Raw genomic sequence first — 113,351 nt, 5'->3', positions numbered from 1 at the left:
ATTCCTCTCGTCGTGGTTGCAGGCAAGGAATATGGAACGGGCTCGTCCCGCGATTGGGCCGCGAAAGGAACGCGGCTCCTGGGGGTGCGTGTCGTGATCGCCGAGAGCTTCGAGCGGATTCACCGGGCGAACCTCGCGAGCATGGGCGTTCTGCCGCTTCAATTCGTGAATGGGACGACGCGCGCAGCCCTCGGGCTGGACGGCACCGAAACATTCGAGATCGACGATATGGTCGGCCATGCGCAGCGCGGAGCCGTTGTGGCGTGCCGGATCACCCGGGCAGACGGATCGACGGTCACGGTACCGTTGAAGTGCCGCTTGGATAGTGAGAGCGACGTACAGGTCTGGCGCGCGGGAGGCATCCTGCCATTCGTGCTCCGCCGGTTGCAAAGTCCCATGGAACGATCGTCCCAAATCGAAGTCGTCGACAAGGTCATCTGATATGCCACAGACTCCAGTTCGGGCCGTTTACATCCGCGGCGGAACCAGCCGCGCGATCATCTTCCGACCCGAGGATCTTCCCGAGAACAAGGCTGATTGGGATGCAATCTTTCTCGCCGCGATCGGGAGCCCGGACCCGAACGGTCGGCAGCTCAACGGGTTGGGGGGCGGGATTTCATCCCTGTCCAAGATTGCCGTCGTGGGCTCCTCCACGAGGCCCGATGCGGATGTGGATTACACCTTCGGTCAGGTGGCGGTCGGAGAGCCGTTGGTTCAGTACCGGGCGAATTGCGGAAACATCTCCTCCGCCATTGGTCCCTTCGCCGTGGACGAGGGATTGGTTCAGCCCGATGGCGCGACGGCAAAAGTCCGGATCCATAATACGAACACGGGCAAGATCATTGTCGCTCAATTTCCTGTGGTGGACGGGAAGGCCGCCGTCGAAGGCGATTTTCAGCTGGACGGAGTGGCCGGGACAGGCGCTCCGATCCGACTGTCCTTCCTGGAGCCGGGCGGGGCGGCAACCGGCCGGCTGCTGCCGACGGGAAATGCGCAGGACGTCCTTGAGGTGGAGGGTGTCGGACGGATCGATGTTTCTCTGGTCGACGCAGCCAATCCGACCGTGTTCGTGGAAGCTGCGGCCCTGGGCTTCACCGCGACCGAGCATCCGGACGTGCTGGCAAGCGACCCGAAGGCACTCGCGCTCTTCGAGAGCATCCGGGTCGCGGCGGCCGTGCGAATGGGGATTGTCGCCAATGAGGACGAGGCGCGGACACGCACCCGCAACCTTCCCATTGTCTCCCTTCTCGCGGCCCCAGGGGAGGCCACGACTCTGAAGGGGAGCCGCTTGTCTCCTGCTGACATGGACATCATGACCCGCATGATCTCGGCAGGGCAGCCGCATCGTGCAACCCCGCTGACTGCTGCCATGTGCCTCGCGGTGGCCGTGAGGATTCCCGGGACTATCGCGAGCCGGCTGGCTGCCCCGGCTCACGATGCTGGGGCCGACATCCGCGTCGCCCATCCATCAGGGGTGATCCCCGTTGCAGCCTCAGTCGAGGCTGAAGATGGAGCTGCGTTCGCCAAGGAGGCAGTCGTCTACAGGACAGCCCGGCGTCTCATGGAAGGGGCCGTGCTCGTTCCCAGCCGTCTCGTTGCCTCATAGCTCATGGTGGCATCCACGTTTGCCCTGATCCGAGAAGAATGAAGAAGGATTTTACGATGCCGTATCTTATTGCCAAAGACCTTCCCACGGCCAGCGCCGGCGATCGGTTCCGCGAGTTGCTGAGCCGCCCTGAAATCCTGCAGATCCCGGGGGCCTACAATGGTCTAGCTGCGTTGCAGGCCAAGGCGGCGGGATTCGATGCGCTCTATCTGTCGGGCGCGGCGATGAGTGCATCGATGGGATTGCCCGACCTTGGCGTCATTACGGTCGACGAGGTCTGCTTCTTCATCCGGCAGATCGCACGGTCGTCTGGCCTGCCGATCCTTGTGGACGGCGACACGGGATATGGCGAGGCCCTCAATGTCATGCACATGGTCCGCAGCTTCGAGGATGCAGGCGCTGCCGCGGTCCATATCGAGGATCAGATCCTGCCCAAGAAATGTGGGCACCTGAACGACAAGAAGCTGGCATCTCCGCAGGACATGGCCGCAAAGGTGGCCGCCGCCGTGAAAGCGCGCCGCCATCTCTACGTCATTGCGCGGACGGATGCAGCAGCGAGCGAAGGGCTTGATGGCGCCGTTGCCCGCGCGAAGCTCTATCTCGAGGCCGGAGCCGACGCGATCTTCCCTGAGGCGCTTCATGACGCCGACATGTTCCGGGAGTTCGCAAAACGTGTGAACGCCCCGTTGCTGGCGAATATGACCGAGTTCGGAAGAACCCCGTTCTTCAGCGCAAGCGAGTTTCACGCAATGGGATATCGTATGGTAATCTGGCCTGTCAGCGCTCTGCGGGTCGCGGGAAAGGCGCATGAGGAACTCTATGCGGCCATTGCGCGAGACGGCGGGACGCAGAACATGTTGGAGCGCATGCAAACGCGCAAGGAGCTCTACCAGACGATCGGTTATCACGCCTATGAGGCACTGGACGACAGTATTGTCCGTACGCTGACGCCGGAGGGCATGCCGAACCGAGCGGGATAGCCACTAGAGTCATTTTGGGCGCAGTCGATCCGGTTCGCCGCAAAAAATGCGTCACAGCAAAGAAAAGAGCCGATTCCCCGCAAAGGGGAACGGCTCTAGCTGTCCAAAGCTCAGGCTTCATTCAGGAATAGTTCCACCGCTGGCCGCGCTCCACCGAGCCATCGGTAAGGGCATGACCATTGCTTATCTGCTCCAGAAGGGCCAAGATAAGCACTCCCCTGTATGCCGTCTGTGGACATTTCGAATAACCCCCAAAATGCTGACGACTATCCTCTCATACCAGCGTTACGCTGTGTTCGTGGCTGCCGGTCTCATGACGCTCGCTTCGCTTGCCGGTGCAATGGTCTACAGCGAATGGCTGTTCATCGTCGCGGTGGTTTCAGGGGCGTTGTTCTTCCTCGGCATTCACGATCTGTGGCAGCACCGCCATTCGATCTTGCGCAACTACCCGACGGTCGGGCACCTGCGTTTCCTGCTCGAGAGCTTCCGGCCGGAGATCAGGCAATACATCATCGAGAGCGATCATGATGAGGTGCCGTTCAGCCGTCAGGATCGGGGCCTCGTCTACCAGCGGGCGAAGGGCGTTGAAGACAAGCGGCCCTTCGGGACCATCGAGAATGTCTATAGTTCCGGCTATGCGTGGCTCACCCACTCCGCAACGCCTCTCACGATTGTCGATACGGACTTTCGGGTGCGGATCGGCGGCTCTGCCTGCAAACAGCCCTACAACGCCAGCCTCTACAATATTTCGGCAATGAGTTTTGGGTCCTTGTCGGCGAATGCCATTCTCGCGCTCAACGCCGGCGCCAGAAAAGGCGGTTTCGCCCACGATACGGGCGAGGGTGGGATTAGCCGCTATCACCGGCAGGGCGGCGGCGACCTGATTTACCAGGTGGCGTCTGGCTATTTTGGTTGCCGCAACGACGATGGCAGCTTCTCGCCCAAGAAATTCGCCGAACTCGCCGCCGATCCTCAGATCAAGATGATCGAGCTGAAGCTGAGCCAGGGGGCAAAGCCCGGCCATGGCGGCATGCTCCCAGCTTCGAAAATCTCCAGGGAGATTGCCGAAGCGCGCGGCATCCCCATGGGCGTGGACTGCGTCTCTCCGGCCGCGCACAGCACGTTCTCGACCCCGATCGGCCTCATGGAGTTCATCGGCGAGCTGCGGGAGCTTTCCGGCGGCAAACCGGTCGGGTTCAAGCTCTGCATCGGCCATCGTCGCGAATTCATGAGCATGGTCAAGGCCATGCTCAAAACCGGTATCATCCCTGATTTCATCGTGGTCGACGGTGCCGAAGGCGGAACGGGCGCTGCTCCGGTGGAATTCGCCAACCGTGTCGGCATGCCCATGCTTGAGGCGTTGACCTTCGTGCACAATACGCTGCGTGGCGCCGGGATCCGGGATGAAGTCAAGATTGGCGCCGCCGGCAAGATCGTCTCCGCCTTCGACATTGCCCGCACCTTGGCGCTCGGTGCCGATTGGTGCAATGCCGCGCGTGGTTTCATGTTTGCGATAGGCTGTATCCAGGCGCAGTCCTGCCATACCAACAAATGTCCCGTCGGCATCGCGACGCAGGACCCCATCCGCCAGCGCGCGATCCATGTCGGTGACAAGAGCGACCGCGTGGCGCGCTTCCACCGCAATACGATGCAGGCGCTGGGCGAAATCGCCGGAGCTGCTGGCTTAAACAATCCCAGCGACTTCATGCCGTATCACTTCATGTTCCGGCAAAAGGAAAACGAGTTTCTCGATGGCAACGAGGCCTATCCTTACCTACCGGAAGGATTTCTTGTTTCAGGCGAGGAAATCCCCGAACTGGCCGATTGGCATGGGCGCTGGGATCGGGCAAAGGCTGAAAGCTTCGCCCCGCCGGAAATTCCGCATGGGCCCTTCCAACGGCTGAAGGCCGCCTGATCGGGGAGAGCCACCGGGGTCCCTATGGATCGGCTGACGTGGCTGAGGCGTATCAGGCTATGGCGATGAGGATTATGCCTCAGGCGCATAATCCTCATCGAAGACCCGGCGATCCGCGTTGTTCCCATCGGACGCATGCGTTGATGACCGGCCGGCAGGTTTTCTGCTGTGATCGCGGCTGATCTGACGAAACTGGGTGGGTGTCATCCCATAACGCGCCTTGAAGCTCCGGCCGAAATGGGAGCTGTCGGAAAAACCGAGCTCTGCGGCGATCAGGACGGCAGGAAGGGCGCTATGTTCAAGCATCCAGCGCGCGTGCCTGAGGCGCAGGGCCATGTAGCTCTCCTGTGGACTTTCGCCCAGATGGTTCCGGAAATGGCGCTCGAGCTGCCGTACGCTCAATGACAGCGCTCCAGCGAGCTCCTGGATCGAGAGGGGTTCCATGAGGTTCTGCTCCATGAGGAGCAGGGCCCGCGAGACAAGGTGGTCATCCCGTGCCGCGGCAGAGAACGGCGCAGGCTGTGCGGTGTCTCCCGAACGGGGCCGTTCCACGAGGAGGATATGCAGGGCCTTGTAGGCTTGCGCCGGTCCCAGGTGGTCACTGACCAGGCGAGCCGCGAGATCGGCCACGCCGGCCCCGCCGGAGCATGTGATCCGGTCACGATCGATCACGTAGAGGCGGTCGGCGATCGGGACGAGATCAGGAAACTCTTCCAGAAAGTCCCGGTAATGATACCAGCTCACGCAGCACTTGCGATCGGCCATCAGGCCCAGGCGGCAGAGGACGAAGCTGCCGGTGCAGACCCCGATGAGCTTCACGCCGGCATCGGCCGCAGCCCTCAGGTATTGGGCAATTTCGGGAGGAATCCCGTGAGCTCCATGCAAAAGGCCTCCGACGATCACCAGGTAGTCGAACGCCTTGGGGTCGACGAAATCCGAAGATGGCTGGATGTCGATCCCGCAGCTGGACCGGACGGGCCGGCGCTGCGGATTCATGACCTCCCATGCACAGGCGATCGGCCGGCTCAGGTCGCCCTCGTCGGCCGCGAGGCGCAGCACGTCCAGGAAGGTCGAGAAGGCCGTGAGCGTGAACTTCGGCATGAGCACGAAGCCCACCTTCAGCTTGGGGCCGGATTGAACCATTTTCTTCCATTCCTTGTCGCATTCATTCTACCTCGACGTCGCGCCGATGCGAAGTCCGTCCGGCGACGGACGGTATAACAGGTGGGCAGCACGAGGGTGTTCCGATGCGCCGATTTTCGCTTTTCACGCTTCTGAAGGAAGCGACGAATGCTCATCAGGGATGGGAGCGTCAGTGGCGGGCCCCGGAGCCCAAGGTCGGCTACGATGCCGTGATCGTCGGGGGCGGCGGGCATGGCCTCGCCACGGCCTATTACATGGCGAAGGAACACGGCATGAGGAACATCGCCGTGCTCGAAAAGGGATGGATCGGCGGCGGCAATACCGGGCGCAACACCACCATCATCCGCTCCAACTATCTCTATGACGAGAGCGCGGCGATCTACGAGCATGCGCTCAAGCTCTGGGAGGGGCTGTCCCAGGAGCTGAACTACAACGTCATGTACTCGGCCCGCGGCGTCATAATGCTGGCCCACAATGTGCATGACGTGCAGAGCTTCAAGCGTCACGTCTACGCGAACCGCCTCAACGGTATCGACAACGAGTGGCTGACGCCGGAGGAGGCCAAGGAATTCTGCCCGCCGCTGAACATTTCCAAGAGCCTGCGGTACCCGGTCATGGGGGCAGCCCTGCAGCGCCGGGGCGGAACAGCCCGCCATGATGCTGTCGCCTGGGGCTATGCCCGCGGCGCCGATGCGCTCGGCGTCGACATCATTCAGAATTGCGAGGTGACGGGCATTCGCCGTGGCCTCAGCGGCACGGTCGAGGGCGTGGAGACGACAAAAGGCTTCATCCGCACCCCGCGCGTCGGCGTGGTCGCTGCGGGCCACACCAGCGTGATCATGGAAAAGGCTGGGATCCGCATGCCGCTGGAGAGCTTCCCGCTCCAGGCGCTGGTCTCGGAGCCGGTCAAGCCGGTCGTTCCCTGCGTGGTCATGTCCAACGCGGTGCATGCGTATATCTCGCAATCGGACAAGGGCGAGCTCGTCATCGGCGCAGGCACGGACCAGTACGTGTCCTATAGTCAGCAAGGCGGGATTCACATCGCGACGCATACGCTCGACGCGATCTGCGAACTGTTCCCGCAATTCACCCGCATGCGCATGCTGCGCAACTGGGGCGGCATCGTCGACGTGACCCCGGACCGGTCTCCCATCATTGGCAAGACGCCCGTGCCGGGCCTGTTCGTCAATTGCGGCTGGGGCACCGGCGGCTTCAAGGCGACGCCGGGCTCCGGCCATGTCTTCGCGCACACCATCGCGAAGGGCGAGCCGCATCCGATTGCCGCGCCTTTCACCCTGGACCGCTTCCGCACCGGCCGCCTCATCGATGAGGCGGCCGCGGCGGCCGTCGCACATTGAGGCACACGATGCTGCTTGTGACCTGCCCCTATTGCGGACCCCGCCCGGAGATCGAGTTTCGGTGCGGCGGCGAAGCCCACATTGCGCGCCCGGCCGAGCCCTCGAAGCTCGGCGACCAGGAATGGGCGGAATTTCTGTTCGTTCGCACCAATCCGAAGGGCATCTTCGCCGAGCGTTGGAATCACGCCCATGGCTGCCAGCGCTGGTTCAACGCCCTGCGCGACACGGCGAGCGACCGGTTCGTTCAAACCTACAAGGTGGGTGAAAAGCGGCCCGACCGCGCACCCGGGCAGGAGACGCTCTGATGGCTCAGGCTTACCGGCTCCCCACGGGCGGGCGGATCGACCGCGCGAAGCCCGTCTCGTTCAGCTTCAACGGAAAGCCCGTGCAGGGCTATGCGGGCGACACCGTCGCTTCCGCGCTGCTCGCCAGCGGCATTCACCTCGTCGCCCGCTCCTTCAAATATCACCGCCCGCGAGGCATTGTCGGCCATGGATCGGATGAGCCGAATGCGCTCCTCGACCTCGATCGCGGGCGCGGGCGCGCGGATCCGAACAACCGCGCGACAGTGGCGGAGATCTTCGACGGCCTGAGTATCGCTTCGCAGAATCATTGGCCGTCGCTCGACTTCGATGTGGGCGAGGTGAACGATCTCCTCTCGCCGGTCATCGTTTCCGGTTTCTACTACAAGACCTTCATGTGGCCGCGCTCGTTTTGGACCAAGGTCTACGAGCCGCGCATCCGCGCCGCCGCCGGTCTCGGCCGCGCGCCCACCATCCCGGATCCGGATCGCTACCAATACCGCCACGCGCATTGCGACGTGCTCGTCGTCGGATCCGGTCCGGCGGGGCTTGCCGCGGCTCTCGCCGCCTCCGAAAGCGGCAAGCGCGTCATCCTCGTGGACGAGCAGGCGGAACTCGGCGGCTCGCTGCTGCACGACGTGACTTCGCTCATCGACGGCATCACGGCGCAGGAGTGGGTGCGGACGGCGGTCGAGACGCTGGATGCCCGCGCCAACGTGGTGGTTCTGCCGCGCACGACGGCCTTCGGGTATTACAATCACAACCACATTGCCTTGGCGGAGCGCGTGACGGATCACCTCGCCGATCCGTCGTTCCATCTTCCGCGCGAGCGGCTCTGGCAGGTGCGCGTCAAACAGGTCGTGCTCGCCACAGGGTCTCATGAACGTCCGCTCGTGTTCGCTGACAACGACCGGCCGGGCATCATGCTGGCAGAGAGCATGCGCGCCTATATCAACCGCTATGGCGTCGCGCCCGGGCGACAGATCGTATTCGCCACCAGCGGCGCCTCCACTTACACAGCGGCTGCCGACGCCAGGGCGGCGGGACTCGCGGTCTCCATGGTCGATGTCCGCAGCGAGGCCGAGTGCGGGCCGGAGGTCGGAGAGTTGCGGTCCCTGGGCTGCGAGGTGCTGACTGGTCATACTGTGATCGGCTCCCGAGGGCGTAAGCGCGTCAACGGCCTCGTCGTGGCCCCGGTCGGTGCCGATGGAAACGTGGGCACGCCCCGCACGCTGCCCTGCGACTGCGTGGGCATGTCCGGCGGCTGGACCCCCGCCATCCACCTGTTCTCTCAATCACGCGGCAAGGCCCGCTACGAGCCTGCGATCGACGCCTTTGTGCCCGGCACATCGGTGCAGGCAGAGCGCTCGGCAGGCGCGGCCAAAGGAGCGTACCAACTCCGGGAATGCCTGTCGCAGGGCTGGGCGGCTGGCGCCGAAGCGGCGGAGTACGAATCCGAGCGGACCTTCGACGCCACGAACAGCCTCACCGGCTTTAGGCCGGTGCGGGTGCTTCCGACGAGCGCCAATTCGAAGCGCGTTCGCGCCTTCATCGACTTCCAGAACGATGTGACGGCGAAGGACATCAAGCTCGCGGTGCGCGAGGGTTTCGAATCCATCGAGCACGTCAAGCGGTACACCACGACCGGCATGGCGACGGACCAGGGCAAGACGTCGAACATGAATGCGCTTGGACTGGTGGCCGGCATCCTCGATCGGCCCATTCCGGCGATCGGCACCACCACCTTCCGGTTGCCCTATACGCCAACCACCTTCGGCGCCTTCGTCGGCCCGAGCCGTCGCCACCTGTTCGATCCGATCCGCACGACGCCGCTTCACGAATGGGCCGTCGCCCATGGGGCCGAGTTCGAGAATGTCGGTCTCTGGAAGCGAGCCTGGTATTTCCCGCAGCCGGGCGAGGACATGCATGCGGCGGTGGCGCGCGAGTGCAAGGCCGTGCGCACCAGCGTCGGCATCTTCGACGCCTCGACGCTCGGCAAGATCGAGGTCGTGGGTCCGGATGCTGCCGAGTTCATGAACCGCATCTACACCAATGCGTGGCTGAAGCTCGAGCCCGGAAAATGCCGCTACGGCCTCATGCTGAAGGAAGACGGCTACGTCATGGATGATGGCGTCGTGGCGCGCCTCGCCCCTGACCGCTTCCATGTGACCACGACCACGGGAGGCGCACCACGGGTGCTGGCCCATATGGAGGATTACCTCCAGACCGAGTGGCCGGATCTCAAAGTCTTCCTCACCTCCATCACCGAGCAGTACGCGGTCATCGCGCTCCAGGGACCGAAGGCGCGCGAGGTGCTTGAGCCCCTGGTGGCCGACATCGACCTGTCTCCCGAGGCCTTTCCGCACATGTCCGTGCGGACCGGTTCCATCTGCGGCGTTCCTTGCCGCCTGTTCCGGGTGTCGTTCACGGGTGAGCTCGGCTTTGAGATCAACGTGCCGTCCGACTATGGGCGGTCCGTATGGGAGGCGATCTTCGAGCGCGGCAAGGCCTATGGCATGACGCCCTATGGCACCGAGACCATGCATGTGCTGCGGGCCGAAAAGGGGTTCATCATCGTCGGGCAGGAAACGGACGGCACCGTAACGCCGGACGATCTCGGGTTGTCCGGGCTGATTGCAAAAACCAAGCCCGACTTCGTCGGCAAGCGCTCCCTATCGCGGCCGGACATCGTCGGGGCAGGGCGCAAGCAACTCGTCGGGCTCGTGACCGATGACCCGGCCGAGGTGCTCGAAGAGGGCGCTCAGATCGTGACGGATCCGCATCAGGCGATCCCCATGCGCATGGTGGGACACGTGACCTCCAGCTATTGGAGCTCGAATTGCGGTCGCTCGATCGCACTTGCGTTGCTGGCAGGCGGGCGCTCGCGCGTCGGCAGTCGCGTCTATGTCACGACACCGACGGGGTTCGCTGCCGTGAAAGTTTGTGAGCCCGTGTTCTTTGATCCCGCAGGGGAGCGCGTCAATGCTTAAGACCAGTCAAGCCGCCCGCCGTGACAACTCGCTGCCTGTTCGGGAGCCTGTCGCGCATCCTGAGGACACGGCACAGGTCGCGATCCGAACTCTCCCGATTCAAGATCGCTACTCGCTTCGCTTGGACGAGGCCGAACTGGCAGGCACCGGGATTGCCGCAGGATTCAGTCTCGATATTCCGATCAACACCCGTTCGGGTTCGGGCGAGCGGGCCTCGATCCGCCTCGGCCCCAACGAATGGCTTCTCACGGGACCTTACGGCGAAGTGCAGGCCATGATGGAGCAAATCGAGGCGGCGCTCAGCGGCCGCTTCTACGCGCTCGTGGATGTCAGCCACCGCAACGTCGGGATCGTGGTTTCCGGCCAGCGCGCAGTCGAGGTGCTCAACAGCGGCTGCCCGTTGGATCTCGCCGACAATGTTTTCCCGACAGGCGTGGCGACCCGCACGCTGATGGGCAAGGCCGAGATCGTGCTCATGAAGCTCGATGACACGCCAACCTATCACGTGGAGTGCTGGAGGTCGTTCTCGACTTACGTCCGCGACTACCTGATCGAAGCAGCCCGCGAGTTCGAACCTTCCATCGCCTGATCCGAAAGCGAAGCTCTCATCGATGCGCCTGATGCGACGACGGGGCGCGCTGCTATAGGCACGGGTCGCCGGATGTCGGATCCTCAAGGATAGCATCCGTCGGTTTAGCGCATCGTGCGGAAAAGTGGACCCGGTTTTCCGCATGAACGATGCGCTCTTCAAGAGGGTGGAGCATCGGATCAATCCCAAAAGTGCAAGTCCACTTTTGGGTCCGATGCTCTAGCGTTCGGAGCGTGCCGCTCAGAGGGCAGTGATCGGCTGCAACACGCCAGACGACCACAGCTTCGGTGGAGCTGGGACCAGATCGATGATCCTTCTCCTGGCAGGAGGGATCCAATCAGGTGGATCGTGCCTCGGAGGATCCGTAAAGCCGCCAGAGTTCGCCACCGGCCAAGACAGCCACAATCACGCCAACTGCAACATGGGTCCACATGGCATGGGTTACTCCAGAAAACCCCAGGAGCCAGGGAGAAATGATCGCCCATAAGCCGGCAAGCAGGTTCACCCATTCTTCCCAGTCGTAGGTCTGCAAGGCTGCCATGAGGGCGACGATGGCAATGACACCGCCCGTAATCCAGGCATTCCATGCCGCGTATCCTTCAGCCCGGAATCCCAGGAGCCAGGGCGAGAGGAACAGAATGGCACCAAGGATCAGGTTGCCCACATTCAGGGCCGTGTCTTGTGTTTGGTTGATGATGGTTCTCATTTGAACTTTCCTTCACGTTCGTGGCGAAGGACAGGATGAAATCCGTCAATTCACGGATTTGGAGAGATTTTACTCCATATGCGCTGCGCTTTTTTGAGAAAGATCAAGGTGGAGGCGCTGAAAATGGCTTGGCGCCCCCGATCTTCTGCCCCGTGAGATGTTTGGCGAACCAGTCGGATGCTGCTGCGACCACGTGGCCCAGAGCCCCTGGTTCCTCGAAGAGGTGAGTTGCGCCTGGAACGACTACGAGGCTCGTAGGGCAATGCATCTGCCTTTGCGCAGCATGGTTCAGCTCCAGAACCTCATAGTCTCGCCCACCGACGATCAGCAGAGTAGGCGCTTCCACATCCCTCAAAGTCTCGCCCGCCAAGTCTGGACGGCCTCCCCGGGAGACGATGGCCTGGACATCGCTTGGCGCCTTAGCCGCAGCGGCGAGAGCTGCCGCGGCCCCCGTGCTTGCCCCAAAAAGCCCGACTTGAAGCGTGGCCAGATCAGGCTGGTGTTTCGCCCAGTACAAGGTTTCAAGAACCCGGTCGCCCAGCAACGGAATGTCGAAGACGTTCCTGCAATCCTCCGCCTCCCGTTCGTTCAGCAGGTCGAAGAGGAGGGTCGCGAAGCCATCACTGTTCAACTGTCTTGCCACATGGGTGTTGCGGGGGCTGAGACGGCTTGAGCCCCTGCCGTGGGCGAAGATGATCAAGCCATTGCAGGTGGGCGGCAGCGTCAGCATTCCAGGGAGCATCAAGGGCCCGATCTTGACGTCTCGCGTGAGGGGTGACTGAGGCATGGCTTACGATAACCTGCAGGGCTCGGTTGTTCTTGATATTCCGCAAAGCAGGGAGGGGTGGGCAGTCCACACTTTCAGCAGATTCTCCGGTCTCGGCGAAGCAGGAGTGTCATCATGCAGATTCCGGCTCAAATCGATTTCCAAGGCTTCGAACCGACCGAACAGCAGCGGGCCCTGATCGAACACAAGATGGCCGATCTCGATAAGTTCTATGACCGGCTCACCACCGGCCGTTTCGTGATGAAAGGGCCCGGGCAGGGTCACCGGACCGGCGGGCAGTACGAGGTCAACATCCACCTGGTTCTACCCGATGGGCACGAGGTCGCCGTGGAGCACACGCCCCCCGAAGACGAGCGGTTCTCTGATCCGGCATTTGCGATCAATGATGCCTTCAACCGAGCCAGGCGACAGCTTCAGGACATGGTCCGGCACATGCAGGGCGAAATCAAAGTCCACGAACCGCAGCCGACGGGAACCGTCAGGCGAGTGAAGCCTGAAGAAGGTTACGGCTTCCTGGAAACGAAAGACGGGCGCGAGATCTACTTCCACCGGAACAGTGTGCTTGATAATGCCTTCGCGCGTCTGAAGCCGGGGATGCGAGTGGCCTTCGCCGAGGAGATGGGCGACAAGGGCCCGCAGGCCAGCACTGTCAGGCTCCTTGGGAAGCACTGATCCGGCTTGCTGATCCATGGCAGAATGGGCACGCGCTCATAGGCCTGCGCAGAGCAGCGGAAGGCATGTCCTCAATCAGCCGAACCATTTGGCGGCCGGGCCATCCTAATCGACTGTCACTCTGAATCGGACGAGGTCACGGTCCATTGTGTTGCGCCTCACCTGCCAGTTGAAGCGCGTCATATAGAGATAGAATTCGTTACCAACCGTCTGAAAGACCGGAGACGGACTGGCATGATCGATGAGTGACGGATAGTCGTAGAAGGTTCCAGTCGTTTGCGTCCCCCAGAACGGCTCGAAGGGAGCAAGCAAAGTCGAACGTGACCAGGTCTTTAGGTCAGGTGAGGTCGCATAGTAGACTCCGCCGGGCTCATTGTTCCGCGTCGACCAGACGACCATCCATTTCTGCTTGGCTTCGAGCCAGACCAACGATCGTGCCTTGCCCGACATGTCCGCTCCGCCCAAGCGGTCGCATCGGGTCTGAACAGGGCGTCGGCCGTTGCCTGGATACGGGTCGGGAGGCGAGACGAACCGGCCCTTGCTCATCATCTGCCAGCCATTCACTAAATCGCTCCGCGGTGCACGGAACAGGCAGTTCCCACGCCGGCCCGGCTCGGCGGCATCCTCGGTCCAAGCGATGAAATAGGCGTAATCTCCTTCAAAGACGGTGTTCGTGACAGTGAGAAAGCCTGCCGCGTTCACGGACGTATCGAATCTCCGGTTGGATCCGGCGATCAGACGCTGGTCCCGCGGAAGGAGCTTGAAGGAGAAGTCACGGTCGTTCGCTTCCAACCCCACGATCGAGAGATACCAGCAGGCAGGCTTGCCGGAGCCCTTGGAGCAGACGCCATCATGGCGCAGTCCGGAATACTCCTCGCTGGCCAAGGCGAGAATCTGGCCGTTGCCGAGCGGAATAAGACTCTGGATCCAGTAGCGATCATCGAATTCCGACGGATCGGCCGATTCCGCGCCCTGCGAGATGACGCCGCAGTTCGGCCGAAGATGGTCGAAGTCCCGCCCTTCGAAGATCCTGTTCCGAAAGTGTGAGGCGATCAGGACGAGGGAGGCATCCTCCCGCCTATAGGCCCTCGCAGGCGAGTCGGGGATCGTGCGCCAGTCGCACTGCTGCGTCCGGTACCTGTACACGACGTCAGGTACAGGAGAGACGGAAAACGTGGGCGCCTCCTTGGCGTTCGCCGCCCATGCACTCGGAAGGGCGATCGTGATCGCCCATACCAAAAGAAATCGAAGCACATGGTTCCAGCGCGATGACGCAACCGAATTCATAGCCGTTGACCTCCACTTGGTCGCCGACACAGTTGTCCGCAGGCAGTCGAAAGGGGGGATTGATAAGGGATGGATCACCCGGATTCCGCGATCCGCTTCAGGAACGGAGCAGGCTCAAGACGATTGGCCACGAGGAAGTCGAGATACTTCGCGGCCGCTTCACGCCGGTGCCTGTCATAGGCAGCCGGATCGAACTTGATCAGCTTCTTGAGATTGAGGCGGGTAATTGGCGCCGTCAACTCCTCGGCGGCAATGTGCGGAACGCCCGTGTTTTCGCAGAGCTCCCGGGTCCGGGAATCGATCGTGACCGTGAGGCCCATGCGCTCCGCCTGAAGGGCAAGGGCGACGCCATGGTAGCGGCACCCGATCGTCAGGTCGTATCGGCGAAGGGAGTCCATCCAGGCGGGTACGTCGTAGAACGAGCGCACGTAGTTGCGGCACCAAGCCTTGAATTCGTCGAAGGTGTAATGCGGAACCGTATGGTTGTGGATTCCCTTCAAGGCATGTTCCTCGATTCCGTCGAAGATTCCGCGAGAGACCTTGACCATTTCGGCCATGGATTGGACGACATATTGGCCGGGTGCGGCCGGGTCCATCATGAGGCTGACAAGCTGATGTTCGATTTCGCGCGTCTTCATCCAAGCCTGGTGGCCCGCGGCAACCGTAATGGCGCGCGGCAGGCCGATCTCAGTCCAGTTCTTGTGGATTTTGTGGCCGAGGCCTTTCTGCTGGTTGATGAAATGCGAGGGGCAACCGCCCGGGAGCGACCCGGTGATTCCAAGCTTGTCGAGCTGGCCACTCGTATAGGCGCCGCGCGTATAGATATTCGTGACCGTCGGTGAAACCCTGGCACCCCCGATGACTTGGGCCCAGCGCACAGTACCTTCCTTCAGCTCGATGTCATGATCGTAGCTGTCGGCCTGAGCGCCGAGGCCGATCGCGACGATGGGGAGGCCGGATGCCTTCAGACGAGCAGCCATGTCGCCGAAGTCGGTATGCTTGCCAAGCTGGTTTGCACAAGGAATGACGATGATGTCAGCATTCGCCTTCAATTCTTCCGCCGAGGTCGTCCACCCAAAGAACTTGACGGGATTCGTGATCTGGCTGGCGATCGCATGAACGAAGGCCAGATTGCCGTTGTTGTGCCCGATCGCGTTGAAGAGATCATCGAAAGCGGAGTTGGAATAGAGGCCGAGAGAGGGAAACTTCCAGAGGATTGCGACCCGCAAGGGTTGAGAGCCTTGTCCTGCCTTCGGCATCCGCTGATCGGAGGAGGCTTGTCGGATGACTGTGTCGATCATTTGGTTTCTTGCCTTAAACGTCAGCGGTCTGCGGATTAAGCCGCTGCCGCCTTCCGGTTCTTGAGGTTCTCTTCCCAAGCGAGCGCATGGGCGATGATAGTTTCGAGATCTTCGAGAGCAGGCTTCCAGCCGAGGGTTTCTTGGATGCGGTCCGCTCCGGCAATCAGGGTTGCGGGATCGCCGGCCCGCCGGTCGGCCAAGCGGACTTCGAAGTCGACGCCCGAAACGCGCTTCACCGCCTCGACAACTTCCAGGACGGAGTAGCCGCGGCCATAGCCGCAATTCATGGCCATGCTCTTCCCTCCGCCCCGGAGGTAATCGAGAGCCAGCATATGGGCATTCGCCAGGTCCGAGACGTGGATGTAGTCGCGCAGGCAGGTCCCGTCCGGGGTCGGGTAATCCGTCCCAAAGACATTGATATGGCTCCGTTCGCCGAGAGCTGCTTGTGTCGCGACCTTGATCAGGTGGGTGGCCCGCTGGCTCGACTGGCCGCTGCGGCATTGCGGATCGGCACCGGCGACATTGAAGTAACGAAGTGCTACGTATTTGAACGGGTGAGCGATGGCTGTGTCGCGGAGCATCAGTTCTGTCATCAGCTTCGACGTGCCATAGGGAGAGACCGGGTTGAGAGCCGCCGTCTCGGAAATCGGGCTCTCTTTGGCATCTCCGTAGACCGCAGCCGTCGACGAGAAGATGAAATTCTCAACTTTGTTCCGGACGGCCGCGCTGATCAGGCTGCGCGATTTAACCGTGTTGTTGTGATAGTAACCGAGTGGATCGGTCACGGAGTCAGGCACCACGATCGATCCTGCGAAATGGACGATCGCGTCGACACCATGCTCCCGGATGATCTCAGCGACCAAGCTCCCATCTGCGATGTCTCCTTGAACGAAGTGAGCCTGTGGATGCACCTGATGTCGAAAGCCAGTGCTCAGGTCGTCCAGAACGATCACCTGTTGCCCCGCATCCACGAGAGCCAGAACCATATGGCTGCCGATATAGCCGGCACCACCTGTTACCAATACAGTCATATCTTCTTCCTGCTGCGTCGCGCCTGCTAAGTATCCTTCACCGGAATGATCTCAGGCAGCCTTCAGCTGCTCTTTGGCAGGCTTTTTCATGACGTCGACCATTTTCGTGTCGGCGCCGTTCTCGACCAGAAACTGGCGCATTTCGCGATACATGAAGCGGTACGCGCGATTGAACTTATCGAAGAGTGACTGGTCCCAGTACTCCTCGAGCGAAAACGTCTTGCCCGAGAACACGTCGATACTCGGAATCTGATAGGTTTCCGCGAACTCGACGGTCCTGCTGTCATAGGTGAAATAAATCGATGGTGTCCCATTGGCGAGCGCCATCAGGTTGCCGTGCAGGCGATAGCCGAGGACCAGGTCTTTTTGTTGAACGAGGTCCTCGTAGTCCGCCACCACATCAGAGTAGAACAGACGCTCGCGATGGAGCTTCTCCATCGTTTCATCGAGATACCACTGGCCAACCCAGGCATTGGCCTTCAAAGCCGCGAACGCCTCCTCCCTCTGCGCGGAGGTTCCGAAGACCATCTTCTTTTCCTCGACCTCGCCTTGGGCCATCAGAACCACATCGAAGCGGGAGGCCATTGCCTTCACCATGTCGCGATGGAAGGTCAGGTATCGCTCAACGTTCTGGGCATAGGTCCTGGATACCTCCCGGCGGACCGTAATGCCGGCCGTTTTGATCGTGGACAGAGGCGGAAGCTTGATTTCGAGATCGGGATTGTTGCGGCGGAACGCGGTCGGGCAGCCGACGATCCGCACGTTCTTGATCCCGAGATCCCAGAGGACCTGCGCCGAGTAGGCGCCGCGCACACCGATGGATGTCGTGGAATCGGCCATCAGACGAAGGACAGTTTTCGTCTGCTCGGACAGCTCGAGCTTGCCCTTGACCGGAGCCTGGGCGCCGATCCCCCACGCGATCACCGGGATTCGCAGTTTCTTCAGAACATCGACTGCCTTCTCCCAGTTCATCTCGTTATGGATGTAGTTGGAGCCGCGCAGAAAGACGTAATCGTATTCCGCATTGATCCGGTCGATATCGGCCATGTTTGGTTTGGCGATCTCAAGCGCATCGAGTCGGTCGTAGTTCAGGAGCTTCAGCGACGAGTCGAACACGAAGGCGTCGCCGATGTTGTGATAGTGATCGATACTTCCCTGGACGTCCTTGTAATTATACCAACGAACGTTGTCGTGGTCGTAGACTTCGCCCGAGGGGCTGATGACGAGAATGCGTTTCATTGAATCTCTCCGGACATGCCAGTGTTGTTGCCTTGCGGACCGTCTCACGCGGTCAGCGCTGCGGCCGGGACTTTCGCCTTCTCGGCAGCGAGCTGGTGATAGAGGTCGAGGTGCTGCCGCGCGCATTCCTCGTAGCTGATCGGCCGCTTGATCCCGGTCCGCAGATGTTCCCAGAGCCTTGGGTTCGTTAGGGCTTCGATCATACGGTCGACGAGGTCCTCGGACGAACCGACCCTGAAGTGAAGGCCATCGACACCATCCGTGATCTTCTCCGCCATGCCCCCGATGTTCGAACAGATCATCGGGCGGCCATGATAGAACGATTCCTGAATGACGATCGGAGAATTTTCCCACCAGATGGAGGGAATAATCGTCCAGTCGATCGAGCGCATCAGGCGCGGCATCTCGCTGTTCTGGTAGGCGCCATAGAAACGGACACGGTTACCGGCACGCTCTACGAGCTTGTCGATTTTTTCCTGGAACGGTTTCGGCTGTCGCTCAAGGTTGCCGCCGAAGATCATCAGCTGGGCATCGTCGCCCCAGATTGCGTCCGGAATTCGCGTCACGGCATCGAGCAGGACGTCAACACCTTTAAACTGTGTGATCTGCCCAAAATAGGCGAAACGGGACCGGCGGCCCCTCTTATTGCGTCCGCCAGGCAGCAGCTCGCGTGGGGGCGCGGGCTCCGCGATGTCGAGGCCGTTCTCGATCACGATGAAGCGCGAGGGATCCAAGCCCCATTCCACATAACGATCGACGAGGAATTGACTGGGTGAGACGAAGTAATCGGCGACCTGGAGGAGACCGCGCACGAAATGCTCACGGCGCAGGAACCGGGCTGGAGAGATCTCAGGAAAGCAGGCGTTGCAATCCGCTGGGGAGGCTTGGTGGCAGAGCTTCGTTCCGCCGGTCTTTACCATCTGACCGTGGTGATGACAGATGGAGAGGAACTCGTGAAACGTGACCACGATCACGCAGTCCGGCAAAGCGCGGCGGACGGCGTAGAGGGTCTCCAGGCCCAAGCCGATGAAGTGATGGAAATGGACCACATCGGGCTTCAGGTCCCTTAGGACGCGAAGGAAGTCGCGATCGAGCTCCTCGGTGTTGCGGTTCGAGATCAGGAAATGATCGTAATCATCCGCATGATAGAGGATGTCGCCACCCTTCTGGCGCAGGCTCATGAGCGCAGTGCCGCTGTGGCGAACGACCGGGTGGCCGACGCGCGCGAGGAATCGGGACTCCGCACCTCCGATCTTGTTGAGACCTTTGTGAAGATTGTATGCGGCGATTTCGGCGCCTCCCAGCGAGAAGCTCGGGTGACCGTGTGAGACGATCAGGACGCGTGGAGAGTGCTTTAGCATGGTCATCACCGCATGTTGTTGACGAGAAGGGACCATTTGCGATCGAAGCTCCAGCGGTCGATCCGCTGGGCGAGGCGGCGCATGGCCGGACTGGTTCCGCCCGCGTCGTCTTCGGCCGAGATCATTTCGACATCGGGTGTCCACACGGACATCGTCCCGGACAGCCTCATCTTGAGGCAGAGGTCGCGCCCCTTATCGCTTGCTCCCAGGTAGGAGCGAGTGAACCCGCCCGCCGCCGCCAGGGCTGAGCGTGCGACCATGCAGCATGCGGTTGATCCTGCCATGACCTCGGCCGGTTCGGAGCCGTGAACAACGTCACGGGGGTATCCGATATACCTGTCGACGAGCTTCTGCTCGTCGACGTCGAACCAGGTGCCGGCGAACCGGATGGAATCGTCTTCGTATACGATGGTCGGGCTCACCAGTGCCTTGCCGCCGCGTTTGCGATACGCTCGTTCGAGCGAGGACAACCAACCTGGCTGGCGCGGAAGAACACCCGCCGCAAGGAGCACGAGAGCCTCGGCATCTGTAGCCTGCGCGGCCGCCTCGAAGGCATCGCAAGTATCCTGCACCTCTTCGGATCCGATGACACGCAACTTGAGACCATAGAAGCGGGCGAGGCGTTCGGCTTCGGGCGCGAGGCTTCCGAAGGCCTCGATTGGGGAGGAGACGATTACAGGAACATCGCGTGCTCCAGCATCAAGCGCCAGCAGCACGAGAGCGGCGCTCATCTCCTCGACGTCATGGCCAGCGCCGACCACCAGCACCTTCGATGCGCCGGAATCATCGAAGCCGAAGTCGCATGTCTCGACCACCCGGGGAGCCGGTGCGGCAAGCGCCTGCATCATTGGGCCGATATGGCGGTCAATGGCTGCACCTGCGGCCGCCGTGCGCGGATCAAGAGGCGAGACCAGTCGCTCCAGGACTTGGCGAGAGAGGTTCCGCATGGGCTTCAACGGATAGAACGCAACGCTGTCGCCGACTGTGAGTTCGAAGTAAACCGGCGTGTCCCCCGCGCCGGAAAGGTCAGGAACAAAGGCAAGAAAGCCGTGGTCGACCCTGCGGGGGTCAAGGCGCCCTGAAAACAGTTCGCTCTGTTGGAAGGCAGCCGAAACGTCCGGGCGTGGCAGACGCGTCCATGAATCATCAATTCGTGCGGAGTCGGATCCTGCCCGGAGCATGATCGATTCCGTATGCCCGTCCGGATCCAGCATCCATCCGGCGACGAGCAGGCCGCCGCCAGGAACCTCGGCCACCATGTCCATTCCGATCCTGACGGGTTGCCGCAGGTTCGAGACCGTGTCGCGTCCATCGAAGCGCTCGCCAGCACGGCGGAGAAGCCGCATCGTATCAGGATCTGCCGAAGCCCGCGTCAGACCCTCGCGGATATGGGCCGGAACATCCGTCAGGGGCAGTAGAACGCGCTTCTCGTAGACGTCGAGCGTCCGCCAGCCGTCCTTCGTACGGAAGAACAGCTGCTGAAGGCTCTCAGGCTCAACGGCGAGAGAACCGGTATCGAGCAGGCCGATGAAGCCGATGCCTTTCCCACCAAGATCGTCGCGCTGGACCGAAGCTGCCCTGAACTCACCGACAAGCAAACCGCCTTGCGCCACGAGCATGCGTTGCTGATCGCACGGCAGCGTATGGGCCCATCCCTGCAGGAGGAGTTCGCCCGTATCGAGAGGCCCCATGACCTCGATCCAGCCATCGTTCTTGGCGGCAGCCGTCAGTACAGACAAAGCAGCGGTTAAACGTTTTGCAGTCCCGTTACCTATCAGGCTCTGGGCAATCTTATCGACGATATCAGCAAACCGTTCCGAAGCGTCGACGGAAAGGACCTCCATCAAATCCTGAACCGAGGTGGCAGGACGAACGAGGGTATAGCGAATAGGAGGCCCATTCCGGCGTACGACAACCGACCGCAGGCGCACTTTGGCGGCGAGACGGATCGGAACGATGGCGACAAATCCGGTCGCCGCATCGGCCGGAGCATTCTTCCGCTTCCAGCTGATGACACCGGCTTTCATCGTCATCGAAGGATCGCCGTTGAGCAAGACTTCGACACTGTCCGGCATTGCATCGGCAACGCCGCTGATCAATGCAAGATCTTCTCCAATCGGTGTCGCAAGTGCCGTCTCGCCGTCCACCGGAAGGTTCGGTTTGTCTTTCACGTGATCTGCCCTGTCATTCTTGCTTTCGGATCGTTTCAAACGATCTCGTCAGTTCATTCTTGAACGCTCTGCTCACCGGAAACCATGACGCATAACAGCCACCAATGTGATCAGTGCACTTACGGCGGAAAGCCCGCCGAACGCTATGAGGAGTGCCACGGCCCGGCGCATGGGGCGATCCGCCGCCGTCGCCAAATCTTGAATACGCTTGTCGAAATCTGCCAGAACCTTGTCGAAGCGAAGATGAAAAACCTCGACGGCGGAGATCTTTTCGGCCAACTCCGCCTGGTTGGTTCGCACGACATCGAGCGCAGCTGCAATGCCATTTTCTTGTCCAACGATATCATCCACCTGCTTCGAGGTGCTCCGCAAAGCATCGACAACTTCACGCTGCAGCATTTGAGATCGGCGCTGCGCCTCGATTAGAAGCTCGACACGATCAAGCACCCGGTTGAGTGGTCCGCTGACTGCGGCCTCCGCAGCCCTTTCATCGTGGCTCGGCGCTCGCAGGACGACTTCCTCACCAGTGGTGGGTGAGACCGCCACGACGGCGAGATTGTCGGAGATGCTCGCGATAGTCTCCGGAAGTTCAACTTCGAACGCATGCACCCCGTCACCAATCCCATTGCGCCGCAGATCGATGCGCGGCACATCTGCGACTGCAGAGATCACTGTCCGACCCTCAAGGAGGATGCGGATCTGGATGCGCTCGTTGGGGCGGTTCCGATCCCAAACCCACCCAAAGACACGGCGGCCTTCGATGGCATCCAATCGCCCCTGGATCTGCGCGGCAACCGGGGTTTCGGGAACCACAACCGCCTTGTTGACTTGGCCCGTGCTCATGCCGCATCCGCCCTCAGTTCAATGATTTCAGTCCGTTGTCCGATTGCGCGGTAAACCGCGAGATGTCTCTCTGCGACGTCGCTGATGTCGGCCGGGGGCTGTATCCCGGCGACAAGCCTGTCCCAGAGGTCCGGATTATCCATAGCCTTACGCATGATATTCGCTAATGAAACCGGATCGTCGGCGCGAATGTGCAATCCGTTAACGCCATCGCACACTGCCTCGGCCATGCCACCGATGTTGCTGGTGATGACTGGCCGGCGGTGCAGGAAGGCCTCCTGGATAACGAGGGGAGCGTTCTCCCACCAGATCGAAGGCATGACGACCCAGTCCACGGTGGAAATCAGGGCAGGCAGATCCTCGCGGCGATAGGGGCCAAGGCGGATCACATGAGGATCCGTCTCTTCGAACAGAGCATCAAGCTCTTCGACGAAACCCTGCGACTGAAACGGAGCCCCGCCATGGACGCGAAGCTCAAAGTCGTCCACGCCATTGGAAATCAGGCGCTGGGATGCCTTGAGAAGAGGCAAGACCCCCTTCCAAGGATTGAGGTTGCCGAAATACCCGAATACCGGACGACGGCCATCATGCGAGGGGCGGTGAGGAGCCGGGTCGACAGCGGGCCTGCCGTTCGCGACCACTTCGATCTTTTCGCCGGGTAGCCCCCAGGCGACAAAGCGATCCTTGATGAAGCAACTTGGGGCAATGAAGCGGTCGACCTGCCCGAACAGGGTTTTCACGAATTGCTCTCTCAGGAGGAATCGGTCGGCAGCGATATCTGGAAAACAGCTGTGGCACCGGCCCGGAGATGCACGATCACAGCGCTCCCGGTTCTTCGTGCGCATCATCAGGCCATCATGAGCGCAGATGGCATAGTAATCGTGAAGCGTCATCACGATTCTTGCGTCCGGAAGGATACGTCGCACAAGCGCGATGAACTCGACACCGATCAGCAGAACATGGTGAATGTGCACCACGTCCGGCCGGAACTCCTCCAGCAGATTCACGAGGTGGGGCACGACGCCGTAGCTGTCGATCTGGCTCAAGTAGAAACGGTCGAAGTGGCCGCTCCACATGATCACTTCATCGGGTGCATCGCCGACAGACTGGAAGCTGGTGCCCGGACGCTGCTCGCGGTGAAGATGGTTCGTGGCCGCCAGAAACAGAGCCTCGACATCCGGGCGCGAGCGATAGTCGCGAAACAGATCGTGCGCGAAGATCTCCGTTCCACCTGGATGAAAATCAGGATGATTATGGGCGACGACAAGGACCCGCATCGTCATGCGTTCTACTCCGGCTTCACAGCGACGATAATGTCCTGGTAATGGGCGCTCTCAATGCCGCGCCAATGGCCGAAGCTGACGCGCTGGATTTCAAGTCCTGATTTCTTGAGAATGCCCTGGACGATGCCGTTGTCGAAGCCGATGGCCCCCAGAGGAGCAGCCGGATCGGCGATCCACGTGCCGGAGTCTCCGCCCTTGAGAAATTTGGGGCGGGCATTCGGGCGTGAGAGATCGGCTGGCTCAACGAGAAACGCGGTCAGGAAAATGCGGCCACCGGGGACCAGGAGCCGCATGATCTCGCTCGCATAGGCTGCGATCTCGGCCGCCGGCAGATGGGTCGCGACCGACACCATGGTCACGAAGTCGAAATGTGCATTCGGGAACGGCAGGACGACCTTGTCACCGCTGATGGCGCCGCCGGGGTTGTAGAGTTCATGCGCCACGTCCACACGACAGAAGCGGAAGTTAGGATAGGCGGAAGCGATATTCTGAACGCACCATTGGATTCCGTCGTTGACGGGGTCTACGCCCTCGTAAAAGGCTGACTTCGCGTCCAGAAATTGCGTCAGCGGAACGGCCATACGGCCGATACCGCACCCGATATCAAGAACACGATCTGTTGGCTTCAGCCCGCCGATGCGGACATAGTGTCCAAGATACTCAAGTCCGATTGCCCGATAGTTGCCGTCGCCAACAAAGACGTTCTCCGGAGACGGTTCCGGCAAGGTTTCGTTGCGGGCGATCTCGTCCATCAGCTGTGTCAGGTGTGCCTCCGAGTCTCCGACTAGGGTGATTTCGTTGGCGCTGATGTCGAACTGGGCATTCATATTGCTGCGTTCCTTGTTCTGCGTGGTCGTCCAGCCTGCATGATCGACGTCATGAGATCGCCCCAGCGCTCCGTATGAAGCGCGCAGTTGTACTGCCAGGCGATCCCACGCATGTATTCGCTGTTGAGAGACATCGACTTGCGCTCCAGATGATAGAGCTCGATGTCGGGCGAGTAGGCGATCTTACGATCAGTCATGGTGATTTTGAGGCACAGGTCGCTATCCTCGTAGTCTCCGATGACATAATCCTCGGTGAAGCCACCCACTGCCTCGAAGACCGACCTGGGCGTAACGATGCAAGCGCCCGTTACCGCAGGAACAAGACGATCCTCGCACGCCGGTGCATAGTCGCGAGGCATGCCCTTATGAAAATGCTGGTTAAGCCAGCGGCCGCGATGGTCCTTCGAAAAGTACATTCCGGCGTGCTGGATCGAACCATCCTCGAACAAGAGCTTTGGGCCAACGGCACCGATCCCGCGGCGTCGCCCGCTGACACGCGCAGCCAGAGCCTGGAGCCAGCCGGGCGCAGCGGGAATGATGTCGGAGTTCACCAGCGCTAGGACATCACCGCGTGCAAGTGAGACGCCGACATTGTTCGCGCGCGCATAGCCGCCGTTACGTTCCATGATGGCGAGGATCATGGGAATGTCATAGACTAGGTGAAGGCCCCCAAGCAGGTGTTCAACCTCCTGGGCCTGCTCCGGAGAATCGAGGACGTAGATCAGTTCTGCATTTGACCGGAACCAGGGATCTGTCGCGAAAGACGCGATCTGGAAGCGGAGAAAATCCAACGCTTTGTAGAGTGGGACGATCACAGACACCTTCGGGCGTGCAATTGGGTTGCCGATTGTCTGAACGGTCGGAGCCCCCACGCGCTGCCGCGCCTGATCGTGCAGGCTTGCGATGACAGGAGCGAGGACGCGGGACAACACCGTCTCGTCGACGTGCTGGGGCGGCACGGACCGCAGGGCGGCGGCTCTCGCGTCAACTGGATCAGCGGGTTGGAGACGTGGAACCAACGGATGATAGGCTCCGGACTTGAGACGCAACCGAAAGCGAGGCTGGAGAATCGGGGTCGACAAGGTTCTGGATGGAGCCAGTGCCGCAAATCCTGTCGCGGGCAGCCGCGATTCCTTTGCAGATCCTGCGACCTCTACTGGAAAGCGGTGCAGATGCTGCGTCAGATCCCAGCCTCCCTCCGATGGTCCGAGGGCGTCGATGCCGGCGAAAAGATCGACCGGATCCCGATACCATCCCGTCACAAGCGTCCCGGCTGGCGTTGAAAGAGCACAGACAATCTCGGCCGATGGCGTCGTCAGACGGCTTAGGGCTCGCTTCGGCTGGAGAGGAACACGAAGTTGTGTCTCGAGAGCAAGAGCGCGTCCAGACTCAGAGCGCTCGGCGATGTCGATCAGTAGATGCTCACGCAGACCAGGAGTCGTATGCGCCTGTTCGCGGAACCAGCGCTCGATCGACGGGAGATCGGTGTTCGGTCGGACCAGTTTTCGAACGGACAATCCCTTTGGGCCAATCAGAACAAGAAGAGATTCGCCGGACGGAATGGACGTGGAGTCGACCAGGAGATGGATCATTTCTCTATCTGATCCACGGGTCGCGACCTTGTAAGGACGTTCTATGATTCGGATTGGTCCGTTGACCCCGAGTGCATAGATTGCGTCGATCTTGTCGAAGGCGACGGAAACAGAGGTCCTGAGCAGGACCAGATTTCCGGAAACCTGGGCGACGGTTGTTGCTGGACCAGGATCGGGAGAAATCTGGACAAGGACCTGCCGCAGAATTCCGATGAATGATTTGCTCCGCTGCAGGCGGAACATCACGCTCCAAACGTTGAAGAGTGCGGAAATGAGTGCAATCTGACCCGATACTCCGAGACCGTCGAGCAGATCCTCCGCGTCGACAGTAGGGAGGTCGGATTCGGAGCCGATGACCACCTCTGTCGTGACGCCGAGCGGTCCGGTGACCAACTCCAGAGGAAGCTCTCCTTCGGCAGGGCGCCGCAGAGCCCATAAAAGTCGGATGCCGCCGCGTGAGTGTGGCAGGCGCAAAGACGCTAAGGGAGAGATCGCCTCACCGTTCGTACTCAGCCGGGGAGAAGACGAGTGGACAGCGTTCGGGACATCCCATGCAAGCAGGACCACATCTCGCCCGAGGCTGGTGACTTTTGGACGTGCGACCCGATCTGTCGTCGGCATCGATTCGGTGACCTCATACATGTATGGCTCTGCCAAGCTGGTACGTAAAAGGTTGATGCCGCGGCTGTAAGACCGCGGCATCTGTCATGACCTGGTCGAGCCGCAGGCCTTACTGAACGTTGAAGAAGTCCGACGGGTTATGAGTGATGTCGTCGGCATCCACGTTGCGGAGCGTGATCGAATCACCATTGCCGAGATCGATGACTGCGTCGTGGCCAACTTGGTGAACGCGGCTGGCGAGATCATCCGCAGTTGCGATATCCGTGCCATTAATCCCCTTCGAGATCTGCAGGATGTCCTGACCGGCCTTGAAGTCGAGTACGACATCGTTGCCGCCGCCGCCGGTGAACACGAACGTGTCGCTGCCGTTGCCGCCGTGAAGGATGTCATTGCCCTCGCCGCCGTTGAGGATGTCATTGCCGTTGCCGCCACGGAGCACATCATCACCTGCGCCACCCATAAGGATGTCGTCGCCGTTGTGGCCCTCGAGGATGTCGTTGCCCTCGCCGCCGAGCAGGATGTCATTGCCGTTGCCGCCACGGAGGTAGTCATCGCCGCCATTCCCCTGGAGGATGTCGTCGCCGTTGCCGCCGAGCAGAGCGTCGTTGCCTGCGCCACCCTGCTGAACGTCGTCGCCATTGCCGCCTTGCAAGATGTCGTCGCCTTCGCCGCCCGACAGCCAGTCATCGCCGTTGCCGCCGAAGAGGGTGTCATGGCCTTCGCCGCCGTACAGCGCGTCGCTGTCATTGCCTCCGAAGATCAGGTCGTCGCCACCATGTCCGAAAATTACGTCGGGACCGTTGGTTCCCTGCAGGTGATCGTTGAAGGCTCCGCCTCCGATGGTCGCCATATCAGTCATCCTTATTGTCTGAACCGAACGAAAGGACTCCGCCCAGTTGTGTCGTTCAACCGAAATGAAGCGCTAGCCGCGCAACGAGAGGAGTCGGACGCGACGCGATCTGCCCAGCGCCGCGATCGACGGCAGAATTCGTAAATTGAAATTGCGTACTTGTAAATATTGAACGTGATGTTTTTAGTTTAACTAGCTAAACAACGGCAATAGAAAGGCAAGAACTACGAAAAACCCCGAGAATTAATAGTATTAAAATACAGTAATATTTCTAAATTCGAACTACTTTGGACGGAATGGCGTAGCCTGGTTTCTGTCGGGGTGCGAGTAGATAGTTTCAGGTGGCCGAGCAGGGGACGCTGCCGACCATCGCGAAGAGGCGGGAAATGCTACGAGACTACGACCAGGTTCTCTACTCTTCCCGGAAGGCTCGATTGAAACTGTCGGTGATGGGCTCGATCAGGTAATCAATGGCCCTTCGTGGCCGATTGATGATGAGGATCTCGGCCGGCATCCCCGGATAGAGCGAGACCGTCGGATTGGCCTTGATGCTCTCAGGGAGAATTTCGGCGCGGGCGACGTAGTAGGGATAGTTCGTACGATCGTCCATTTGCTGATCGGCTGACAGATAGGTGAGCTTGCCGGCAAGTGGTGCCGTGCTGCGATTGTTGTAGGCGGTCAGTCTGATTTGAACCGGGGCTCCCACATGAGTGGAGTCAATATCACGCAAGCCTATCTTTGCCTCGACGATAAGGGGCTCGTTCTCGGGCACGATATCGAGAATCGGCTGGCCCGCTGTAATCACGCTTCCAGGTGTGTGGAAACGGATATTGGTTACGATACCTTTCTCAGGTGAGACCACCTCTATCCGGCGCAGGACGTCGCTTGCTGCGGTCATCCGCTCCGTTGTGTCAGCGAGTTCCAGCTGAGCGGTCTGAATGTCGGCGGCAACCTGTTGCTGGAAATCGTTGCCGAGGGACAAAATCTCAAGCTCCGCCTGAGCTTTGGCCTGCTCTGCCTTTGCTTTGCGTGAGGCGAGTTCTCCAGCCTGTCCGACCAGTTGGCTCTCGCGGGTTTGCATCTCTGTCAGACGTGGTCGTGGGGCGTAGCCTTTCTCAACCAGGCTCGCGATGGCCTTGAGTTCGCGATCGAGCAATTCGGACTGCCGGGTATTGGCATCGGTTTGCGCCTTCACGGCCTCAAGTTCCGCAACCTGCTGTGCGATCGTCTTGCGCTGGATATCTACCTTGCGCTCGAACATCTCGCGCCTGGCGATGAAGAAACGACGCTCAGCGGTGAGGATGTCCGCAGCCGTCGGCCCGCCGGTTGCCTGCAGATCTTCCGGGAAGGTCAGATCCTCGGCGCCTGATTGCTCTGCTCGGAGGCGAACGAGACGCGCCTCCAAGCCGATCCGCTTTGAACGCAGCTGCTCAAGCTCAGCCTTGGCACGGGTATCGTCCAATCGGAGCAGAGCCTCGCCCGCCTTTACGGCCTGTCCTTCGTGTGCGATCAGCGCCTTCAGGATTCCGCCTTCCAAGTGGCTGATCGTCTTCCGTTTGGAATCCACAACAACGGTCGCATTGGCAACTGCGGCGCTGTCGAGTTGGGCCGCGAAACTCCACGTCAGGAGACCGCCGATGCCGAGGAAGATTGTGGCCAAACCGGCGATGACCGGTACCCGGTAGGATGGCTCGCGAGGCTCTTCCTCCCGGAACGCCTCCGTCCACGACTTCAGTTCGCCGACCAGTTGCGGCGAGGTAGGGGTTCCCTGTCTTCTGATGAGATCAACGGCTTTCGTCATGAGTTCCCCCTCAGGGCGGTCACTGCCTTCGCGGGTTTATCGCCGGGAGCGATGATGCCGGCGATCGCGTTGCGGGGCCCGAACTGGGTGATCTTGCCATCCTGCAGGACCATGAGCTTGTCGGCCACCTGCATAACGGAAGGACGATGGGCGATCAGGATGATGATCGCCCCGTCTGCCCGCATAGCCTCGATGGCACGAATCAAAGCGCGCTCACCGTCCGTGTCCAGGTTGGAGTTTGGTTCGTCGAGAACGATGAGGCGGGGCCTTCCGTAAAGTGCACGAGCCAGTCCGATCCGCTGCCGTTGGCCACCTGAAAGAACATAACCTCCATCACCGATGTGAGTGTCATAGCCGAGAGGTAGCCGCCCAATGATATCGTGCACGTCGGCAAGACGGGCTGCCTCCAAGACGAGACGCGGATCGGCATCCCGCATGCGGGCGACGTTGCTTCGAATCGTTCCATCGAGCAGCGAGACACTCTGCGGCAGATAGCCGACCATGTCGCCGAACGAGCTGCGCTCCCACAGAAATACATTGTTGCCGTCGAGATAGACGCCACCTGTCGTCGGCTTCGTGACGCCGATCAGGAGACGGGCGAGAGTGGACTTGCCTGCGCCTGATGGGCCAGCGATGCCGAGCACCTCGCCAGGAGACAGCGAGAAGGACAGGCCCTTGAGCACAGGCACGTCTGAACCAGGCGGAGCATAGACAAGGCGATCGACGGTCAGCTCCCCTTGCGTGCGAGGGGTCGGCGTGGTTTCCCGCTTCGGCGCCTGATTTTCGAGAAGATCCTGCACATTCTTCCATGCTGCCATCGCAAGGACCCACTGACGCCAGCCGTCAACCATGGAGTCAAACGGCAAAAGCATGCGCCCCATGATGATGCTCGATGCCACCATCGATCCGGCGCTGACTTCCTGATTGATCACCAGGATCGCGCCGGTGGATAGAACCGCAATCTGCATCAGATAGCGACAGGTGCGGGTGACGGACGAGAGAGCCCGGCTGCGGCGGGTGGTGATGTCGAGCAGATCCTGCGTTTGAAGCTGATGCCTGCGCCACCTACGGGCCAGAGCGGGCAGCATGCCCATTGCTTCGATTGCTTCCGCATGACGAAGGCTGCCACTGATCTCGGCAATGTTGCGGACGGATGCCTCGTTGGCCCGCTTCATGGCGCGCCGCGTCAGGAAGTCGGAAAGCAGACTCAGAGCCAGAATGATGGTCGCGGAGACGAGGGCGACAAGGCCGTACAGCCAGTGGAGTGAAAAGAGAACGGCGAGGAAGATCGGGGCCCAGAGGGCCTCGAGCGGAACGCTGATGGCATTTCCGACCACGAACGCACGGATGTCGTTGAGCTCGCGAATGGCTTGGCCCGATTGCGAGACTCCATGCATGACCGAGGCTGAAACTGCAGCCTGAAGGACGGGAAGGTTCAGCTTCCGGACCAACTTGCTGGCCATCACCTGGTATGTGAGCGCCCGCACATAGTCGAGAATGCAGAAGATCGCGAGCCCGATGGCGGCAACGATAATCAGCATGATCAGCGTGTCGGTGCTCTGGCTGTTCACAACACGGTCATGCACTTGCAGCATGAAGAGAGGGACGGTCAGCTGAAGGACATTAATGATCGCGCTGAGAATGGCAGCATAAACCAAACCTGTGACAAACGCCTTACGTCCTTGGTGGATGAGTTCCGCGGCTTCGAGATTCGCCGTCTTCTTCATGCGGTCAGCCTCCAAAGGTGGCTTTTCGTGGACATACCTAAATTTCGCCCCAAAGTTATCGGAAGGGAGTTATCGCTCATATTTCGAATAGCGTCTACCCAAAAAGTATGAACGATAAAATAAAACTTACGATGATTCAGGAATTTTATCAGTAAACAGGTAGAGAAGTATTGAACTAATGCTTTGAAATGCAGAGTCTATTGAAAATAGATCAATTTTAGTTCGAATTTTGAACTAATTTATTTACTAACATAGCGGGTATATTATGCATTAGAACGCATCTTGCCTGTTATGCAAGGCAGAACGAGAAGAAGCAGTGATTGAGATGAACGCGTCGCAAAAAGAGTACTCGGATGAGGAGAGCGCATTCCCGGCGCTTTCGGACGATGCCGGTTCCCTTGGTCCGGAACCTGTCGGCATTACGCATATCGAGATTGTGCGGGTCATCGAGCGGCTGCATCGCCGCTCGCTTGACCTCATCCGAGCGGATCTGCTCCAGGCCGGAATCGACGAGCTGAGCCCATCCCAGGTCATGATGCTCTTCACGATTGGTCCAAGCGAGCTGTCGGTGCGCGATCTGATTGAGCGCGGCTACTATCTTGGCTCGAATGCCTCCTACAGCCTCAAGCGCCTTGTCGAAACCGAGTATGTCATTCGGACTGCCTCGGAGAGAGACCGGCGCTCCGCTCGCATCCGGCTCTCCGAAAAGGGACGCCAGCTTTGTGACATGATCAGGCAAATGGATCGGACCTATCATAAGCTCGTCACACGAGACGACGCTGAGGTCCGTGATCTCGACGTGACATTCCGAACCCTCAAGCGCTTTGAGCAGGTATGGAGCAACGCAGTGCGCTACCGTGGCATTCAAACGGACGAATAATGCCACTAAAATAAAACTGTGTTGCAGCAGCTTGGACAGGGTGGAGCGAGCAATATCCTTCCGGCGACAAGACGGACACCTTTATCCTGTCTGACGTCCTGTAGAACGGCCCGAACCGACGACTATTGCCTTGATGGCCCCATCAAGGGAGGGGGCTGCGATACAACCGCTTGAACTGAGCGATACGGGATGGAAGCTGAATGCCGATCTCGCGCCCGGGGCTGGCCGACCGGCGTCGAACGCTGGCGGGATCGTCGGCAGGTGGTGAATAGGTTGCCGAGCAGGATCGTGCGGGCGCAGTGAACGTTCTTGTTATGATGAACGGGTCCCTCCTTGCTGGAGGGGGGATCTGCGGGGCCGGATCGGTCACCTCGATGACCGGACACGACCGCCCGAGAGTTAGTGTGCGGTGCTCGTCGTCAGGCAGGCACGCACAGACACTTTGTTCCCTATGCTCTCGTCAGGTTGGCTGGTCCCGGATTTCCGGAATCTTCGATGAGGGTGATGGGACCTGAGAAGAGGATGCGCCCCAACCAGAACGTGCTCGTTCCTCGAGCTTTCGGACGAACAGAGCTGCAGGATAGCTCACCGCAAAATAAAGGACCCCGGTGACTGTATAGACGGTGAAATATTGATAGCTCCTTGCCGATATGATTTGCCCTGTAAACATAAGCTCTTGGACTGTGACAACCGAGGCAAGCGCGGTATCTTTGAAGAGCGCGATCAGGTAGTTTCCCAAGGCTGGCAATACGATTCTGAAGGCTTGAGGGAACACGATCAGTCTGAACGCGAGGAGAGGAGACAGGGCGAGGGAGCTCGCAGCTTCGATTTGACCACGCGGGACGGCTTGGATTCCGCTGCGATAAACCTCGCTCATATATGCAGCGTAATTTGCTGTCAGGCCGATGACGGCCGCCGTAAATGGCTCAAGGCGCACACCAACGCTCGGGAGAACGTAATAAATATAAACGAGCTGAAGGATCAGAGGCGTTCCCCGGATAAACTCTACATAGAGACTGACCGGCAGACGGATCCAGCGCGTTCGTGACAACCTCGCAAGGGCAATCGGTATGCCAAGGATCCCGGCCAGAATGATGACGATGAGGGTGAGAAGGACAGTGGTCAGCAGTCCTTTGAGAAGGACATCGCCATAGTCCCGAATAACTGAAGTGTTTAAAAGATCCATTCTCGGCTCTCGATTCTGCCTGCTCCTCTGGAGGAGCAGGCAGACCATGACTGGGTCAGAGCGGGAAGAAGAACAGATTGCGGTTGGACAACCCGTATTTCTTGAGAATTGCTGAAACGGTGCCGTTGCCTCGAATTTCGGCAAGAGCCTGCGTGAAGGCAGCGCGCAAGGTGCAGTCCTCCTTGCGGAGGGCGTAGCGTGCATAGCCGTAACCGTACTTGAAGATCAGTTCGTCCGGAACTTTGACATTGCTGACGATTTCGATGGGCGCCGACTTGTTCGCGCTGAGGAATTCGAGCACCTTGACGTCGTCTTCAACGATGGCGGGAATGCGCCCGGTCGTGATCCCGGCGAACTCTTCGGCATCCGTCTGGAAGGCAACGACATCCGCGCCGATTTTCCGCAGATACTCGTCGGCGGCTGAGCCGGCGATTGCGCCGATCTTCTTGCCCTTGAGCATGTCGAAAGAGGTCAGGTTCTCGGGGTTCCCTTTCTGAGTGACGATAGCGGGTCCATACCACCAAGCGGGTCCAGAGAAGGACACGACCTTCAATCGATCCGGCGTTATGTGGATATTGGAGGATACCGTGTCGATTCGTTTCGACAGGAGAGCAGGAATGAGTTGCCCGAAAGGCGCAACCTCGTACCGGATCTTCGAGACTCCCATCCATTTCAGTGCGGCCTCGTTGATCTCAACATCGAGGCCACTTGCCTTGCCAGAGGCTGGATCGAGGGAGGTGTAAGGAGGGGAAGGCGAAATTCCCAGGGTTATGCCGTCCTTGATCGCTTTCTGATAGGAGCCGTCGCCGCAGGCGTCGAATAGCGGCGATGCTTCATGCTGAAACTCCTCTGCACCGGCAGTCGTAATGAAAAGGCTCAGGGCGAGCCCGATGGCTGTTCTCCACATGGTTTGGCTCCTCCGACGTTTTCTGAATGGCCGGTTCCCGGCTTCTTGGTGTGATGCACGGCTGTCGTATCCTTCGGCGCAACATTCAATTCCAATTGGCGCCTCATGGCGAGGCGCCGGGGACTTCTGCCTTCAGGCCATCCGGCCTAACTCTTTCGAGCATGATCAAATGGATTCCGGGTTACCCTCGGCATCTTCAGAGAAACAGCGGTGACGAATCCGGAACGAACTTCCTGATTTTTTCGCGGTCGATCTCAATGCCCAAGCCGGGCTGGTCCGGGATCGCCAGATAGCCTTCATGATCGAGCTCAAACGGTTTCACGAGGATGCCGTCGACATAGGGACTGCCGCCGATGAACTCCACGAGATCGACATCGGGAAAGGCTGACGCCATCTGCAGATCGGCGGCGACTCCAAGCGCGGTATTCCAACCGTGGCCAATATACTTGACACCGAATTCCGCCGCCATCCAGGCGATCCGTCGCTGCTCACTGATGCCGCCGACTTTGGTGACGTCCGGCTGCACGATGTCGAACGCGCCGCGAGTGAACCATGGAAGGAAAGCCTGGCGGCGGGTCAGTACCTCGCCTCCGGCGATCGGGACTGGGCTCACTCGCCTGAGATGGCAGAAGTCATCGAGCGCATCAGGCTTGAGCGCCTCTTCGAACCAGCCGACATCGTAGTCTTTCAGCATCTCGGCGGTCCGCATGGCCCATTTGAGCCCATGTGGCCAGTACGCGTCACTCGCACCCGCATCCACGAGCAGCTTGTTGTCCTGTCCGGCGGCTTCTCGCGCAGTCCGGACGATGGCTTCATCGAGTTTCGTATCGAGCGCCCGTCCGAAGGGACCCCAGCCGATCTTGAACGCGCGGAAGCCCTTCTCACGGTATTCGGCGATGACATCGCCCATTCGCTCCGGCTCTTCCATGAGAAGAGAGCAATAGGGCTGGGCCCGGCGTCGATAGGTGCCCCCAAGCAAGCGTCCGACCGGCATTCCGGTGGCCTTACCCAGGATATCCCAGAGAGCGATATCGATGCCGCTGATGGTATGGGTGAGCGTTCCGCCCCGGCCCATCCAGAACGTATTCTGGTGCAGTTTCTCGGTGACGCGCTCGGGTTCGAGCGCATTCTCGCCGACATAGAGCGGCTCGAGGACTTTCAGCCCGGCCTGGACGAGACGACCATCGGTGAAGGCGCTGCCGAAGCCTGTGACGCCTGCGTCCGTATGCACGGCGATGATGGCATGAATCGAGTCTTCCGGTTTGATCTCCGCCGACCATCCGCCTTTCGGGCTTTCGCCAAAGAGGGGGGCTGCCTCAATGGATCGTATCCTGATCGGCGGAATTGCCGTCGCATGCTGTGTCTGGCCGGTCGCTGTCTCTGCCATAGGGATGCCTTGTTCTGGAGAGTAAGAGAACGAGATCAGCTGTTGTCGTCGGATTCCCGCTCTGCCCGGCGCCGGGCAATGAGGCCGATGAAATCGACAGCATGGGTCTGAATGTTGATGTGATCGTCGAGAGCCTTGGTCATCGCCTTCAGGTCGCCGGTCTCGAAGACGCGTACAAGGGTTCGGTGCTCTTGAACGATATCGGCCATGTTCTTTCCGAGCGTTGACAGACCCACGATGATAGTGAGCTGACGGGACAGCATTTCCCAGAGATCGCAGATCACCTCGTTCCCACTGAACTGGCACAAGGCCCGATGAAAGGCGGTATCGGCATTCGCGAGCCCATAGGCATCCCCCCGCGCTCCCATCAGCTCGAGTTCGTCGATATGCCGATGCAGGAGCTGCACCTCCTGCGCGCCGTTGCGCCCTGCCACGATGGCTCGCGTTGCTGCGGCCGTTTCCAGGGCGACCCGCGCTTCGATCAGATGGTCGATCCGCCCCTGTGTGACGGTGCGCAGGCGAATTCCCTTATAAGGCTCGTTTACGACGAGGCCCTGGCTCTCGAGGATCCGCAGCGCCTCCCGCACAGGCACCCGACTGATGCCGAGACCCTGCGCGAGTTCGGCTTCGACGATCCGATCCCCGGGGAGAATGCGGCTTGATGCAGCCGCCGCAACGATCTCGTCGATGACCATGTCGACCAGCGTCCGAGGCTTCAACGGCCGCCAGCCATTGTGCATGGCGGCTTCGGGGCGCTGCTGACTCGGCGCTTCTCTTAAACTGGGCTTCGTCCTGGTCATTAATCGGTTGCTCATGATTTCCAGCAGGGCCGAGATCCGCAATTGAACATCACGGATCCGTTAGCTGCCTCTCCGTGTGCGTCTGCCCCAAAGAGCTGGCCGGATCAGGATGGCCATTGACATGTCGTAGGATTGTATACCAACATACGATTAGCAAGACAAGATCACTCGAGGATGAGGCAATGGCCAATGACGAGCCCAAAAGCCGAATTCAACATGGGATCGATTTCGAAAGGGCTGGGCGCCAGGCCGGCTATCTGCGGGCACCCTTGTCTCGCAACACATCGGGGTGGGGCACGGTTGAGATCCCCATCGTCTGCGTGAAGAACGGCTCGGGGCCGACGGTGCTGTTCACCGGCGGTGTTCATGGAGACGAATACGAAGGTCTGATCGCGGTCTCGGACCTTGCCCGAACGCTGGACCCCGGGGCCATTCAGGGGCGCATCATCATGCTCCCCGCGGTCAACGTGCCGGCCGTCTTGAATGACACGCGCTTATCGCCCGTTGACCACCGCGATCTGAACCGCTGCTTTCCGGGAAATCCCCGCGGAACATTCTCGGAGATGTTGGCCCACTTCATCGACACGGTCTTGCTTCCGCTCGTGGATGTCTCCGTCGACGTTCACACCGCCGGGCATTCCATGGAATCGGCTCTCTCGACCAATATGCATTATCTGCCTGATCCATCGATGCGCAGGCGCACGATGGATGCCGCAGCAGCCTTTGGAGCGCCGTTCAACGTGGTGTTCTGGGGCGTTGACGAAGGAGCAACCTTGACCTCTTCCGTCGAGCGTCGTGGCATCCTGTCTCTTGGGACGGAGCTCGGGGGATGGGGGCGTGTCAACGTCGACGGCGTGCGCATTGGCAAGCGGGGCCTGACCAACGTCCTCAAGCACCTTGGCGTCATGGAGGTCAGGCCGGACACGTCTCAGCGCGACGGATCGCCCGGGACGCGCCACATGATGGTGCGCGATCAAGACTGCTATCTCTTTGCCCCGGCGGGCGGCGTCTTTGAGCCGCGGCATCTCGCGGGAGCAGCCATCGAAGAGAACGATATCGCGGGGTACCTCCATTTCGTCGAAGACATCGACCGCGCGCCGGTCGAGATTCGCTACCGCCGATCAGGCGTGCTCTGGATGGCATCGGGACCGGGCCGCGTGCAGCGCGGCGACGTCGTCGCCGTGGTGATGAACGAGTACGACGACGCGCTCACAGCCGTATGAGGCTCGGCCGCGCGGAAGCGGGATATGAACTGTATCGGCCCGAGAGATGCGGAGGCCGGAAAAACACAGAATAGAACGAGGCCAAGGTACGACACGTGGAGCCTTGCAAAAGGGCATACGGACTTGGATCAGGACAAGGGAGGATAGGATGAAGCGGTGGAAAGGCTTTGGCATGGCCGCGTTGGGTGCGGCCATGCTGCTGACGGCCCCTGGAGTGGTTCTCGCTCAGAACAAGGGGGGCAATGTCGTCATCGGCATCGTTCAAGCTCCTCCGTCTCTCGACGCCCACGTGACCACGGCACAAGCAGCGCGGAACATCACGCTTCATATCTACGAAACGCTGTTCGCGCGGGACCAGAATGCGAAACCCGTCCCGGAACTCGCGGAAGGCGTAAAGATCTCCGAAGACGGAAAGACCTATGTCTTCCCGATCCGCCAAGGGGTCAAGTTCCACAACGGTAAGGAGCTTGATGCGAATGATGTCGTCACATCGATCGAGCGATATCGGAAGATCGGTGCATCCGCCGCGTTGCTGAGCGCTATCGATACCGTCCGGGCGACAGGCCCACGAGAGGTGACGATCACCCTCAAGAACGTGCAATCCACCTTCCTCGACAATCTGTCCTCACCGCGCGCGCCGATCGCGATCTATCCGGCCGAGGAGGCCGCAAAGCCCGCGAACCAGGTCAACTTCATTGGAACCGGGCCGTTCCGGTTCGTCGAGTACAAACCCGACAGCCACGTGAAGATCGAACGCTTTGACGGCTACGTGCCCAATCCCAATGCCAAGGGGCGCGATGGCCTTGCAGGCAAGAAGGAGGTCTATCTCGACTCCGTGACCTTCCGCTTCATGCCCGAAGCCGGCGCTCGCAATGCCGCGCTGGAAGCAGGCGAGGTGCAGCTCCTGGAAACCGTTGATGGACCGACGGCGAAGCGTCTTCAGAACGACAAGAAGTATGTCGTCTACAAGGTCCTGCCCTTCGCCTTTCAGGTGATCAAGTTCAATCACGCCCAGCCGCCCACGAGCGACTTGAATTTCCGTCTGGCCGTCCAGGCGGCGCTCGACATGGAAGAGGTGATGGCGATCTCTTATCCGGACATCTACCAGATGGACGGCGCGTGGCTCTATCCTGGAGCTGCGTTCTACAGCAGATCCAACACGGAAAAGTACAATCAGGCCGATCTCGCGGCCGCCAAGGCCCTGCTCGCAAAGTCGGGCTACAAGGGCGAGACGCTCACCTTCATCGTCGACAATCTGCGCGCCAACACCGACACCGCGACCGTGGTGCAGCAGCGGCTGAAGGACCTCGGCATCAATGTGGAGCTTTCGGTCGCTGATTGGCCGACCGTGTCGAAGATCGGCTTCACGCCGACCGGCTGGAGCTTTTGGGCACACGGCTACGGGATCGAACCCTACGAGGGGCCTGCCTCGGTGATGGCGCCTTGGGTTAACGGCACCTCGCAGCAGAAGAAGGACGAGGCGATCGACCAGTTCTACGCCGCCCTGACGACAACCATGGACGAGGACAAGCGCAAGCAGATCTTCGCCGACTTCCAGAAGCATATGTACGACAATGCCGTCGCCATGAAGGCCGGCAATTACGGTCTGTTCCAGGTCGCGAGCGCGAAACTTAAAAACTTCGAGCCGTCTCGCATCCCGCGGATGTGGGGCGTCTGGCTGGAACAGAACTGAGGCAGCAGGGTGGGTAGGGGCGCAGCCTCTGCCCGCCTTCGAAGGGAGGGATCATGGCGAGGTTCTTGACCAAGCGGCTTGCCGGCGCGTTTGTCGTCCTCGTGCTCGTGTCTCTGATGTCGTTCGCGATCATCTGGCTCGTGCCGGGCGACCCGACCGCGGCCTTCCTGGACACCAGCGCGACGCCCGAACAGGCGGCGCGGCTGCGTCACGAGCTCGGTCTCGACCAGCCTCTGATCATCCAGATGCTCGACTGGTACGGACGCATTCTGCATGGCGATCTCGGCCATTCGATTCTTCTGAACCGGAGCGTGACGGCCGCCATTCTCGAGCGCCTGCCTGTGACGCTTTCTCTTGCAGGCATCGCACTTGCCCTCGCCCTCTTGGCCGGAGTCTCGGCCGGTATCGTGGCGGCGGTCAATCACAACCGATGGCCCGACCAAGTGGTCATGACGGCAGCCTTGTTCGGATTGTCTATTCCGGACTTTTGGCTCGGAATCATGCTGATCCTGCTTCTGGCCGTGAAGATCGGCTTCTTCCCGACCGGCGGTTATGTTCCACTCAGCGAGGATCCTGTTCGCTGGCTTGGAAGCATCGTTATGCCGGCCCTGACGCTGGCCGTCATCCAGGTCGGGTTCATTGCGCGCATGACTCGGGCCTCGATGCTGGAGGTTCTGAGCCAGGACTTCATCCGCACCGCCGACGCCAAGGGGCTGACGCGGACCGAGATCATGCTGCGCCACGGACTTCCGAATGCGCTCGTTCCCGTTCTGACGGTTGCCGGGATCGTCGCGGGAGCCCTTCTCGGCGGCGCCGTGATCATCGAGCAGGTCTTCTCCATTCCCGGAGTCGGACGCCTCATCATCGGCGGGATCCTATCGCGCGACTACCCTGTCATTCAGGGGGGGCTGCTGTTCCTGGCCGTGATCTATCTCGGCGTGAATCTTGCCGTCGACATTCTCTATGCCGCCGTTGATCCGAGGGTGCGTCTCGAATGAGTGCTGTCCTGTCAGTTCCGGCGACCGCCAGTCAGAGCCCCACTTGGCACGTTGCGATGCGGCTCCTGCGCAATCGCTCCTTCCTGATCGGGGCGGGGCTCGTGCTTGCGATTGCCCTGATGGCGCTTCTTGCCGATGTGCTGGCACCCTTCGATCCACTGCGCAACAGCTTCCGGACCCGGCTTCGACCCCCAGATGGAACTTACTGGTTTGGGACTGACCATTTCGGCCGGGACATCCTATCACGTGTGCTCTTCGGTGCGCGAATATCCCTCACGATCGGCCTTCTGACAGCGCTCGTGACTGGCATTGCAGGTACGTTCATCGGGGCGACGGCCGGATTCTTCCGGGCGCTGGACAATCCCGTGATGCGCCTCATGGATGCGCTGATGGCATTTCCAGCCATTCTTCTCGCGATCGCGGTCGCGGCAGTCCTCGGCGCGTCGGTGTCGAACGTCATCATCGCCCTGGCGGTTGCGACGACGCCGCATACGGCTCGGATCGTGCGCGCTTCCGTTCTCGTCGTGCGTGAGCAGGAATTCGTCGAAGCCGCGCGGGCGCTCGGTGCGACTGAACTACGGGTGCTTTTCCGGCACGTCCTCCCCAATGCCCTCGGTCCATTGATTGTGCGCCTCACCTATGTGTTCGCCACGGCTATTCTGGCCGAGGCCGCCCTATCGTTCATTGGGGTCGGCCCGCCGCCGCCCGCGCCGTCCTTCGGCAGCATCATCGCACAAGGACGGGATTTCATCGCGGAGGCGCCATGGATCACGATCTTCCCGGGCCTTGCGATCATCGTGTCGGTCCTGGGATTGAACCTCCTCGGCGATGGTCTGCGCGATGTCCTCGATCCGCGGATGAGGACGTAGGATGACGGCGACGGCGCGCCCCGTTCTCGAGGTCAAAGGCCTCACGACGGCACTTGCCGGCGGAAAAATCCCGGTTCTCGAAGACGTCTCCTTCAGCCTCCAGCCCGGAGAGGTCGTTGGCGTGGTTGGCGAATCCGGAAGCGGAAAGAGCATGCTCGCCCTAGCCGTAATGGGCCTTCTCCCAAAGGCGGTTCGCCGCACCGCAGGACAAGTCCTGCTCGATGGCGAGGATCTGGCAAGGGGTGCGCCCGACCGCTGGCGCGAAAGGCGTGGAAGCGACCTCGCCATGATCTTCCAGGAACCGATGACGGCGCTCAATCCGGTCATGCGGGTCGGAGATCAGGTGGCCGAGGTGCTGCGCCGCCGGGGAGCCTCAGTCGCGAAAGCCAGGATAGAGGTGATCGATCTCTTCAGAAATGTCGAGATTCCCTCACCCGAGCAGCGCGTCAAGTCCTACCCACACGAGTTGTCGGGCGGCATGCGGCAAAGGGTCATGATTGCGATTGCGCTCGCGGCGAACCCGAAGGTTCTCATCGCCGATGAACCGACGACCGCGCTCGACGTGACCGTTCAGGCGCAGATCCTCGACCTGTTGCGAAAGCTGCAGAAGGAGAGAGGAGTGTCTCTCGTCTTCATCACGCATGATCTCGGAGTGATCGCGGAAGTCGCCGATCGGGTCCTGGTCCTATATGCCGGGCGCGTCGCAGAGATCGCGCCCGTCAGGAAGATTTTCGACAACCCGCAACATCCCTATACGCGCGCCCTGCTGTCCTCGATTCCGGAGATTGAGGGGCCGCGCGGACGTCTTGTGACCATCGAAGGCGCGGTGCCTTCCGTCGGAGCCATGCCCAAGGGATGCCGCTATGCGCCGCGCTGCCCATTTCGACGCGACATTTGCGAGCAGGAGCCGCCACGGCTCGGCCACGTATCGCCCGATCAGGCCGCGGCTTGCGTGCTGCCGTTCGGCTTCGAGCAGCCGCGGGAAGAGGCCTTGGCATGACGTCCGAAACAATGATCGAAGCGCGTGGCGTGACGAAGATCTTCAACGCCCGATCCGGGCTCTTTAGATCGCTATCCGCCGGCGCGCGTGCGGTAGACCGCATCGACCTCACGGTCCGATCGGGCGAAACCCTCGGCCTTGTCGGCGAATCCGGCTGCGGCAAGTCGACCACGGGCCGCCTGCTGCTTCGCCTGATCGAGCCGACCGCCGGATCCGTGCTCTTCAAAGGACGCGACCTGACGGAGCTGTCGAAGTCCGAGCTGCGGCGCAGCCGCAGCCAGATGCAGATCGTCTTCCAGGACCCCTACGGATCGCTCAATCCACGGATGACGATCGGCGACGCGATCGCCGAGGCTTACGTCATTCACGGCATCGGCGATCACGCCTCCCGGCAGCGTTCAGTCCTGGAGATGTTGGATCTGGTAAGCCTTTCGCGCTCGGCAGCGGCGCGTTATCCGCATGAGTTCTCCGGCGGACAGCGCCAGCGCGTCGGCATTGCCCGCGCCCTTGCGTTGAAGCCGAGTTTCGTCGTCTGCGACGAAGCAGTGTCGGCGCTCGATGTCTCCGTCCAGGCGCAGATCATCAACCTCCTGCAGGACCTGCAGCGCGAGTTGAAGCTGACCTACCTGTTCATCTCGCACAATCTTTCCGTCGTGCGTCATATTTCCGACCGCGTTGCGGTGATGTATCTTGGACGCATCGTGGAGATCGCTGGCGTCGATGCGCTGTTCACGCGTCCGACGCATCCGTACACGCAGGCGCTCCTCTCCGCCATCCCGCGATCCCATCCGGACGAGCCCCGTCAGCGGCATCCATTGACCGGGGATCTGCCGAGTGCGCTCGCCATTCCGAGGGGATGCCGCTTCGCGTCCCGTTGTCCATTCGTGCAGGATCGCTGCCGAACCGCCGACCCGCCGCTTGAACCGATGCCCGATCATCGTCTCGTCGCGTGCCACCGCGCCGCCGACGGCACGATTCCCGTGCGCACCTTGAATTCGTGAGGAAACACGATGCCCCAGCTTTTGATCGTCGAGTGCATGCAGGAAATCTCCTCCTTCAATCCGCTACCGTCCCAGTACGAGAACTTCCATGTCGAACGCGGCGAGGAGCTTTATGCCCAGCGGGGCCTCAACACCGCCATCGGCGGTGCCCTGGCCGTGTTCGAGACCGATGCCGACGTGACGCTCGTTCCGGGCATCGGAGCGCGGGCAGGGAGTGCCGGTCTTCTGTCGGCAGAAGGCTGGCGAAGGCTGTCCTCGGAAATTCTGAACGAGGTCGAGACTCGGATTGCCGGCGTGGACGGGATCTACGTATCGCTGCATGGGGCGATGGGCGCGGACGGCGAGCTCGACCCGGAAGGATATCTCATGACCACAATCCGGGGCATGGCCGGACCCGATATGCCGATCGTGATCTCGCTCGACCTGCACGGAATCCTGACCGATAGGATGCTGCGCCAGATCGACGGATTCGCGATCTATCACACCTATCCCCATGTCGATTTCGCCGATACCGGGCGGCGTGCCGCCGAACTCCTCCTGGAATTGCTCCGCGGCAGCACGAAACCCGTCATCGCCCGTGCGGTCATCCCTGCGCTGGTGCGCGGGGATGAGCTGATCACGCGGACCGGCTGCTACGGCGACCTCATTCGGGAGTGTCAGCGGATCGAGCGAGATGGAACTGCGTTGGCCGCAGGTATCATGATCGGCAACCCATTTACAGACGTGCCAGAGCTCTGCTCTCAGGTTCTGGTGATGACAGACGGGGATGAAGGCGTCGCCCGTCGCGAGGCCGAGCGACTGGCGGAGGAGTTCTGGCCGCAGCGGTTGCGGATGCAGGGCAAGTTGATTTCGCTCGAGCGCGCCATCGCTCAGGCGAGCACGATCGGTAGCCCTGTGGTCTTCACGGATGCGGCCGACGCCACATCATCGGGCGCCACAGGTGACTCCAATGTCATTCTCAAGGCGCTGCGGGACGCAGGATATGCAAAGCGCGTTCTTGCTCAGGTCGTCGATCCTCGGGCGGCTGCTGCAGCTCACAAGGCAGGCGTCGGTGCCACGATCGACGTGACCCTCGGCGGTTTCTACGACGCGCGGCGTTTCGAGCCGATGCCGGTACGGGCCGAGGTTCAGCTTCTGTCGAATGGCCACTCACGGCTCGAGACTATGAAGACAGGTCTCTACGCAGGCCCCACTGCTGGTCTGACCTTCGAAAACTTTACGGTGGTTGTCCTCAGCCGCACGGTCAGCCTGTTCGACCGCGCCATGTACTATTCCAGTGGGCTCGATCCACAGGACTTTGACCTGATCGTCGTCAAGTCACCCCACACGGAGCATCACATGTATGATGGCTGGGTCGAGAAGAACTTCAACATCGACGCGCCGGGCGCAACATCGGCGAATCTGAAGAGCCTCGGGCACACGGTCTGCGCCCGGCCCATGTATCCGCTGGACGAGAACGTCGCATTTACTCCGAGTTCCACCATTTATCGGCGCTAGTGCATCGAGCAGCAAAAGAGCAACATCCATATCCGGTCATGCCCATGAAGATTGAATCGGTCGATTTCTTTTACCTTGCAATGCCTGAAATCACGACGGAGGCGGACGGTAGCCAGGACGCCCTGCTGGTCCGCGTCACAGCAGGCGGGTATAGCGGCTGGGGCGAGTGCGAGGCCTCGCCTCTCGTGTCGATCGCGGGTTTTGTCTGCCCCATGTCCCATGGGGTGTGCCGTCCCGTCGGCGCCTCGGTCCTGGGGCAGACCATCGACTCTCCCGCGGATATAGAGCGCATCGCCGCGGAGGTCGAATACAACAGCATGGATCTGCTGCAGGCTGCGCACACCTTCTCGGGAATCGAGATGGCGCTTTGGGACCTCCTTGGAAAGGTGAGAGGTGAGCCCGTCTGGAAGCTTCTCGGGTATCAAGCTTCCCACAGGAAGACACCTTATGCGTCGCAGCTTTTCGGCGATACTCCGCATGAGACCTACCAGGGCGCGATGAAAGCTCGGAACGATGGCTTCAGAGCCGTCAAGTTCGGCTGGGGTCCGATCGGGCGGGGGCAGGTCGAGAGTGACGAAGAGCATTTCCGGGCGGCGCGCGAAGGGCTTGGACCTGATGGCATCCTCCTTGTCGACGTCGGGCAGATCTGGGGGGAGGATGTGGAGGCGGCTGCAGCAAGACTTCCGGCGCTGGAGGCGGCGGGCGCCGTCTGGCTGGAGGAGCCATTCCATGCCAGTGCCCTTGAGGCCTATGGTGCGCTCGCCCGGCGCAGCGCCAAGGTGAAGATCGCCGGCGGGGAGGGGGCGCACAATGTCTTTATGGCGCGGCATCTCATCGATTATGGCGGCGTCGGCTTCATCCAGATCGATTGTGGTCGCATCGGCGGCATCGGCCCTGCCAAGAAGGTTGCGGATTATGCGGCAGCCCGCGATGTCACGTTCGTGAACCATACTTTCACGTCACACCTCGCCCTCAGTGCATCGCTGCAGCCTTATGCCGGTCTTGCGGACCACACGATCTGCGAGTTCCCGTTTGCACCCAAACCTGTAGCCCGAGAGTTCACGGCCAACGCCTTGCAGCGGGACAAAAACGGAGAGATCGCGGCTCCCGATGCGCCAGGGCTCGGGATCGAGATCGATCTGGAGGGCGTCCGCAAATATCTGCTCGATGTCGAGATCAAGGTATCGGGCCAAACGCTCTATGTGACGCCGGAGCTAACCTAGACTAGGCTTCCGGCGCCGGTCGTCCCGCTGTCGGAAGATCCTCCAGACCGGAAACCGGATATGTCAGGTCTTGCCGACGGTGCGATGTTGCTCGTAGTCTCAGGTCTGCTTTGTGGCTTACGGTTGAAGCGTACCGGTATGCAGAAGCCTCTTCCCCGGCTCCGTTCCCCTATCTGCGCCTCGGCTTCGCTGCAATGGTGGAGCCATCTTCTTCGGCGAGCCTGTGTTGCCGGATGTTTTTCTTGGCGCGGGCTCGATTGTGGCAAGCGCGATCGTCATCATCTCCGAACCCAAGGCCAAGATTCCCAATCTCGAACAAAATCGGGTACGCTTGGCGTTGCAATGGAAGGGAAAGAATAGGCAATGAGCAGCGATAGACGATTTCAAGGGCGCAGGGCCGTCGTGACCGGAGGCGCATCGGGCATTGGCCTTGGCGTTGCCGCAAGGCTCGTGTCCGAAGGGGCGCAGGTGGCGATCTGGGATGTGAGCCAGGACGCGCTTGCGGACGCCCGCAACACGATCGGCGCGGGCATGACAGGCATCAGCGTTGACATCGCAGACCCCGCGGGTGTGCGGGCCGCCCAGGCAGAAACACTCGCTGCTCTCGGCGGCGTCGATATTCTCGTGGCAAGTGCTGGCATCACGGGACCGAACACGACGACCTGGGAGTATCCTGTCGATGCCTGGCGGAAAGTGATCGACATCAACCTCAACGGCCTGTTCTACTGCAACCGCGCCGTCGTTCCGGCGATGCTGGAGGGTGGCTATGGTCGCATCGTGAATGTGGCCTCGATCGCGGGCAAGGAGGGCAACCCCAATGCCTCTGCCTATAGCGCGTCGAAGGCCGCTGTCATTGGTCTTACGAAGTCTCTAGGGAAAGAACTCGCCAAAAACAATATAACAGTGAACTGCGTCACGCCGGCTGCGGTCCGCACGCCTATCTTCGACCAAATGAGTCAGTCCCATATTGACTACATGCTCTCCAAGATCCCCATCGGACGCTTCGGGACGGTGGAGGAGGTGACCGCCCTGATCTGCTGGCTGGCGAGCGAGGAATGCTCGTTCACGACCGGCGGTGTTTTCGATATCTCGGGTGGACGAGCAACCTATTGATGCGGCCTCGTTCTATTCCTTCCGCGGGTCGCCTGGAATCGGGGGGACGGCTTCCTGAACCGGAGGGGAGAGCATATAGCCGCCTCGTCAGACTTATCTCTATGGATCGGGAAAGGTCTGGGTGAGGCGGTTTATGAGAAGCCGGTCTCCCACAAGTGGATCAAGCCGAACCGGTCGCGAGGCGTCACAATCATCCTCATGGGAGGTGTGCAATCCGCAATTGCGGGAACATCCCCACAGTCGATCTGCGCGTCATCAACATTGTTGCGGGTCGTCTCTCTTCCTTGCCTCGGCGTCGGTTTGCGATTGGCCCTGGAAAGATCGCCAACTTAACGAATGTGAGACTGATCCGCAGTAAAGAACAATATGCGTGCCGGGAGACTTTGCCTGCCGGCCCTCATTGTTGGGAAGGTTTATGGCCAAACGATCCGAGCTGCTGAATGCCTACGAACAGATGGTAGCTGCAGAGGAGGAGAAGCACCGTTTGATTCCAGAGCGGCTTGTGACGCTCATTGCGGATAAGCCCTGGATCAAGGCTGTGAGCCAACACACACAAGCCCGCCAAGCCTTTTTGGAAGCAGCGATGGAGTTCTGCCGAGCCGAGAAAGCCAAAGCGCGGAAGACTTGTCGCAAAGCGAATGCAAAGCAGAAACTTAGGGCATATTCTGAAGAACTACATGGACCTCGGGATCGGCTGCCCTCTCCGTGACAAAGTGAGACATCGTTGTCGTCACGCAAGCCCCCTCAAAGCGCTGCAATTGCTAAGCGAGCCTCCTTCTCCATTGAACTCCTTGATCGATGTGGAAGCTTTCAATGCAGGAAACTTCTCATGCACGATGATTGTCCTCAAGTATGTCATCCGCTGAGCTCCGATAATGCATCTAGCCGAGACTGAGAACCAGGTGCGAAAGCAAGGTATTGTTTTGCGTTGAGGGGCTAGAGAGGACTATTTCCTAGGAAGCTCCGGTGTGCAGAAGAAAAAAGAATGTTGCTTCGAGCAAGGCTCTTCAGGGACACCTGTCGCAATGCATCACAGGCGAAGGATACTTTACGATTTGGACGAAAGGGGCGTTTACACATCTGACGGCGTCTGACAATCTTCATGCTTATGCAGTCCTGGCATCGTACTGCGGCACGATCGATGAGGTTTGTCTCCTAATCACGAACGAGAATCCCGCATGTGCGGGCGTTCGCCGAGTGCAGCTTGAATGTCCTCACCTTCGCGCAGGTGATTGTCAGTCGAATCCGGATCGCTTCCATGCTCCTTCTTCTTGCCTCTGTGGTGCTCCCGGTCCTGATTACGGTCGGGATCGGCTTCGTGTGGGCGCGCCTGGGCTACAAGCTGGAATCGCGGGATCTGACAGCCCTTATTTCCGATGTGGCAACGCCCTGCCTGGTCATCGGGACATTCCAGACCTCGCGCCTGTCCTTCGAAGCATTCACGGCCGTTGCAGCCGCCGCCGGAACAGCCATTGTACTCTTCGCCGTCATTGGAGCGTTGCTGCTGTGGAGCACGGGGCTGCGTATCCGGACATTTCTGCCGTCTATTGCTTTCCCGAATGCCGGAAACCTCGGCCTGCCACTCTCACTTTATGCCTTCGGGCCTGAAGGGTTGGGCTACGCCATCGCGTTCTTCTCGATCTCCTCGGTTGCAAATTACACTCTTGGACAGGCCATCGCGGCGGGCCAGGCCAATTGGCGAGGGTTGCTCCGCTTGCCTCTGCTCTATGCCGTGGCGGTCGGCATTGCGCTGTCCTTCTGGGGGATCGAATTGCCGTCGCCGATCGCCAAGACCATTGCGCTGATTGGCAATCTGACGGTTCCCCTGATGCTGTTGATGCTCGGAGCATCCTTGAGCCGCCTGAAAGTGGCCTCCTTCGGCCGCGCTGCTGCGGTTACCGCGTTCCGGATCGGAGGGGGCGCGCTGATCGGAACTCTGGTCGCGATGGTGTTCGACCTGACGGGGAGCATGAAAGCCGTACTGATCCTTCAATCCGCTAATCCCGTTGCGGTCTATAACTACCTCTTCGCGCAGCGCTGGAATAATGAACCCGAGGAGGTAGCAGGCGTGGTCGTGCTGTCTACGATGGTCTCTATCGTGACGATCCCGCTCCTCTTGGTCTGGCTGAACGCTTCGGTCTAGAGCGCTTCCCGGCGAAGCGGATCCGGCCCGCCGTCATTAATGCGGCTCTGGCTCTCGCGTCTCCATGCACCAGATTGATGCCGAGATCCGCAGGAAGTCCCCAGACGTTGTTACGCCTGCATCGCAACCCGAAGACGCGAAGAAGCCATCTCGGCTGCGAGCAGCACAGCGGCGCGGGTCGCTCCGATATTGGCGATGCCGCGTCCTGCGATGTCATAGGCGGTTCCATGCGCTGGGGTGCAGATGGGGAACGGAAAGCCGCCGAGCAGGGTGACACCGCGGTCGAACCCCATGAGCTTCATCGCGATCTGCCCCTGGTCATGGTACATGGTCAGGACGGCATCGAACGCACCATTCTTGGCGCGCAGAAAGACCGTATCCGACGGAAAGGGCCCGTCGGCACTGATATCCAATCGCTTCGCCTCCTCGACGGCAGGCCCGATCACATCGATTTCCTCGCGCCCGAAATTGCCGCCGTCTCCGGCATGTGGGTTCAGGCCGGCGACTGCGATGCGCGGGCGTGCGAACCCAGCCGCGCGCATGGCGGTGTCAGTGAGCTTGAGGCCGCGCAGGACGCGCTCGACTGTCATGAGGCCGGCGACTTCGGATAAGGGCACATGCGATGTGACCCGGGCATTCCACAGATCACCGAGCACGTTAAACTCGCTTGCAGGGCCCGCCATCCCGATCACTTCGGCCGAGAAGCTGATCTCGTCATCGTAGGGTGGGTGGGCAAGACGCATGGCGTTCTTGTTGAACGGAGTGAAGCAGACCGCATCGGCCTGTCCGCTATTGGCCAGAGTCAGGGCCAGCCGGTAATTGGCCAGCGCGAAGCGGCCACCCTCATCAGAAGCGACACCTTGTCTGATCGTGAGGGGATCCAGATGACCGAGATCGATGAAGACCGTCTCTTTCCCAGCCTGGTCCGCTTCTTCCGCCGAAACGGTAAGGACATCCGGCTTGACGCCGGCGATCTCGGCCCCCCGGTCGAAGACTCTTCGATCTCCGATTATGGTGAAGTGCGCAGCTTCACGCACCTCATCAAGAGCCAGTAGCTTTGCGGTGAGTTCCGGGCTGATGCCAGCCGGGTCGCCCATGGCTAGGGCGATTGTGGGCTTTTCTCGTGATGCGCTCTGGGTCATCGTCGGCTTTCCTGCCATTCGTTCACTTCTCTTCCCTATTCGGTCAAAGCCTTCGGTGTCCGGACAGACTTGGGGCGCCGGGCCCAGAGTGCGCCCACGATCGGCATCAGAAGGAATGCGATGCCGAGCGTCACGAGAGACGTCACAAGGGCATTGTCGAAGAAGATTTTCACTGAGCCATTCGAAATCAACATCGCTTGACGGAAGGCATCTTCCGCCTTGTCGCCGATCACCATGGCGAGAACCAATGGGGCAATAGGATAGTCCAATTTCTTGAACAGGTATCCCAGGATGCCGAAGCCCATCATCAGCATGACATCGAGATATGAGTTCGACACCGAATAGGCACCGACCGTGATGATGATGAAGATCAATGGAGCGATGATGAAGAACGGTACACGCATCATGGCCGCGAAGACAGGCACGGTGAGGAGTACGAGGACAAGGGCCACGACATTGCCGAGATACATGCTCGCGATCAGTCCCCAGACGAAATCCTTCTGCTCCACGAACAGCATGGGACCTGGATTAAGGCCCCAGATCATGAGCCCGCCCATCATGACAGCGGCTGTCGCCGATCCGGGAATGCCGAGCGAAAGCATTGGGAGGAGAGCGCTCGTGCCGGCAGCGTGATCGGCTGTTTCAGGAGCGATGATCCCGTCCTGCTCGCCGCGGCCGAAATTCTCCTTACGTGGCGAGAAACGCTTGGCGATGGCATAACTCATAAAGGATGCCGCCGTGGGACCGCCGGGCGTGATCCCCATCCAGCAGCCGATGGCGGCGCTGCGCAGGAGGACCCAGCCGTGACGGGGAAGACTCGCGATGGTCCGAAACACCTCGCGCCACTCGATCTTCGAATTGACGCTCCTGATGGTGGCGGACTCGTCTTCGACGGCAAGGAGAAGCTCGCCGATGCCGAACAGGCCCATCACGGCTACGACGAAACTCACACCTTTGACGAGCTCGTCAACGCCCATGGTGAGTCGGACGCTGCCCGATACCGTATCGATCCCCACTGCGGCCAGGGCAAAGCCGATCGACAATGAAACCAGCGTCTTCGTCGGTGTTGCGCCGCCCATGCCGATGAAGCTCGAGAAGGCGAGGAAGTAGACACCGAAATACTCAGCGGGGCCGAACTGGAGGGCGACACTGGCAACCCAGCTCGCCAGAAGTGTGATCAGGATCACGCCCACCAGCGCGCCGAACGCCGCCGAGCCGAAGGCCGTGGCGAGGGCCGTCGTCGGGCGTCCGTCCCGTGCCATGGGGTATCCGTCCAGGGTCGTCGCGACGGAGGAGGGCTCCCCTGGAATGTTGAAGAGAATCGAGGTGACGGAGCCACCGAACAGTGCGCCCCAATACATGCTGGAGAGCAGGATAATGGCCGAGACCGGCTCCATGCCGAAGGTGAGTGGCAGGAGGAGGGAAACTCCATTCGGAGCGCCTAGTCCCGGCAGGACTCCTACCAGAATGCCGAGCAGCACCCCAACCAGCATCAGGCCGATATGGTAGAACGACAGGGCAATCCCGAAGCCATGGAGCAGTTCTGATACGTTTTCCACGCGAGATCTCCCTAAAAGCCAAGTACGCTGCCGAGCCAACCGCGCGGCAATGGAACCTGGAAGGTCTGCTCAAAGAGGAAGTACAGCGTGAGGATGGTTACTGCGGCAGCGCTGCCGGTGCGCCACCACGCCAGTCCATGCTGGATCATCAGCATCCAGAACAGGTATCCTGCGCAGGCCACATAGATGCCAACGACGGGAATGACGGCCACGAAGACGACAGCCGGCAGAAACAGGCCCGCCAGTCTTCGCAATTCGGTCATTCCCACGATCGCGTGGTTCGGGCCAGCCAAGCCTTTGATGAGATTGAAGAGGCTGCCACCCAGAATAAGGACGCCGGCGATGAGTGGGAAGGTACCCGATCCTACCCCTCCTTCGGACCAGCCGCTCCCGACGGCAATGCTGGATGTGATGACGGCAAGACCAAAGGCTCCGGTCAGGAGCGCAGTCGCGGCCTCTAAGCTGCGGCGATGAATCATGCTTGCTCCTCGAATGAAAGAGATAGCTGCGGCGGAGGCCCGCCGCAGCATTCACACGTTCAGTTCGAGACGAGCCAGCCCTGTTCGATAGCAACCTTGCGGTTCTGCTCAAGGTCCTGCTCGTTCAGCTTCTTGAATGCATCCCCAGTGATGAACTCACTCGTCTGCGAGGTGCGCTCGATGTACTCTTTCCATTCGGGCGTGGCCTGAACCTTCTTCAGAAGGTCGACATAGTATGCGACCTGGTCTGGCGTCACGCCGGCTGGGAGCCATACCGTCCGGGGCTGCGAGTATTGCGGCACGTTGATACCGCTTTCAACACAGGTTGAAATGTCCTGCCACCCCTCCGTGCTCGTGACCTTGGGACCCTCAGGGAGACGCTTGGTGTTGAAGACGCAGAGTGGTCTTTGCGTGCTGCCGCGCCACTGCCCGATGCTCTCGGAGGGATTGTTGACGTGAGAGGTGATGTGGCCGCCAGCAAGCTGGACTGCGGCCTCGCCTCCGCTCTTGAAGGGGATGTAGGTGATCTTGACGTTTGCCGCTTTCTCGATGAGCCGGGTCAGCGTCTCGTCCGTGTCCTTCGATTGCGCTCCACCCATCTTGAAGTCGCCAGTCTTGGCAGCCTCGATGTAATCCTTCGCAGTCTTATAAGGCGAATCCTGCTTCACCCAGAGCAGGAATTCATCCGACGCGACGGCGGCGATCGGCGTGAGATCTGTATGCTTGAATGCGACTTTCGACACCAGCGGCTGATTCCAGGCGTTGGATGTGCCGAAAATCACCTTGTAGGGGTCGCCTGCCTGCGACTTGCCGTAGACGTAGCCTTCCGCGCCGCTGCCACCGCCCTTGTTCGAGACAATGATCGACTGATCGATCAGGTTGTGCTTGGAGATGATGCTCTGAACCGTGCGGGCCAGGTTGTCGGTGCCGCCGCCGGGACCGGCAGTAGCGATGAACTCGATCGATTTTGTAGGCTTCCACTCAGCCTGCGCTGCGCTCGCGCCGAGAAGCGCTATTGCAGTGCTGGCGAGCGTTGTCGCGACTCTCCATGAAACGGACATTCCTCACTCCTTGGGTTTCCTCGGTATTGTTGCCCATGCCGTCTTGAATGCGGCATTATCTTCAGGCCACCTTCTCGCGGGCGGCTGAAAGATCGGTACAGACCACGGCACCTTCATTCTGAAGGCTGGCGATCTCATTCTCTGAGAATCCGGCTTGCTCCAGGATCGCGCGTGTGTCTTCACCGTAGACTGGCGCACCTTTGCGCACGTCACCGGGTGTATTCGAGAATTTGACTGGCAGGCCCAGCGTCTTGACGCTGCCGAGAGTCGAATGCTGGACCTCGACAAGCATCTTGCGGGCGCTCGTCTGGGGATCGCTCAGGGCCTGCAACATGTCGAGGACAGGTCCGCACGGCACTCCCTTCTCGTCCAGAATGTCGAGCCAGTATGCCGCCGGCTTTGTGCGGAAGCGGCGGGCGAGCTCTGTCTCGAGTTCAGGGAGGTGACCCATGCGGTCGGCGCCTGTCCGGAACCGGGGATCATCAGCAAGCTCGGGGGCGCCGATGGCGTCGAGCGTGCGCAACCAGTTCCGCTGGTTCGCGCCTCCGACCACGATCCAGCCGTCGTCGGCTTCAAAGGCTTGATAGGGCGCATTGAGAGGATGCGCCGAACCCAGAGCCTTAGGGGCGACGCCCGTCGCCAGTGCGATCGCCGATTGCCAATAGGTCTGAACCAAGGCGGCTTCGAAGAGGGAGGTCTCGACCCATTGCCCTTCGCCCGTCTTGAGGCGGTGCGTGTAGGCTGCGAGGATCCCCATGGCTGCAAGGAGGCCCGCTGTAATGTCCGAGAGCGGCGGTCCGCATTTGGCAGGTGGCCCGCCTGGTTCGCCCGTGAAGCTCATAATTCCGCTCATGGCCTGGGCTACGAGATCGAAGCCGCGCCGATCCTTGTAGGGGCCAGTCCGGCCGAAGCCGGAAAGGGAGCAATAGATGAGGCCAGGGTTCTCTTTCTTCAGGTCCTCATAACCGAAGCCGAGGCGCTCCATCACGCCCGGTCCAAAATTCTCGACGAGTACGTCGGCGCCTTGCACGAGCTGGCGCAGGACCTTCTTGCCGCCGTCCGTTTTGAGGTCGAGAACGATGCCGCGCTTGTTGCGGTTCATCATCATATAGGCGGCGGATTCATCACCGATCTTCGGAGGCAGCATGCGCCGCGTGTCATCGCCATCGGGCGACTTCTCGATCTTGATCACGTCGGCGCCCATATCGGCGAGCATGAGCGTACAGGTCGGCCCCGCCATGACATGCGTCAGATCGATGACCTTCATTCCCTTCAGTGGACCCATCATATCCTCGTCTTTAACCTGTGACGTGGTTTTCGGCGGTGCAGCCCGCGCTGCTGTCATCCGGCCCGGCGGCGCTCATACAGATCGTTGAACTGTTCGCGCAGAACGTTCTTCTGAACCTTGCCCATCGTGTTGCGCGGCAGCTCACTGACGAAAATTACGCGTTTGGGCTGCTTGAACTTGGCGAGGGTGTCACGCACGCTCGCCAGGATCTTTTCCTCTGTTAGCGAGGCACTTGCCTCAGGCACGACGATTGCCGTCACCCCTTCGCCGAAATCAGGGTGGGGCACGCCAATGACCGCCGATTCCTGCACGCCTTCGATCGCGTCGATGGCGAGCTCGATCTCCTTCGGGTAGACGTTGAAGCCGCCTGTGATGATGAGATCCTTGCCGCGTCCGACGATATGGACATAGCCACGTTCATCGATCTTCCCGACGTCGCCGGTGATGAAGAAACCGTCGGAGCGAAACTCGGCGGCGGTCTTTTCCGGCATGCGCCAGTAGCCCTTGAAGACGTTCGGTCCCCGAACCTCGATCATCCCGATTTCCCCGGTGCCGAGCTGGCTGCCGGTTTCCGGATCGGCAATGCGCAGCTCGACGTCGGGCAGGGGAAAGCCGACCGTTCCGGCGATCCTATCCCCGTTATAGGGATTCGACGTGTTCATGCCCGTTTCGGTCATCCCATAACGCTCAAGGATCGCGTGACCCGTGCGCGTCGCGAATTCATCGTGGGTCGACGCCAGGAGCGGAGCCGATCCCGAGATGAAGAGGCGCATATGTGCTACGCGTTCGCGCGTGAATTCCGGGTGCTCCAGAAGGCGGGTGTAGAAGGTCGGAACGCCCATCATCACCGTCGCCTGCGGCAGCAGCCGGATCGCCTCGTCAGCATCGAATTTCGGCAGGAAGAGCATCGAGGCATGCGCGGCAAGCACCACGTTGGTCGCAACGAACAAGCCGTGGGTATGATAGATCGGCAGAGCATGGAGAAGCACGTCGCCTGCCGTAAAGCGCCAATAATCGACCAGGGTCAGCGCATTCGACATCAAGTTGCGGTGGGTCATCATGGCGCCCTTGGAGCGCCCGGTCGTGCCGGAGGTGTAAAGGATCGCAGCAAGGTCGTCCGGACCGGCGGGATGATCCTCGAATGTCTCGGATCGGCCGGACGCCAGCTCCATGAGGCTTCCATCGCCAGCCGTTCCGAGGGTTTCGGCCCGGCCGCCGACCTTGGCGGCCAGAATCGAGATCTCGGCTCGGGCGGAGGGCCGGCAGACGACCAGCCGGGGCTCGGCATCGCCGACGAAATAATCGACCTCGCTGGCGGTGTAGGCCGTATTCAGCGGCAGATACACAGCGCCGGCCCGCACGCATGCCACGTAAAGAGCGAGCGCCTCGGGGGATTTGTCGATCTGAACGGCAACGCGATCGCCAGGCGTCACCCCGCAGGCGCGCAAGGCATGGGCAATACGCGCGGTCAGCGCGAAGAAACGCCGATAGGTGTACGTGCTGCCGTCCGGCGTTTCCAGAAAGACCTTGTCGTCAGCTTCTGAGGGGACTTGGAAGAGCGGAAGCAACGTCGTTGTCATGGGCGAATGACTCTATTGATGTCGGCTGGTGCCGGGCAGAGAATGGATGGGGAAACTTCATTCCCCTTTGAAGTTCGGAGAGCGCTTGTTGAGGAACGCATCGATTCCCTCACGGAAATCTTGGCTCATGTAGCACTTGAGGATCAGATCCTCGCCCTCGTCCGGGAGAAGGGCCGGCCGCAGTCGGCGCAAGGCCTCCTTGCAGGATTGGAGGGTGAGCGGAGCGTGACCTGCTATTGTGCGGGCCAGTTCCTCGGCGCGGGACAGCAGGGCGTCCGCATCATTGACCACTTCGCTGACCAGGCCGATCTGCAGTGCCTCGGGAGCCTCGATCAAACGCGCCGTGAAGATCATTTCCTTCAGGCGGGCCGGGCCGATGAGGGCAGCAAACCGGCTGTAGTTGGACATGGAGAGACAGTTACCGAGCGTGCGGGCAATCGGCAGGCCGAAGCGCGCATTGCCGGCGGCGATGCGCAGATCGCAGCAGCCGGCGATCCCGGCTCCGCCGCCCGTGCAGGCGCCGGCGATGGCCGCGATCGTCGGGACGCGGCAGGTCTCAAGAGTGCCAAGCACGCGATCGATGCGCCGCTCATAGCCGAGAGCATCCTCAGGGCTGTCGAAGGCGCGGAACTGCGAAATATCCGTACCTGCCGCAAAGGCCTTGCCTCCGGCTCCGGTGAGCACCATGGCTCGGATCGAGCGATCCTCGTTGACGGAGGAGCAGATCTCCGCAAGGCGCTCGTACATCCCGAAGGTGAAAGCGTTGCGGGCCTGAGGTCTGTTGAAGGTGACGAAGGCGATACCGTCCCGCTGTTCGTACAGGATCTCGTCAGTCGGCGTGGTGGTCATATCCATCGGAAGCCTCGGTCCGGTCGTTGTTTCCCCAGCCATCGTTGATGCCGGAGCACTCTCGTTCAGATCGTTCTCGCGGTGCTAACCTAGCGGCAGTCGAAAAAGTGAATGCAAAAATTCTCAAATGCAAGATATTTATTTTCGATATTTAGCCGTATATGGGATAAATGAATGCAATTTAGGGTCGGCCTGACAGTTTCAGATCTGACAACGGCCCCAGATGCAGGGCTATGCGCAAGGACGAGCCACCATGCTGCATGAGGAGGTTGTCTCCCGTGTCCGGCACATGCTGATCGAGGGTGAGATTCCACCCGGGGCGCGTGTGCCTGAGCGGGAGTTGTGTCTCGCCCTCGAGATCTCGCGGACGCCGTTGCGCGAGGCGCTGAAGGTCCTTGCGGCGGAAGGATATGTTGTTCTGCTGCCCAACCGGGGCGCGCGAGCGGCCAAGCTGACGCAGAAGGATCTCCAGGATCTGTTCGAGGTATGCGAGAGCTTGGAGGCGACGGCCGGAGAGCTCGCCTGCCAACGCATCACCGATGAAGAAGTCCGGCAGATTGCCGCCTGGCATGACGAAATGGTCGTCCACTACAGCAACAGGGATCTGCCGCAATATTATCGCTGCAATCGATTGATTCATGAGGCAATCGTCGATGCCGCCGACAATGCAGTACTGGGATCGCTTTACGAATCCGTAACATCGCGTATTCGCCGAGCGCGCTTCGTGGCTCCCATGCCTGCCAATCACTGGAAACTGGCCGTGCACGAACACGAGGCGATTTTGAACGCTCTACAGCGACGGGATGGACCGGGGCTTTCGCACATCCTTCGCCGACATTTGCATCACAAGCGTCAGGAAGTTGAACGCGCCGGCTTCATCGAGAGCGAGCAGCCGGACGAGACGGCACGCAGGCAGTCGCGACGGGCAGCCGCCAGCTAGAGAATACCGATGTTGCCAGCGTCGCGACAGGAAAGAGAGGGAGCAAGATGCCGATTTATGAACTGAATGGTGAAGGACCAGTTTTGCCCGACGCGGACCGATGCTGGATCGCTCCTGACGCTCATGTCATTGGACGAGTTCGTCTCGGGCAGGACGTCGGGGTTTGGTTCGGCGCCGTCATCCGGGCGGATAATGACACAATCATCATTGGTGATCGCACGAATATCCAGGAAGGAGCGATGCTGCACGTCGATGAAGGGTTCCCCATGACCATCGGCGAGGACGTCACCATCGGCCACCATGCCATCGTTCATGGCTGCACGATCGGGGCCAACTCTCTGATCGGCATGGGAGCGACCGTTCTGAACGGCGCGCGTATCGGAAGAAACTGTCTCGTCGGCGCGAATGCGCTGATCACCGAGGGCAAAGAGTTCCCCGACAACTCCCTCATTGTCGGTGCGCCGGCGAAAGCGGTACGAACTTTGGATGCCGAGGCAACGGAAAGGTTGCGGGCTTCGGCGATCGGATACGTGGCAAACTGGCGGCGTTTCGCAACAGGTTTAAAGCGGATCGACTGAGTGATCATCCACCGCTCTCCGCGTCCCGAGCAACCCGGACGGTCGAAGCAGAGCCTCGTCGGGCTGTCCTGATTCCCACATCTTGCAACCGGCACTGATACAAGACACGTTTGCAGCCTAGATTTAGAATCGAGCGCAGCTCTCCCTCGACGTAGATGCGCGCGGCGCCGATAGTGAAAGGAACGAGGAAGTGAGTCACGCCCCAGAAGTCAAGTCTCGCGTCGGCGTCATCGGTGTCGGGTTGATGGGACACGGCATCGCCCGCAATATTCAGCGGGCCGGCTGGCCTATTGCTTTTCTCGATCATCCCGGCAATCAGCCCGTCGATGATTTGCTCGGTGGCGGTGCCGTGTCCTTCGGCACCTGTTCCGATGTCGCGGCCAATTCCGACGTCATCATTATCTGTGTCACCGGCACTCCACAGGTCGAAGACGTTCTCTTCCGAGATGATGGGGTTCTTAGAGGGCTGCGCCCCGGATCCGTGATTATCGACTGCTCGACGGCAATCCCCGAATCCACCAAAAAGATCGCGGCGGCCGTCACGACCGCCGGAGGTCGCTTCCTCGACGCACCGATGACGAGAACACCGAAGGAAGCTGCAGAAGGGCGCCTGAACCTGATCGTCGGAGGTGACAGGGACCTGTTCGAGACGCTCCTTCCTCTCATGCGCAGTTATGCCGAGAATATCACCTATGCTGGCGCTGTCGGCGCAGGCCATACGCTCAAGCTCTTGCACAATTTTGTGTCGCTCGGCTTCTCGGCTGTTCTGGCCGAGGCGGCGGCCTGTTCCACGAAAGCAGGCGTCGACCCGGACGTGCTGGTCGAAGTTCTCGGAAAAGGGGGAGGGGCCGGGGTCGTGTTCGAGCGTCTCAAGCCATTCATTCTCGCGCATGACGCTTCCAGCTTCCGCTTCAGTATCGCCAATGCCCGGAAGGACATCGGCTATTACGTCGAGATGACCCGTGACGTGTCGGCTGAGAACGGCGCTGCCGCCGCCATCCTGCAGATCTATGACGGGGCGTACAATGCTGGGCACGAGCAAGCGGCCGTTCCTGAACTGATCACCGTTCTTTCAAGGAATACGTGATCGTCTCGCCCCTGCCTGTCTTCGAGGGTGCCTGCAGTTGAACGGGCCATGCCTCTAGAGCCGAATCTACGACGTGGAATCGGCTCTCCTGTTTGAAATGCCGCATTCTGCAGCGAACCGGATCCACCTCGCCGAAGACGGCTCTAATGGCGGATTTGCTCAGGCTGTCGGGGAGGCTTGCGGACGCGCGGATGCTCGCAGTCGGAGTGACGGTCGACGGGTCCAGCTGGCTCTGAATGGAGGAGAGGCCAGTGCGGCCGGCCTCTCCCTGTGTCCTTAGGCCTTCCGATCAAGCGGAGGCGTATCGCCCGTGCCGAGGTCCCAATACAACCCTGCCATCACGGCTAGCCCCTCGCGGGCAATCGCCACGGGCAGATGCTCGTTGGGCGCATGCTGTGAGCAGCCGGGATAGGAGTGCGGCACCCAGATCGTCCGCAGGTTCAAGATCTCGGAGAAGATGTCGTTCGGCAGAGATCCACCGAGATTGGGCAGGAGCGCAGGCTTCTTGCCGGTTGTCTTGGCAAGAGAGCTGAGCGCCCAGGTGACCCAAGGATCCTCGGGATCAAGGCGCGTCGCATGGAAGATCTCGTCGCGGCTCTTGGCCACTTGAACCATTGGGAAGCCATGGCGGTCGAGATGGCGGCGCAGGGCCGGCAGAACCTCATCCGGGTTGACGCCGACCACGAAACGCAGCTGGCAGCGTGCCCATGCGCTTGGCGGCACCGCATTGACCGGGGTTTCGGGAACGCCGGATTTCATGGCGAGCACATCGAACGAACACCAGCCGAAAACCTGCTCCGCAGGCGTCAGACCCGGCTCGCCCCAGTCCGGATCAATGGTGGGGCCATCGGGACCGCCATCCACTTCGCAATCGGCAAGCGCCCGGCGGACCGCTGCGGGAAGCTCCTTGGGAACCCATTCATGGATCCGGATCTGTCCCGTCGGGGAGGCGATGCTGGCGATGGCGTGCGCGAGCTGGATGGCAGGATCCGAGAGAAGGCCTCCCCAGTTGCCGGAATGGTGCCCGCCGTCGCGGGCGTTGATCGTCATGTCGAAGGTGACCCCGCCGCGCGAGCCGAGAAAGATCGTCGGCCGTTCCGCGTTCAGGCGCGGACCGTCGGAGGCGATGAGCATATCGGCCTTCAACAGATCCTTTTGCTCCTCGCATAGATCCCGCAGGCCGGGGGAGCCCATCTCCTCGCCCATCTCGATCAGATACTTGGCGTTGAAACCGAGTTTGCCGCGGGTTTCCAGCACGGCTTTGAGACCAGCGATGTTGATGACGTGTTGACCCTTGTTGTCGACCACGCCGCGGCCATACCAGCGATCGCCGACTTCCGTCAGGGCCCAGGGCGACAGACCCTCGTTCCAGTCCTTATCGAGACCGCGGATCACGTCGCCATGGCCATAACCGAGAACCGTCGGCAGGGAAGGATCCTCGATGCGCTCGGCATAAAGAAACGGCCCCTTCGCCCGGGGATGGTGGAGGGTCCTGCAATTGAAGCCGAGGCCCTCGAGCAGAGGGCGCATCTCCGTCTCGATATAGTCCGTGAGCGTATCGGCGCGTTCCGGGTTCTGGCTTTCCGTCGGCATAGCGACGAGGCGCGCCAAATCGGTCTTCAAGGCACCTGAGTCGAAATAGTCCTCAGCCTTTCTGATGGCTGTCTCGCGGGTCATCGGGCTGTTTCCCTTTTTTCAATGTGAGTGGCGAGGTTGCGGGTTGGCGGGGCGCCCGGTCCGGGATCATGGAGGTGACAGGCGACCGCATCCCGCTCGAACCGAACAAGGCGCGGCTCTGCGGTGCTGCATTGGGGCAGCCGCGCAGGGCAGCGGGGATGGAAGGAGCATCCGGATGGTGGGTTGAGGGGATCCGGGAACGCGAGGCCAAGCCCGGTTTCGGGGATTCCCTGGCCAGGATCGGGCGTTAGGACGGACGCGAGGAGAGCCTTGGTATAGGGATGACGCGGTGCTCTGAAGAGGGTTTCCGTTTCCGCCAGTTCGACGATACGGCCGAGATACATGACCGCTACGCGAGTCGCGATGTGCTCGACGACGGCGAGGTTGTGGCTGATGAACACGTAGGTCAGGCCGAGTTCCCTACGGAGGTCCATGAGAAGGTTGAGAATCTGCGATTGAACCGAAACGTCGAGGGCTGAAGTCGGCTCGTCGCAGACGACGAGTTCCGGGTTCATGACAAGCGCCCGCGCAATGGCAACGCGCTGACGCTGTCCGCCCGAAAGCTCGCGGGGATAGCGATCGGCGAAGCGCTGCGGAAGGCCGACCTTGTCGAGAATCTCCAACGCTCGCTTGCGCCGTTCTGCCGCGGTGCCGATGCCGTGGACTTCCAGCGGCAGGGCCACGATGGAGGCAATCGTACGGCGCGGATTGAGCGAGGAATAGGGATCCTGAAAGACAGGCTGAACGCGGCGTGCCATTCCCTTGCGGCCAAGCGAGCGGATATCCGTTCCGTCGAGAGTGATGCCTCCGCCGGTTGGGGGCAGCAATCCGAGCAGCATGCGGGCGAGCGTAGACTTGCCGCAGCCGGACTCGCCCACGATCCCGAGCACTTCGCCTTTGCGGATATCGAGGCTGATGCCGTTGACGGCATGCAGGGTCCGCGGAGCCTTGAACAGGCCTTGACCGACTTCGAAGGACCGGGTGAGGTCCCGAGCTTCAAGGAGCGCGGTCATGCTGCGTTCTCCAGGATGCAACGCCATTGATGACCGTCCGCCGCTTCGTTGAGGGGCGGCGCCACGGCGCAGATGTCACGGGCATGGCTGCAACGATCGCGGAAGCTGCAGCCGCGGATCTCCCCGACGAGAGACGGGACGACGCCCGGAATGACGCCGAGCTTCCCACCGCGAACCGTGCGGCCTGGTACGGGGATGCAATCGATCAGCCCTCTCGTATAGGGATGCTTCGGATTGGCGAAGAGGGAGGCCGTGGGGCCTTCCTCGACGATCTGTCCCGCATACATGACGGCCACCCGGTCGGCGATGCGCGCCACGATGCCAAGGTCATGGGTAATGAGCACCATCGCGATGCCGAGCTCGCGCTGCAGCTCGGCTAGGAGGTGCAGAATCTGCGCCTGGATCGTCACGTCGAGAGCCGTCGTCGGCTCGTCCGCGATCAGCAGGTCCGGCCCGCACATCAAGGCCATGGCGATCATGATGCGCTGCCGCAAGCCGCCGGAGAGCTGGTGGGGATACTGGCCGAGACGCTGTGCGGCTGACGCGATGCCCACCTTGCCGAGCAGATGAATGGCCCGTTCCCGCGCCTCCGCTTCGCTCGCGTTGCGATGCTGGCGGTAGGCTTCCACGAGCTGATTGCCGATCGTGTAGGCCGGGTTCAGCGCCGTCATCGGCTCCTGGAAAATCATCGCCATGCGGTTGCCTCGCAGGGCATTGATGCGCTTTCGGCTGGCCTTGCCGAGATCCTCGCCCGCGAAGGCAATGCGCCGAGCGCGGCGGGTGGCCGCTTTGGGCAGAAGATCCATGATGGCAAGCGACGTCATGGACTTGCCGCAGCCGGACTCACCCACGAGGCAGAGCGTCTCGCCGCGCTTCACGGAAAAGGAGATGTCGCGCACCGCGTGGAGAGCGCCTCGGGGTGTGGCGATGTCGACGCTCAGGCCGTCGACCTCAAGGATAACGTCACTCATCGCTCACGCCCGTCCTTCCGGCGAAATCACATCGCGCAGGCCGTCTCCGGCCAGGTTGATGGCGAAGATCAGCAGCGCCAGCGCTGATCCCGGAATGGCGATGAGCCAGAACGAGAAGAACATGTAAGCCTTCGCCTCGGCGATCATGAGGCCCCAGGAGGGCAGGGGAGGTTGCACCCCGAGGCCGAGGAAGGAGAGCGCGGCCTCGAGCAGGATCGCGCTCGCCGCCTCGAGCGTGGCGATGACGATGAGATGCGGCGCGATGTTGGGCAGAACCTCCCGAAGGATGATGCGCGTGGTCGAGGCTCCAGCCGCCTCGGCGGCGGCGACGTAGTCGAGAGAGCGGACCTGTTGGGTCGCGCTGCGCATCACCACGGCGAAACGGTCCCATTTGAGGAAGCCCAGCACCAGGATGACGATCCATAGGGAGCCGCCCACCATAGCCACGACGGCGAGCGCCACGAGGATCACCGGCATCGAAAGGCGGGTCGTCACGACGAAGGTCATCAGGAGGTCGATCTTGCCGCCGAAATAGCCGGCAGCCAGTCCCATCGCCGTGCCGATGATGCCGGAGATGAAAACGACGCTGACGCCGATCAGCAGGGAGATGCGCGCGCCGTAGAGTACGCGGGACAGGTAGTCGCGACCGAGCTGATCTGTGCCGAGCGGATGCAGCCAGGATCCCTTGGCGTACCAGACCGGCGGCACGTTGCGAAGCGCGAGGTTCTGCGCATAGGGATCATGCGGGGCGATCAGGGGCGCAAGCAGAGCGAGAGCCACAATGACGGCGAGAATGCCAACCCCGATGACGAAGGCCTTCTGGCCCAGGAAGCGGCGCACGAGCCGCATGCCGGGCGAGGGCTCCGCCACAGTAGGGATGGAGAGAGCGGTATCAGTCATGTCAGGCCACCCGGATGCGCGGATCGAGCCACGCGTTGGCAATGTCGGAGGCAAGCGTCAGGAGCACATAGAGAACCGAGAGCAGCAGGACGACGACCTGCATCACAGGGAAATCCTTGTAGGTGATGCTCTGATAGGCCAGGTAGCCGAGGCCATCGAGGGCAAAGATCGTCTCGATGACAACGGACCCGCCGAGCAGGAAGCCGAGCTGCACGGCTGTGAGCGCCACGACCGGAACGACGGCGTTGCGCAGAGCGTGCTTGAAGATGACCTTGTGGGCGGGGAGGCCCTTGGCGCGGGCTGTTCGGATGTAATCCGACGACAGAACCTCGATCATTCCGGCGCGGATGAGACGCATGAAGGCCGGGGCGACGTAATAGCCCAGAGCGATCGTGGGCATGATGAAATGAAGCCATGTGCCGGAGCCTGAGACGGGCAGCCACCGCAGCGTGATGGAGAAGATCATCACCAGAATCAGGGCGAAGAAAAAGTTCGGAAGGGCCTGACCAACAACGGCGATGGCCAGCGCCGTACGGTCGATCCAGCTGTTCGCATAGACGGCGGCCAGCACACCGAGGGGAATGGAGATCAGGAGCGCGAAGCCGAGCGACATGAAACCGAGAATGAGAGTCGTGGGCAGCTTGTCGAGAACGAGCTTGCTCACCTCTGTCTTGAAATAAAGAGAGGTGCCGAAATCGCCCCTGAGCGTCTGCCAGAGCCAATCGAAGTATTGCACGATCAGGGGCCGGTCGAGGCCATAGGTTTTGCGAATGATGTCGAGGTCGGCCTTCTGTGCGCCTTCGCCCGCGATCGCTATCGCGATATCGCCCGAAAGGCGCAGAAGAAAGAAGGCAATGGCCGAGACCGCCAGCGCGACCAGGAGCGCCAAGCCCAACCGTTTGAGAATATAGCCGATCACGGCGTTCTCCGTCTTGGCCCCGAAACGGGCCGATCTGCCTGTAAGACCGCAGCAGCGGCATTTGGGCTTACAGGCAGGCTGCTCAAGCCAAGGATCGCGGGCACGCCGGCTGTCATGACGGCGTGCCCTTGTTCCCGATGGCGGACTGCTCTGCCCGAGGCTTCAGCCTACTTCCAGCCCATTTCCCAGAAGCGAGGCATCTCATCCGGATAGGCTTTGAAGTTCAGATCCGCCGAGGTGACGTAATAGACCGGCAGCGAGTACAGCGGCACGGCATAGGCCTTGTCGGCAATGATCTTCAGCGCGCCCTTGTAGGCTTCCTTGCGGACATTCGGGTCGACCGAGGTGTCGCCTTTCGTCAGCAGGTCGCGCACCTGCGGATCGCGGGTGATGTCCTCAGACCGGAACGAGAAGTAGTTCGGCGTCGCGGCTGAGACGTCGTTGACCGAGAACGATCCCCAGGTCTGGTGCGTCAGCATCGCCCTGTTGCCGGCGACCATCTCGCGCATGGCCGCATATTGCAGGAAGCGCAGGTTGGTCTTGATGCCGACCGCCTGCAGATAGCCGATCAGGGCCTCCGTCTGATTGCGCTCGCGATAGGCCACGATGTCGAGCTCGAGGCCGTTGGGATAGCCGGCCTCGGCAAGAAGCTGCTTTGCCTTGGCAGGGTCGTACGGGTAGCGCGCGGCGCCTTCGTCCGTGCAGCCGAACTGGGTGGGGAAGCAGATGGTATTGATCACGCGCGAGCCCGCACCGACGATCGACTTCACCATGCTTTCACGGTCGATGGCGTGGATGATGGCCTTGCGCACGCGCTCGTCCTTCAGGGCCGGAGCCGGCGTGCCCTCGAGAGTGTTCATCTGCATGAACACGATGCGCATGGTCTCACCGGAGACGACCTGAAGGGTCGGGACGGTTTCCAGCTGCTCGGCCTGGTCCTTCGGCACGCTCATGATGAAGTCGAGGCCATTGGAGAGGACCTCCGCCATCTGGGTCTGACGGTCCGGGATGAACCGGATCTCGACCTTGGCGATCTTCGGCTGCGCTTTCGGCGAGTCCTTGAAGTAGTCGTTATTCTTCTCGAGCGTGATGGATTTTCCGGGGACGTAGTTCGTCACCTTGTAGGGACCTGTCCCGACGGGCTTCTCGTTCTGCCCCTTCGGTCCGACCTTCTCGTAATACTCGTTCGGGTGGATGACGACCGGGCCCGCGAGATATTCGATGGCGGCCGGGAAGACCTGCTTGGTCGTGACCCGGACCTTGTACTTGTCCAGCTTCTCGGCCTTCTCGATCCAGCTCACGTTGTTCTGCGTGACGACCTTATTCTCAGGCTTGGAGATGAAGTTAAGGGTGTAGACCACGTCGTCCGCGTCGAACTCCTCGCCATTGTGAAACTTCACGCCTTGGCGCAGATCGAACTCGATGGTGCGGTCATCGATCTGCCGCCAGGCGGTCGCGAGTTGGCCCTTGTACTCGTTTGTGTTGGGGTCGCGGTAGACGAGTGTGTCCCAGACATGCTGACCGATGATGACGCCAATGCGGACGTTGTTGAAGAAGGGGTCAACGCTTTCGGGAGCCTGATCGTAGGCAACGCGGACCGTGTTGTCGGTTTTGCCCGCGAGGGCTCCACCAGTCAGCGCACCGGACAATATTGCGGTCGATGCAAGGCTAAGGATGGCGAGTTTACGCAGTCTGCTCATGATCGGTCCTCTGGGGATATATCCGTTGTTTTATTTCTCTTTCGGCCGCCGCGAGCGAACAATCGATCAAGCGGACGGCTGAATCTTTCCGAAGCTGCCAAGAAAATGTCCTTGCTTCCATAAGAATGATTCGAAAGGATCGTTGCCGAAACGGCAATGAAGCAAGTGTTACGATGCAACAATCGGCCTTACGCTATTTTCTGGAAGTCGCGCGGTGTGGATCCATCAGCACCGCGGCCGAACGGCTGCGGGTCGCTGCATCGGCCGTCAGCCGTCAGATCGCGAAGCTTGAGGACGAATTTGGAGTGCCGCTCTTCGAAAGGCGTTCCCGGGGCATGGTCCTCACCCACGCCGGCCGTCTTTTGGCGTCCTATGCCCAGCGCGCCGCGCTCGAGAGCGATCAGATCCATCAGGAGATTCGGGAACTCAATAACCCGACCCGGGGCTTCATTCGTCTGGGCGTGACGGAAGGGCTCGCCGTGAGTTTCATTCCAGAAATCATCCACGCGTTCCGACTGGAGCGACCTCACGTCCTGTTCTCGCTCAAGGTCCTTTCGCCAACCGACGTGGTGAAGTGCGTTCAGGAAGGAGAAATTGATCTCGGCATCACTTTCTCACTGACGCCGGAGGGAAGGGTGAGGGTCCCATGGCAGCGAGCCGTTCCGGCTTATGCGCTGGCAAGCATCGACCATCCTCTGATCGGGCACGGACGCGTTTCCGTCGCGGAACTGTTCAAATATCCTATTGCGATCCTGGATAATTCGGCGACGGTCAGAAGAGTGCTCGATATTTTCTGCGCCACCAAGGGGGTCTCCCTTGAGCCCGTCGTCAATTCCACGAACATCGCCAGCCTGTTGACTCTGTGCAGACTCGGCGGCGCGATCACCTTTTCTGCCTATATCTCGATCCGGAGGGCGGTTCTGGATGGACAGGTCGCAATCGTGCCATTCGAGGAAGCCAGCTTCCTGGAGCGCAATCTGCAACTCCAGACGATGCTTGGCCGAGCCCTGCCGCAGACCACCGAGGATTTCATCGATTTTCTCGTCTCGGAGCTGGAGGCTCCTGGCGCGATGCACCCCGGGTGATCACGAGCGCACGCGAAATCCATTGCAATCAGCTCGGGGCGGGGCTCTATGAGAATCGGGCCACCGATCGTTGAGAACAACCGAACAGGAGAAGCTTGTTTGAACACGCCTATGGAAGCGCAGATTCTCGGCTGGCTGGCCGACCAACGGCAGGCAATGATCGATCAGCTGCAACTGCTTGTCGATACGGATAGCGGAAGCTACGATAAGGAAGGGGTCGATCGGGTCGGATCCCATCTTCGTGATTTTCTCGAAAAGGCTGGACTCTCCTGTGAGACGATCCCGAGCCAAACCTACGGGGATGGCATTCGCGTAACCCTCGGACGGTCCGACGAGCAGCACAGGCCGATTCTGCTGATGGGGCATCGCGATACTGTTTTCCCCAAGGGAGAAGCCCAGCGGCGTCCATTCCGCATTGAGGACGGGCGAGCCTACGGTCCTGGCGTCGCCGACATGAAGGCGGGGCTCGTGATGAACAGCTTTGTCCTTGCGGCCTTTGCACGTTTCGGCGCACCGGTGCCGCTCGTCGGACTCTATACGAGCGACGAGGAGATCGCATCCCCTTCATCACGGGCTCTCATCGAGCAGGAGGCGCGCCGCGCACGGGCCGTCTTCAACGCTGAGCCGGGCCGCCCGACCGGAAATGTCGTCACAGGCCGCAAGGGCGGGGTATTCATGCGAATGGAGATCCAGGGCGTTCCGGCGCATTCCGGCGTCAACTTCGAGCAAGGAATTAGTGCGATCGAGGAGCTTGCGCGCAAGGTGAGCGCCATCCACGCACTGACGGACCTCGCTCGTGGAGTGACCGTCAACGTAGGGCTCGTTTCGGGGGGTACGTCCGTCAATACGGTCGCGCCGAATGCACAGGCCGAAATCGACTTGCGCTATGTCGATCCGCTCGATCGGAATGTTCTTGTTGCCGAGATCGAGCGGATCGCCGCCACGAGCTTTGTCCTAGGCACATCTGCGCGGCTGCGGATCCTGGGCGAGTTCGTGCCCCTCAAAGCTACGGAAGTCTCGCGCCGTCTGTTCGAACTCTACGCCGATTGTGCGCGCCGAGTCGGGTTTCAAGTCGAAGGGGAGTTTACCGGCGGATGCGCCGACTCGGGATTTGCAGCCGCGATGGGAGCTCCGACCCTCTGTGCGACAGGTCCCTGTGGGGGGAAAGTTCACAGTCCCGATGAGTTCCTTGAGGTCGAGACGATGGTTCCACGGGCCCAAGCTCTTGCTCTCTCGATCCTCGCTCTGGATGCGGCCGAACTCCCAAGGTCTCAGGATCTCTGACATGGGGCACGCCGGCGTCACTACACTGTAACGACGGCGCGGGTCTCTATTGGCCCGCCATTTCGATGAGAGAGCGGCTCCAATCGGCGATGAATCGCCTGCGCCGCTCGTCGTCCTGGATGGCGAGGAGCGCGGGGCTGATCGCAATCGGCCGCGCGACGCCCGTTTCAACAATGGACGATGCACCCTCCATGTCGGACGGGGCCTGGCCGTCGAACCCGAAGAAAAACGCCTTCTGCTGCGCGACGGTTTGGCCCCGCGCCGACAGGAGATAGTTCACGAACCGCGCCCCTGCGTCGGGATGCGCGGCTTGAGCTGAAACCATCACCCCACGGCTGAGCACAAGAGTATAGTCGGCCGGCATGACGATCCTGAGGCTGGATCCGGTGCGAGCCCTGGCATAGGCGTATGACGCGAGCATGTTGTAGCCGATGAGGATCCGTCCCGCCTCGAGCTCATCGAGGATTTCGCTCGTGCAGCAGCGCACCACCGTTTGAGCGCGTCCGAGACTTTCCAGAAGGCGGCCATAGGTGGTCGTCGTCTGTTGGGAATCGTTGAAGGCGAGAAGGTAACCGATACCTGACTGGCGAATGTCGTAGGTCCCCACGCGGCCACGATAGGCGTCGGGCTTCAGGCGGAGCAGGTCGGCCAGTTCCAGATGCGTTCTCGGGACGTCTTCGGCCGGAACCTTCTCGCGATTGTACACGAAGACGACCGGCTCGAACGTGAACCCGAACACGCTGCTCCGCCAGTTCGCCCAACGCGGCACCGTCGCCGTCTCGGGTGAATAGACGCTGCGGGCACAGCCGTCATTGGCGAGCTTGACCAGCTGGTCGACGGACGATGACAGCAGGACGTCTCCCAGAGACCTGCCTTCCCGGCACGCGCGGGCGGCAGCCAAGTAGAGATCGTTCGTGACATATTCGAGGAATTCGACCCGCATGTTGGGAAACAGGGACTGAAAGTCCCGGATCAGCGGCTCCATGGCCGAGTGATCGGTCGCAGCGTGAATCGAAATGACATCAAACTCAGGTTGCGGTGCCGGAAACGTCAGCGCTTCTTCGGCATGTGCGGTGCTGACGACAAAGAGAAGTGCGGCGGCATAAAGCAGATGAAGCCGTGGCAGGACCGGTCGGAAGGTGCTTAATCGATGTCTCATTGACTCTGCCCGTTCGTGCTTGTCAGGCGCATGATGACGGTAAATCCATCGGCGTTCCGATCCCGGAATTTCAGGCTGCCTCCGTGGGCCGCCAGCACATCCGCGGCTATCGACAGCCCAAGCCCGGACCCGCCGGGAGATGACGCCCCGAACCGCTCGACGACATGAGGCCAGATCTCCGGAGGAATTCCGGGCCCGTCGTCCTGCACCTCGATCTCCACCGTTCCCTGCTGCTCGCGCAGATGCACGGTGAGCCGTGTTGGTGCGCCGTGCCGGATTGCATTGTCAATGATGTTCTTGACGGCCTCCTTGAGGCTGATTGCATCACCTTGCACCGCAATGGGCGCCGGCGGCAATTCCAGCGTGGTCAACACGTCACGATCGAGTGTATCCGGCACCGCTTCGCGGATCGCGCGGCGGACGACCTCAATGATATCGACCCTCTCGAATGGCACCGCCCCGGCACGATGGTTGACCATGGCGTGGCTGAGAAGCTGATTGGCCAGTCGGGAGAGTTGATCAACACGTTCCTGAACACGCGCGAGGTGCTGGAGCGCTTGCGGCTCCACCACATGACGCGACAGAAGCTGAATCTGGGCCTTGAGAGCGGTAAGAGGCGTGCGGATCTGGTGGGCGGCATCGGCGATGAACTGCTGCATCAGGTCCATTCGTGTCTTCAGCCGTGCGATGAACTCGTTGGTGGCGGAAACGAAGGGGCGCAGCTCGCGGGGAGTACTGATGGCGACCGGCGTGACATCGTGTGGATCGCGATCGCGCAACGCGGCACCGACACGTCTGATGGGCCTGAGGGCATACCGGATTGCAAAGACAGTCCCGCCGATCGCGAGGGCACTCATGGCGAGAATGAGCGCGACGGCCCGCAGGGTCAGTTCACGGGCGAGCGCCACCCTTGCTTCTGTGGTCTGCGCCACGACGACGTCGACACGGCCGCGGATGGCGGGATCGGAGAAGATCCGGGCCGTCTTCGCGATGCGGATCGCTACGCCCTTGTAGCGACCATCCTGTACGACCGGAAGGTCGAGGGCAGATGCGTCGACCTCCGGTGTCGGAAGATCGTCATAGCCGGTCAACGTCCGCCCGTTGGGGCCGACGATCTTGTAAAAGATGCGGTCGCGCTCCGAGAGCGCCAGCAGCTCGAACGCGGACATCGGCAATTCGATCCCAAGTGCTCCGCTCTGCACGTTCAGGGCTTCCGCCATCTGGTAGGCTGCTCCGACCAGCAGCCTGTCATAGGCTTCGTTTGCGGCTGCGCGGGCATAGTACCATGCCGCGGTCGTCAGGGCGGCGGCGCCGATCGCCAGGACCATCGAGATCAGAACGATCAGGCGGGCGAAGAGTGATGCTTCACGGGGCGCCATCGGGAACCATCTGGTATCCGAAGCCCCGAACGGTCACGATCTGGGCCGTCGCGCCTTGTAGCTTCTTGCGAAGGCGGCCGACATAAAGCTCGACGGCATTGAAGGAAGGAGCCTCATCGTCAAACCCGAAAACCTGGTCCAGCAGATCCTCCTTGCTGAAGACCCGGCCGGGCCGGGAGCAAAGAATTTCCAGCAAGGTGACTTCCCGGCGGGTCAGGTGCACCTCGCGTTGCCCGACCCGCACGGTCCGGGCTGACCGGTCGATGCAGATGTCTCCGCATTCGAGGATATTCGTGGCTTCGCCTTGGCGGCGGCGCAGCAAGGCCCGTGCGCGGGCTTCGAGTTCGCGAAAGTCGAAGGGCTTCACGAGATAGTCGTCGGCACCGATGTCGAGCGCGCTCACCCGGTCCTCGACCTCGGATCGCGCCGTGAGCATCAGGACCGGGATGGTGCTGCCGGACGCACGGAGCCGTTGCAGGATCGTAAACCCGCTCCGGCCCGGCAGCATGACGTCCAGGATGACCAGGTCGTACATTGTTTCGTTCAGTGTCGAGGCTGCGGCCTCGCCGTTCGTCTCCCAGTCCACGACGTGACCGATCCGGGCGAAATGCTCAACGATCGCCTCTCCGACGTCACGCGTGTCCTCAACCAGAAAGATGCGCATGCCTTCCGTCACTCTCGATGACAGGTGAATGACAGGTTTCCGCCCTACCGTATCCACCAAGCTCGGCACAGACAGAGCGAAACGTTCAAATTTGTAAAGGGATGAAACGATGAAGAGGCTCGTTTTTCGGGCGGCCGTGCTCGGCGCCGCGATGGTTGTGGCAGGTGGCGCACTGGCCGCTCCGGACAAGACGGAGTGCTTGGCGGGGGCCAAGCCGGGCGGTGGCTTTGACGTCACGTGCCGGCTTGCTGCCAACGCGCTTCTGGCCGCCAAGCTGATCGATAAGCCCATGGCCGTGACCTACATGGAAGGCGGCGTCGGCGCCGTCGCTTACAATCACGTCGTCGGCAAGCGTTCTAGCGACCCCGGCCTGATCACGGCGGCGTCGACAGGATCCGCTCTGCTGCTCGCGCAGGGCAAGTTCGGCCAGTACGACGAGAGCGCGGTCCGGTGGCTCGGAGCCCTCGGAGCCGATTACGGCGTCATCGTCGTGGCCGCGAATTCTCCGCACAAGACCCTGAAGGACCTGGTCGATGCCTATGGCAAGGCTCCCAATGATTTTGCCATCGGCGGCGGCGGAGCCGTCGGCAGCCAAGATTGGATGAAGGCTGCGATCATCGCCAAGGGCGCCGGCCAGGATCCCAAGAAGATCCGCTATGTCGCGCTCGAGGGCGGCGGCGCCGTGCTGACCTCCCTGGAGGGCGGCCACATCAAGATCGGCGCCGGCGAGGCATCCGAAATGGCGAAGCACCACCAGGCCGGAAAGGTGCGCATCCTCGCAGTCATGGCGCCCGAGCGCCTGTCCGGCGATCTCAAGGACGTGCCCACCGCCAAGGAGCAGGGATTCGATTTCGACTGGGTCGTGTGGCGCGGCTATTACGTCGGAGCCAAGATTTCGGACGCCGACTACAAGTCCTGGGTCGATACCTTCCAGAAGCTCGCCAAGACGCCCGAGTTCGAGAAGGAGCGCGAGGCGCGTGGCCTGTTCCCCTATACGGTGATCGGTGCGGATTTCGACAAGGTCGTCAAGGACGACGTGAAGAAGTTCAAGACCCTGGCCGCTGAAGCCGGTCTCTGATCTGGAAGCACTGCGGCCCGGAGAACGGGCCGCTTTTTATATCGGAACAACTCATGACCACCTCAACCGGACCTCGCGGGACGGTGAGGAGCGATCGCGTGGGCGCAATCGTCCTCCTCGCTCTTGCCATCCTGTATGGGCTCGATGCGAGCCGTATTTCATACTCGTTCTCCTCGGACCCGCTTGGACCGAGGGTGTTCCCGCTGATCCTCGCAGGTGTGCTCGCACTCCTCTCACTGATCTATCTGCTTCGCCCGGGGGGATCGGAGCCGTGGCCGCAGGGGCGGCTGCTTGCGAAATCGATTGCCATCCCCGGGCTTGTGCTGGTCGCCACGCTTGTGATGGAGCCCCTCGGCTTTGCCATCGGGATGACCCTGCTGGTGACAGGAGTCGGCCGGATCTTCGGCGCGTCATGGCGCTTTGCGCTGATCGGAGGGCTCGCGCAGGCGGCGTTCTGGTTCGTGATCTTCCGGTACTTGCTCGAAGTCTATCTGCCGGGCGGAAGCCTCTTCGGCCTTTAAGGTGAGGGATCAGGAACATGGACTTCAGTTATCTCTGGACCGGCTTCTCCGTCGCGCTCAGTCCTCTTAATCTTCTGATCGGCTTCGCAGGTTGCTTCCTGGGCACCATTATCGGCGCCCTCCCGGCGATCGGCCCGATCAACGGCATCGCATTGCTTCTGCCCATTGCCTATACGATGGGTTTGCCGGCTGAGAGCACAATGATTCTTCTGGCGGGAATCTATTCGGGCGCAGAATACGGCGGGCGCATCTCGTCGATCCTCCTGAATGTGCCCGGCGATGCCGGTGCGGTGATGACGGCCCTCGATGGAAACCCACTCGCCCGGCAGGGACGGGCGGGCGAGGCGCTGATGATCAGCGGCTTGTCCTCCTTCGTCGGCGGCATCCTCGGCGTCATGGGTCTGACGTTCTTCGCGCCGCTCCTGAGCAGCCTCGCGATCGGCTTTGGCCCTGCCGAGTACTTCGTTCTCATGATCTTTGCCTTTGCAACGTTGGGATCGATGGTCGGCAGCCAGCCCGTCAAAACCCTCATCGGCTGCGTCATCGGCCTGATGCTCGCCACTGTCGGCCTGGATGCCACGTCGGGCGCTTATCGGTTCACATTCAATGAGCCGGAGCTCGGCGACGGCATCGAGTTCGTCGTGCTCGTGATCGGGTTGTTCTCGATCTCCGAGGCGATGCTCATGTTGGAGCATCAGGCGGGGGGCGGCACCGTCATCAAGATCGCCGGACGTACATTCGCACGCTGGGCCGACATCGTCCGATGCACGGGCGCCACCATCCGCGGGTCCCTGATCGGCTTCGTCGTGGGGGTTCTGCCGGGGACCGGTGCTTCGGTGGCCAGCGCCGTCTCGTACACGACGGAGAAGCGGATATCCGATCGCGAGGGCACCTTCGGTAAAGGTGACGTGAGAGGGCTCGCCTCTCCGGAGGCCGCCAACAATGCCTGTGCTGCGGGTGCATTCGTTCCCATGCTGACATTGGGCGTTCCAGGCAGCGGCACGACGGCGGTCATGCTGGGTGCCCTCATGCTCTACAATATCCAGCCGGGGCCGCAGCTTTTCGCGGAACATCCCGAACTGATCGGAGGCCTGATTGCCTCGCTCTACGTGGGCAATGTCCTGCTGCTGCTCCTGAACCTGCCTCTGGTCGGAATCTTTTCGCGGTTGCTGACGCTGCCGAACTGGATCCTGGTGCCTGGCATTCTGGTTCTCTCCATCGTCGGCGTCTACTCGACCCATGCGAGTGCGTTGTCGGTCCTCTTGATGCTCGGCATCGGGGTGATCGGCTGGCTTCTGCGCAAGCTCGGATTCGATATGGCACCGATCATCCTCGGCTTCGTCCTTGGCCGTGTGATGGAGGTCAATCTGCGTAACGCCTTGGCCATCAGTGGCGGGGATCTCTCCATCCTTTTCGAGAGCAAGATTTCGATCGTGTTGTGGATCATGGCTCTGGCTGTTGCGTTTCTTCCATATCTTCTTTCGCGGCGCTCGAAACGGGCAAAGCCGGCACCGCAGTTCTCGTGATGAAGACGAGGGCCCGGCCGAGGTTCTGCTTGGCCGGGCATTGATCCCATGTGAGAGGGCGCAGCACACCGGGCGGGATCGCCCCAATGCCTGCCCTCCGCCTGAATAGGAAACTATATAACACATGGGGTTGGGCGGACCCGGACCGCGCCGGCAAGTCCCGCAGACACGCTCGATCGAAGCGCCGAGCGGTATGATCTGTCGCGGTCCGCACGGCGCGAACGGCACCTCCGACGAATTGCCAAGCGCCGACGCTCCAACGCTGTCCGTAGCGCTTTTGCGAGGGCTTGGATCGGCTTTCGGTGTTCACTTGCTGATCCGTGAGGCACTGCCGCAAGTAGCCCGCGCGTCGACCTGTTCCGCGCCTGCTACAGTTTGACACTGGAAGTGTTCAAAACTACCCTAGATCTTCAAAGAGAAGTTGCTGCAGTGCAAAACCATAGGGAGGGTTACCATGAATATGGAACTCTCACGACGCGGCTTCCTGAAAGCTGCCGGCGTGGGTGTTGCCGGAACCACGATGGGAGCCTTTGGGTTCGCAGATCTTGAGGCGGCGCAGGCCGCGGCTATCAGGCCCTTCAAGCTGACGAACACGATGGAAACACGCAATACCTGTCCGTATTGCTCCGTGGCCTGCGGCATCATCATGTATTCCAAGGGAGACCTTCGGAAGGGCGAGGCGGCTGATATTGTCCACATCGAGGGTGATGCGGATCATCCGACGAACCGCGGAACGCTCTGCCCGAAGGGCGCGGCCTTGAAGGACTTCGTGAAGTCCGAGACCCGTCTGAAATACCCCATGATCCGCAAGCCCGGTTCGGATAAATTCGAACGGGTTTCGTGGGATCAGGCGCTCGATCGCATTGCAAGGCTGTTGAAAGACGATCGTGATGCCAACTTCATCGCCACGAATTCCGGAGGCGTTCCCGTCAATCGCTGGACCACGGTCGGCTTCCTGGCCGCTTCAGCCAGCACGAATGAAACCGCATGGCTGACCTATAAGGTCGTCCGCAGCACAGGAATCGTCGCATTCGATAATCAGGCGCGCGTTTGACACGGCCCCACGGTGTCCAGTCTGGGCCCAACTTTCGGTCGTGGCGCGATGACCAATTCTTGGACGGATATCCGGAATACGGATCTCGTCGTCATCATGGGCGGCAATGCCGCCGAAGCGCATCCGTGCGGATTCAAATGGGTCACGGAGGCGAAGGCTAATCGCGGCGCCAAGCTCATCGTCGTCGATCCGCGCTTCACGCGCTCGGCATCCGTCGCCGATTTTTATGCTCCCATCCGGCAGGGCACCGACATCGCGTTCCTGCTCGGGGTGATCAATTACTGCATCCAGAACGAGAAGGTGCAGTGGGACTACGTGAAGGCCTTCACCAACGCGTCCTATGTGGTGAAGGAGGGCTTTGCCTATAACGACGGCCTGTTCACGGGCTACGACGAAAACAAACGTGATTACGACCGCTCGACCTGGGAATACGAGATTGGTCCGGACGGATTTGCGGTGGTCGACGACACGCTGCAGAACCCGCGCTGCGTCTGGAATCTGCTCAAGGCCCATGTCGCGACCTATACACCGGAGATGGTCGAACGCATCTGCGGAACGCCCAAGGACAAGTTCCTGAAGGTAGCGCAGATGGTCTCGGAGTGCTCGTCTCCGACGAAGACCATGACGTCTATGTATGCGCTCGGCTGGACACAGCATTCGAAAGGTTCGCAGAACATTCGCGCCATGGCGATGCTGCAGCTCATCCTGGGCAATATCGGGGTGCGCGGCGGCGGCATGAACGCCCTGCGCGGGCATTCGAACATTCAGGGCCTCACCGATATCGGCCTGATGTCGAACCTGATTCCAGGTTATCTCAACATTCCGGTGGAGAGAGAAGCCGACTTGACGACCTACATGTCGAGCCGTGCGTTCAAACCGCTGCGACCGAACCAGACCAGCTATTGGCAGAACTACAAGAAGTTCTTCGTCAGCTTCCAGAAGGTGATGTGGGGCGATGCGGCGACGCCGCAGAACGACTTCGCCTATCAGTACCTGCCCAAGCTCGACGTGCCGGCCTATGATGTGCTGCGCTATTTCGAGATGATGCATCAAGGCCAGGTGAATGGCTATTTCTGCCAGGGCTTCAACCCGCTCCTGGCCTTCCCGAACCGTCAGAAGATCACGGAATCCCTGTCGAAGCTGAAATGGCTCGTGACCATGGATCCCCTGGAGACCGAAACGTCCCGGTTCTGGGAGAACCATGGCGAGTACAACAACGTGAACTCCGCCTCCATCCAGACGGAGGTGATTCAGCTTCCGGCGACCTGCTTTGCGGAAGATGAGGGCGCGCTCGTCAATTCGGGCCGTTGGCTGCAATGGCACTGGGCAGGCGGCAGCCCTCCCGGCGAGGCGAAGCACGACACGTGGATCATGGCGCAGATCTTTCGTCGACTGCGCGCGCTCTATGAAAAAGAGGGCGGGGCCTTCCCGGATCCGATCCTGAACCTGACCTGGAACTACCGGGATCCGAACGAGCCCTCGCCGGAGGAACTCGCCAAAGAGCTCAACGGCTACGCGGTCGAGACGCTCAACGATCCGGCCGATCCCACGAAGGTGGTGCTTGAGAAGGGCAAGCAGATCGTCAACTTCTCGGTCCTGCGCGATGATGGAACGACCGCCTGTGGCTGCTGGATCTATTCCGGTTGCTTCAACGAGGCCGGCAACAATATGGCGCGCCGGGACAACACCGATCCGGACGATACGGGCGCCTATCCCAACTGGTCGTTCTCGTGGCCGCTCAACCGGCGCATCCTCTACAACCGCGCCTCTGCGGACCTGCAGGGTAATCCGTGGGATCCGTCTCGCAAGCTGATCGCGTGGGACGGGACGAAATGGTCAGGCTACGACGTTCCGGACATCGCTCCCAACGCCAAGCCCGACGTGGTCGGCCCCTTCATCATGAACCAGGAGGGCGTGTCGCGCCTCTTTGCCCGTGGCCTCATGCGGGAAGGGCCTTTCCCGGTGCATTACGAGCCGTTCGAGGCGCCGATCGCCAACGTGATCGCGCCGAAGATCCGGGGCAATCCGGTGGCGCGTATCTTCCAGAGCGATGTGAAGCAGTTCGCCACCTCGGAGGAGTTCCCCTATGCGGCGACCTCCTACAGGCTGACGGAGCATTTCCATTACTGGACGAAGCACAACCGCGTGAACGCAACGCTTCAGCCGGAATTCTTCGTGGAGATCTCGGAGCAGCTCGCGGCGGAGAAGGGCATCGCCCACGGCTCCTGGGTGCGGGTGTGGTCCAAGCGCGGCGAGGTCAAGGCGAAAGCCGTCGTGACGAAACGCATCAAGCCTCTCATCTGCGACGGCAAGCCGGTCCATGTGGTCGGCATTCCGCTGCATTGGGGCTTCACCGGCCAGGCACGGAAGGGCTGGGGGCCGAACTCTCTCACGCCGTTCGTGGGCGACGCCAATATCGAAACGCCTGAATACAAGGCGTTCCTCGTCAACATCGAGCCCACGACGGCCCCGGCGACGGTCTGAGGAGAAGTGGAATGGACCCTAGTCCCCATACCGCAACCAGCAATCCTCCGGTCACAGCTACCACCTCCAATCTGACGGAGCGGGATCTCGTTCGCCGCTCCGCTTCGACCATTCCGCCGCCGGCTCGTCAACTGGAGCCGGTTGCGAAACTCATCGACGTGTCGAAATGCATCGGCTGCAAGGCCTGCCAGTCGGCCTGCATCGAGTGGAACGACACCCATCCGGCCATCGAGACCAATACGGGCGTCTACGAGAACCCGCACGATCTGACGCCCGACATGTTCACCCTGATGCGGTTCACCGAATGGGACAATCCGCAAACGGGCAATCTCGAATGGCTGATCCGCAAGGACGGATGCATGCATTGCGAGGATCCGGGCTGCCTGAAGGCCTGCCCCGCGCCCGGGGCCATCGTGCAGTATTCCAACGGCATCGTGGATTTCGTCCACGAGAACTGCATCGGCTGCGGCTATTGCATCAAGGGCTGTCCGTTCAATATTCCGCGGATCTCGAAGGTCGATCATACCGCATATAAGTGTACGCTCTGCTCCGACCGCGTGGCGGTGGGGCAGGGGCCGGCCTGCGCGAAGGCCTGTCCGACACACGCGATCACCTTCGGCACCAAGGAGGACATGAAGAAGCTGGCCGACAGCCGGATCAAGGATCTCAAGTCCAGGGGCTACGAGCAGGCCGGCCTTTATGACCCGCCCGGCGTCGGCGGAACGCATGTCATGTACGTTCTGCATCACAACGACCAGCCCGAGATCTACTCGGGCCTGCCGAAGGATCCGAAGGTCAGCCCCGTCGTGAATGCCTGGAAGGGTATGGCCAAGTATTTCGGCTTCGCAGCCATGGGCCTCGCAGCCGCGGCGGGCGTTCTCCATTCGGCCCTTGTCAGCCCCAATCGCGTCACGCGGGAGGATGAGGAGAAGGCCGAGGACCTCGTGAAGGAGAAGACCTGATGGCGACGAGCATCGAGAAGGAAGATGCGATCCATCCTGGCAAGCCGCTCGTCGTCGACCGGTATAATCCGGGGGCGCGAGCCAATCACTGGATCACGGCGATATCGCTCATCCTCCTCGCCCTGTCCGGGCTCGCCTTCTTTCATCCCTCCCTGTTCTTCCTGACGGATCTCTTCGGAGGGGGGCAAAACGCTCGTGCCATCCACCCCTGGATCGGCGTCGTTCTGTTCTTCAGTTTCGCAGGCCTCTTCATTCGCTTCTGGCGCGCCAACCTGCCGGAGAAGTCCGACAGGGCATGGCTTGCGCATGCCAACGACATGATTGCCGGGCACGAGGAGAAGGTGCCGGAAGTCGGGAGGTACAATCCGATCCAGAAGTTCAATTTCTGGGCCATGTCTCTCCTCATCATCGCCTTGATCCTGACCGGGCTCGCGATCTGGGATCAATACTTCTACGATTGGACCACCATTCCGCAGAAGCGGGTCGCCGTCCTCATTCATTCGCTCGCCGCCGTCGCACTGATCTGCATCTGGATCGCCCACGTCTATGCGGTGATTTGGGCGCGGGGAACGCTCCGCGCCATGACGCGGGGTTCGGTGACGGGAGGCTGGGCCTGGAAGCACCACCGCCTCTGGTTGAAGGAACTTGCGGAGCGCCATAGATTCAAGAAGCCGCAGACGCCCGCCGAATAGCGGCTCCCATGACACGTGACCCGTGCGGTTCGTGAGGTTGCATGACACATTCCAGTTCGGTTGAGCCCAATCCAGCGTCCATCGGCCGTGTTCCGGCCCCTCCCTTCGTCCGGCTGCCCGATCCGCGCAAACTCTTCGAGACCCGTCGAGCGCGGCTCGAATTTCTGGCGCAGACGAGCGAGCTTTCGCCCTATCTGCGGTTCGTTGCGGGTCTCGCCGCGGCTCAGGACGCCATCCAAGACGGCCTCCCCGAGCCTGACCTACCGCCTCCGGACGCGCTCGACAATGCCCGCGACTTCGGGATGCCGCCTCTCGACCGGAACAGGGTCGAATTGGACGATACCCTGCTTGAGACCTTGAACCGTCTGTTCGATGCGGTCGGGCCCTTATCCAAGCCGGCTGAAGCACAGACGGCGCTGGAGCGGGTGAGAGCCGCCACCTCCGATGAGACACGCGCCATCATCCAGGGCGTCCTCGCGGATGCCATTCCGGTCGACGCCATTGCCGAGCATGTGTACGTGGCGGCAGGATTGCAGGTCCATTTCGCCCGGCTGGCCTCGAAGCTCGATCAGAGCAAACTCGTCAGGATCAGCGACGGTGTGTGCCCGTGCTGCGGCGGCCCCCCGGTTGCCTCTCTCGTTGTCGGCTGGATGGACGCCGAAGGCACGCGCTACTGCTCCTGTTCCCTGTGCGGCACGCTCTGGAACGTCGTTCGCGTGAAATGCGTGCTGTGCAGCTCAGGAAAAGGGATCGGCTATCAGGAGATCGAAGGCGGACCGGGGACCATCAAGGCCGAGTGCTGCGACAATTGCCGGGGCTACGTCAAAATTCTTCACCAGCAGAAGGATGCCGCCCTGGATCCGGTCGCGGACGACATTGCGAGCCTTGGTCTCGACCTTCTCATGAAGGACGGCGAGTATCGCCGTGGCAGCTTCAATCCATTCCTGCTGGGTGTTTAGGCATGGCTGGAGCGGTCCTGTCGCCCCTGCGCAATCTTCCTTCCGTCGATCGGCTGTTGCGCCATCCCGACCTGGCCAGTCTCTTGCAGAAGCACGGCCGTCTCGAGGTCACACAGAGTATTCGTGAGACTCTCGCGGCCTTGCGCGAGGAGGCGGCGTCCGGGGACAAACTGGACGATGGGGCCATCGTCGCCTCCATTCTGTCCCGCCTCGATGCGCGGGCAGGTACCCGGCTGAAGCCGCTGTTCAACCTGACCGGCACCGTGCTGCACACGAATCTCGGCCGCGCGATTCTCGCGGAGGCAGCCGTGGAGGCTGCGACGGCCGCCATGCGACAAGCTGTATCCCTCGAATTCGATCTCGCCAGCGGCAAGCGAGGGGAGCGGGACGACCATGTCCGCGCCCTCGTCTGCGAATTGACGGGGGCGGAAGAGGCGACTCTCGTCAACAACAATGCGGCCGCGGTTCTTCTCGTCCTCAATACGCTCTCTCAGGGCAAGGAAGCGATCGTCTCTCGCGGAGAGCTCATCGAGATCGGCGGCGCGTTTCGTATGCCCGAGATCATGTCGAGGGCCGGGGCGCGCCTGCGCGAAATCGGAACGACGAACCGCACTCATCCGCGCGATTATGCGAATGCGCTGGGACCCGAAACCGGACTGATCTTGAAGGTCCATACCTCGAACTACCGCGTCGAAGGTTTTACGGCCGAGGTTGGTGCCCGCGATCTCGCGTCGATCGCGCGTCAGCACAATGTGCCGCTCGTCAACGATCTCGGTTCGGGAACGCTCATCGATCTCTCCCGCTACGGACTGAGGAAGGAACCTACGGTCCGCGAGGCCGTCGAGGAGGGGGCGGATCTCGTGACCTTCTCCGGCGACAAGCTCCTTGGCGGGCCGCAGGCGGGCTTCATCGTCGGGCGCAAGGATCTCATCGCTGCCATCAACCGCAACCCCATGAAGCGCGCGCTGCGGGTCGACAAAATGCGGCTCGCGGCCTGCGAGGCGACCTTGAAGCTCTATCGCGATCCCGACCGGCTCGCCGAGCGGCTTCCCACCATGCGTTTCCTGACGCGGCCTGTGGACCACATCCGGCAGCAGGCCGAGCGACTTGCGCCTGTTGTGGCCGGCGTCCTCGGAGCCGATGTGACTGTCGAAGTCGCGCCATGCCGAAGCCAGATCGGCTCGGGGGCGCTCCCGCTCGATACGATCCCGAGCTACTCGCTTTCCTTGAGACCTCGGGGAGGGGGGCGCGCGGTCGAGGCGTTGTGCGCCGCTTTTAGAGATCTGCCTTGGCCCGTGATCGGGCGCGTGGCCGACGGAGCGCTCCAGTTCGATCTCCGGTGTCTGGAGGACGAAGCCCTGTTCCGGCAGAATCTGGCGTCTTTCCCGCGTGGAAACACCCGATGATCATAGGCACGGCCGGGCACATCGACCATGGCAAGACCGCCCTCGTCAAAGCGCTGACAGGCATTGATGGGGATCGCCTGAAGGAAGAGAAGGCGCGCGGCATCACGGTCGATCTCGGCTTCGCCTACTGGCCGCAGGACAACGGCGACGTGATCGGCTTCGTGGACGTCCCGGGACATGAGCGCTTCGTCCACACCATGGTCGCGGGCGCGACCGGCATCGATTTCGTCATGCTCGTGGTGGCGGCGGACGATGCGGTGAAGCCGCAGACCCTCGAGCATCTCGCTATTATCGACCTTCTCGGGATCGATCATGGCGTCATCGTCCTCAGCAAGGCCGATCTGGCAGACGACAGGCGGCGCATGGAGGCCTCCGAGCAGATCCGTGACGTTCTGGCTGGCACGACGCTGGCCGACCATCCGATCATCCCTGTCTCCGTCGTCACGGGGGAGGGACTCGCGGCTCTGAAGGAGCACTTGAGGGCTGCGAGCGCTCTTCGGCAGCGCAACGCGGCAGGCCTGTTCCGCCTCTCCGTCGACCGCAGCTTCACTCTTGCGGGCGCCGGGACGGTGGTCACGGGGACGATCTTATCCGGTTCGGTTTCTGTCGGCGATCAGGTTGTCGTCAGCCCTGCCGGACGTGCCGCGCGGGTTCGCTCCCTTCATTCCCAGAACCGTCCGTCGGAGCAGGGTGTGGCGGGCGAGCGTTGCGCTTTGAACCTGGTCGGGGACGGCATCTCCAAGGATGCGGTCAGCCGCGGCGATGTGGTGCTCGCACCGACGCTGCATGCGCCGACCGACAGGATCGATGCTCACCTTCGTATTCTCGAAGCCGAAAGGAAGCCGGTCGGCCAATGGCATCCGGTCCGCCTGCATCATGCGGCAACAGAGGTGGGCGCACGGATCGTCCTGCTCGAGGACGAGCCATTGTCCCCAGGGCACGGAGCCTTCGTCCAGCTTGTCCTCGACCGCCCGATCGCGGCTGCGGCCCATGATCGTTTTGTTCTGCGCGACACGTCGGCACAACGGACCATCGGAGGCGGTGTCTTCGTCGATCTGCGAGCCCCTGCCCGCCACAGGCGCGGAGCCGTGCGCCATGCGCAACTTCATGCCCACGCACAGGAGGATCCAGCCGCCGCCATGGCAGGTCTCGCGTCAGTGCATCCGCATGTCGTCGATCTGGCGAGCTTCGCCCGAGACAGGGCGATCGCTCCTTCCGCTGTGATGGACATCGCCGATCGGCTCGGCCTGGTCCGTCTGCCTGCCGGCCCGTCAACGCTCGCCCTTGAGCGGGAACGATGGCAGGCGTTCGAAGGCGGCATCCTCGAGACTCTCGCGGCGTTCCATGCCGCAAATCCGGACCTGCAGGGCATGGGACTCGAGAAGCTCCGCCTCCAAAGCGAACCGCGTCTTCCGATCGCGGGATTTCGGGCCGCGCTCCAGGCCCTTGTCGCTGCGGGCCGGATCAAGATCGACGGTGCCTGGATCCGCCTGCCGGACCATGAAGTGCGCCTCGATGCGGATGAGGAGCATTTATGGGAGATCGTGCGGCCGCTTTTGTCCGGCGAGGAGCGCTTTCGTCCGCCCCGTGTGCGGGACATCGCCGGCCTTCTGGATGTGCCGGAGGACGAGATCCGTGCTCTGTGCAAATTGCTCAGCCGCCTCGGCCGCCTCGACGAAGTTGCGCATGATCACTTCTTCCTGCGCGAGACCGTTTCTGAAATGGTCAACATCATCCAGAGGCTCGCTGCAGGTGCGAGCGGCGGACAGTTCACGGCGGCGCAATTCCGTGACTGCGTTCTGAATGGCCGCAAGGTCGCCATCCAGATCCTCGAATTCTTCGACCGTCACGGCGTAACCTTGCGCCGAGGCGATCTTCGTCGCATCAATCCACATCGGCTCGATCTTTTCCGGCAGCCGCAGGAGAAGGTTCAGGGAGGAGAATCGTCCCCGGTGGGGCGTCCGGACTTCAAATCCGGGTGGGGCTGCGAGCCGGTCCTAGGTGGGTTCGACTCCCACTCTCTTCCGCCATCATCACAGGTCGGCCAGTCTCAAGGTCAGGGGTGACCGCCCGGCCGCGATGCGGTCAACGGGACGGCCCGCAGCCGCGGGATGAATCGGTCGGGTTCGGCGCGGCAGCGCTTTTCATCGGATCGAGACCGCTCGCCGTGGCGGGATGCTCCGATGGCGATTGCGGCGTGGGTCCCTTTGGAGTCGTGCCGATATAGGAGCCGCCGAGGCCTCCCGTCCATCCCGACGATCCCGCCGTTCCCGGCGAGGTGCCGGAGGCCTGATTGTTCGGGTCGGGCGGCGTGGCAGCGGTGGTCGCGGGCTCCTGCGGGCAAGGGGGCTGTGCCGCCGGTTGCGCCCAGCAGGGCGTCGACAGGCCGATGACTGCGGCGACAAGGATCACAGGGGCACGCATCACTTCGAGCTCCTCTCGGCTAAAGCATCGGACCCAAAAGTGGATTTGCACTTTTGGGGCAGATCCGATGCTTTCTCCTTAAACAAGAGCATCGTCCGGGCGGAAAACCGGATCCACTTTTCCGCACGATGCTCTAGAGCATCGGATCGACCCAATGCCCATTCCTGATGCCGGTCATCGTTGTCGGCGGAATCCAGGTCCGCGCGATGCGCCAAGCTTTCGGAGCAACGTGGTGGAATGCGGCAGGTTCCGGACGTTTCCTAAATCACCCTGATCTGCGGAGGACCGGCCTCTGCCCGACCGACGATCCGGGCGCATGGGTAGCCGGCCTCGACGATACGCCCGAGGATGTGTTCCGCCTTGTCCGGCGCGCAGGCGACGAGGAGGCCGCCCGACGTCTGTGGATCCGTGAGAAGCTGCCGTTGCCAGAGCTCAAGGCCGTCGGGCAGCAGGACACCATCCCCGTAACTGTCCCAGTTGCGGGTGGAGGCGCCCGTGACGTAGCCGCTCCGGGCAAGCGCTTCCGCTTCCGGGAACAGGGGCAGGCGGGAGCGGTCGATCATCAGGGTCAACTCGGACCCGCGGGCCATTTCGAGGCCGTGGCCGAGAATGCCGAAGCCGGTCACGTCCGTGACGGCATGGACATCGGGATCCTGGGCGAGTTCGGCGCCGATTTTGTTCAGAAGAGTGACCGAGCGTATCATGTCCGCGTACGCGTCGGCGGAAAGCGCGTCTTTCTTGAAGGCGGCCGAATAGATCCCGACGCCGAGGGCCTTCGTCAGGATCAGCGCATCCCCCGCTTGCGCACCGCTGTTGCGGCGAATCTCACCGGGCTTCGCCGTTCCGATCACCGCAAGACCGTAGACCGGCTCGGGGCAGTCGATGGAATGGCCACCCGCCACCGGGATGCCGGCCTCGGCGCAAATCGCTGCACCGCCCCTGAGAATCTCCCGGACGGTCGCGGGTGCAATCTTGCCCAGCGGCATGCCGAGGATCGCCAGCGCCATGATGGGGCGGCCGCCCATCGCATAGACGTCCGAAATGGCGTTGGTCGCCGCAATGCGCCCGAAATCGAACGGATCGTCCACCATCGGCATGAAGAAGTCCGTGGTCGCGATGATGCAGGTCTCGTCGTTCAATTGCCAGACGGCCGCATCGTCCGCGGTCTCGGTGCCGACCAGGAGCTCCCGGAACGGCCCTGCGAGCGGCTGTTCGGAGAGAAGCTGCTGGAGGACCGCCGGCGCCAATTTGCAGCCGCAGCCGCCGCCATGGGACAAATGACTGAGCCGAACATGTTGCATGTCCATCTAGATCCTCCGTTCCTCTGTCCATGGTTCCAGACCTAGACGGATTATGCAAATCCTGAGATCCCCCGACGGCTCCGCTCCGCCGAGGCGTCCGGGCGTAACGGGACCAGTCTTCTCCGAGGGCCGGGAATGAGGCCCGCTAGCGCTGTTTCCCCTTACGTGGAATCAGCTCTTCTCTTTGGTATGCCGCATTTTTTCGGCGAACCGGATCCACTTCGCCGAAAAATGCTCTAGCGGTTCAGGAACGACGGCTGGATCATCCCCTCGGCCTGAACCTGCGCTTCTGACCCGCCCCCGACGGGCGTTTGGACCTGGACGGCTCCTTTACCGCTCCAGCCCAAAATGCATCGCGGATGAGCGATGGACGGAGGTGGAAAGCGATGATGCTGTCGTTGACAGGCCTGGTCGTGCCAACCCGTCAACGCAACTCACTTTCATACTCGCTTGAATGCGATCACACCTGTCGAGGATTCCGGATTATGTTCCCTTTCGGGCCGGATCACTCGGCTGCGGCGGCGGGAGCCTTGAGAACTCCGCGGCGGATCTGATCCTCTTCGATGGACTCGAAGAGCGCCCTGAAATTGCCTTCGCCGAAGCCGTCGTCACCCTTGCGCTGGATGAATTCGAAGAAGATCGGCCCGATGGCGTTGGCCGAGAAGAGCTGCAGCAGCACCTTCGTGTAGCCGCCCTCCACGACGCCTTCGCCGTCGATCAGGATGCCGTTGCGCTCCAGGCGCTCCAAGTCTTCGCCATGGCCGGGAACGCGCTTGTCGACGCGCTTGTAGTACACGCCGGGCGGGGAGGGCATGAAGGCCAGCCCATCGGCGCGCAGCTTCTCAATGGCGCTGTAGATATCCTTGCAGCCGCAGGCGATGTGCTGGATGCCTTCGCCCTTGTACTCCTTGAGGTACTCCTCGATCTGACCGGAATCGCCCGCGTCTTCGTTGATCGGAATGCGGATCTTGCCATCGGGGCTCGTGAGCGCTTTCGAGTACAGCCCCGTCATCTTGCCTTCGATGTCGAAGTAGCGGATCTGCCGGAAATTGAAGAGGCGCTCATAGAAGCCCGCCCAGACATCCATCCGCCCGCGATGCACATTGTGCGTGAGGTGATCGAGATAGAAGAGGCCAACGCCTTCGGGCTGCGGATCGCGCTCACCGGTCCACTCGAACTCGCCGTCATAAGCCGAGCCCTTCGCGCCGTAGCGGTCCACGAAATAGAGCAGGCTTCCGCCGATGCCTTCGATGACGGGCACATCAAGCGTCAGGGAGCCTTTTGAGGTATCCGCTGGCTTGGCGCCGAGCGAGATCGCGCGCTCGTAGGCAGCCTTGGCGTCGACGACGCGGAATGCCATCGACGGAGCACAGGGTCCATGGTCGGCGACGAAGTTCGCCGCGTAGGTGCCCGGCTCCTCGTTGACGATGTAGTTCACGTCACCCTGGCGATAGAGGCTGATGGCCTTCGTGCGATGACGGGCGACCAGCTCGAAACCCATGGTCTTGAAGAGCTTGTGAAGCACGGCCGGATCAGGATGGGCATATTCGACGAACTCGAAACCGTCGGTGCCCATCGGGTTGTTCCCATCGATGTGCGGGGCAGGCGCGCCGTGCGGATAAGGACCCATGATTTCCTCCTCTATGGTCGCGCAAGCAGACCATATCCCGGGTGCAAAGTGCGTGAGAAATCGGCTACATTTCGGGCCTCACATGCATGCTTTGCGCAGGAAAGCCCGTCTGAATGACCGATTCCGTCACCTTGGATGCCTTTGATCTCAGGATCCTTGCCGCGCTTCAGCAGGAGGGGCGACTCACCAATCAGGAGCTTGCGGAACGGGTCGGGCTTTCGGCCAGCCAGTGTTCCCGCCGGAGGAATGCCCTGGAGGAGCGAGGCATCGTGAGAGGCTACCGGGCGGATCTCGAACCTGAGAAGCTGGGGCTCGGCGTCACGGTTTTCACCCATGTCACGCTCGCAGCCCACAATCCCGACAATGCCCGCAAGTTCGGAGAACTTGTGCGCCGCCTCGAATTCGTGATGGAGGCCCACGCCCTCACGGGTGATGCCGATTACCTGGTCAAGTTGGTGGTCCCCGATCTCAAGGCGCTGTCGGCCGTCGTCAACGAGCAGCTTCTGCCGCACGAAAGCGTCGCGAACGTGCGCTCCGCGGTCGTCCTCGACACCCTCAAGGACGACTCGCGGCTCCCCCTCTCCTGGATCAGACCAGCGCAGCCGGAGGGGCGCTAAAAACTACCCCTCCTGGAACCAGCGGGCGTCAGCTCTCAAGCACCCTGCCGTCCACCTTGACGAGGATGTGGGTGCCCTCAACCTTCACCGGATACGTGCGCAAATCGACGCTCACGGGAGCTCCCTGGGCCTTGCCTGTGCGGATGTCGAACAGGCCATAATGGGCCGGACACTCGACATAGCACTCGACGACTTCTCCCTCGGAGAGGAGAGCAGCCTGGTGCGTGCACACGTTCGATGTCGCGTAGTAGCGCCCCTCGAGCCTGTAGATCGCAAGCCTGAGGTCCCCGTGCTCGACGCCGAGAACGTCTTTGTTCTCCAGATCCGCAATATCGGCGACGTGAATCCAAGTCATTCCCGATCCCTGGTTCAAGGCTCTCCCGGTCGCGCCCTATATCACGGAAACCGGCTCCACGCGTCCGAATGTCGTTCTTGCCTCTGTCACGGGCTTGGCGCCAGCATCGTGGTCGGAAGCCAGAGCGCCAGGTCCGGGAACGCGACCACGGCGATCCAGCCGAGAACGAGCAGGAGCACGAACGGCATCGAGCCGGCGACGATCTTTCCGAACGGCGCTCCGGTCACGGCCCGCAGGACGAACAGGTTCATGCCGACGGGCGGCGTCAGCTGCGCCACCTCGAGGAGAATGACGAACTGGATGCCGAACCACACAAGGTCGATCCCGAGCGCGTGGAGGGTGGGCATCACGATCGGGGTGACGATCAGAATCAGCGCGACACTCTCCAGAAACATGCCGAGGATCAACAGCAGGAGACCGACCGCCGCCAGGAAGCCGTACTTCCCGAATCCTGCCGCCGTAACCCATTGCGTGAGCTCCTGGGGCACATGGAGAAGGGTGAGCACCGTGCCGAACATCACAGCCGCGGCGATGATCATGAACAGGATCGCGCTGAGCCGCACCGCCGACAGGGCGGATTCGAAGACGTCGTTCCAGCCGAGATTGCGGTAGACAAGGAACCCGATCAGGAGCGACTGCACGGCGCTGATCGCAGCCGCTTCGGTGACGGTGAAGATACCCAGATAGATCCCGCCGAAAATGACCGGGGGCAGGCTCAGCGCCCAGAGCGCACGGCGTCCGTGCCTGATCACCTCGCCCATGTCGAAACGAGCGGTCGGGCGGGGAACGGCTTTGCCGTCCAGTCCTAGGATGAAGCAGTACAGGGAGAAGATGGCGGCCATGGCGAGGCCCGGAACGACACCCGCGATGAACAGCGCGCTGATCGAGGCATCCGTCACGAGGGAGTAGAGCACCATCGGGCCCGAAGGCGGGATCAGGATACCGAGCGTTCCACCCGCCGCGATGGTGCCCATGGTGATCGGCGTCGGATATCCCATCCGCGCCATCTGGGGAGCCGCAATCGCCGCGACGGTCAGGGCCGTCGTGGCCGATGATCCCGAGATCGCGGCAAAGACCGTGCAGCAGAGCACGGTGGCGATCGCGAGCCCGCCGGGGAGCCATCCCACCAGCGCGTTCAGGAAGGCGTAGAGATCGTCGACGATCTTCGTCCTCACCATGACGCTGGCCATGAAGGCGAAGAGCGGGATGGCGACCAGAAGATAGCTCGACAGCTTCTCGAACATCTGGTCGGCGAGGCCGCCGAAATTTCCGGAGGTCGCCGCGATGAAGGCAAGCGCCGTCAGACCGAGGCCCGCATAGATCGGGACGCCGGTCATCAGGACCAGAAGAAGAATGAAAAGAAGGATCAGACTCATTCGCGGTCGCTCCCGGCCGGTGCGTGACCTCCAGGGCTCTGAACGGGCTCGCCCCGAACGACGCGCAGGAGGCGGATCAGGGTGGCCAACGACAGAAGAATCCCGCCGAGCGGCAGCGCGGCTTCAACCCAGGCTGACGGGATGTCGATCTTGCCTGCGGTCGTCAGCCCGAGATCGGCCGAGAACGCAACCATGTCAGCGCCGAGCCAAGCGAGCGCGAGGCCAAAGACCAGCGCGGCCAGGAGACCGGCGACTTCGACGATCTGCCGCGTCCGAGGGCGAACCATCTCCAGAACAAGGTCGACGCGAATGTTCTCGCCGCGCCGCATGACATCGGCCAATCCCAAGGCAACGGAGAACACGAGAAGGTAGCGAACGGCTTCGTCCGCCCAGATGAGCGGCTGTCCGATCACATACCTGAACACCACCGCAATCGCCATGAGAGCGACCATGGCGAGCACGCCAAGCGCTGCGACGCCTGCTGCCACCGCGCCAAGCCGGTCGATGGCGCGACCAAGGAAATGCATGAAGGTCTCCCGATCAGGAAAGGGGCGGCGCCGAGCGCCGCCCCTGGGCATCACATGCCGCCGAGCTTATCGAACGCGGACAGCACCGCCTTGCCGCCTTCGCCGGTGCGCTCCACGAAGGCCGCCGTCGCGGCCGGCTTCATCGCCTTGGACCACTCGCCGATCCCGTCTTCCTTGACGAGGGTGACGTTCATGCCTTTGGCTTTGAGGCCGTCGATGGCTTCGCGGACATTGGCCGTGCCCATCTCGATTCCTTGCAGCTCGAGCTTGGCGCCGGCCTTCTTCACCTGCTCGCGGACATCCGCCGGCAGTTTCGCAACCCAGGCGGGATTCGCGAGCACGATGCCATAGGCGGTGATGACGTGCGGAACGACGGTGCCGTATTTCTGCACCTCGTTGTAGCGGCGGCTCAGGGCGGCGCTGACATCCGTCAGGGCTGAATCCAGCACGCCCGATTGAAGGGCCTGGTAGACTTCCGAGCCCGGCGTCGAAAGAGGCGAGGCCCCGTTCTTGGCGAGACCTGCGTCGATGATCTGGTTGATGCCCCGGATCTTCTGGCCTGCGAGATCGGCTGGGGAGGCGAGGGGCTTGGCGTTCGAGGTGAAGACGGACGTGTCCGTCTGGAACAGCCAGGCCACCGGCTCGACCCGTTTGGCCCTGATATCGTTGTCCAGCTTGTCCCGCGCCTCGGAAGTGAGGAACGTCTTGGCGCTGTCGGCCCCCGTCATCACGAACGGGATCGACAGCACGTCGACGGTCGGCACGATGCCTGAGAACTGCACCGATACGAGGATCGTCGCCTCGATCTGTCCCTTCGCGACCGCAGGATAGGACTCGCGCTCGGCGAAGGCCTGTCCCGATCCCAGAACCTCCACCTCGACCCGACCGTTCGTTTCGGCCTTGACCGCATCGGCATATTGCGAGGCGAGCTTGCCGAGCGGGTGCTGGGGCGGAAACACGTGCGACAGCCGCATCGTGAAATCCGCCGCGCTCGCGGCCGTGGAGCCGAGAGCTGCGAAAGCGGCTCCTGCGAGAATAGTGAAGAGTTTCTTGTTCATTGTCTTCCTCCCTGTTGTGCCGGCTCGAGGCCGGCGGATGCGCGTAACCCGATTCTCCATCCGCCAGCCCCGTTTCGGGCTGGCGGGTTCCTGTTATCAAGCGGCAGCCGATGAGGGGGAGTCGGGGGTCGTCACGACGCCCTGGGTCATGAGGGCCTTGATATCGGCTTCGGAGAGACCTGCCTCCTGCATGATGTCGACCCCGTGCTCCCCTGCGCGGGGAGGTTGCCGCCTGAGGCCCGGCCGGCCCGTGCGCAAGGAGACCGGGAGCCCCGGCAAGCCTGCTTCATGGGCGGCAGGGGCGCCTCCGGGAGCTCCTTCCGCCGCCGCGAGATCAATCGGCAGCAGCCCCTCCGAGGCCAGCAGATGAGGGTCGTCGAACAGGTCGGACGGACGGGCGATCGGGGCGAAGGGCACGCCCAGCGCCTCGCACCGCGCCATCAGCTCCGCCTTGGGCATCGTGCGGAAGACCTCGGCCACCCGTGGCAGCAGCCGGGGCCGCGCCGCCGCCAGTTGCGCCATCGTCGCCAGCTCTGGATCGGTGAGCAGATCCGTGAGACCGAATGCCTCGCAGAATCCGCGCCACTGGCTGTCGGTGACGACGCCGACGAACACCTGCCCGCTCTCGTCGGCGGAATCGAAGATGTCGTAGACCGGCCAGGGCTTCTTCATGTTCGGATCGCCGAAAGGCTCGGGATCGTGGCCGTCGATGGCGGCTCGCGCCATGTGCTGGGCCATCAGCACCATGTTGGTCTCGAACAGGCCCGATTGAACCAGACCGCCGCGGCCGGTCTGGTCGCGCTCCCTCAGGGCGGCCAGGATGGCGATGGCCCCGAACATCCCGCCCATGATGTCGTTGACCGAGGATCCCGCGCGCAGGGGGCGGCCGGGGGGACCGGTCATGTAAGCAAGTCCGCCCATCATCTGCACCACCTCGTCGAGCGCCGTGCGGTGTTCGTAGGGGCCCGGCAGGAAGCCCTTGAGCGAGCAATAGACGAGGCGTGGATTGATCTCGGACAGGGCCGCGTAGCCCAAACCCAGCTTCTCCATGGCGCCGGGGCGGAAGTTCTCCACGATCACATCGGCGGTCTCGGCGAGCTTGCGGACGAGCGCCGCTCCCGAGGGATGCTTCATGTCGACGCAAATGCTGCGCTTGTTGCGGTTGAAGGTGGGAAAGAAGCCGACTGCCGGACCGGTCAGACGCCGGGTGTTGTCGCCGCGTGGGCCCGGCTCCACCTTGACGACGTCGGCGCCGAGATCTGCCAGAACCATGCCGCAGCTCGGCCCCATGACCATGTGGCTGAATTCGAGCACGCGGATTCCCGAAAGGGGTCCGGGCGCGTGCGGGGCTTCTTGAATCACGGTCTCGGACACGGTCTGCATCTCCAGAACTCTTGGACTCTTGGAAAGGGGTGGCCGCAAAAGCTGCGCGCCGTTAGGCGAGAGCCGCCGATGACGGGCGGTAGGTGCGGGGAATGCCTGCGGCTGCAACGCGCCCCTGCAGCTTTTCGCTCGGAAGCCCGACGCGGAGGATCTCCCGGGCGTCCAGGAGCGCCTGAAGATCGATTCCTGTCGAGAACCCTTCGGATTCCAGGAGGTAGACAAGATCTTCGGTGGCGACATTGCCGACGGATCCGGGCGCGAAGGGGCAGCCTCCCAGGCCGCCGAGCGCTGCATCGAAGCCGCGGATACCCTCCTCGAGACCGGCGAGAACATTCGCCAGGGCGGTTCCCAGGGTGTCGTGAAGGTGCAGGTTGCCGAACATGGCGTCGCCGATCTGTGCGCGCACGGCCCGAACGAGCCGACGGATCTGCGACGGGCTGGCGTAGCCCAGCGTATCGGCGAGCGCGATCACGTCGACGCCCGCCTCGGCCAGGGAGACCGCCAGGGCAATCACGTCGCGCTCGGGAACCACGCCCTGGAGGGAGCAGCCGAAGGCGGTCGAAATGCCCGCCTCGATTCGGGGAGCGTCGACTCCCAGGGTTCGTGCCCATTCGACGACGCGCCTGACTTCGGCAACCTGTTCCGCCCGCGTCCGGCGCACATTCGACTGACTGTGAGCTTCGCTCGCCGACACGGGGAGAACGATCGATTGGGCTCCGGCCGCCGCGGCGTTCTGCGCTCCGCGCAGATTGGGGGCCAGTGCAACGACCCGTAAGTCTGGATGAGCCGCGCGCGCGCACCGTGTCACCTCGGCGGCATCCGCCATCTGCGGCAATGCGGCCGGTGGAACGAAGCTCGCCACTTCCATTTCGCGGATGCCTGCGGATTTCATCGCGGCGATCCACGCGAGCTTGGCGTCTGTCGGCATGATCGCCGCCGCGTTCTGCAAACCGTCGCGTGGTCCCACTTCGCGCACCACGACGGTGTCCGAGTTGGAATTCATCTCCATGGGCTCCTCCGGCGTGCTTATGGCGATTGTTGTTTGTGCGAGGATGCCTCCTCGCATCGGGGACGAGAAGCGCTCATTCGCGGACGAAGCGTGCGTCGTTCGCGAAGGGTCGAGTCGAAAATCGCCGAGTCATCGCCCTCCGGTAGATGCTTTGAGCTTCCGCATTCCGAGAGTCTTTCCATGCCGGGCCGCTGCCTGCTTCTGCGGTCGATGCTTCCTTCTTGGAAAGAGCGCATCGTTCAAGCGGCCCGCTGGATCCGCGCGATCCGCTAGAATGGCGCGTCCGAATAAGACGAGAGGTGGTCGAGGAGAAGGCGCGCCGGCGCGGGGAGCATCGCTACCGGGCGGCTGACGAGCCGCAACTGTCGAAGCGCCCACGGCTCGGCCAGACGAATGCCGGCAAGCCGCAGATCCGGGCTGTAGATGCTGAGAACCCCATCCGGCATGACGGTGATGCCGAGGTCGGCCGCGACGAGCCGGACGGCGGCTTCCACGGTCGCGACGCTGAAGCTGTACCTTGGGCGGCGCCCGAGCCGCTCCGCGGCCTCCGCAAGGAGCAGGGTCAGTGCGCCTGTCTCGATCACCCGAACCAGGGGAAAGTCCAGTGCCTCGGAAAAGCGCAGCGTCTTACGCGCGGCGATCGGGTGATCGGCGGGAACCACCACCAGCAACTGGTCGAAGCGCCAGGGCCGCACCTCCAGCCCCCCCGGGACAGCCCCTCCAGTCGTGATGATGCCGATATCCGTCCGTCCTTCGACCAGGTTCTGGAGGATCGGCAGACTGGTGGTCTCCCCGAGTTCGACGTTGATTCCCGGGTGCCCGTCCGCAAACTCCGTCAAGGCCCGCGCAAGAGGATGCCCGACGATCGACGACAGGGTGGCGTCGAGGCGAACGCTCCCCAGCCTGCCGCCGGCCAGCGCGCGCAGGTCGTCTCCAAGGCGCGTCCCGAAATCCAACATCGAGCGGGCATGTTGAGCGACGAGCTCGCCGGCCGCTGTTGCCGTCACGCCGCGCGCTGCCCGATCGAGCAGCCGCACCCCGAGTTCCGCCTCCAGATCCTGAATGCGTTTGGCCGCGGCGGAGACGGCGATGCCGTATTGCGCCGAAGCACGGGTGATGCTCCCGCACTCGATGGCGGCAAGAAGGATGCGCAGCGTTGTCCAATCCGGCAGTTCCATGGGGGCATAGATCTCAGGACGAAACCTCGTTCGCAAGGAGAATTGCGGCAGACCGCGGCCGTCCGGTCAGCCGCAGGCTTACACAGACGCGCGGCGAATGGCAGGCCTGCACCCATCTCGCCGCAGATCGGTCAGGTTTGGGAGGCGCCTCCGCGCCAAGCCTCGGAGGTGCCGTTAAAGCCGCACGAACGGAGTTCGATCCAGGCGTCGCGCCTTCGGAAGCCCGCGGCAACAGAGCCACGACCGATCCGCCTGCCGATGGCCTTGATGATCGTGGCTGAGATTATTGCAGTTGAGGATGGGCTTGCGACGGGTCGCCGATCCGCACCGTCAGAGTGCCGAGTTTCTCGATCGAGCCGACCAGCCGATTGCCTGCCACGACCGGCCCGACGCCGGCCGGCGTTCCGGTCAGGATGATGTCGCCCGGCTGCAGGGTGAAATATTTCGACAGGTTGGCGATGATCTCGGGCACCTTCCAGATCATCAGCGTGAGATCGGAATCCTGCCTTGTTTCTCCATCGACGGTCAGACGGATCGGCCCCTCGAGCACATGGCCGACCTGATCGACGGGGTGGATCGGGCCGCAGGGGCAGGACTGATCGAAGGCTTTGCCCGCCTCCCAGGGCAGGCCGCTTTTCCCGAGATCCATCTGAAGGTCGCGCCGGGTCATGTCGAGGCCAATTCCGTAGCCATAGATGTGATCGAGCGCCTTTGCGGGCGGGATGTCGCGACCGCCGGTCTTGATCGCCACGACCAGTTCGAGTTCGTAGTGATAGTTGCTCGTCATCGGCGGATAGGGGATCGTGGCTCCGTCCTCGACGATGCTGTCGGCGGGTTTCTGGAAGAAGATGGGAGGATCGCGCGTCTCGTCGCCTCCCATTTCGCGCACATGGGCGACATAGTTTCGGCCGACGCAGTAGATCCTGCGCACCGGAAATTTTTGAGACGTTCCGGCCACGGGCAAGAGCGCGCGAGACGGCGGCGTGATCACGCAAGCGTCGGTATCGATCATCGTTTCCCTCCTGAATCAGCCCGCCAAGCGAGCGTAAACTGGCATAATCGATATTTACCGTGATCAGCTTAGAAAATGTATTTTTTGCGATAGAGCGCAGATGGTCCTTTAGTCTATTCTTGTGATTCAGTTGCTTCGCGCCTGCAGCAATAAACTTGGGTTGTGCAAGAAAAACCGACTCATTCGCTGAGAATTCGACGCGTGATGCAATTCAGTTTCGGGTCAGCGCGAAAAGACTACATCAAAATTGAATATACATTTTTTGACACTGGAGATCATCTCGTACATCATCAGTTGCCGCATCATAAGCGGGCACTGCCAACGAGCAGCAGAATGCAGGAGAGGAAACGCCGATGAAGATGAGAAAAGCTCTTGGTTTAGCCGTAACGCTCGCGCTCGCTCCATGGGCCATGAGCATCGCGAACGCGCAGAATGCGCCGACGAAGATTACGGTGGTTCTTCCAAACCCGTCCGCCGTCAATAACTTCCCGCTCTACGTCGCGATCGGCGAGAAGATGTTCGAGAAGGAAGGGCTCGACGTGAAGGTCGAGGCCGTTGATGGTTCTTCGCAGGTGCTCCAGGCGATGTCCGCTGGCCAGGCTCAGATCGGCCAGCCGGGCCCGGCTCCGGTCATGGCCGCCAGGGCACGCGGCGTGGACGTGGTTTTCATCTACAACCATTTCGCGAAGTCGGTCTTCGGCGTCGTCGTCCCTGAAAAATCGACCATCAAGACGCCGGCCGATCTCAAAGGAGCCGTGATCGGCGTCGGCACGGCCGACGGTGCAGAAGTCGGCTTCACCCGCGCGATCCTGACCGATCTGAAAATGACCGAAGGCAAGGACTACACGTTCCTTCCGGTGGGCGATGGCGGCCTTGCGGCGGCAGCCTTCCTGCGCGGAGACATCAAGGCCTATGCGGCAGCCGTCAGCGACTCTGCCATCATGGAAGCGAGAGGCATCGATCTGCGGGAAATCACTCCCGAGCAGTATCTGAGCTATTTCGGCAACGGCTATGCCGCGATGCGCTCCTTCGTCGAGCAGAATCCGCAGGCCGTCGAGAAGTTCGGCCGTGTTCTCGTCAAGGCGACGGAGTTCGGCCTGAAGCCGGAGAACAAGCAGAAGGTCCTGCAGCACACCAAGGCCGGGAACCCGCAGGAAGGCGAGGATGCCAAATTGTCGGAGGCCCTGTTCGAACAGGTGAAGGACCGGATCGCCCCTGCCGATAAGTCGAAGGGCTGGGGCTATCAGCCGCCTGAGCACTGGGAACTCTGGCACAAGAGCGCAGTGGAATCGGGCGTTCTGAAGTCTCCGCTGCCGGACCTGAAGGCTGCCTACACCAACCAGTTCGTCGAAGCCTGGAACAAGGGTGCGAACTGATGGCGGTTCTCTCAATGGCTGGAGAAGCCGTTGCTCCGGTCGGCCTCACAGGCCGGCCGGTGTATGAGCTGCGCGGCGTGAGCAAGACCTTCGCGCGGCGCAATGTACAGGCACTCGACAAGGTCGATCTGGCGCTGCGGGAGGGCACGTTCTCATCGATCATCGGGCCGAGCGGCTGCGGAAAATCGACCTTGCTCAAGATCATGGCGGGTCTTCAGCCGCCGTCCTCGGGCAGCGTCGTTCTCGAAGGCAAGGCGGTGATGGGGCCGCGCCGGGACATCGGCATGATGTTCCAGCAGGCGACCCTGTTCCCGTGGCGGACCACCATCGAGAACATCGTTCTTCCGATCGAGATCCGCGACGGGAAGGCGGCAGCCCGCGCCAAGCACGACCAGGCACGCCAGCTCCTCGATCTCGTGGGCCTGAAAGGCTTCGAGAACGTTTATCCGAGTGAACTCTCCGGCGGCATGGCGCAGCGTGCGGCGATCTGCCGAATGCTGATCACGGAGCCCGCCGTCCTGCTTCTCGACGAGCCGTTCAGCGCGCTCGACGAGTTGAGCCGCGACTTCATGAACATGGAGCTTCAGAGAATCTGCCTGGAGCGCAATGCGACAGTGTTCCTGGTGACCCACTCGATTCCCGAAGCCGTGATTCTCTCCGACGTCGTCTATGTGATGTCGGCGCGTCCCGGGCGGTTCGTCGAAGCCATCACGGTGGACCTGCCTCGCCCCAGAACCCTCGACATGATGTCGGACCCGCGGTTCGGCGCGCTCGTTCACCGGATCCGCAGTCACCTCGACAAGGGAGCCTTCCAATGACGCAGGCACAAGGCGCTGTCGTTGCTTCCGCCGTCCCGGAACAGACGGTCTGGACGGAGCGTGTCTCCTGGATCGACCGGGTTCCGCGCTGGGTGTCGATGCTGGTTCTTCTCGCGGGCTTCCTGGTTGTTTGGCAGTTCATCTACGTGATCGAGCTCGTTTCGCCGATCATCCTTCCGTCTCCGATGGAGACGATCGAAGATCTCTATGTCGTCGGAAAGAACCTGCTCACCGGCGACTACATGCTCATGGCTCTCTGGATCACGACGCAGGAGGTGCTGCTCGGGTTCGTCATCGCGGTCGTGCTCGGCTTCGGCCTCGGCGTCCTCGTCGGCGAGACGGCCTTCGGCGAGCAGGCGGTCATGCCTTATCTCGTAGCCATCAACACCATGCCGAAAGTGGCGTTCGCGCCGCTGTTCGTGTCCTGGCTGGGATTCGGGATCGCATCCAAGGTGGCGCTCGCGGCTTTCATCGCCTTCTTCCCGGTGATCGTGGGAACGGCGGCTGGCCTGCACGCGGCGGATCAGAACGCCCGCATGCTGTTCAAGACCATGGGGGCGAGCCGTTGGCAGACCCTGGTTCAGCTCAAGCTCCCCATCGGCATGCCTCACTTCTTCTCGGGCCTGAAGAACGCCGCCGTCCTCGTCGTCGTCGGCGCGGTCGTGGGTGAATTCCTGGGCGGCGGCAAGGGCTTCGGCGAACTCATCCGCGTCGCGGCCGCCCAGCTCAACACGCCGCGCGTGTTCTCCCTGATCATCTATCTGAGCCTGCTGGGGCTGGCGACGTTCTGGATCGTGGCCTGGGCGCAGCGCCGGTTCGTCTTCTGGCACAAGGAGAGCGTCGCAGAGGAGACACTCGCACAATAAGGGTCGACAAGGCGCATGTCCCGGCGGTTGACCTCCGCGCATTGCCGGGACATTCCGCTCAGACTTCAACCTTGCGCTGGTCGCGTCATGAACAAGATCGAAAAAATCACTGCGGCAACCTCGGTCTATGAGAGGCTTCGCCAGGACATCCTCAACGGCGAGTTGCGACCGGGCCAGAAGCTCCTGATCGATTTCGTCTCCGAGCGCTATGGCGCAGGCCTCAACCCGGTTCGCGAGGCTCTCAACCGCCTGTCGTCGGAAGGGCTGGTCGAGCGGAAGGATCAGCGCGGCTTCTTCGTGCCGCCGGTGAGCATCGAGGGTTGGCGTGAGCTGGTGAAGACCCGATGCTGGCTGGAGGGCAAGGCGCTTGAGGAATCCGTCAGGAACGGCGATCAGGCTTGGGAGGAGCGCATCGTCGTCGCCTTCCACCACCTGTCCCGCACGCCTTGGAAACTGTCCGAGGAGGATGCGAGCACCAACCCGGCCTGGGAGGAGAGGCACCGCGCGTTCCACCTGGCCCTCATCGTCGCGTGCGGCTCCTCGATCCTGATCGGAATCTGCGGCGACCTCATGGACCAGGCGCAGCGATACCGTTTCATCTCCGTGGCCTCGAGCCACCCCTATCGGAATGCTTTGGAGGAGCATCGAGGAATCATGGAGGCGGCGCTCGACCGCAGGATGGATCTCGCCGTCGAGCTGCTCGTGGAGCATTACCAGACCACCCTCCGGCGCATTGAAGAACAGATCCAGCCTTCGCCCAAGATCAGGCTCGATCCTCCCTCGTCGGCCTGAGAAGGTGAGGGCACCCGCCGTTTCGTCAACCCCAAGTCTCAAACTCACAGGAGCAAGAAGATCCCATGAAGCTGTTGCGCTATGGTTCCCCCGGTCAAGAGAAGCCTGGAATGCTTGACCGAGATGGTAAGATCCGAGACCTTTCGGGCATCGTCGCCGATATTGCCGGTGACGCCCTCACTCCTGCGGGGATCGAGCGGCTGCGCAGCATCGATCCCTCTACGCTGCCGCGTGTCGAGGGGAATCCGCGCATCGGCCCCTGCGTCGGACAGGTCGGCAAGTTCATCTGCATCGGCCTCAACTATTCCGACCATGCGGCGGAATCGGGCATGACCGTGCCGCCCGAGCCCATCATCTTCATGAAGGCGACGAGCGCCATCTGCGGTCCGAACGACGGCATCGAGATTCCGCGCGGGTCCGAGAAAACCGATTGGGAGGTCGAGCTCGGCATCGTGATCGGCAAGGCGGCCAAGTACGTCGACGAGGCACGGGCGCTCGACCATGTCGCCGGATACTGCGTCATCAATGACGTCTCGGAGCGCACCTTTCAGGCCGAACGCTCCGGCCAGTGGACCAAGGGCAAGAGCGCGGACACCTTCGGTCCGATCGGCCCCTGGCTCGTCACGCCGGATGAGGTTCCCGATCCGCAGAACCTGCGCATGTGGCTCGACGTGGACGGAAAGCGTTTCCAGAACGGCAGCACCGAAACCATGGTCTATGGAGCCGCTTTCGTCGTGAGCTATCTGAGCCAGATCATGAGCCTCCAGCCGGGCGACGTCATCGCGACGGGTACGCCACCGGGCGTCGGAATGGGCCAGAAGCCGTCGGTTTACTTGCGTCCCGGCAACCGGGTCCGGCTCGGGATCGAAGGCCTCGGCGAGCAGGAGCAACTCGTCAGGAGCTGGAGCGGGCAGGGCTGAGCCTCTGGAGGACAAGGGGCGGCTTTTCCTGACGAGAGGCCGCTCCACTAAGGTTGTGCGAAGGATCAGGAGGCCTCAGTGAAAATCGGGATCATTGGACTTGGACGCATGGGCGCGGCCCTCGCAACACGACTCCAGAGTTGCGGCCACGACCTCGTGGTTTGGAATCGCACGCCCGACAAGGCCAAGAGCCTGATCGATGCGGGCGCTGTTCTCGGTGACACGCCGGCCGCGTTGGTGGCGCAGACCGAGGCAATCATCACCTGCCTTCGGGACGCGGAGGCGCTGGAGACCGTTTTCAGCGGCGAGCAAGGCATTCTGTCCGCAGATGTGAAAGGCAAACTTTTCATCGAAATGAGCACGGTCCAGCCGAAGATCCAGCGCGCCCTGGCGGAGCGGGTCGCAGCGAAGGGCGGAGCCTATGTGGAATGCCCGGTGAGCGGCTCCACCGGCCCCGCTCGCGAGGGGCGGCTGATCGGACTCGTCGGCGGAGAGACGGAGGATGTCGCCCGGGCCCGCCCCATCCTCGAGCAACTCTGCCGCCGCATCGAACATGCGGGGCCGGTCGGTTCGGGGGCCAGTCTGAAGCTTGCCGTGAACCTGCCGCTCATCGTCTATTACCAAGCGCTGGGCGAGGCATATTCGCTATGCCGTCATCTCGGCATCGAGCCCGAACGGATCATCGACCTGTTCTCCGACACATCCGGCGGCGCCAACATTCTGAAGGCGCGCGGAGCCATGGTTGCGAAAGGAATGCGCGGCGACGATCCCCAGCCCGTCACCTTCGATGTGGATTCATTCCGGAAGGATCTGCGCACGATGGTAGCCGAGGGCGAGGAGCTCGGCCTGTCGCTCCCCGTCGTCGAAAGGGCTCTGTCGGTCTATGACGAAGCAAGCCGCAACGGGTGGGGAGAGCGGGATGGAACCAGCCTTGCTGGATACTGGGCGAGCCGCTCAACCCGCAAGACGGCGGAAACGGGAGCGGAGACCGGCATCTGACCGGCTAGAGCATTTTCGGCGAAGTGGATCCGGTTCGCCGAAAAAGCTCCAGGCTTCCAGGCGTTGCGAGATGACGGAGGCGATTGTGTCGTGTTCCTCGATGCAGTCCTGGAGGACGTGCGAAGGAAACGTTCTCCCGCGTCCCTGCGTCGGATGTGCAGCGCTATGCCAGCTTCCATGAACTTCGGAGCACTCGGCAGTCCTTGCGGAGCGGTGATCTCGTACCCAGCCGGATGAGCGCGCAGAGCGGCCTCCTGTCTGGCGCTGGGGCCGTCACTCCGTCATCAACGGAACACTACGCATTCCAACATTGAAACGATCGAAGGCGAGCCCAGGTCAGAGGGCGGATTCGGTGCTTTGGAGCAGCGCCATGGATTGAGCAATTCGTGCCTTGCTTTGGGAGACCTGTTCCCTCGATTGGGCAACGAGCATGGCGGCGGCGAGACTGGCGCCGGAGCAGACCTGGAACAGCTTGTCCAGCGGTGGATCTCCGTCCGCTTTCCTGCCCTTGCCTGGAAGGTCGATGCGCGCGGAGAACGTCGACATGTTGCGCACGGAAAGGGATCCGCCTTCATCCGGGAGGCGGCATGGGTCCTTCACAGCAGGACCGCTCCTGAGACTGCTCCGATGTTCATCGAGAGCGGCAATGGCCGCCCTGGCATCGTTCAGCCATTGTTCCTTGAGCTGCCGAGGCTCTCGGTCCCAGCCTCGCGCGCAATCCTGAAGGCTGTAGAAAGCGCGGGCGACCGCCTCGATCTCATCCTTGCTCCCGACCATCGCACGTTCCTTGCGCACGTTCCTTGGGTTTCCGTGCAGAACGTAAAAGCAAATTGGTCCGAATTTGGATGATAAGGCCTACTCCCTCCGCAATGATCGCGCGACCATCCTCAGGGAGTAACACAAAGGATCAGGCTCTAGCGAGATCGAGAAGTAGAATGGCGAAATCATTCCTTTCGTACTTATCTTGCTCACATCTTGAAGCGCAGTTCGCCCTACACTGTGAATATAATGATGTCTGCCTTGAATTGCTCATCCAGGTTCAGACCAATGCCACCGGGCGCAGCGGCGGTCTGTACCTGTCCAAGGGAGTGACAGGTGCCCGTCACTATCAGGCCGAAATTCCGGGCAATGTGATAACCCGCCTCAAGGCTGGAGTCTGCCGCAGGATCGGGCTGGTCCTTGCCGGGAACCTGGAACGCAGTGCGAGATCGGCACTCTCGCTGCCGTCTTCACGCAGGAAAGCTCCACCAGCTTCAATCGAGACATCGACGAGGAATGCGGGCTTGAAATCAAAAGTTGCTTCGGCGCCGACGAACATGCCGTGTGCGCTCACGTTGAGGCGCTGCTCGAAGTCGTTCCGGAAGAAGACGGCATAACCCCTGAAGTGATGCGGAAGCCTCCCCTGCACCGGCAGAACCTGTCAGAGTCAGAGGGACAGGGATCGGGAGCAGAAGCTCTGTCCTCGAGCAAGTCTCACGTGATTTGCTTGCAGGATATTTTTGGGATGAGGATGGCTGTGACTTCGCCGTCACAACGCGTGCGGGATTTTCATGAGGACACGGATTGAAGAGCTTAGAACGGGCGGATTTGTGCGCGACCTGCTGCAATTCCTGCAATCTTTGTTGTGAATCGTGGGTTGCAAATCGGGTTCTGGCTCAAGTGCCGACTTGCGTTTCATGTTGAGGCCGGCGGTCGCCGATGAATCAACGACTTAGCTGGATCTGACGGGCAGAATACAGCGGTTCATTTGAGACGGGTTGTACTCGTCGAGTGGTTTCCCCCAGCGTGAAATCATCATTTTTCTTTGTGTTTTCCGCGCTTTTTGTCGGCGCACCGAATCCACTTCGCCAACAAATGGGCTAGAATTCCACAAAGCATGCAGGCTGGCGTCTGCATTGCTCGTCTTGTTGTGGAGTCCAAATTGATCGGTGCCCTTGTTGGCGGGGTGCTGCCGGAAGCCGGTGTGCTCCTCGACGAAGGTCCAGTCCCATACCCGATGGTGGAACAACCTCGGCCCTTGTACGTTTCGATCCAAATTGGGGTACGCTTAGAATCCTATGCCATGCGGTCAGAAATTCTAGAACCAAGCCAAAAGCGGCGTGAGGCGCTGACGTTTTTCATCCTTGCAGTCCTGATTTGGCCCTTCATCGCAGTCGGGATCGTTGCCGGGTGGGGATTTCTCGTCTGGATGTACTATCTTTTCACTGGTCCTCCGGGCCCGGTATGACGGACGCCCGCCATGCCCGACATTCCCGATCCAAGCCGCCGACGTTTCCTGCTCGGCCATCTTACGCCCGCAAGGGCTGCACATCCTTCCTCCGCTGCCATTGATCCGTCCTGTCTCGCGTTTCAGGGGGTGACCTGCATGAGTTGTCGGGATGCCTGCCCGTCAGGCGCCGTGCGCTTCGAGCTTGCCCTTGGCGGCGCCCGTCCACGGGTCGAAACAGACCATTGTACCGGTTGCGGTGACTGTTCCCGGGCCTGTCCTGCGGACGCCATTCACCTCTCAGCCCTCGAGGAGGTTTCATGAGCGGCGAATGCCATATTTCCAGTCTCGTGGTCCACAGCCGTCCGGATTGCGTTCCGATGATCGTGGAGCGTCTCAGCCGGGTCGAGGGTGCCGAGGTTCATGGCGGTCAGGAGACAGGCAAGCTGATCGTCACGCTCGAAACAGAGACCGAGCACCAGGTCGTCGAACGCATCAACGCGATTCAGCTTCTCGAAGGCGTCCTCGCCGCCACTCTCGTCTTCCATCACTTCGAGCCTGTTCAAGAGCGGAAATAAGCAATCATGGATCTTACACGCCGCACCCTTCTCAAGGCCCAAGCCGCCGCGGCGGCGGCAGCCGCCGCGAATGTCGCCCTTCCGGCCGATGCCCAGAACATCGCGGCTGGCGAGGACATCCAGCTCCAATGGTCAAAGGCGCCCTGCCGTTTCTGCGGGACAGGCTGCGGCGTGATGGTGGCGGTAAAGGATGGTCGGGTCGTTGCGACCCACGGCGACATGCAGGCGGAGGTCAACCGCGGCCTCAACTGCGTGAAAGGGTACTTTCTGTCGAAGATCATGTACGGATCGGACCGCCTGACCCAGCCGCTCATGCGCATGAGGAACGGGCAATTCGCCAAGGATGGTGAGTTCCAGCCGGTCTCGTGGGATCAGGCCTTCGACGAGATGGCCCGGCAGTGGAAGCGCGTGCTGAAGGAGAAAGGGCCCGAGGCCGTCGGCATGTTCGGTTCCGGCCAATGGACCATCTGGGAGGGTTATGCGGCCTCCAAGCTCATGCGCGCGGGCTTTCGCACCAACAATCTCGATCCGAATGCCCGGCACTGCATGGCCTCGGCCGCCGTCACCTTCATCCGCACCTTCGGCATGGACGAGCCGATGGGGTGCTACGACGACTTCGAGCACGCGGATGCCTTCGTGCTCTGGGGCTCGAACATGGCGGAGATGCATCCGATCCTCTGGACCCGGGTGACCGACCGCCGCCTCAGCCATCCCCATGTGCGGATCGCGACGCTCTCCACCTACGAGCATCGCACAACGGATCTGTCCGACATGGCGCTGATCTTCAAGCCGGGCTCGGACCTCGCAATCCTGAACTACATCGCCAACTACATCATCCAGACCGGAGCGGTGAACCGCGAATTCGTGGAGAAGCACTGCAACTTCCGCCTGGCCAATACCGATATCGGCTACGGCCTGCGGCCCGACAACGTACTGGAGCAACGGGCTCAGCACGCCAACGATGCACAGGTCTCTCAAGCATCGAACTTCGACGACTACGCGAGGCTTGTCAGCCAATACACCGTCGAGAAGGCCTCCGAGCTGTCCGGTGTACCAAAGGAGCGTCTTGAGGCTCTGGCGCGCCTCTATGCCGACCCGAAGACCAAGGTCATGTCGCTCTGGACCATGGGATTCAACCAGCATGTGCGCGGCGTCTGGGCCAACCACATGGTCTATAATCTGCACCTGCTCACGGGGAAAATCTCCGAGCCGGGCAACTCTCCGTTCTCGCTCACCGGCCAGCCTTCGGCCTGCGGCACGGCTCGTGAGGTCGGCACCTTCAGCCACCGCCTGCCCGCCGACATGCAGGTCAACAATCCCGAGCATCGCAAACATGCGGAGGAGCTGTGGAAGCTGCCGCACGGATTGCTGCCGGAGAAGGTCGGCTACCATGCCGTGCAGCAGGACCGCATGCTCAAGGACGGCAAGCTCAATGCCTACTGGATCATGTGCAACAACAACCTCCAGACGGCGCCGAACACCAACAACGAGACCTATCCCGGATACCGGAACCCAGCGAATTTCGTGGTGGTCTCCGACGCCTATCCGACCGTCACCGCCATGGCGGCGGACCTGATCCTGCCCGCGGCCATGTGGGTGGAAAAGGAGGGAGCCTACGGCAATGCGGAGAGGCGCACCCATTTTTGGCACCAGCTCGTCAACGCGCCCGGCGAGGCACGTTCCGACCTCTGGCAGCTGATGGAGTTCTCCAAGCGCTTCACCACGGACGAGGTCTGGCCGCAGGCGATTCTCGATGCCAATCCGGACTTCAAGGGCAAGAGCCTGTTCGACGTGCTCTTCAGAAACGGCAATGTCGAGAAGTTCCCCCTGTCGGAGATCGACCCCGCCTACGAGAACCGCGAGTCGAAGGCCTTCGGATTCTACGTTCAGAAGGGTCTGTTCGAGGAATACGCCAGCTTCGGCCGCGGCCATGGTCACGATCTGGCGCCCTTCGAAACCTACCACGAGGTGAGGGGGCTCCGGTGGCCCGTCGTCAACGGCCAGGAAACGCGCTGGCGCTACCGGGAGGGCTACGATCCTTACGTGGAGAAGGGCAGCGGCCTGCAATTCTACGGCAACCCGGACAAGAAGGCCAACATCCTCGGGGCACCTTATGAGCCGCCGGCCGAGGCTCCCGACGGCGAATACGATCTCTGGCTCGTCACCGGCCGCGTGCTGGAGCATTGGCATTCCGGCTCCATGACCCTGCGCGTGCCGGAGCTCTACAAGGCATTCCCGGGGGCGGTGCTGTTCATGCATCCGGACGATGCGGCCAAGCGCAACCTGCGCCGCGGCCAGGAGGTGCGGCTCGTCTCCCGCCGTGGGGAAATCCGCACCCGTGTCGAGACGCGCGGGCGCAACAGGATGCCCCCTGGCGTCGTCTTCGTTCCATTCTTCGACGCCAGTCAGCTCATCAACAAGGTCACGCTCGACGCAACGGACCCGATCTCGAAACAGACCGACTTCAAGAAATGCGCCGTGAAGGTCGTCGCGGCCGCGACTGCGGATGCCGGGAGCCTGCCATGAAGCGGATCGTCTTTGCCTTCCTTATCGGCGCCGTGCCCTGTCTCTCTGCGGGTGTCCTTCTGGCGCAGGATGCTCCCCGCCTGCGCGGGCCGGACCCCTTCACCAAGGAAACCCCGGCTCCGCCCATGCAGCGTCAGGTCACGGACGATGTCCGCGTGCGCCGGAACTATCCCGACCAACCTCCAGTGATCCCGCACGCAATCGAAGGTTACGCCCTCGACCTGAACGCCAACAAGTGCATGTCCTGCCATGCCCGCAAGTTCACGGAGCAGAGCCAGGCGCCGATGATCAGCGTGACGCACTACCAGGACAGGGCGGGGAATACTCTCGGGGGACTGGCGCCACGGCGCTATGTCTGCGTGTCGTGCCATGTCCCGCAGACGATGGCGAACCCCCTCGTGGAGAATATCTTCACTGACATGGATGCCATCGCCGAGCCCGAGCGGCAGCCTGAACGGGGGCGGCGCTGATGGCGGCGGGGATCACGCGAGCATGGGGCTGGTTTCGGGCAAACCCCTGGGTCAGGACGGCACTGAAGCCGCCGGTCTATCTCAGCCTCGGCTTTCTCACCCTCGGCGGCTTCGTCGCCGGCGTCATTTTCTGGGGCGCCTTCAACACGGCGCTGGAGCTCACCAATACCGAGAAGTTCTGCACCAGCTGTCATGAGATGAAGACCAACGTCTTCGAGGAGCTGAAGGGCACGATCCACTTCACGAACCGCTCGGGCGTGCGCGCCACCTGCCCGGATTGCCATGTCCCGCACAACTGGACCAACAAGATCGCCCGCAAGATGCAGGCCTCAAAAGAGGTGTGGGGGCACATCTTCGGATCGATCGACACCCGCGAGAAGTTCCTCGCCCTGCGCAAGCATCTCGCCGAGCGGGAATGGGAGCGCATGAAGGCAAACGACTCCCTGGAGTGCCGTAACTGCCACAGCTCGGAGTCGATGGACCTAACGAAACAGAACCCGCGCGCGGCTGCCGCGCACGAGCGCTTCCTGTTTACGGGTGAAAAAACCTGTATCGACTGCCATAAGGGCATCGCGCATCGTCTGCCCGATATGTCGGGCGTTCCCGGATGGCAGTAAGCCCATGAATGCTTTCAGATCTATCGTTCTCATCGTCGCGCTCGGAGCCGCGCTCCCTGTTGTTTCCTCTGCTTCGGCGCAGAGCCAGGGGGCATCCGGCGCCGCTGCCCAGACCCGCTCCGTCGAGCCGCAGGAATTCCTGCGGCTCGCCTATAGCTCGGCCTCCCTTCAGAGCCAGGCCGCCACGCTGGCCGCTGGCAGGGACACAAGACCCGAAGTTAAGGGATACGCCGCCGCCGCGGCCGATTTTCGCGCCAACCTCCTGCAGCGGATCGAAGCCTTCGCCCGGGAGCGGAGCATCCCGCTTCCATCCGTGAAGGAGTTTGAGCATCAGGTCATCATCGAGAACTTGGAGCCGCTCGATTATCTCGCCTTGAGTCGGCGCTACGCGGAGGTGCAGGTGCAAGCCCTGGAGCAGGAAATCGAGATCTACCGGGCGGCGAGCCAGAGCGCAGATCAAGGTGTCAAAGCTTTCGCGTCCCAAACTCTCCCGGATTTGGAGCGGCAACACTCGGAAGCCCGAAAGATGCACGAGGCCGTCAAGCCTTGAACCATCAGAACGCCCTTGCGGTGGAACGCTCCCCTTGTGACGGGGCGGCCGGCCTGATCTCCATCGAGGAAGCCCGGACTCGGGCGGCGGCTTGCGCGATACCTGTCGCGGAGACCGAGGATGTCGCCGTCAGTCAGGCCCTCGGGCGGATCGTGGCTCGACCTGTTGCCGCAAGCCTGCCGCTGCCGCCCTTCGACCAATCGGCCATGGACGGTTATGCCTTGGCCACGGGGGATGGCCTCCCGGCGGGTTCCGTCCTCACGGTGACCGGACGTATGGCCGCCGGTGACAGAATGCAGGCGCTGCCGCGTGGGGCCGCCATGCGCATTCTGACAGGCGCCATGATTCCGCCCGGCGCCGACGCGGTCGTCATGCAGGAGAACGTGACGCGGGCCGGAGGAAAGATCATTCTGTCCCGCATGGCGCGGTTTGGCGACAACATCCGCCGCCGCGGGGAGGACGTCCAGGCTGGTGAGATTCTGCTCGCTGACGGCGTTCGCATCGACCCACGCCATGTGGCGCTCCTGGCGGCTCAGGGGCATGACCGGGTTTGCGTTCGTCGAGCTCTGCGCGTGGCGGTGCTCTCGACCGGCAACGAACTTCACTCGCAGGACGAGGCACTGTCCGAGGCCTCTTGTTTCGACTCGAACCGGCCCATGATCCTCGCCCTGGTCCGTCAGGCTGGGGCTTTGATCGTTGACGGCGGCATCGTCCGAGACGATCCCCGGCTGATCGTGCAGACGCTCAGGCGGCTTGCTGCCGAATGTGACCTGATCGTCAGCACAGGCGGCGTCTCGGTTGGCGACGAGGATTATTCCCAGCGGGCTCTCACGATGGCAGGCGGCGCGGGCGAGCAGCTTCGGATCGCGCTGAAGCCCGGTAAGCCCGCAGCAATTGGCCGGATAGGGCGGGCGGTCTACCTGGGATTACCTGGAAATCCGGTTGCCGCCCTGGTCTCGTGGCTGCTGCTGGGCGGGGCCGTGCTCGCTGTCCTGGAGGGCCGTCAGGTGCGGCCTCTGGCCGGCCTGCGCCTGCCTTTGGCACATGTTTTCGAACGGCGTCCCGGACGTACCGAATTCGCGCCGGCCCGCCTTGTTCAGACCGCCGATGGTCAGGCGGTCGAAATCCTGGGGCGCGGGGGATCCGCACGGCTGAAGCCGCTCGCGCTGGCCGACGGGCTGGTGCGCATCGACCCGCTCCATGCCCCGGTTCAGCAGGGCGATGCGGTTATCTTTCATCCGTTCCGGGACGGCTTCTCGGCCTGATCGAGCGCCTGGGAAACCAGGGGCTCGTCGCGGACGGACGCTGGTCTTCATCAGGTCGGAGATTCCTGCGAGCGTTCCATGTCGCGATGGCCGCGCCACCAGCAAAGCTGGCAAGAGCCACAACGGTAATGATCCCACTCCCTTGTCGGCCGACCTCCCAGCTGGCGAGCCCGGCGCCCACCCGCAGAGCGACGGAGGCGTGCAGCAGGAGCAGGGGGATGTAGAGGAAGGAGGCTTAACCCACCCGGATCCGCGCCACAGCCGGCAGGATGATGAGCGCATGTCCGAACACCATCGAGAGGACGAATCCGATCAGGATGGCATGCAAGGCGATGTCGTACCCGTAGGCAAAACCGCCGGCCGAAAAGGCGATCAGGACCGTTCCAGCCACACCCAGCCATGCATAGCCAGCCAGCATGCAGAAGCCCATGAAGCGTGGCTGACGCGTCCGCCGGACATTCAGGCGGGCGATGTCGTGCCGCAGGAGCCAAAGGGTGGAGACGAGCAGGGAAGATCCGACCAGGATGGCGCCACTTTCGGTCATGATGCCCCTCTGTGCACCCATCACGAGCAGGCTGACGGCGAACAGGAACAGGACCTCGCCACCCCGCCGCCGCGGCATGAGGCGGCTGAGTTCCAGGCGCTCACCCACGATGGTCAGGATCAGGAACGCCAGCCACCAGCCCACCAGGTCCGATATCGAATTGCCCACAAGCCATAGGACATTTCCGGCCAGCCACGCGAGCGCGCCAAGCAGGAGAATGCCCGTAAACAGGGCCGGCTGCTGGATCGTGATCAGCAACGACCCGCCAGCCAGCATGAGGGCTGCGGCCGTGTACGCTCCGGCCCCTATGGGCTCCGGCGCACCGGCAATCAGAGCCAGCGTTCCCAGCCCGGCGAAGGCTGGGGCGGCGTAGCTCCATCTTTGGCCCAGCGCGACCGCGCGTTCCAGGCTGATCAGGGTCCCGAACAATCCGGAGATCATCAACGGCCCATGCAGGGCGGCAAGGGCTGCGCCATGGGCCAGCGTCCAGCCGAGCCGCCCCGCCGCACCCCACAAACCGGCAATCAAGGCCAAGGCGCCGAGAGCCAGAAGAGTGATGCGCACACCTATGCGGGGCCGGGAGACGGCTCCGATGGCGGGGACGCCTTTCATTGCGCCTCCTCTCGGGGAGGACGGCCAAGGAGCTCCAAGCCCCGTTCGGTGATGCGCTCCGGGCTCCAGGGTGGGTTCCACACCATTGTGACGGCGATCCGTGCCGCATCCTGAAACCGGCGTGCCAGACGCTCGCGCGCGTCTTCTGCGATGATCTCGCCGAGCGGACAGGCTCTGGTCGTGAGGGTGAGCGCCACCTCGATGCCGTTGGCGTGGCGGGTCGCCTGATAGACGAGGCCGAGATCGACCACGCTCAGGCCAACCTCTGGATCCATAACCTCCTGGAGGCAATCCAGGATGTCGGGATCGAGCGGCAGAATGCCGGTTGGGTATCGGGTCATGACTTTCCCCTCTTGAGAGGATTCGACCTTCACCTGCGGATCCGGATTCCTCTTTGCCCCTGCGCAAATGTTCCGGAAAATTCCATGAGACTGGCGGCAGAGCGGACAGCCGGGACAGTCGGGACCCGTTGTTGTGCCGGGCCTGCTAGCCGGACGAACCCTCGGCGAGCATGAACAGTTTGTGGGGTTCGCGAACGACGATCCTTTGCCGTCCCCCCTCAACCAGCCCCTGACTGTCCCAGGCGCTCAGGACACGGCTTACGGTGTGCAGCGTGGCTCCAGTCATCTCGGCCACATCCTGGCGCGTGATCGGAAAATCGATCTGGACCCCTGCTTCGACCTTCCGACCGGCTTGCTGGGCGAGGCGGAGCAGCGCGTGCGCGATGCGGCGCTCGACCTGCTCCGTCGACATCTCAACGACCCGGGTATGGGCGTCCTGGAGCCGGTTGCCCACCGTCTGAAGCGTATTGATCGCCAGTCCAGGGTGCGTGGCCACGAGACGCGGCCACGCGGCGGACGGCCAGAGCAGAGCGACGCTGTCCTCCACCGCCATCGCGGTCGCCGGATACGTGCTTCGCCCAATCGCCATGGCCACGCCGAAGACCTCGCCGGGCGCGACGAAGCGGACGACGACCTGCTGGCCATCGGGGGTGAGCTTGAAGACGCGCAGATGGCCATGCAGAAGGATAAAGAAGGAATGCGCCTCCTCGTCCTGCTGGAACACCGCTGTCCCCTTGGGATAACGCACAGAGCGGGCCTCGGACAGCAGGGTGTCGAGGTCGGCGTCCCTCAGACCGGAGAACAAGGGCAGTCCCTTGATGAGGGAGCGGTCGATGCTAGGCACGGGCTTTCTCCTGCATGGCTGGAAGGCCCGCCTGAAACCCGGACGGGACTTTCAATGAAAACCCATACGCCGTTTGCTCCTGTTGCGAATTGATCCTGCTCAAGCGGAAAAGGCCCGGGATGAGGCCCGGGCCTGGGGGTCAGGCCCGGACTTTTCATCAGATCGGATCACTTCGGTCAGTGACCGCTGGTCGACATGGCCGACTTCTCGGGGTTGTGGTCTTTGAAGATCGCGGCGTTCTCAGGACCTTCCACCTGAA

Annotated in this window: 102 protein-coding genes, 1 tRNA gene and 1 pseudogene (1 of these 104 running past the window's edge); 51 read left to right on the top strand and 53 right to left on the bottom strand. The window is 61.6% G+C overall.

Annotated elements, in window-relative coordinates; translation table 11 throughout:
* The 4 genes from acnA to ACS5Q0_RS10735 form a co-directional block, all read left to right on the top strand.
* Positions 1-441, top strand: partial view of an aconitate hydratase AcnA gene (gene acnA, locus ACS5Q0_RS10750; RefSeq protein ID WP_473126673.1) — the end only. 2,250 nt of this gene lie to the left of the window's left edge; the window shows 441 of its 2,691 coding nt (coding positions 2,251-2,691); its start codon lies off the left edge, out of view; its stop codon occupies positions 439-441.
* Between the two features lies 1 nt (position 442).
* Positions 443-1,606 (top strand): PrpF domain-containing protein, encoded by a 1,164-nt coding sequence (locus ACS5Q0_RS10745; RefSeq protein ID WP_473126620.1) that lies wholly within the window; start codon positions 443-445, stop codon positions 1,604-1,606.
* A 56-nt stretch (positions 1,607-1,662) separates the two neighbouring features.
* Positions 1,663-2,586: a methylisocitrate lyase gene (gene prpB, locus ACS5Q0_RS10740; RefSeq protein ID WP_473126619.1), complete on the top strand. Its 924-nt coding sequence runs from the start codon at positions 1,663-1,665 to the stop codon at positions 2,584-2,586.
* A gap of 256 nt (positions 2,587-2,842) precedes the next feature.
* Positions 2,843-4,501, top strand: a complete 1,659-nt coding sequence (locus ACS5Q0_RS10735) for an FMN-binding glutamate synthase family protein (RefSeq protein ID WP_473126672.1) — start codon at positions 2,843-2,845, stop codon at positions 4,499-4,501.
* Between the two features lie 72 nt (positions 4,502-4,573).
* Here the strand turns inward: ACS5Q0_RS10735 and ACS5Q0_RS10730 are convergent, their stop codons facing one another.
* Complete coding sequence (locus ACS5Q0_RS10730) at positions 4,574-5,644, bottom strand: GlxA family transcriptional regulator (RefSeq protein WP_473126618.1); 1,071 nt, start codon at positions 5,642-5,644, stop codon at positions 4,574-4,576.
* 104 nt (positions 5,645-5,748) lie between these two features.
* On the opposite strand from ACS5Q0_RS10730, the gene ACS5Q0_RS10725 reads away from it, so the two are divergent.
* Genes ACS5Q0_RS10725 through ACS5Q0_RS10710 form a run of 4 tightly spaced genes read left to right on the top strand, consistent with a single transcriptional unit; the run spans position 5,749 to position 10,883 of the window.
* Positions 5,749-7,002 carry a sarcosine oxidase subunit beta family protein gene (locus ACS5Q0_RS10725; RefSeq protein ID WP_473126617.1) on the top strand — a complete coding sequence of 418 codons (1,254 nt, stop codon included), beginning with the start codon at positions 5,749-5,751 and terminating at the stop codon, positions 7,000-7,002.
* A gap of 8 nt (positions 7,003-7,010) precedes the next feature.
* The gene (locus ACS5Q0_RS10720) at positions 7,011-7,307 is read left to right on the top strand and encodes a sarcosine oxidase subunit delta (protein ID WP_473126616.1); all 297 of its coding nucleotides are present in this window, start codon (positions 7,011-7,013) and stop codon (positions 7,305-7,307) included.
* Positions 7,307-10,294 carry a sarcosine oxidase subunit alpha family protein gene (locus tag ACS5Q0_RS10715; RefSeq protein ID WP_473126615.1) on the top strand — a complete coding sequence of 996 codons (2,988 nt, stop codon included), beginning with the start codon at positions 7,307-7,309 and terminating at the stop codon, positions 10,292-10,294. Before ACS5Q0_RS10720 ends, ACS5Q0_RS10715 begins: the two co-directional genes overlap by 1 nt.
* Positions 10,287-10,883: a sarcosine oxidase subunit gamma gene (locus ACS5Q0_RS10710; protein WP_473126614.1), complete on the top strand. Its 597-nt coding sequence runs from the start codon at positions 10,287-10,289 to the stop codon at positions 10,881-10,883. The genes ACS5Q0_RS10715 and ACS5Q0_RS10710 overlap by 8 nt, the downstream gene beginning before the upstream one ends.
* 337 nt (positions 10,884-11,220) lie before the next feature.
* On the opposite strand, the gene ACS5Q0_RS10705 is transcribed toward ACS5Q0_RS10710, so the two are convergent.
* Together ACS5Q0_RS10705 and ACS5Q0_RS10700 are read right to left on the bottom strand one after the other, a co-directional pair.
* Positions 11,221-11,589: an SPW repeat protein gene (locus ACS5Q0_RS10705; RefSeq protein WP_473126613.1), complete on the bottom strand. Its 369-nt coding sequence runs from the start codon at positions 11,587-11,589 to the stop codon at positions 11,221-11,223.
* A gap of 103 nt (positions 11,590-11,692) precedes the next feature.
* A complete protein-coding gene (locus ACS5Q0_RS10700; protein WP_473126612.1) occupies positions 11,693-12,376 on the bottom strand; it encodes a dienelactone hydrolase family protein in 684 nt (227 codons plus the stop codon).
* A 114-nt stretch (positions 12,377-12,490) separates the two neighbouring features.
* Between ACS5Q0_RS10700 and ACS5Q0_RS10695 the strand changes: the two genes are divergently transcribed.
* Positions 12,491-13,048, top strand: coding sequence for a cold shock domain-containing protein (locus ACS5Q0_RS10695; protein WP_473126611.1), 558 nt, complete (start codon positions 12,491-12,493; stop codon positions 13,046-13,048).
* Positions 13,049-13,153: 105 nt separating this feature from the next.
* Here the strand turns inward: ACS5Q0_RS10695 and ACS5Q0_RS10690 are convergent, their stop codons facing one another.
* The 13 genes from ACS5Q0_RS10690 to ACS5Q0_RS10630 form a co-directional block, all read right to left on the bottom strand.
* Positions 13,154-14,335 carry a hypothetical protein gene (locus ACS5Q0_RS10690; RefSeq protein WP_473126610.1) on the bottom strand — a complete coding sequence of 394 codons (1,182 nt, stop codon included), beginning with the start codon at positions 14,333-14,335 and terminating at the stop codon, positions 13,154-13,156.
* A gap of 74 nt (positions 14,336-14,409) precedes the next feature.
* Complete coding sequence (locus tag ACS5Q0_RS10685; RefSeq protein WP_473126609.1) at positions 14,410-15,636, bottom strand: polysaccharide pyruvyl transferase family protein; 1,227 nt, start codon at positions 15,634-15,636, stop codon at positions 14,410-14,412.
* Between the two features lie 35 nt (positions 15,637-15,671).
* Entirely contained in the window at positions 15,672-16,667 is a 996-nt protein-coding gene (galE, locus tag ACS5Q0_RS10680; protein WP_473126608.1) for a UDP-glucose 4-epimerase GalE, read from the bottom strand.
* Between the two features lie 51 nt (positions 16,668-16,718).
* On the bottom strand, positions 16,719-17,906 hold the full coding sequence (locus ACS5Q0_RS10675) for a polysaccharide pyruvyl transferase family protein (RefSeq protein ID WP_473126607.1): 1,188 nt from the start codon (positions 17,904-17,906) through the stop codon (positions 16,719-16,721).
* Positions 17,907-17,950: 44 nt separating this feature from the next.
* Positions 17,951-19,267, bottom strand: coding sequence for a glycosyltransferase family 4 protein (locus tag ACS5Q0_RS10670; RefSeq protein ID WP_473126606.1), 1,317 nt, complete (start codon positions 19,265-19,267; stop codon positions 17,951-17,953).
* 5 nt (positions 19,268-19,272) lie between these two features.
* Positions 19,273-21,438, bottom strand: a complete 2,166-nt coding sequence (locus ACS5Q0_RS10665; protein ID WP_473126605.1) for a glycosyltransferase family 2 protein — start codon at positions 21,436-21,438, stop codon at positions 19,273-19,275.
* Positions 21,439-21,510: 72 nt separating this feature from the next.
* Positions 21,511-22,281, bottom strand: coding sequence for a hypothetical protein (locus ACS5Q0_RS10660; RefSeq protein ID WP_473126604.1), 771 nt, complete (start codon positions 22,279-22,281; stop codon positions 21,511-21,513).
* Positions 22,278-23,564 (bottom strand): glycosyltransferase family 4 protein, encoded by a 1,287-nt coding sequence (locus tag ACS5Q0_RS10655; RefSeq protein ID WP_473126603.1) that lies wholly within the window; start codon positions 23,562-23,564, stop codon positions 22,278-22,280. Before ACS5Q0_RS10655 ends, ACS5Q0_RS10660 begins: the two co-directional genes overlap by 4 nt.
* Positions 23,565-23,569: 5 nt before the next feature.
* Positions 23,570-24,391 carry a class I SAM-dependent methyltransferase gene (locus ACS5Q0_RS10650; RefSeq protein ID WP_473126602.1) on the bottom strand — a complete coding sequence of 274 codons (822 nt, stop codon included), beginning with the start codon at positions 24,389-24,391 and terminating at the stop codon, positions 23,570-23,572.
* Entirely contained in the window at positions 24,388-26,685 is a 2,298-nt protein-coding gene (locus ACS5Q0_RS10645; protein WP_473126601.1) for a glycosyltransferase family 2 protein, read from the bottom strand. The genes ACS5Q0_RS10650 and ACS5Q0_RS10645 overlap by 4 nt, the downstream gene beginning before the upstream one ends.
* A gap of 28 nt (positions 26,686-26,713) precedes the next feature.
* Positions 26,714-27,454: a calcium-binding protein gene (locus tag ACS5Q0_RS10640; protein WP_473126600.1), complete on the bottom strand. Its 741-nt coding sequence runs from the start codon at positions 27,452-27,454 to the stop codon at positions 26,714-26,716.
* 412 nt (positions 27,455-27,866) lie between these two features.
* Positions 27,867-29,255 carry an HlyD family type I secretion periplasmic adaptor subunit gene (locus ACS5Q0_RS10635; RefSeq protein WP_473126599.1) on the bottom strand — a complete coding sequence of 463 codons (1,389 nt, stop codon included), beginning with the start codon at positions 29,253-29,255 and terminating at the stop codon, positions 27,867-27,869.
* On the bottom strand, positions 29,252-30,982 hold the full coding sequence (locus tag ACS5Q0_RS10630; protein WP_473126598.1) for a type I secretion system permease/ATPase: 1,731 nt from the start codon (positions 30,980-30,982) through the stop codon (positions 29,252-29,254). Before ACS5Q0_RS10630 ends, ACS5Q0_RS10635 begins: the two co-directional genes overlap by 4 nt.
* 325 nt (positions 30,983-31,307) lie before the next feature.
* Here ACS5Q0_RS10630 and ACS5Q0_RS10625 point away from each other — a divergent pair, with 325 nt between their 5' ends.
* Positions 31,308-31,862: a MarR family transcriptional regulator gene (locus ACS5Q0_RS10625; protein ID WP_473126597.1), complete on the top strand. Its 555-nt coding sequence runs from the start codon at positions 31,308-31,310 to the stop codon at positions 31,860-31,862.
* Positions 31,863-32,322: 460 nt separating this feature from the next.
* Here ACS5Q0_RS10625 and ACS5Q0_RS10620 read toward each other — a convergent pair whose 3' ends face one another.
* The 4 genes from ACS5Q0_RS10620 to ACS5Q0_RS10605 all read right to left on the bottom strand — a co-directional run bounded on the left by ACS5Q0_RS10620 (position 32,323) and on the right by ACS5Q0_RS10605 (position 36,142).
* The gene (locus ACS5Q0_RS10620) at positions 32,323-33,048 is read right to left on the bottom strand and encodes an amino acid ABC transporter permease (protein ID WP_473126596.1); all 726 of its coding nucleotides are present in this window, start codon (positions 33,046-33,048) and stop codon (positions 32,323-32,325) included.
* A gap of 55 nt (positions 33,049-33,103) precedes the next feature.
* Entirely contained in the window at positions 33,104-33,955 is an 852-nt protein-coding gene (locus ACS5Q0_RS10615; RefSeq protein ID WP_473126595.1) for a substrate-binding periplasmic protein, read from the bottom strand.
* Between the two features lie 196 nt (positions 33,956-34,151).
* Positions 34,152-35,342 carry a mandelate racemase/muconate lactonizing enzyme family protein gene (locus ACS5Q0_RS10610; protein ID WP_473126594.1) on the bottom strand — a complete coding sequence of 397 codons (1,191 nt, stop codon included), beginning with the start codon at positions 35,340-35,342 and terminating at the stop codon, positions 34,152-34,154.
* Between the two features lie 35 nt (positions 35,343-35,377).
* Complete coding sequence (locus ACS5Q0_RS10605; RefSeq protein WP_473126593.1) at positions 35,378-36,142, bottom strand: GntR family transcriptional regulator; 765 nt, start codon at positions 36,140-36,142, stop codon at positions 35,378-35,380.
* 182 nt (positions 36,143-36,324) lie between these two features.
* Here ACS5Q0_RS10605 and ACS5Q0_RS10600 point away from each other — a divergent pair, with 182 nt between their 5' ends.
* The 11 genes from ACS5Q0_RS10600 (at position 36,325) to ACS5Q0_RS10550 (ending at position 48,902) form a co-directional block, all read left to right on the top strand.
* Positions 36,325-37,365: a succinylglutamate desuccinylase/aspartoacylase family protein gene (locus ACS5Q0_RS10600; protein ID WP_473126592.1), complete on the top strand. Its 1,041-nt coding sequence runs from the start codon at positions 36,325-36,327 to the stop codon at positions 37,363-37,365.
* Positions 37,366-37,513: 148 nt separating this feature from the next.
* Positions 37,514-39,058 (top strand): ABC transporter substrate-binding protein, encoded by a 1,545-nt coding sequence (locus tag ACS5Q0_RS10595; RefSeq protein ID WP_473126591.1) that lies wholly within the window; start codon positions 37,514-37,516, stop codon positions 39,056-39,058.
* Between the two features lie 53 nt (positions 39,059-39,111).
* Positions 39,112-40,056 (top strand): ABC transporter permease, encoded by a 945-nt coding sequence (locus ACS5Q0_RS10590; protein WP_473126590.1) that lies wholly within the window; start codon positions 39,112-39,114, stop codon positions 40,054-40,056.
* A complete protein-coding gene (locus ACS5Q0_RS10585) occupies positions 40,053-40,925 on the top strand; it encodes an ABC transporter permease (protein WP_473126589.1) in 873 nt (290 codons plus the stop codon). Before ACS5Q0_RS10590 ends, ACS5Q0_RS10585 begins: the two co-directional genes overlap by 4 nt.
* A 1-nt stretch (position 40,926) precedes the next feature.
* A complete protein-coding gene (locus ACS5Q0_RS10580) occupies positions 40,927-41,925 on the top strand; it encodes an ABC transporter ATP-binding protein (RefSeq protein WP_473126588.1) in 999 nt (332 codons plus the stop codon).
* Positions 41,922-42,926, top strand: coding sequence for an ABC transporter ATP-binding protein (locus ACS5Q0_RS10575; RefSeq protein ID WP_473126587.1), 1,005 nt, complete (start codon positions 41,922-41,924; stop codon positions 42,924-42,926). The genes ACS5Q0_RS10580 and ACS5Q0_RS10575 overlap by 4 nt, the downstream gene beginning before the upstream one ends.
* A 9-nt stretch (positions 42,927-42,935) precedes the next feature.
* Positions 42,936-44,423 carry a M81 family metallopeptidase gene (locus tag ACS5Q0_RS10570; RefSeq protein ID WP_473126586.1) on the top strand — a complete coding sequence of 496 codons (1,488 nt, stop codon included), beginning with the start codon at positions 42,936-42,938 and terminating at the stop codon, positions 44,421-44,423.
* 44 nt (positions 44,424-44,467) lie between these two features.
* Positions 44,468-45,646, top strand: a complete 1,179-nt coding sequence (locus ACS5Q0_RS10565) for a mandelate racemase/muconate lactonizing enzyme family protein (RefSeq protein WP_473126585.1) — start codon at positions 44,468-44,470, stop codon at positions 45,644-45,646.
* Positions 45,647-46,009: 363 nt separating this feature from the next.
* Positions 46,010-46,759 carry an SDR family NAD(P)-dependent oxidoreductase gene (locus tag ACS5Q0_RS10560; RefSeq protein ID WP_473126584.1) on the top strand — a complete coding sequence of 250 codons (750 nt, stop codon included), beginning with the start codon at positions 46,010-46,012 and terminating at the stop codon, positions 46,757-46,759.
* A gap of 415 nt (positions 46,760-47,174) precedes the next feature.
* On the top strand, positions 47,175-47,468 hold the full coding sequence (locus tag ACS5Q0_RS10555) for a hypothetical protein (RefSeq protein WP_473126583.1): 294 nt from the start codon (positions 47,175-47,177) through the stop codon (positions 47,466-47,468).
* 549 nt (positions 47,469-48,017) lie between these two features.
* Positions 48,018-48,902: an AEC family transporter gene (locus tag ACS5Q0_RS10550; protein WP_473126582.1), complete on the top strand. Its 885-nt coding sequence runs from the start codon at positions 48,018-48,020 to the stop codon at positions 48,900-48,902.
* A gap of 110 nt (positions 48,903-49,012) precedes the next feature.
* Here ACS5Q0_RS10550 and ACS5Q0_RS10545 read toward each other — a convergent pair whose 3' ends face one another.
* From ACS5Q0_RS10545 to ACS5Q0_RS10515, 7 genes are all read right to left on the bottom strand, one after another.
* Positions 49,013-50,044 carry a 4-hydroxythreonine-4-phosphate dehydrogenase PdxA gene (locus ACS5Q0_RS10545; protein ID WP_473126581.1) on the bottom strand — a complete coding sequence of 344 codons (1,032 nt, stop codon included), beginning with the start codon at positions 50,042-50,044 and terminating at the stop codon, positions 49,013-49,015.
* 35 nt (positions 50,045-50,079) lie between these two features.
* Complete coding sequence (locus tag ACS5Q0_RS10540) at positions 50,080-51,603, bottom strand: tripartite tricarboxylate transporter permease (protein WP_473126580.1); 1,524 nt, start codon at positions 51,601-51,603, stop codon at positions 50,080-50,082.
* A gap of 11 nt (positions 51,604-51,614) precedes the next feature.
* On the bottom strand, positions 51,615-52,082 hold the full coding sequence (locus ACS5Q0_RS10535; protein WP_473126579.1) for a tripartite tricarboxylate transporter TctB family protein: 468 nt from the start codon (positions 52,080-52,082) through the stop codon (positions 51,615-51,617).
* A 59-nt stretch (positions 52,083-52,141) separates the two neighbouring features.
* Positions 52,142-53,143 carry a Bug family tripartite tricarboxylate transporter substrate binding protein gene (locus ACS5Q0_RS10530; protein WP_473126578.1) on the bottom strand — a complete coding sequence of 334 codons (1,002 nt, stop codon included), beginning with the start codon at positions 53,141-53,143 and terminating at the stop codon, positions 52,142-52,144.
* Positions 53,144-53,204: 61 nt separating this feature from the next.
* On the bottom strand, positions 53,205-54,431 hold the full coding sequence (locus ACS5Q0_RS10525; RefSeq protein ID WP_473126577.1) for a CaiB/BaiF CoA transferase family protein: 1,227 nt from the start codon (positions 54,429-54,431) through the stop codon (positions 53,205-53,207).
* A gap of 53 nt (positions 54,432-54,484) precedes the next feature.
* Positions 54,485-56,011, bottom strand: coding sequence for a malonate--CoA ligase (locus ACS5Q0_RS10520; protein ID WP_473126576.1), 1,527 nt, complete (start codon positions 56,009-56,011; stop codon positions 54,485-54,487).
* A 57-nt stretch (positions 56,012-56,068) separates the two neighbouring features.
* On the bottom strand, positions 56,069-56,866 hold the full coding sequence (locus tag ACS5Q0_RS10515) for an enoyl-CoA hydratase/isomerase family protein (RefSeq protein ID WP_473126575.1): 798 nt from the start codon (positions 56,864-56,866) through the stop codon (positions 56,069-56,071).
* A 217-nt stretch (positions 56,867-57,083) separates the two neighbouring features.
* Here ACS5Q0_RS10515 and ACS5Q0_RS10510 point away from each other — a divergent pair, with 217 nt between their 5' ends.
* The 3 genes from ACS5Q0_RS10510 (at position 57,084) to ACS5Q0_RS10500 (ending at position 59,465) form a co-directional block, all read left to right on the top strand.
* Positions 57,084-57,800: a GntR family transcriptional regulator gene (locus ACS5Q0_RS10510; protein ID WP_473126574.1), complete on the top strand. Its 717-nt coding sequence runs from the start codon at positions 57,084-57,086 to the stop codon at positions 57,798-57,800.
* Between the two features lie 47 nt (positions 57,801-57,847).
* The gene (locus ACS5Q0_RS10505) at positions 57,848-58,378 is read left to right on the top strand and encodes a gamma carbonic anhydrase family protein (protein ID WP_473126573.1); all 531 of its coding nucleotides are present in this window, start codon (positions 57,848-57,850) and stop codon (positions 58,376-58,378) included.
* Positions 58,379-58,568: 190 nt separating this feature from the next.
* Positions 58,569-59,465 (top strand): NAD(P)-dependent oxidoreductase, encoded by an 897-nt coding sequence (locus ACS5Q0_RS10500; RefSeq protein ID WP_473126572.1) that lies wholly within the window; start codon positions 58,569-58,571, stop codon positions 59,463-59,465.
* A 276-nt stretch (positions 59,466-59,741) separates the two neighbouring features.
* Here the strand turns inward: ACS5Q0_RS10500 and ACS5Q0_RS10495 are convergent, their stop codons facing one another.
* The 6 genes from ACS5Q0_RS10495 to ACS5Q0_RS10470 all read right to left on the bottom strand — a co-directional run bounded on the left by ACS5Q0_RS10495 (position 59,742) and on the right by ACS5Q0_RS10470 (position 66,645).
* Positions 59,742-61,142, bottom strand: a complete 1,401-nt coding sequence (locus ACS5Q0_RS10495) for a M20 family metallopeptidase (protein ID WP_473126571.1) — start codon at positions 61,140-61,142, stop codon at positions 59,742-59,744.
* Complete coding sequence (locus ACS5Q0_RS10490; protein WP_473126570.1) at positions 61,139-62,155, bottom strand: ABC transporter ATP-binding protein; 1,017 nt, start codon at positions 62,153-62,155, stop codon at positions 61,139-61,141. Before ACS5Q0_RS10490 ends, ACS5Q0_RS10495 begins: the two co-directional genes overlap by 4 nt.
* Positions 62,152-63,126 carry an ABC transporter ATP-binding protein gene (locus tag ACS5Q0_RS10485; protein WP_473126569.1) on the bottom strand — a complete coding sequence of 325 codons (975 nt, stop codon included), beginning with the start codon at positions 63,124-63,126 and terminating at the stop codon, positions 62,152-62,154. Before ACS5Q0_RS10485 ends, ACS5Q0_RS10490 begins: the two co-directional genes overlap by 4 nt.
* Positions 63,127-63,129: 3 nt before the next feature.
* Entirely contained in the window at positions 63,130-64,026 is an 897-nt protein-coding gene (locus ACS5Q0_RS10480) for an ABC transporter permease (RefSeq protein ID WP_473126568.1), read from the bottom strand.
* Position 64,027: 1 nt separating this feature from the next.
* On the bottom strand, positions 64,028-64,945 hold the full coding sequence (locus ACS5Q0_RS10475; protein WP_473126567.1) for an ABC transporter permease: 918 nt from the start codon (positions 64,943-64,945) through the stop codon (positions 64,028-64,030).
* Positions 64,946-65,112: 167 nt separating this feature from the next.
* The gene (locus ACS5Q0_RS10470; protein WP_473126566.1) at positions 65,113-66,645 is read right to left on the bottom strand and encodes an ABC transporter substrate-binding protein; all 1,533 of its coding nucleotides are present in this window, start codon (positions 66,643-66,645) and stop codon (positions 65,113-65,115) included.
* Positions 66,646-66,818: 173 nt separating this feature from the next.
* Between ACS5Q0_RS10470 and ACS5Q0_RS10465 the strand changes: the two genes are divergently transcribed.
* Together ACS5Q0_RS10465 and ACS5Q0_RS10460 are read left to right on the top strand one after the other, a co-directional pair.
* Positions 66,819-67,730 (top strand): LysR family transcriptional regulator, encoded by a 912-nt coding sequence (locus tag ACS5Q0_RS10465; RefSeq protein WP_473126565.1) that lies wholly within the window; start codon positions 66,819-66,821, stop codon positions 67,728-67,730.
* A 111-nt stretch (positions 67,731-67,841) separates the two neighbouring features.
* Positions 67,842-69,014 (top strand): M20 family metallopeptidase, encoded by a 1,173-nt coding sequence (locus tag ACS5Q0_RS10460; RefSeq protein WP_473126671.1) that lies wholly within the window; start codon positions 67,842-67,844, stop codon positions 69,012-69,014.
* A 46-nt stretch (positions 69,015-69,060) separates the two neighbouring features.
* On the opposite strand, the gene ACS5Q0_RS10455 is transcribed toward ACS5Q0_RS10460, so the two are convergent.
* The 3 genes from ACS5Q0_RS10455 to ACS5Q0_RS10445 all read right to left on the bottom strand — a co-directional run bounded on the left by ACS5Q0_RS10455 (position 69,061) and on the right by ACS5Q0_RS10445 (position 72,216).
* Complete coding sequence (locus ACS5Q0_RS10455; RefSeq protein ID WP_473126564.1) at positions 69,061-69,999, bottom strand: ABC transporter substrate-binding protein; 939 nt, start codon at positions 69,997-69,999, stop codon at positions 69,061-69,063.
* Positions 70,000-70,169: 170 nt separating this feature from the next.
* On the bottom strand, positions 70,170-71,552 hold the full coding sequence (locus ACS5Q0_RS10450) for a sensor histidine kinase (protein ID WP_473126563.1): 1,383 nt from the start codon (positions 71,550-71,552) through the stop codon (positions 70,170-70,172).
* On the bottom strand, positions 71,539-72,216 hold the full coding sequence (locus ACS5Q0_RS10445) for a response regulator transcription factor (RefSeq protein ID WP_473126562.1): 678 nt from the start codon (positions 72,214-72,216) through the stop codon (positions 71,539-71,541). Before ACS5Q0_RS10445 ends, ACS5Q0_RS10450 begins: the two co-directional genes overlap by 14 nt.
* 109 nt (positions 72,217-72,325) lie before the next feature.
* On the opposite strand from ACS5Q0_RS10445, the gene ACS5Q0_RS10440 reads away from it, so the two are divergent.
* The 10 genes and pseudogenes from ACS5Q0_RS10440 to ACS5Q0_RS10395 all read left to right on the top strand — a co-directional run bounded on the left by ACS5Q0_RS10440 (position 72,326) and on the right by ACS5Q0_RS10395 (position 84,928).
* Positions 72,326-73,294: a Bug family tripartite tricarboxylate transporter substrate binding protein gene (locus ACS5Q0_RS10440; RefSeq protein ID WP_473126561.1), complete on the top strand. Its 969-nt coding sequence runs from the start codon at positions 72,326-72,328 to the stop codon at positions 73,292-73,294.
* A 53-nt stretch (positions 73,295-73,347) separates the two neighbouring features.
* Positions 73,348-73,815 (top strand): tripartite tricarboxylate transporter TctB family protein, encoded by a 468-nt coding sequence (locus tag ACS5Q0_RS10435; RefSeq protein ID WP_473126560.1) that lies wholly within the window; start codon positions 73,348-73,350, stop codon positions 73,813-73,815.
* Positions 73,816-73,832: 17 nt separating this feature from the next.
* A complete protein-coding gene (locus ACS5Q0_RS10430; protein ID WP_473126559.1) occupies positions 73,833-75,341 on the top strand; it encodes a tripartite tricarboxylate transporter permease in 1,509 nt (502 codons plus the stop codon).
* A 454-nt stretch (positions 75,342-75,795) separates the two neighbouring features.
* Entirely contained in the window at positions 75,796-78,879 is a 3,084-nt protein-coding gene (gene fdnG / locus ACS5Q0_RS10425) for a formate dehydrogenase-N subunit alpha (protein WP_473126558.1), read from the top strand.
* Between the two features lie 11 nt (positions 78,880-78,890).
* Positions 78,891-79,841 (top strand): formate dehydrogenase subunit beta, encoded by a 951-nt coding sequence (gene fdxH, locus ACS5Q0_RS10420; RefSeq protein ID WP_473126557.1) that lies wholly within the window; start codon positions 78,891-78,893, stop codon positions 79,839-79,841.
* On the top strand, positions 79,841-80,533 hold the full coding sequence (locus ACS5Q0_RS10415; protein WP_473126556.1) for a formate dehydrogenase subunit gamma: 693 nt from the start codon (positions 79,841-79,843) through the stop codon (positions 80,531-80,533). The genes fdxH and ACS5Q0_RS10415 overlap by 1 nt, the downstream gene beginning before the upstream one ends.
* Before the next feature lie 41 nt (positions 80,534-80,574).
* Positions 80,575-81,492, top strand: coding sequence for a formate dehydrogenase accessory protein FdhE (fdhE, locus tag ACS5Q0_RS10410; protein ID WP_473126555.1), 918 nt, complete (start codon positions 80,575-80,577; stop codon positions 81,490-81,492).
* Between the two features lie 2 nt (positions 81,493-81,494).
* Positions 81,495-82,898 carry an L-seryl-tRNA(Sec) selenium transferase gene (gene selA, locus ACS5Q0_RS10405; protein WP_473126554.1) on the top strand — a complete coding sequence of 468 codons (1,404 nt, stop codon included), beginning with the start codon at positions 81,495-81,497 and terminating at the stop codon, positions 82,896-82,898.
* A pseudogene (selB, locus tag ACS5Q0_RS10400) lies at positions 82,895-84,724 on the top strand (selenocysteine-specific translation elongation factor); the annotation flags it as partial. The gene selA and the pseudogene selB, both read left to right, overlap by 4 nt.
* A 108-nt stretch (positions 84,725-84,832) precedes the next feature.
* Positions 84,833-84,928 (top strand) — tRNA-Sec (locus ACS5Q0_RS10395).
* Positions 84,929-84,983: 55 nt separating this feature from the next.
* Here the strand turns inward: ACS5Q0_RS10395 and ACS5Q0_RS10390 are convergent.
* The 3 genes from ACS5Q0_RS10390 to hppD all read right to left on the bottom strand — a co-directional run bounded on the left by ACS5Q0_RS10390 (position 84,984) and on the right by hppD (position 88,253).
* Complete coding sequence (locus ACS5Q0_RS10390; protein ID WP_473126553.1) at positions 84,984-85,322, bottom strand: hypothetical protein; 339 nt, start codon at positions 85,320-85,322, stop codon at positions 84,984-84,986.
* 260 nt (positions 85,323-85,582) lie between these two features.
* The gene (gene selD, locus ACS5Q0_RS10385) at positions 85,583-86,629 is read right to left on the bottom strand and encodes a selenide, water dikinase SelD (protein WP_473126552.1); all 1,047 of its coding nucleotides are present in this window, start codon (positions 86,627-86,629) and stop codon (positions 85,583-85,585) included.
* Between the two features lie 499 nt (positions 86,630-87,128).
* Positions 87,129-88,253, bottom strand: coding sequence for a 4-hydroxyphenylpyruvate dioxygenase (gene hppD / locus ACS5Q0_RS10380; protein ID WP_473126551.1), 1,125 nt, complete (start codon positions 88,251-88,253; stop codon positions 87,129-87,131).
* Between the two features lie 113 nt (positions 88,254-88,366).
* Here hppD and ACS5Q0_RS10375 point away from each other — a divergent pair, with 113 nt between their 5' ends.
* A complete protein-coding gene (locus tag ACS5Q0_RS10375) occupies positions 88,367-88,870 on the top strand; it encodes an Lrp/AsnC family transcriptional regulator (protein WP_473126550.1) in 504 nt (167 codons plus the stop codon).
* 28 nt (positions 88,871-88,898) lie between these two features.
* Here ACS5Q0_RS10375 and ACS5Q0_RS10370 read toward each other — a convergent pair whose 3' ends face one another.
* The 8 genes from ACS5Q0_RS10370 to ACS5Q0_RS10335 all read right to left on the bottom strand — a co-directional run bounded on the left by ACS5Q0_RS10370 (position 88,899) and on the right by ACS5Q0_RS10335 (position 96,768).
* Positions 88,899-89,225 (bottom strand): non-heme iron oxygenase ferredoxin subunit, encoded by a 327-nt coding sequence (locus tag ACS5Q0_RS10370; RefSeq protein ID WP_473126549.1) that lies wholly within the window; start codon positions 89,223-89,225, stop codon positions 88,899-88,901.
* 86 nt (positions 89,226-89,311) lie between these two features.
* Positions 89,312-90,601 carry a TRAP transporter large permease gene (locus ACS5Q0_RS10365; protein WP_473126548.1) on the bottom strand — a complete coding sequence of 430 codons (1,290 nt, stop codon included), beginning with the start codon at positions 90,599-90,601 and terminating at the stop codon, positions 89,312-89,314.
* On the bottom strand, positions 90,598-91,128 hold the full coding sequence (locus ACS5Q0_RS10360; RefSeq protein WP_473126547.1) for a TRAP transporter small permease: 531 nt from the start codon (positions 91,126-91,128) through the stop codon (positions 90,598-90,600). The genes ACS5Q0_RS10365 and ACS5Q0_RS10360 overlap by 4 nt, the downstream gene beginning before the upstream one ends.
* 50 nt (positions 91,129-91,178) lie before the next feature.
* Complete coding sequence (gene dctP, locus ACS5Q0_RS10355) at positions 91,179-92,186, bottom strand: TRAP transporter substrate-binding protein DctP (protein ID WP_473126546.1); 1,008 nt, start codon at positions 92,184-92,186, stop codon at positions 91,179-91,181.
* A 96-nt stretch (positions 92,187-92,282) separates the two neighbouring features.
* Positions 92,283-93,560: a CaiB/BaiF CoA transferase family protein gene (locus ACS5Q0_RS10350; RefSeq protein WP_473126545.1), complete on the bottom strand. Its 1,278-nt coding sequence runs from the start codon at positions 93,558-93,560 to the stop codon at positions 92,283-92,285.
* 61 nt (positions 93,561-93,621) lie between these two features.
* Positions 93,622-94,572: a hydroxymethylglutaryl-CoA lyase gene (locus ACS5Q0_RS10345; protein ID WP_473126544.1), complete on the bottom strand. Its 951-nt coding sequence runs from the start codon at positions 94,570-94,572 to the stop codon at positions 93,622-93,624.
* A 275-nt stretch (positions 94,573-94,847) separates the two neighbouring features.
* A complete protein-coding gene (locus ACS5Q0_RS10340) occupies positions 94,848-95,756 on the bottom strand; it encodes a LysR family transcriptional regulator (protein WP_473126543.1) in 909 nt (302 codons plus the stop codon).
* A 283-nt stretch (positions 95,757-96,039) separates the two neighbouring features.
* Complete coding sequence (locus ACS5Q0_RS10335) at positions 96,040-96,768, bottom strand: fumarylacetoacetate hydrolase family protein (protein WP_473126542.1); 729 nt, start codon at positions 96,766-96,768, stop codon at positions 96,040-96,042.
* Positions 96,769-97,121: 353 nt separating this feature from the next.
* Between ACS5Q0_RS10335 and ACS5Q0_RS10330 the strand changes: the two genes are divergently transcribed.
* From ACS5Q0_RS10330 to ACS5Q0_RS10305, 6 genes are all read left to right on the top strand, one after another.
* Positions 97,122-98,144, top strand: coding sequence for an ABC transporter substrate-binding protein (locus tag ACS5Q0_RS10330; RefSeq protein WP_473126541.1), 1,023 nt, complete (start codon positions 97,122-97,124; stop codon positions 98,142-98,144).
* The gene (locus ACS5Q0_RS10325; RefSeq protein WP_473126540.1) at positions 98,144-98,962 is read left to right on the top strand and encodes an ABC transporter ATP-binding protein; all 819 of its coding nucleotides are present in this window, start codon (positions 98,144-98,146) and stop codon (positions 98,960-98,962) included. The genes ACS5Q0_RS10330 and ACS5Q0_RS10325 overlap by 1 nt, the downstream gene beginning before the upstream one ends.
* A complete protein-coding gene (locus tag ACS5Q0_RS10320; protein WP_473126539.1) occupies positions 98,959-99,828 on the top strand; it encodes an ABC transporter permease in 870 nt (289 codons plus the stop codon). The genes ACS5Q0_RS10325 and ACS5Q0_RS10320 overlap by 4 nt, the downstream gene beginning before the upstream one ends.
* 87 nt (positions 99,829-99,915) lie before the next feature.
* The gene (locus ACS5Q0_RS10315) at positions 99,916-100,620 is read left to right on the top strand and encodes a GntR family transcriptional regulator (protein ID WP_473126538.1); all 705 of its coding nucleotides are present in this window, start codon (positions 99,916-99,918) and stop codon (positions 100,618-100,620) included.
* A gap of 65 nt (positions 100,621-100,685) precedes the next feature.
* On the top strand, positions 100,686-101,540 hold the full coding sequence (locus tag ACS5Q0_RS10310) for an ureidoglycolate lyase (RefSeq protein ID WP_473126537.1): 855 nt from the start codon (positions 100,686-100,688) through the stop codon (positions 101,538-101,540).
* 78 nt (positions 101,541-101,618) lie between these two features.
* Positions 101,619-102,539, top strand: coding sequence for an NAD(P)-dependent oxidoreductase (locus ACS5Q0_RS10305; protein ID WP_473126536.1), 921 nt, complete (start codon positions 101,619-101,621; stop codon positions 102,537-102,539).
* A gap of 336 nt (positions 102,540-102,875) precedes the next feature.
* On the opposite strand, the gene ACS5Q0_RS10300 is transcribed toward ACS5Q0_RS10305, so the two are convergent.
* The 3 genes from ACS5Q0_RS10300 to ACS5Q0_RS10290 form a co-directional block, all read right to left on the bottom strand.
* The gene (locus ACS5Q0_RS10300; RefSeq protein WP_473126535.1) at positions 102,876-103,316 is read right to left on the bottom strand and encodes a hypothetical protein; all 441 of its coding nucleotides are present in this window, start codon (positions 103,314-103,316) and stop codon (positions 102,876-102,878) included.
* A 331-nt stretch (positions 103,317-103,647) separates the two neighbouring features.
* Positions 103,648-103,857, bottom strand: a complete 210-nt coding sequence (locus tag ACS5Q0_RS10295) for a hypothetical protein (protein ID WP_473126534.1) — start codon at positions 103,855-103,857, stop codon at positions 103,648-103,650.
* A gap of 393 nt (positions 103,858-104,250) precedes the next feature.
* Complete coding sequence (locus ACS5Q0_RS10290; RefSeq protein ID WP_473126675.1) at positions 104,251-104,547, bottom strand: hypothetical protein; 297 nt, start codon at positions 104,545-104,547, stop codon at positions 104,251-104,253.
* Here ACS5Q0_RS10290 and ACS5Q0_RS10285 point away from each other — a divergent pair.
* Genes ACS5Q0_RS10285 through ACS5Q0_RS10250 form a run of 8 tightly spaced genes read left to right on the top strand, consistent with a single transcriptional unit; the run spans position 104,536 to position 110,751 of the window.
* Positions 104,536-104,766: a periplasmic nitrate reductase, NapE protein gene (locus ACS5Q0_RS10285; RefSeq protein WP_473126670.1), complete on the top strand. Its 231-nt coding sequence runs from the start codon at positions 104,536-104,538 to the stop codon at positions 104,764-104,766. The two genes, ACS5Q0_RS10290 and ACS5Q0_RS10285, sit on opposite strands and share 12 nt — an antisense overlap.
* 12 nt (positions 104,767-104,778) lie before the next feature.
* The gene (locus ACS5Q0_RS10280) at positions 104,779-105,069 is read left to right on the top strand and encodes a 4Fe-4S binding protein (RefSeq protein WP_473126533.1); all 291 of its coding nucleotides are present in this window, start codon (positions 104,779-104,781) and stop codon (positions 105,067-105,069) included.
* Positions 105,066-105,323: a chaperone NapD gene (locus ACS5Q0_RS10275; protein WP_473126532.1), complete on the top strand. Its 258-nt coding sequence runs from the start codon at positions 105,066-105,068 to the stop codon at positions 105,321-105,323. Before ACS5Q0_RS10280 ends, ACS5Q0_RS10275 begins: the two co-directional genes overlap by 4 nt.
* Positions 105,324-105,329: 6 nt before the next feature.
* Positions 105,330-107,849, top strand: coding sequence for a periplasmic nitrate reductase subunit alpha (gene napA, locus ACS5Q0_RS10270; protein WP_473126531.1), 2,520 nt, complete (start codon positions 105,330-105,332; stop codon positions 107,847-107,849).
* On the top strand, positions 107,846-108,319 hold the full coding sequence (locus tag ACS5Q0_RS10265; protein WP_473126530.1) for a nitrate reductase cytochrome c-type subunit: 474 nt from the start codon (positions 107,846-107,848) through the stop codon (positions 108,317-108,319). The genes napA and ACS5Q0_RS10265 overlap by 4 nt, the downstream gene beginning before the upstream one ends.
* Positions 108,319-108,936 carry a NapC/NirT family cytochrome c gene (locus ACS5Q0_RS10260; protein WP_473126529.1) on the top strand — a complete coding sequence of 206 codons (618 nt, stop codon included), beginning with the start codon at positions 108,319-108,321 and terminating at the stop codon, positions 108,934-108,936. The genes ACS5Q0_RS10265 and ACS5Q0_RS10260 overlap by 1 nt, the downstream gene beginning before the upstream one ends.
* A 4-nt stretch (positions 108,937-108,940) precedes the next feature.
* On the top strand, positions 108,941-109,486 hold the full coding sequence (locus ACS5Q0_RS10255; RefSeq protein ID WP_473126528.1) for a DUF4142 domain-containing protein: 546 nt from the start codon (positions 108,941-108,943) through the stop codon (positions 109,484-109,486).
* Complete coding sequence (locus tag ACS5Q0_RS10250) at positions 109,483-110,751, top strand: molybdopterin molybdotransferase MoeA (protein WP_473126527.1); 1,269 nt, start codon at positions 109,483-109,485, stop codon at positions 110,749-110,751. The genes ACS5Q0_RS10255 and ACS5Q0_RS10250 overlap by 4 nt, the downstream gene beginning before the upstream one ends.
* A gap of 235 nt (positions 110,752-110,986) precedes the next feature.
* Here ACS5Q0_RS10250 and ACS5Q0_RS10245 read toward each other — a convergent pair whose 3' ends face one another.
* From ACS5Q0_RS10245 to ACS5Q0_RS10235, 3 genes are all read right to left on the bottom strand, one after another.
* Positions 110,987-111,907, bottom strand: a complete 921-nt coding sequence (locus ACS5Q0_RS10245) for a hypothetical protein (RefSeq protein ID WP_473126526.1) — start codon at positions 111,905-111,907, stop codon at positions 110,987-110,989.
* Positions 111,904-112,248 (bottom strand): metal-sulfur cluster assembly factor, encoded by a 345-nt coding sequence (locus ACS5Q0_RS10240; RefSeq protein ID WP_473126525.1) that lies wholly within the window; start codon positions 112,246-112,248, stop codon positions 111,904-111,906. The genes ACS5Q0_RS10245 and ACS5Q0_RS10240 overlap by 4 nt, the downstream gene beginning before the upstream one ends.
* 145 nt (positions 112,249-112,393) lie before the next feature.
* Positions 112,394-113,092, bottom strand: a complete 699-nt coding sequence (locus ACS5Q0_RS10235; RefSeq protein WP_473126524.1) for a Crp/Fnr family transcriptional regulator — start codon at positions 113,090-113,092, stop codon at positions 112,394-112,396.
* Positions 113,093-113,351 lie beyond the last annotated feature (259 nt).

Source organism: Microvirga sp. HS2 (assembly GCF_055792805.1).
The sequence above is the reverse complement of the archived record's forward strand: the minus strand, read 5'-3'. Positions and strand labels throughout refer to the sequence as shown.

What these genes read in the sequence shown, in the direction of transcription:
- ACS5Q0_RS10745 (WP_473126620.1), top strand. Translation starts at nt 443, where the DNA reads ATGCCACAGACTCCAGTTCGGGCCGTTTACATCCGCGGCGGAACCAGC.
- prpB (WP_473126619.1), top strand. Translation starts at nt 1,663, where the DNA reads ATGCCGTATCTTATTGCCAAAGACCTTCCCACGGCCAGCGCCGGCGAT.
- ACS5Q0_RS10735 (WP_473126672.1), top strand. Translation starts at nt 2,843, where the DNA reads ATGCTGACGACTATCCTCTCATACCAGCGTTACGCTGTGTTCGTGGCT.
- ACS5Q0_RS10730 (WP_473126618.1), bottom strand. Translation starts at nt 5,644, where the DNA reads ATGGTTCAATCCGGCCCCAAGCTGAAGGTGGGCTTCGTGCTCATGCCG.
- ACS5Q0_RS10725 (WP_473126617.1), top strand. Translation starts at nt 5,749, where the DNA reads ATGCGCCGATTTTCGCTTTTCACGCTTCTGAAGGAAGCGACGAATGCT.
- ACS5Q0_RS10720 (WP_473126616.1), top strand. Translation starts at nt 7,011, where the DNA reads ATGCTGCTTGTGACCTGCCCCTATTGCGGACCCCGCCCGGAGATCGAG.
- ACS5Q0_RS10715 (WP_473126615.1), top strand. Translation starts at nt 7,307, where the DNA reads ATGGCTCAGGCTTACCGGCTCCCCACGGGCGGGCGGATCGACCGCGCG.
- ACS5Q0_RS10710 (WP_473126614.1), top strand. Translation starts at nt 10,287, where the DNA reads ATGCTTAAGACCAGTCAAGCCGCCCGCCGTGACAACTCGCTGCCTGTT.
- ACS5Q0_RS10705 (WP_473126613.1), bottom strand. Translation starts at nt 11,589, where the DNA reads ATGAGAACCATCATCAACCAAACACAAGACACGGCCCTGAATGTGGGC.
- ACS5Q0_RS10700 (WP_473126612.1), bottom strand. Translation starts at nt 12,376, where the DNA reads ATGCCTCAGTCACCCCTCACGCGAGACGTCAAGATCGGGCCCTTGATG.
- ACS5Q0_RS10695 (WP_473126611.1), top strand. Translation starts at nt 12,491, where the DNA reads ATGCAGATTCCGGCTCAAATCGATTTCCAAGGCTTCGAACCGACCGAA.
- ACS5Q0_RS10690 (WP_473126610.1), bottom strand. Translation starts at nt 14,335, where the DNA reads ATGAATTCGGTTGCGTCATCGCGCTGGAACCATGTGCTTCGATTTCTT.
- ACS5Q0_RS10685 (WP_473126609.1), bottom strand. Translation starts at nt 15,636, where the DNA reads ATGATCGACACAGTCATCCGACAAGCCTCCTCCGATCAGCGGATGCCG.
- galE (WP_473126608.1), bottom strand. Translation starts at nt 16,667, where the DNA reads ATGACTGTATTGGTAACAGGTGGTGCCGGCTATATCGGCAGCCATATG.
- ACS5Q0_RS10675 (WP_473126607.1), bottom strand. Translation starts at nt 17,906, where the DNA reads ATGAAACGCATTCTCGTCATCAGCCCCTCGGGCGAAGTCTACGACCAC.
- ACS5Q0_RS10670 (WP_473126606.1), bottom strand. Translation starts at nt 19,267, where the DNA reads ATGCTAAAGCACTCTCCACGCGTCCTGATCGTCTCACACGGTCACCCG.
- ACS5Q0_RS10660 (WP_473126604.1), bottom strand. Translation starts at nt 22,281, where the DNA reads ATGAGCACGGGCCAAGTCAACAAGGCGGTTGTGGTTCCCGAAACCCCG.
- ACS5Q0_RS10655 (WP_473126603.1), bottom strand. Translation starts at nt 23,564, where the DNA reads ATGACGATGCGGGTCCTTGTCGTCGCCCATAATCATCCTGATTTTCAT.
- ACS5Q0_RS10650 (WP_473126602.1), bottom strand. Translation starts at nt 24,391, where the DNA reads ATGAATGCCCAGTTCGACATCAGCGCCAACGAAATCACCCTAGTCGGA.
- ACS5Q0_RS10645 (WP_473126601.1), bottom strand. Translation starts at nt 26,685, where the DNA reads ATGCCGCGGTCTTACAGCCGCGGCATCAACCTTTTACGTACCAGCTTG.
- ACS5Q0_RS10640 (WP_473126600.1), bottom strand. Translation starts at nt 27,454, where the DNA reads ATGGCGACCATCGGAGGCGGAGCCTTCAACGATCACCTGCAGGGAACC.
- ACS5Q0_RS10635 (WP_473126599.1), bottom strand. Translation starts at nt 29,255, where the DNA reads ATGACGAAAGCCGTTGATCTCATCAGAAGACAGGGAACCCCTACCTCG.
- ACS5Q0_RS10630 (WP_473126598.1), bottom strand. Translation starts at nt 30,982, where the DNA reads ATGAAGAAGACGGCGAATCTCGAAGCCGCGGAACTCATCCACCAAGGA.
- ACS5Q0_RS10625 (WP_473126597.1), top strand. Translation starts at nt 31,308, where the DNA reads ATGAACGCGTCGCAAAAAGAGTACTCGGATGAGGAGAGCGCATTCCCG.
- ACS5Q0_RS10620 (WP_473126596.1), bottom strand. Translation starts at nt 33,048, where the DNA reads ATGGATCTTTTAAACACTTCAGTTATTCGGGACTATGGCGATGTCCTT.
- ACS5Q0_RS10615 (WP_473126595.1), bottom strand. Translation starts at nt 33,955, where the DNA reads ATGTGGAGAACAGCCATCGGGCTCGCCCTGAGCCTTTTCATTACGACT.
- ACS5Q0_RS10610 (WP_473126594.1), bottom strand. Translation starts at nt 35,342, where the DNA reads ATGGCAGAGACAGCGACCGGCCAGACACAGCATGCGACGGCAATTCCG.
- ACS5Q0_RS10605 (WP_473126593.1), bottom strand. Translation starts at nt 36,142, where the DNA reads ATGACCAGGACGAAGCCCAGTTTAAGAGAAGCGCCGAGTCAGCAGCGC.
- ACS5Q0_RS10600 (WP_473126592.1), top strand. Translation starts at nt 36,325, where the DNA reads ATGGCCAATGACGAGCCCAAAAGCCGAATTCAACATGGGATCGATTTC.
- ACS5Q0_RS10595 (WP_473126591.1), top strand. Translation starts at nt 37,514, where the DNA reads ATGAAGCGGTGGAAAGGCTTTGGCATGGCCGCGTTGGGTGCGGCCATG.
- ACS5Q0_RS10590 (WP_473126590.1), top strand. Translation starts at nt 39,112, where the DNA reads ATGGCGAGGTTCTTGACCAAGCGGCTTGCCGGCGCGTTTGTCGTCCTC.
- ACS5Q0_RS10585 (WP_473126589.1), top strand. Translation starts at nt 40,053, where the DNA reads ATGAGTGCTGTCCTGTCAGTTCCGGCGACCGCCAGTCAGAGCCCCACT.
- ACS5Q0_RS10580 (WP_473126588.1), top strand. Translation starts at nt 40,927, where the DNA reads ATGACGGCGACGGCGCGCCCCGTTCTCGAGGTCAAAGGCCTCACGACG.
- ACS5Q0_RS10575 (WP_473126587.1), top strand. Translation starts at nt 41,922, where the DNA reads ATGACGTCCGAAACAATGATCGAAGCGCGTGGCGTGACGAAGATCTTC.
- ACS5Q0_RS10570 (WP_473126586.1), top strand. Translation starts at nt 42,936, where the DNA reads ATGCCCCAGCTTTTGATCGTCGAGTGCATGCAGGAAATCTCCTCCTTC.
- ACS5Q0_RS10565 (WP_473126585.1), top strand. Translation starts at nt 44,468, where the DNA reads ATGAAGATTGAATCGGTCGATTTCTTTTACCTTGCAATGCCTGAAATC.
- ACS5Q0_RS10560 (WP_473126584.1), top strand. Translation starts at nt 46,010, where the DNA reads ATGAGCAGCGATAGACGATTTCAAGGGCGCAGGGCCGTCGTGACCGGA.
- ACS5Q0_RS10555 (WP_473126583.1), top strand. Translation starts at nt 47,175, where the DNA reads ATGGCCAAACGATCCGAGCTGCTGAATGCCTACGAACAGATGGTAGCT.
- ACS5Q0_RS10550 (WP_473126582.1), top strand. Translation starts at nt 48,018, where the DNA reads ATGCTCCTTCTTCTTGCCTCTGTGGTGCTCCCGGTCCTGATTACGGTC.
- ACS5Q0_RS10545 (WP_473126581.1), bottom strand. Translation starts at nt 50,044, where the DNA reads ATGACCCAGAGCGCATCACGAGAAAAGCCCACAATCGCCCTAGCCATG.
- ACS5Q0_RS10535 (WP_473126579.1), bottom strand. Translation starts at nt 52,082, where the DNA reads ATGATTCATCGCCGCAGCTTAGAGGCCGCGACTGCGCTCCTGACCGGA.
- ACS5Q0_RS10530 (WP_473126578.1), bottom strand. Translation starts at nt 53,143, where the DNA reads ATGTCCGTTTCATGGAGAGTCGCGACAACGCTCGCCAGCACTGCAATA.
- ACS5Q0_RS10525 (WP_473126577.1), bottom strand. Translation starts at nt 54,431, where the DNA reads ATGATGGGTCCACTGAAGGGAATGAAGGTCATCGATCTGACGCATGTC.
- ACS5Q0_RS10520 (WP_473126576.1), bottom strand. Translation starts at nt 56,011, where the DNA reads ATGACAACGACGTTGCTTCCGCTCTTCCAAGTCCCCTCAGAAGCTGAC.
- ACS5Q0_RS10515 (WP_473126575.1), bottom strand. Translation starts at nt 56,866, where the DNA reads ATGGATATGACCACCACGCCGACTGACGAGATCCTGTACGAACAGCGG.
- ACS5Q0_RS10510 (WP_473126574.1), top strand. Translation starts at nt 57,084, where the DNA reads ATGCAGGGCTATGCGCAAGGACGAGCCACCATGCTGCATGAGGAGGTT.
- ACS5Q0_RS10505 (WP_473126573.1), top strand. Translation starts at nt 57,848, where the DNA reads ATGCCGATTTATGAACTGAATGGTGAAGGACCAGTTTTGCCCGACGCG.
- ACS5Q0_RS10495 (WP_473126571.1), bottom strand. Translation starts at nt 61,142, where the DNA reads ATGACCCGCGAGACAGCCATCAGAAAGGCTGAGGACTATTTCGACTCA.
- ACS5Q0_RS10490 (WP_473126570.1), bottom strand. Translation starts at nt 62,155, where the DNA reads ATGACCGCGCTCCTTGAAGCTCGGGACCTCACCCGGTCCTTCGAAGTC.
- ACS5Q0_RS10485 (WP_473126569.1), bottom strand. Translation starts at nt 63,126, where the DNA reads ATGAGTGACGTTATCCTTGAGGTCGACGGCCTGAGCGTCGACATCGCC.
- ACS5Q0_RS10480 (WP_473126568.1), bottom strand. Translation starts at nt 64,026, where the DNA reads ATGACTGATACCGCTCTCTCCATCCCTACTGTGGCGGAGCCCTCGCCC.
- ACS5Q0_RS10470 (WP_473126566.1), bottom strand. Translation starts at nt 66,645, where the DNA reads ATGAGCAGACTGCGTAAACTCGCCATCCTTAGCCTTGCATCGACCGCA.
- ACS5Q0_RS10465 (WP_473126565.1), top strand. Translation starts at nt 66,819, where the DNA reads ATGCAACAATCGGCCTTACGCTATTTTCTGGAAGTCGCGCGGTGTGGA.
- ACS5Q0_RS10460 (WP_473126671.1), top strand. Translation starts at nt 67,842, where the DNA reads ATGGAAGCGCAGATTCTCGGCTGGCTGGCCGACCAACGGCAGGCAATG.
- ACS5Q0_RS10455 (WP_473126564.1), bottom strand. Translation starts at nt 69,999, where the DNA reads ATGGAGCCGCTGATCCGGGACTTTCAGTCCCTGTTTCCCAACATGCGG.
- ACS5Q0_RS10450 (WP_473126563.1), bottom strand. Translation starts at nt 71,552, where the DNA reads ATGGCGCCCCGTGAAGCATCACTCTTCGCCCGCCTGATCGTTCTGATC.
- ACS5Q0_RS10445 (WP_473126562.1), bottom strand. Translation starts at nt 72,216, where the DNA reads ATGCGCATCTTTCTGGTTGAGGACACGCGTGACGTCGGAGAGGCGATC.
- ACS5Q0_RS10440 (WP_473126561.1), top strand. Translation starts at nt 72,326, where the DNA reads ATGAAGAGGCTCGTTTTTCGGGCGGCCGTGCTCGGCGCCGCGATGGTT.
- ACS5Q0_RS10435 (WP_473126560.1), top strand. Translation starts at nt 73,348, where the DNA reads ATGACCACCTCAACCGGACCTCGCGGGACGGTGAGGAGCGATCGCGTG.
- ACS5Q0_RS10430 (WP_473126559.1), top strand. Translation starts at nt 73,833, where the DNA reads ATGGACTTCAGTTATCTCTGGACCGGCTTCTCCGTCGCGCTCAGTCCT.
- fdxH (WP_473126557.1), top strand. Translation starts at nt 78,891, where the DNA reads ATGGACCCTAGTCCCCATACCGCAACCAGCAATCCTCCGGTCACAGCT.
- ACS5Q0_RS10415 (WP_473126556.1), top strand. Translation starts at nt 79,841, where the DNA reads ATGGCGACGAGCATCGAGAAGGAAGATGCGATCCATCCTGGCAAGCCG.
- fdhE (WP_473126555.1), top strand. Translation starts at nt 80,575, where the DNA reads ATGACACATTCCAGTTCGGTTGAGCCCAATCCAGCGTCCATCGGCCGT.
- selA (WP_473126554.1), top strand. Translation starts at nt 81,495, where the DNA reads ATGGCTGGAGCGGTCCTGTCGCCCCTGCGCAATCTTCCTTCCGTCGAT.
- ACS5Q0_RS10390 (WP_473126553.1), bottom strand. Translation starts at nt 85,322, where the DNA reads ATGCGTGCCCCTGTGATCCTTGTCGCCGCAGTCATCGGCCTGTCGACG.
- selD (WP_473126552.1), bottom strand. Translation starts at nt 86,629, where the DNA reads ATGGACATGCAACATGTTCGGCTCAGTCATTTGTCCCATGGCGGCGGC.
- hppD (WP_473126551.1), bottom strand. Translation starts at nt 88,253, where the DNA reads ATGGGTCCTTATCCGCACGGCGCGCCTGCCCCGCACATCGATGGGAAC.
- ACS5Q0_RS10375 (WP_473126550.1), top strand. Translation starts at nt 88,367, where the DNA reads ATGACCGATTCCGTCACCTTGGATGCCTTTGATCTCAGGATCCTTGCC.
- ACS5Q0_RS10370 (WP_473126549.1), bottom strand. Translation starts at nt 89,225, where the DNA reads ATGACTTGGATTCACGTCGCCGATATTGCGGATCTGGAGAACAAAGAC.
- ACS5Q0_RS10365 (WP_473126548.1), bottom strand. Translation starts at nt 90,601, where the DNA reads ATGAGTCTGATCCTTCTTTTCATTCTTCTTCTGGTCCTGATGACCGGC.
- ACS5Q0_RS10360 (WP_473126547.1), bottom strand. Translation starts at nt 91,128, where the DNA reads ATGCATTTCCTTGGTCGCGCCATCGACCGGCTTGGCGCGGTGGCAGCA.
- dctP (WP_473126546.1), bottom strand. Translation starts at nt 92,186, where the DNA reads ATGAACAAGAAACTCTTCACTATTCTCGCAGGAGCCGCTTTCGCAGCT.
- ACS5Q0_RS10345 (WP_473126544.1), bottom strand. Translation starts at nt 94,572, where the DNA reads ATGAATTCCAACTCGGACACCGTCGTGGTGCGCGAAGTGGGACCACGC.
- ACS5Q0_RS10340 (WP_473126543.1), bottom strand. Translation starts at nt 95,756, where the DNA reads ATGGAACTGCCGGATTGGACAACGCTGCGCATCCTTCTTGCCGCCATC.
- ACS5Q0_RS10335 (WP_473126542.1), bottom strand. Translation starts at nt 96,768, where the DNA reads ATGATCGATACCGACGCTTGCGTGATCACGCCGCCGTCTCGCGCGCTC.
- ACS5Q0_RS10330 (WP_473126541.1), top strand. Translation starts at nt 97,122, where the DNA reads ATGAAGATGAGAAAAGCTCTTGGTTTAGCCGTAACGCTCGCGCTCGCT.
- ACS5Q0_RS10325 (WP_473126540.1), top strand. Translation starts at nt 98,144, where the DNA reads ATGGCGGTTCTCTCAATGGCTGGAGAAGCCGTTGCTCCGGTCGGCCTC.
- ACS5Q0_RS10320 (WP_473126539.1), top strand. Translation starts at nt 98,959, where the DNA reads ATGACGCAGGCACAAGGCGCTGTCGTTGCTTCCGCCGTCCCGGAACAG.
- ACS5Q0_RS10315 (WP_473126538.1), top strand. Translation starts at nt 99,916, where the DNA reads ATGAACAAGATCGAAAAAATCACTGCGGCAACCTCGGTCTATGAGAGG.
- ACS5Q0_RS10310 (WP_473126537.1), top strand. Translation starts at nt 100,686, where the DNA reads ATGAAGCTGTTGCGCTATGGTTCCCCCGGTCAAGAGAAGCCTGGAATG.
- ACS5Q0_RS10300 (WP_473126535.1), bottom strand. Translation starts at nt 103,316, where the DNA reads ATGGTCGGGAGCAAGGATGAGATCGAGGCGGTCGCCCGCGCTTTCTAC.
- ACS5Q0_RS10295 (WP_473126534.1), bottom strand. Translation starts at nt 103,857, where the DNA reads ATGTTCGTCGGCGCCGAAGCAACTTTTGATTTCAAGCCCGCATTCCTC.
- ACS5Q0_RS10285 (WP_473126670.1), top strand. Translation starts at nt 104,536, where the DNA reads ATGGTGGAACAACCTCGGCCCTTGTACGTTTCGATCCAAATTGGGGTA.
- ACS5Q0_RS10280 (WP_473126533.1), top strand. Translation starts at nt 104,779, where the DNA reads ATGCCCGACATTCCCGATCCAAGCCGCCGACGTTTCCTGCTCGGCCAT.
- ACS5Q0_RS10275 (WP_473126532.1), top strand. Translation starts at nt 105,066, where the DNA reads ATGAGCGGCGAATGCCATATTTCCAGTCTCGTGGTCCACAGCCGTCCG.
- napA (WP_473126531.1), top strand. Translation starts at nt 105,330, where the DNA reads ATGGATCTTACACGCCGCACCCTTCTCAAGGCCCAAGCCGCCGCGGCG.
- ACS5Q0_RS10265 (WP_473126530.1), top strand. Translation starts at nt 107,846, where the DNA reads ATGAAGCGGATCGTCTTTGCCTTCCTTATCGGCGCCGTGCCCTGTCTC.
- ACS5Q0_RS10260 (WP_473126529.1), top strand. Translation starts at nt 108,319, where the DNA reads ATGGCGGCGGGGATCACGCGAGCATGGGGCTGGTTTCGGGCAAACCCC.
- ACS5Q0_RS10255 (WP_473126528.1), top strand. Translation starts at nt 108,941, where the DNA reads ATGAATGCTTTCAGATCTATCGTTCTCATCGTCGCGCTCGGAGCCGCG.
- ACS5Q0_RS10245 (WP_473126526.1), bottom strand. Translation starts at nt 111,907, where the DNA reads ATGAAAGGCGTCCCCGCCATCGGAGCCGTCTCCCGGCCCCGCATAGGT.
- ACS5Q0_RS10240 (WP_473126525.1), bottom strand. Translation starts at nt 112,248, where the DNA reads ATGACCCGATACCCAACCGGCATTCTGCCGCTCGATCCCGACATCCTG.